This window comes from Micrococcus sp. CS26 (assembly GCF_055522295.1).
In genome coordinates, this window is sequence record NZ_JBVFVY010000002.1 from 1 (window position 1) to 111,955 (window position 111,955).

The 111,955-nt window shown below is 74.6% G+C and carries 100 protein-coding genes (1 of these 100 cut by a window edge); 43 read left to right on the forward strand and 57 right to left on the reverse strand.

Translation table 11 applies throughout. The features are described 5' to 3' along the window. From menD to ACZ1IK_RS00935, 4 genes are all read right to left on the reverse strand, one after another. A partial coding sequence (menD, locus tag ACZ1IK_RS00920) for a 2-succinyl-5-enolpyruvyl-6-hydroxy-3-cyclohexene-1-carboxylic-acid synthase (RefSeq protein WP_170748268.1) occupies nt 1-1,821 on the reverse strand: 1,821 nt, incomplete at its 3' end. A gap of 116 nt (nt 1,822-1,937) precedes the next feature. After that, entirely contained in the window at nt 1,938-4,094 is a 2,157-nt protein-coding gene (locus ACZ1IK_RS00925) for a PhoX family protein (RefSeq protein ID WP_170721456.1), read from the reverse strand. 227 nt (nt 4,095-4,321) lie between these two features. Beyond that, nucleotides 4,322-5,395, reverse strand: a complete 1,074-nt coding sequence (locus ACZ1IK_RS00930; RefSeq protein WP_036318002.1) for an o-succinylbenzoate synthase — start codon at nt 5,393-5,395, stop codon at nt 4,322-4,324. An 80-nt stretch (nt 5,396-5,475) separates the two neighbouring features. Then, entirely contained in the window at nt 5,476-6,162 is a 687-nt protein-coding gene (locus ACZ1IK_RS00935) for a hypothetical protein (RefSeq protein ID WP_041104933.1), read from the reverse strand. 110 nt (nt 6,163-6,272) lie between these two features. On the opposite strand from ACZ1IK_RS00935, the gene ACZ1IK_RS00940 reads away from it, so the two are divergent. Beyond that, complete coding sequence (locus ACZ1IK_RS00940) at nt 6,273-7,133, forward strand: phosphatase PAP2 family protein (protein ID WP_041104931.1); 861 nt, start codon at nt 6,273-6,275, stop codon at nt 7,131-7,133. 126 nt (nt 7,134-7,259) lie between these two features. On the opposite strand, the gene ACZ1IK_RS00945 is transcribed toward ACZ1IK_RS00940, so the two are convergent. From ACZ1IK_RS00945 to ACZ1IK_RS00955, 3 genes are read right to left on the reverse strand one after another with little or no spacing between them, the layout of a single operon-like run. Beyond that, entirely contained in the window at nt 7,260-8,732 is a 1,473-nt protein-coding gene (locus tag ACZ1IK_RS00945) for a dihydrolipoamide acetyltransferase family protein (protein ID WP_041104054.1), read from the reverse strand. Then, nucleotides 8,729-9,778: an alpha-ketoacid dehydrogenase subunit beta gene (locus tag ACZ1IK_RS00950; RefSeq protein WP_041104052.1), complete on the reverse strand. Its 1,050-nt coding sequence runs from the start codon at nt 9,776-9,778 to the stop codon at nt 8,729-8,731. The genes ACZ1IK_RS00945 and ACZ1IK_RS00950 overlap by 4 nt, the downstream gene beginning before the upstream one ends. Nucleotides 9,779-9,780: 2 nt before the next feature. Then, a complete protein-coding gene (locus ACZ1IK_RS00955) occupies nt 9,781-10,983 on the reverse strand; it encodes a thiamine pyrophosphate-dependent enzyme (protein ID WP_465098219.1) in 1,203 nt (400 codons plus the stop codon). Nucleotides 10,984-11,172: 189 nt separating this feature from the next. On the opposite strand from ACZ1IK_RS00955, the gene ACZ1IK_RS00960 reads away from it, so the two are divergent. After that, on the forward strand, nt 11,173-11,646 hold the full coding sequence (locus ACZ1IK_RS00960; RefSeq protein ID WP_036316705.1) for an Lrp/AsnC family transcriptional regulator: 474 nt from the start codon (nt 11,173-11,175) through the stop codon (nt 11,644-11,646). A gap of 21 nt (nt 11,647-11,667) precedes the next feature. On the opposite strand, the gene ACZ1IK_RS00965 is transcribed toward ACZ1IK_RS00960, so the two are convergent. Next, nucleotides 11,668-12,966, reverse strand: coding sequence for an MFS transporter (locus ACZ1IK_RS00965; RefSeq protein ID WP_465098220.1), 1,299 nt, complete (start codon nt 12,964-12,966; stop codon nt 11,668-11,670). A 65-nt stretch (nt 12,967-13,031) separates the two neighbouring features. Here ACZ1IK_RS00965 and ACZ1IK_RS00970 point away from each other — a divergent pair, with 65 nt between their 5' ends. From ACZ1IK_RS00970 to ACZ1IK_RS00995, 6 genes are all read left to right on the forward strand, one after another. Continuing rightward, nucleotides 13,032-14,522, forward strand: coding sequence for an NCS2 family permease (locus ACZ1IK_RS00970; RefSeq protein ID WP_465098221.1), 1,491 nt, complete (start codon nt 13,032-13,034; stop codon nt 14,520-14,522). 102 nt (nt 14,523-14,624) lie between these two features. Next, on the forward strand, nt 14,625-16,871 hold the full coding sequence (locus ACZ1IK_RS00975; protein ID WP_063189996.1) for a S9 family peptidase: 2,247 nt from the start codon (nt 14,625-14,627) through the stop codon (nt 16,869-16,871). Between the two features lie 171 nt (nt 16,872-17,042). Beyond that, entirely contained in the window at nt 17,043-18,026 is a 984-nt protein-coding gene (locus tag ACZ1IK_RS00980; protein WP_020627259.1) for a 1,4-dihydroxy-2-naphthoyl-CoA synthase, read from the forward strand. Between the two features lie 31 nt (nt 18,027-18,057). Next, entirely contained in the window at nt 18,058-19,623 is a 1,566-nt protein-coding gene (locus ACZ1IK_RS00985; RefSeq protein WP_122054552.1) for an aspartate:alanine exchanger family transporter, read from the forward strand. A gap of 65 nt (nt 19,624-19,688) precedes the next feature. Beyond that, nucleotides 19,689-20,870, forward strand: coding sequence for an AMP-binding protein (locus ACZ1IK_RS00990; RefSeq protein ID WP_465098222.1), 1,182 nt, complete (start codon nt 19,689-19,691; stop codon nt 20,868-20,870). Nucleotides 20,871-20,996: 126 nt separating this feature from the next. After that, a complete protein-coding gene (locus ACZ1IK_RS00995; RefSeq protein ID WP_063189775.1) occupies nt 20,997-21,869 on the forward strand; it encodes a 1,4-dihydroxy-2-naphthoate polyprenyltransferase in 873 nt (290 codons plus the stop codon). 57 nt (nt 21,870-21,926) lie between these two features. On the opposite strand, the gene ACZ1IK_RS01000 is transcribed toward ACZ1IK_RS00995, so the two are convergent. Next, a complete protein-coding gene (locus ACZ1IK_RS01000; RefSeq protein WP_010080315.1) occupies nt 21,927-22,202 on the reverse strand; it encodes a DUF4229 domain-containing protein in 276 nt (91 codons plus the stop codon). Between the two features lie 65 nt (nt 22,203-22,267). Here ACZ1IK_RS01000 and ACZ1IK_RS01005 point away from each other — a divergent pair, with 65 nt between their 5' ends. After that, nucleotides 22,268-22,672 (forward strand): PLDc N-terminal domain-containing protein, encoded by a 405-nt coding sequence (locus ACZ1IK_RS01005; RefSeq protein ID WP_063189777.1) that lies wholly within the window; start codon nt 22,268-22,270, stop codon nt 22,670-22,672. A gap of 15 nt (nt 22,673-22,687) precedes the next feature. Here the strand turns inward: ACZ1IK_RS01005 and ccsB are convergent, their stop codons facing one another. From ccsB to ACZ1IK_RS01030, 5 genes are all read right to left on the reverse strand, one after another. Next, a complete protein-coding gene (ccsB, locus tag ACZ1IK_RS01010; RefSeq protein WP_440313510.1) occupies nt 22,688-23,788 on the reverse strand; it encodes a c-type cytochrome biogenesis protein CcsB in 1,101 nt (366 codons plus the stop codon). Between the two features lie 2 nt (nt 23,789-23,790). Then, complete coding sequence (gene resB / locus ACZ1IK_RS01015) at nt 23,791-25,488, reverse strand: cytochrome c biogenesis protein ResB (protein ID WP_049147931.1); 1,698 nt, start codon at nt 25,486-25,488, stop codon at nt 23,791-23,793. After that, nucleotides 25,485-26,240: a cytochrome c biogenesis CcdA family protein gene (locus ACZ1IK_RS01020; protein ID WP_036336893.1), complete on the reverse strand. Its 756-nt coding sequence runs from the start codon at nt 26,238-26,240 to the stop codon at nt 25,485-25,487. The genes resB and ACZ1IK_RS01020 overlap by 4 nt, the downstream gene beginning before the upstream one ends. A gap of 16 nt (nt 26,241-26,256) precedes the next feature. Further along, entirely contained in the window at nt 26,257-26,874 is a 618-nt protein-coding gene (locus ACZ1IK_RS01025; protein ID WP_036317264.1) for a TlpA family protein disulfide reductase, read from the reverse strand. A 154-nt stretch (nt 26,875-27,028) separates the two neighbouring features. Continuing rightward, a complete protein-coding gene (locus tag ACZ1IK_RS01030) occupies nt 27,029-27,703 on the reverse strand; it encodes a histidine phosphatase family protein (protein ID WP_206496529.1) in 675 nt (224 codons plus the stop codon). Between the two features lie 125 nt (nt 27,704-27,828). Between ACZ1IK_RS01030 and ACZ1IK_RS01035 the strand changes: the two genes are divergently transcribed. After that, nucleotides 27,829-28,569: a Bax inhibitor 1 family protein gene (locus ACZ1IK_RS01035; RefSeq protein WP_063189782.1), complete on the forward strand. Its 741-nt coding sequence runs from the start codon at nt 27,829-27,831 to the stop codon at nt 28,567-28,569. A 6-nt stretch (nt 28,570-28,575) separates the two neighbouring features. Here ACZ1IK_RS01035 and ACZ1IK_RS01040 read toward each other — a convergent pair whose 3' ends face one another. The 3 genes from ACZ1IK_RS01040 to ACZ1IK_RS01050 all read right to left on the reverse strand — a co-directional run bounded on the left by ACZ1IK_RS01040 (nt 28,576) and on the right by ACZ1IK_RS01050 (nt 30,457). Further along, the gene (locus tag ACZ1IK_RS01040; protein ID WP_063189784.1) at nt 28,576-28,845 is read right to left on the reverse strand and encodes a glutaredoxin family protein; all 270 of its coding nucleotides are present in this window, start codon (nt 28,843-28,845) and stop codon (nt 28,576-28,578) included. 96 nt (nt 28,846-28,941) lie between these two features. Beyond that, on the reverse strand, nt 28,942-29,040 hold the full coding sequence (locus ACZ1IK_RS01045; RefSeq protein ID WP_005504750.1) for a 30S ribosomal protein bS22: 99 nt from the start codon (nt 29,038-29,040) through the stop codon (nt 28,942-28,944). Nucleotides 29,041-29,203: 163 nt separating this feature from the next. Then, nucleotides 29,204-30,457: an acetoin utilization protein AcuC gene (locus ACZ1IK_RS01050; protein ID WP_063189786.1), complete on the reverse strand. Its 1,254-nt coding sequence runs from the start codon at nt 30,455-30,457 to the stop codon at nt 29,204-29,206. 136 nt (nt 30,458-30,593) lie between these two features. Here ACZ1IK_RS01050 and ACZ1IK_RS01055 point away from each other — a divergent pair, with 136 nt between their 5' ends. Both ACZ1IK_RS01055 and ACZ1IK_RS01060 read left to right on the forward strand, forming a co-directional pair. Next, the gene (locus tag ACZ1IK_RS01055) at nt 30,594-32,069 is read left to right on the forward strand and encodes a TrkH family potassium uptake protein (RefSeq protein WP_145950855.1); all 1,476 of its coding nucleotides are present in this window, start codon (nt 30,594-30,596) and stop codon (nt 32,067-32,069) included. Further along, complete coding sequence (locus ACZ1IK_RS01060) at nt 32,062-32,739, forward strand: potassium channel family protein (protein ID WP_145950854.1); 678 nt, start codon at nt 32,062-32,064, stop codon at nt 32,737-32,739. Before ACZ1IK_RS01055 ends, ACZ1IK_RS01060 begins: the two co-directional genes overlap by 8 nt. A gap of 15 nt (nt 32,740-32,754) precedes the next feature. Here the strand turns inward: ACZ1IK_RS01060 and proC are convergent, their stop codons facing one another. From proC to trhO, 6 genes are all read right to left on the reverse strand, one after another. Continuing rightward, nucleotides 32,755-33,585: a pyrroline-5-carboxylate reductase gene (proC, locus tag ACZ1IK_RS01065; protein ID WP_145950853.1), complete on the reverse strand. Its 831-nt coding sequence runs from the start codon at nt 33,583-33,585 to the stop codon at nt 32,755-32,757. Next, a complete protein-coding gene (locus ACZ1IK_RS01070) occupies nt 33,582-34,469 on the reverse strand; it encodes a sugar phosphate isomerase/epimerase family protein (protein ID WP_060974114.1) in 888 nt (295 codons plus the stop codon). The genes proC and ACZ1IK_RS01070 overlap by 4 nt, the downstream gene beginning before the upstream one ends. Nucleotides 34,470-34,471: 2 nt before the next feature. Next, nucleotides 34,472-35,494 (reverse strand): Ppx/GppA family phosphatase, encoded by a 1,023-nt coding sequence (locus ACZ1IK_RS01075; protein ID WP_036341216.1) that lies wholly within the window; start codon nt 35,492-35,494, stop codon nt 34,472-34,474. A 5-nt stretch (nt 35,495-35,499) separates the two neighbouring features. Beyond that, nucleotides 35,500-38,334 carry a type I DNA topoisomerase gene (topA, locus tag ACZ1IK_RS01080; protein WP_061867164.1) on the reverse strand — a complete coding sequence of 945 codons (2,835 nt, stop codon included), beginning with the start codon at nt 38,332-38,334 and terminating at the stop codon, nt 35,500-35,502. Between the two features lie 142 nt (nt 38,335-38,476). Continuing rightward, nucleotides 38,477-40,153: a DUF7059 domain-containing protein gene (locus ACZ1IK_RS01085; RefSeq protein WP_144820116.1), complete on the reverse strand. Its 1,677-nt coding sequence runs from the start codon at nt 40,151-40,153 to the stop codon at nt 38,477-38,479. Further along, nucleotides 40,150-41,079, reverse strand: coding sequence for an oxygen-dependent tRNA uridine(34) hydroxylase TrhO (gene trhO / locus ACZ1IK_RS01090; RefSeq protein WP_101967388.1), 930 nt, complete (start codon nt 41,077-41,079; stop codon nt 40,150-40,152). Before trhO ends, ACZ1IK_RS01085 begins: the two co-directional genes overlap by 4 nt. Nucleotides 41,080-41,172: 93 nt before the next feature. Between trhO and ACZ1IK_RS01095 the strand changes: the two genes are divergently transcribed. Together ACZ1IK_RS01095 and ACZ1IK_RS01100 are read left to right on the forward strand one after the other, a co-directional pair. After that, nucleotides 41,173-41,946, forward strand: a complete 774-nt coding sequence (locus ACZ1IK_RS01095) for a GNAT family N-acetyltransferase (protein WP_101967387.1) — start codon at nt 41,173-41,175, stop codon at nt 41,944-41,946. Further along, entirely contained in the window at nt 41,943-44,540 is a 2,598-nt protein-coding gene (locus ACZ1IK_RS01100; RefSeq protein WP_465098223.1) for a DEAD/DEAH box helicase, read from the forward strand. The genes ACZ1IK_RS01095 and ACZ1IK_RS01100 overlap by 4 nt, the downstream gene beginning before the upstream one ends. Here the strand turns inward: ACZ1IK_RS01100 and ACZ1IK_RS01105 are convergent. The 6 genes from ACZ1IK_RS01105 to ACZ1IK_RS01130 form a co-directional block, all read right to left on the reverse strand. After that, complete coding sequence (locus ACZ1IK_RS01105) at nt 44,459-44,899, reverse strand: Rv3654c family TadE-like protein (RefSeq protein WP_060973649.1); 441 nt, start codon at nt 44,897-44,899, stop codon at nt 44,459-44,461. The two genes, ACZ1IK_RS01100 and ACZ1IK_RS01105, sit on opposite strands and share 82 nt — an antisense overlap. Next, complete coding sequence (locus ACZ1IK_RS01110; RefSeq protein WP_060973650.1) at nt 44,896-45,348, reverse strand: TadE family type IV pilus minor pilin; 453 nt, start codon at nt 45,346-45,348, stop codon at nt 44,896-44,898. The genes ACZ1IK_RS01105 and ACZ1IK_RS01110 overlap by 4 nt, the downstream gene beginning before the upstream one ends. Then, nucleotides 45,341-45,574, reverse strand: coding sequence for a DUF4244 domain-containing protein (locus ACZ1IK_RS01115; RefSeq protein WP_049161531.1), 234 nt, complete (start codon nt 45,572-45,574; stop codon nt 45,341-45,343). The genes ACZ1IK_RS01110 and ACZ1IK_RS01115 overlap by 8 nt, the downstream gene beginning before the upstream one ends. Before the next feature lie 176 nt (nt 45,575-45,750). After that, nucleotides 45,751-46,878: a type II secretion system F family protein gene (locus ACZ1IK_RS01120; protein ID WP_230956258.1), complete on the reverse strand. Its 1,128-nt coding sequence runs from the start codon at nt 46,876-46,878 to the stop codon at nt 45,751-45,753. Then, complete coding sequence (locus ACZ1IK_RS01125) at nt 46,875-48,200, reverse strand: CpaF family protein (protein ID WP_134377252.1); 1,326 nt, start codon at nt 48,198-48,200, stop codon at nt 46,875-46,877. The genes ACZ1IK_RS01120 and ACZ1IK_RS01125 overlap by 4 nt, the downstream gene beginning before the upstream one ends. Before the next feature lie 161 nt (nt 48,201-48,361). Beyond that, nucleotides 48,362-49,171 (reverse strand): NUDIX hydrolase, encoded by an 810-nt coding sequence (locus ACZ1IK_RS01130; protein ID WP_041103998.1) that lies wholly within the window; start codon nt 49,169-49,171, stop codon nt 48,362-48,364. Nucleotides 49,172-49,207: 36 nt separating this feature from the next. On the opposite strand from ACZ1IK_RS01130, the gene ACZ1IK_RS01135 reads away from it, so the two are divergent. After that, nucleotides 49,208-50,413: an NAD(P)-binding domain-containing protein gene (locus tag ACZ1IK_RS01135; protein ID WP_041103996.1), complete on the forward strand. Its 1,206-nt coding sequence runs from the start codon at nt 49,208-49,210 to the stop codon at nt 50,411-50,413. 21 nt (nt 50,414-50,434) lie between these two features. Here the strand turns inward: ACZ1IK_RS01135 and nth are convergent, their stop codons facing one another. Beyond that, nucleotides 50,435-51,241, reverse strand: coding sequence for an endonuclease III (nth, locus tag ACZ1IK_RS01140; RefSeq protein WP_250202880.1), 807 nt, complete (start codon nt 51,239-51,241; stop codon nt 50,435-50,437). A gap of 234 nt (nt 51,242-51,475) precedes the next feature. Here nth and acs point away from each other — a divergent pair, with 234 nt between their 5' ends. Further along, nucleotides 51,476-53,416: an acetate--CoA ligase gene (gene acs / locus ACZ1IK_RS01145; RefSeq protein WP_250202881.1), complete on the forward strand. Its 1,941-nt coding sequence runs from the start codon at nt 51,476-51,478 to the stop codon at nt 53,414-53,416. Between the two features lie 75 nt (nt 53,417-53,491). Here the strand turns inward: acs and ACZ1IK_RS01150 are convergent, their stop codons facing one another. The 4 genes from ACZ1IK_RS01150 to ACZ1IK_RS01165 all read right to left on the reverse strand — a co-directional run bounded on the left by ACZ1IK_RS01150 (nt 53,492) and on the right by ACZ1IK_RS01165 (nt 57,265). Next, entirely contained in the window at nt 53,492-53,962 is a 471-nt protein-coding gene (locus tag ACZ1IK_RS01150) for a GntR family transcriptional regulator (protein ID WP_063189855.1), read from the reverse strand. Continuing rightward, nucleotides 53,934-54,119: a methionine/alanine import family NSS transporter small subunit gene (locus ACZ1IK_RS01155; protein ID WP_063189857.1), complete on the reverse strand. Its 186-nt coding sequence runs from the start codon at nt 54,117-54,119 to the stop codon at nt 53,934-53,936. Before ACZ1IK_RS01155 ends, ACZ1IK_RS01150 begins: the two co-directional genes overlap by 29 nt. Nucleotides 54,120-54,122: 3 nt before the next feature. After that, nucleotides 54,123-55,766 carry a sodium-dependent transporter gene (locus ACZ1IK_RS01160; protein ID WP_465098224.1) on the reverse strand — a complete coding sequence of 548 codons (1,644 nt, stop codon included), beginning with the start codon at nt 55,764-55,766 and terminating at the stop codon, nt 54,123-54,125. A 119-nt stretch (nt 55,767-55,885) separates the two neighbouring features. Next, complete coding sequence (locus ACZ1IK_RS01165; protein WP_141843889.1) at nt 55,886-57,265, reverse strand: MarP family serine protease; 1,380 nt, start codon at nt 57,263-57,265, stop codon at nt 55,886-55,888. Nucleotides 57,266-57,439: 174 nt separating this feature from the next. Between ACZ1IK_RS01165 and ACZ1IK_RS01170 the strand changes: the two genes are divergently transcribed. Beyond that, entirely contained in the window at nt 57,440-58,117 is a 678-nt protein-coding gene (locus ACZ1IK_RS01170) for a Crp/Fnr family transcriptional regulator (RefSeq protein WP_002854021.1), read from the forward strand. A gap of 35 nt (nt 58,118-58,152) precedes the next feature. Here ACZ1IK_RS01170 and ACZ1IK_RS01175 read toward each other — a convergent pair whose 3' ends face one another. From ACZ1IK_RS01175 to ACZ1IK_RS01185, 3 genes are read right to left on the reverse strand one after another with little or no spacing between them, the layout of a single operon-like run. After that, nucleotides 58,153-59,055 carry an NUDIX hydrolase gene (locus tag ACZ1IK_RS01175; RefSeq protein WP_126860676.1) on the reverse strand — a complete coding sequence of 301 codons (903 nt, stop codon included), beginning with the start codon at nt 59,053-59,055 and terminating at the stop codon, nt 58,153-58,155. After that, a complete protein-coding gene (locus ACZ1IK_RS01180; protein WP_020628330.1) occupies nt 59,045-59,545 on the reverse strand; it encodes a RidA family protein in 501 nt (166 codons plus the stop codon). The genes ACZ1IK_RS01175 and ACZ1IK_RS01180 overlap by 11 nt, the downstream gene beginning before the upstream one ends. Next, the gene (locus tag ACZ1IK_RS01185) at nt 59,542-59,709 is read right to left on the reverse strand and encodes a DUF4177 domain-containing protein (protein ID WP_010080276.1); all 168 of its coding nucleotides are present in this window, start codon (nt 59,707-59,709) and stop codon (nt 59,542-59,544) included. The genes ACZ1IK_RS01180 and ACZ1IK_RS01185 overlap by 4 nt, the downstream gene beginning before the upstream one ends. A gap of 68 nt (nt 59,710-59,777) precedes the next feature. On the opposite strand from ACZ1IK_RS01185, the gene ACZ1IK_RS01190 reads away from it, so the two are divergent. Genes ACZ1IK_RS01190 through ACZ1IK_RS01205 form a run of 4 tightly spaced genes read left to right on the forward strand, consistent with a single transcriptional unit; the run spans nt 59,778 to nt 66,677 of the window. Beyond that, nucleotides 59,778-61,961, forward strand: a complete 2,184-nt coding sequence (locus ACZ1IK_RS01190) for a transglycosylase domain-containing protein (RefSeq protein WP_465098225.1) — start codon at nt 59,778-59,780, stop codon at nt 61,959-61,961. Between the two features lie 5 nt (nt 61,962-61,966). After that, a complete protein-coding gene (locus ACZ1IK_RS01195; RefSeq protein ID WP_465098226.1) occupies nt 61,967-62,935 on the forward strand; it encodes a metallophosphoesterase in 969 nt (322 codons plus the stop codon). 41 nt (nt 62,936-62,976) lie between these two features. After that, nucleotides 62,977-64,815 carry an ABC transporter ATP-binding protein gene (locus tag ACZ1IK_RS01200; protein WP_036338247.1) on the forward strand — a complete coding sequence of 613 codons (1,839 nt, stop codon included), beginning with the start codon at nt 62,977-62,979 and terminating at the stop codon, nt 64,813-64,815. Then, nucleotides 64,812-66,677 (forward strand): ABC transporter ATP-binding protein, encoded by a 1,866-nt coding sequence (locus tag ACZ1IK_RS01205; protein ID WP_230278062.1) that lies wholly within the window; start codon nt 64,812-64,814, stop codon nt 66,675-66,677. The genes ACZ1IK_RS01200 and ACZ1IK_RS01205 overlap by 4 nt, the downstream gene beginning before the upstream one ends. A gap of 65 nt (nt 66,678-66,742) precedes the next feature. Here the strand turns inward: ACZ1IK_RS01205 and ACZ1IK_RS01210 are convergent, their stop codons facing one another. Together ACZ1IK_RS01210 and purD are read right to left on the reverse strand one after the other, a co-directional pair. Continuing rightward, nucleotides 66,743-67,690 (reverse strand): phosphoribosylaminoimidazolesuccinocarboxamide synthase, encoded by a 948-nt coding sequence (locus ACZ1IK_RS01210; protein ID WP_049146822.1) that lies wholly within the window; start codon nt 67,688-67,690, stop codon nt 66,743-66,745. Next, nucleotides 67,687-68,976: a phosphoribosylamine--glycine ligase gene (gene purD, locus ACZ1IK_RS01215; protein WP_044658866.1), complete on the reverse strand. Its 1,290-nt coding sequence runs from the start codon at nt 68,974-68,976 to the stop codon at nt 67,687-67,689. Before purD ends, ACZ1IK_RS01210 begins: the two co-directional genes overlap by 4 nt. 62 nt (nt 68,977-69,038) lie before the next feature. Here purD and ACZ1IK_RS01220 point away from each other — a divergent pair, with 62 nt between their 5' ends. Further along, the gene (locus ACZ1IK_RS01220; protein WP_158183958.1) at nt 69,039-69,308 is read left to right on the forward strand and encodes a hypothetical protein; all 270 of its coding nucleotides are present in this window, start codon (nt 69,039-69,041) and stop codon (nt 69,306-69,308) included. Between the two features lie 42 nt (nt 69,309-69,350). Here ACZ1IK_RS01220 and ACZ1IK_RS01225 read toward each other — a convergent pair whose 3' ends face one another. Together ACZ1IK_RS01225 and ACZ1IK_RS01230 are read right to left on the reverse strand one after the other, a co-directional pair. Then, a complete protein-coding gene (locus tag ACZ1IK_RS01225) occupies nt 69,351-69,980 on the reverse strand; it encodes a response regulator (protein WP_012751067.1) in 630 nt (209 codons plus the stop codon). Beyond that, complete coding sequence (locus ACZ1IK_RS01230; RefSeq protein ID WP_216881147.1) at nt 69,977-71,353, reverse strand: sensor histidine kinase; 1,377 nt, start codon at nt 71,351-71,353, stop codon at nt 69,977-69,979. Before ACZ1IK_RS01230 ends, ACZ1IK_RS01225 begins: the two co-directional genes overlap by 4 nt. Before the next feature lie 186 nt (nt 71,354-71,539). On the opposite strand from ACZ1IK_RS01230, the gene ACZ1IK_RS01235 reads away from it, so the two are divergent. From ACZ1IK_RS01235 to purM, 7 genes are all read left to right on the forward strand, one after another. After that, the gene (locus ACZ1IK_RS01235; RefSeq protein ID WP_158183960.1) at nt 71,540-72,691 is read left to right on the forward strand and encodes an ABC transporter permease; all 1,152 of its coding nucleotides are present in this window, start codon (nt 71,540-71,542) and stop codon (nt 72,689-72,691) included. Nucleotides 72,692-72,771: 80 nt separating this feature from the next. Continuing rightward, nucleotides 72,772-73,569: an ABC transporter ATP-binding protein gene (locus ACZ1IK_RS01240; RefSeq protein WP_216881144.1), complete on the forward strand. Its 798-nt coding sequence runs from the start codon at nt 72,772-72,774 to the stop codon at nt 73,567-73,569. A 76-nt stretch (nt 73,570-73,645) separates the two neighbouring features. After that, complete coding sequence (locus ACZ1IK_RS01245; RefSeq protein ID WP_465098227.1) at nt 73,646-74,719, forward strand: asparaginase; 1,074 nt, start codon at nt 73,646-73,648, stop codon at nt 74,717-74,719. After that, nucleotides 74,716-75,117 carry a sterol carrier family protein gene (locus ACZ1IK_RS01250; protein ID WP_036314253.1) on the forward strand — a complete coding sequence of 134 codons (402 nt, stop codon included), beginning with the start codon at nt 74,716-74,718 and terminating at the stop codon, nt 75,115-75,117. Before ACZ1IK_RS01245 ends, ACZ1IK_RS01250 begins: the two co-directional genes overlap by 4 nt. Before the next feature lie 283 nt (nt 75,118-75,400). Further along, on the forward strand, nt 75,401-75,808 hold the full coding sequence (locus ACZ1IK_RS01255; RefSeq protein WP_036314251.1) for a hypothetical protein: 408 nt from the start codon (nt 75,401-75,403) through the stop codon (nt 75,806-75,808). Further along, nucleotides 75,805-77,418, forward strand: a complete 1,614-nt coding sequence (purF, locus tag ACZ1IK_RS01260) for an amidophosphoribosyltransferase (RefSeq protein ID WP_396830003.1) — start codon at nt 75,805-75,807, stop codon at nt 77,416-77,418. Before ACZ1IK_RS01255 ends, purF begins: the two co-directional genes overlap by 4 nt. Then, the gene (purM, locus tag ACZ1IK_RS01265; RefSeq protein WP_465098228.1) at nt 77,415-78,572 is read left to right on the forward strand and encodes a phosphoribosylformylglycinamidine cyclo-ligase; all 1,158 of its coding nucleotides are present in this window, start codon (nt 77,415-77,417) and stop codon (nt 78,570-78,572) included. Before purF ends, purM begins: the two co-directional genes overlap by 4 nt. 67 nt (nt 78,573-78,639) lie before the next feature. Here the strand turns inward: purM and ACZ1IK_RS01270 are convergent, their stop codons facing one another. The 3 genes from ACZ1IK_RS01270 to ACZ1IK_RS01280 all read right to left on the reverse strand — a co-directional run bounded on the left by ACZ1IK_RS01270 (nt 78,640) and on the right by ACZ1IK_RS01280 (nt 80,975). Then, entirely contained in the window at nt 78,640-79,629 is a 990-nt protein-coding gene (locus ACZ1IK_RS01270; RefSeq protein WP_465098229.1) for a hypothetical protein, read from the reverse strand. 198 nt (nt 79,630-79,827) lie between these two features. Then, nucleotides 79,828-80,772 (reverse strand): Sir2 family NAD-dependent protein deacetylase, encoded by a 945-nt coding sequence (locus tag ACZ1IK_RS01275; protein ID WP_465098230.1) that lies wholly within the window; start codon nt 80,770-80,772, stop codon nt 79,828-79,830. Beyond that, on the reverse strand, nt 80,769-80,975 hold the full coding sequence (locus ACZ1IK_RS01280) for a DUF3073 domain-containing protein (RefSeq protein WP_036314242.1): 207 nt from the start codon (nt 80,973-80,975) through the stop codon (nt 80,769-80,771). The genes ACZ1IK_RS01275 and ACZ1IK_RS01280 overlap by 4 nt, the downstream gene beginning before the upstream one ends. Before the next feature lie 294 nt (nt 80,976-81,269). Between ACZ1IK_RS01280 and ACZ1IK_RS01285 the strand changes: the two genes are divergently transcribed. Further along, nucleotides 81,270-82,688: a M20/M25/M40 family metallo-hydrolase gene (locus tag ACZ1IK_RS01285; RefSeq protein WP_356972330.1), complete on the forward strand. Its 1,419-nt coding sequence runs from the start codon at nt 81,270-81,272 to the stop codon at nt 82,686-82,688. Nucleotides 82,689-82,815: 127 nt separating this feature from the next. Here ACZ1IK_RS01285 and clpB read toward each other — a convergent pair whose 3' ends face one another. Beyond that, the gene (gene clpB / locus ACZ1IK_RS01290; RefSeq protein ID WP_041105164.1) at nt 82,816-85,410 is read right to left on the reverse strand and encodes an ATP-dependent chaperone ClpB; all 2,595 of its coding nucleotides are present in this window, start codon (nt 85,408-85,410) and stop codon (nt 82,816-82,818) included. Nucleotides 85,411-85,556: 146 nt separating this feature from the next. Here clpB and ACZ1IK_RS01295 point away from each other — a divergent pair, with 146 nt between their 5' ends. After that, nucleotides 85,557-86,738: a YihY/virulence factor BrkB family protein gene (locus ACZ1IK_RS01295; RefSeq protein ID WP_465098231.1), complete on the forward strand. Its 1,182-nt coding sequence runs from the start codon at nt 85,557-85,559 to the stop codon at nt 86,736-86,738. A gap of 4 nt (nt 86,739-86,742) precedes the next feature. Here the strand turns inward: ACZ1IK_RS01295 and ACZ1IK_RS01300 are convergent, their stop codons facing one another. Further along, nucleotides 86,743-87,495, reverse strand: a complete 753-nt coding sequence (locus tag ACZ1IK_RS01300) for a hypothetical protein (protein WP_465098232.1) — start codon at nt 87,493-87,495, stop codon at nt 86,743-86,745. 260 nt (nt 87,496-87,755) lie between these two features. On the opposite strand from ACZ1IK_RS01300, the gene ACZ1IK_RS01305 reads away from it, so the two are divergent. The 3 genes from ACZ1IK_RS01305 to ACZ1IK_RS01315 are packed head-to-tail and all read left to right on the forward strand — an operon-like array spanning nt 87,756 to nt 90,209. Continuing rightward, nucleotides 87,756-88,577, forward strand: coding sequence for an ABC transporter substrate-binding protein (locus ACZ1IK_RS01305; protein ID WP_036382225.1), 822 nt, complete (start codon nt 87,756-87,758; stop codon nt 88,575-88,577). Continuing rightward, nucleotides 88,574-89,404 (forward strand): amino acid ABC transporter permease, encoded by an 831-nt coding sequence (locus tag ACZ1IK_RS01310; protein WP_052006995.1) that lies wholly within the window; start codon nt 88,574-88,576, stop codon nt 89,402-89,404. Before ACZ1IK_RS01305 ends, ACZ1IK_RS01310 begins: the two co-directional genes overlap by 4 nt. 1 nt (nt 89,405) lies before the next feature. Further along, nucleotides 89,406-90,209 carry an amino acid ABC transporter ATP-binding protein gene (locus ACZ1IK_RS01315; protein ID WP_002853962.1) on the forward strand — a complete coding sequence of 268 codons (804 nt, stop codon included), beginning with the start codon at nt 89,406-89,408 and terminating at the stop codon, nt 90,207-90,209. Nucleotides 90,210-90,298: 89 nt separating this feature from the next. Here ACZ1IK_RS01315 and ACZ1IK_RS01320 read toward each other — a convergent pair whose 3' ends face one another. Continuing rightward, nucleotides 90,299-90,892: a hypothetical protein gene (locus ACZ1IK_RS01320; RefSeq protein ID WP_113913835.1), complete on the reverse strand. Its 594-nt coding sequence runs from the start codon at nt 90,890-90,892 to the stop codon at nt 90,299-90,301. Between the two features lie 200 nt (nt 90,893-91,092). On the opposite strand from ACZ1IK_RS01320, the gene ACZ1IK_RS01325 reads away from it, so the two are divergent. The 3 genes from ACZ1IK_RS01325 to trmB all read left to right on the forward strand — a co-directional run bounded on the left by ACZ1IK_RS01325 (nt 91,093) and on the right by trmB (nt 94,254). Then, nucleotides 91,093-91,839: a DedA family protein gene (locus ACZ1IK_RS01325; protein ID WP_036382290.1), complete on the forward strand. Its 747-nt coding sequence runs from the start codon at nt 91,093-91,095 to the stop codon at nt 91,837-91,839. Between the two features lie 5 nt (nt 91,840-91,844). Then, nucleotides 91,845-93,188, forward strand: coding sequence for a hypothetical protein (locus tag ACZ1IK_RS01330; RefSeq protein ID WP_043280891.1), 1,344 nt, complete (start codon nt 91,845-91,847; stop codon nt 93,186-93,188). A gap of 70 nt (nt 93,189-93,258) precedes the next feature. Beyond that, nucleotides 93,259-94,254 (forward strand): tRNA (guanosine(46)-N7)-methyltransferase TrmB, encoded by a 996-nt coding sequence (gene trmB / locus ACZ1IK_RS01335; protein ID WP_135039862.1) that lies wholly within the window; start codon nt 93,259-93,261, stop codon nt 94,252-94,254. Nucleotides 94,255-94,276: 22 nt separating this feature from the next. Here the strand turns inward: trmB and ACZ1IK_RS01340 are convergent, their stop codons facing one another. From ACZ1IK_RS01340 to dnaK, 5 genes are all read right to left on the reverse strand, one after another. Beyond that, nucleotides 94,277-95,344, reverse strand: coding sequence for an alpha/beta hydrolase (locus tag ACZ1IK_RS01340; RefSeq protein WP_235186512.1), 1,068 nt, complete (start codon nt 95,342-95,344; stop codon nt 94,277-94,279). Further along, nucleotides 95,323-95,874, reverse strand: coding sequence for a heat shock protein transcriptional repressor HspR (locus ACZ1IK_RS01345; protein ID WP_036383669.1), 552 nt, complete (start codon nt 95,872-95,874; stop codon nt 95,323-95,325). The genes ACZ1IK_RS01340 and ACZ1IK_RS01345 overlap by 22 nt, the downstream gene beginning before the upstream one ends. Continuing rightward, nucleotides 95,871-96,863: a DnaJ C-terminal domain-containing protein gene (locus tag ACZ1IK_RS01350; RefSeq protein WP_036383665.1), complete on the reverse strand. Its 993-nt coding sequence runs from the start codon at nt 96,861-96,863 to the stop codon at nt 95,871-95,873. Before ACZ1IK_RS01350 ends, ACZ1IK_RS01345 begins: the two co-directional genes overlap by 4 nt. Nucleotides 96,864-96,931: 68 nt before the next feature. Continuing rightward, nucleotides 96,932-97,594, reverse strand: a complete 663-nt coding sequence (locus ACZ1IK_RS01355; protein WP_036383663.1) for a nucleotide exchange factor GrpE — start codon at nt 97,592-97,594, stop codon at nt 96,932-96,934. 161 nt (nt 97,595-97,755) lie between these two features. Beyond that, on the reverse strand, nt 97,756-99,615 hold the full coding sequence (dnaK, locus tag ACZ1IK_RS01360) for a molecular chaperone DnaK (protein ID WP_036383683.1): 1,860 nt from the start codon (nt 99,613-99,615) through the stop codon (nt 97,756-97,758). Between the two features lie 340 nt (nt 99,616-99,955). On the opposite strand from dnaK, the gene ACZ1IK_RS01365 reads away from it, so the two are divergent. After that, nucleotides 99,956-101,506 carry an asparagine synthetase B family protein gene (locus ACZ1IK_RS01365; protein WP_153236557.1) on the forward strand — a complete coding sequence of 517 codons (1,551 nt, stop codon included), beginning with the start codon at nt 99,956-99,958 and terminating at the stop codon, nt 101,504-101,506. A gap of 96 nt (nt 101,507-101,602) precedes the next feature. On the opposite strand, the gene ACZ1IK_RS01370 is transcribed toward ACZ1IK_RS01365, so the two are convergent. Beyond that, nucleotides 101,603-103,894, reverse strand: coding sequence for an MMPL family transporter (locus ACZ1IK_RS01370; protein WP_135019660.1), 2,292 nt, complete (start codon nt 103,892-103,894; stop codon nt 101,603-101,605). Between the two features lie 64 nt (nt 103,895-103,958). On the opposite strand from ACZ1IK_RS01370, the gene ACZ1IK_RS01375 reads away from it, so the two are divergent. The 5 genes from ACZ1IK_RS01375 (at nt 103,959) to ACZ1IK_RS01395 (ending at nt 109,758) form a co-directional block, all read left to right on the forward strand. Next, nucleotides 103,959-104,435 carry a MarR family winged helix-turn-helix transcriptional regulator gene (locus tag ACZ1IK_RS01375; RefSeq protein WP_036383657.1) on the forward strand — a complete coding sequence of 159 codons (477 nt, stop codon included), beginning with the start codon at nt 103,959-103,961 and terminating at the stop codon, nt 104,433-104,435. After that, a complete protein-coding gene (locus tag ACZ1IK_RS01380; protein WP_036383655.1) occupies nt 104,432-104,944 on the forward strand; it encodes a nucleoside/nucleotide kinase family protein in 513 nt (170 codons plus the stop codon). Before ACZ1IK_RS01375 ends, ACZ1IK_RS01380 begins: the two co-directional genes overlap by 4 nt. Nucleotides 104,945-105,054: 110 nt before the next feature. Next, nucleotides 105,055-108,336, forward strand: a complete 3,282-nt coding sequence (locus ACZ1IK_RS01385) for an MMPL family transporter (protein WP_135039863.1) — start codon at nt 105,055-105,057, stop codon at nt 108,334-108,336. A 64-nt stretch (nt 108,337-108,400) separates the two neighbouring features. Continuing rightward, the gene (locus ACZ1IK_RS01390; protein WP_036383651.1) at nt 108,401-109,402 is read left to right on the forward strand and encodes an aminotransferase class IV; all 1,002 of its coding nucleotides are present in this window, start codon (nt 108,401-108,403) and stop codon (nt 109,400-109,402) included. Nucleotides 109,403-109,479: 77 nt separating this feature from the next. After that, on the forward strand, nt 109,480-109,758 hold the full coding sequence (locus ACZ1IK_RS01395; RefSeq protein ID WP_036383649.1) for a DUF4235 domain-containing protein: 279 nt from the start codon (nt 109,480-109,482) through the stop codon (nt 109,756-109,758). Between the two features lie 78 nt (nt 109,759-109,836). On the opposite strand, the gene mnhG is transcribed toward ACZ1IK_RS01395, so the two are convergent. The 4 genes in view from mnhG to ACZ1IK_RS01415 are tightly spaced (each overlapping or abutting the next) and all read right to left on the reverse strand, a layout consistent with a single transcriptional unit that may run on beyond the window. Then, a complete protein-coding gene (gene mnhG / locus ACZ1IK_RS01400; RefSeq protein ID WP_036383647.1) occupies nt 109,837-110,244 on the reverse strand; it encodes a monovalent cation/H(+) antiporter subunit G in 408 nt (135 codons plus the stop codon). Beyond that, nucleotides 110,241-110,579, reverse strand: a complete 339-nt coding sequence (locus tag ACZ1IK_RS01405; protein ID WP_036383645.1) for an MrpF/PhaF family protein — start codon at nt 110,577-110,579, stop codon at nt 110,241-110,243. The genes mnhG and ACZ1IK_RS01405 overlap by 4 nt, the downstream gene beginning before the upstream one ends. Then, nucleotides 110,579-111,196: a Na+/H+ antiporter subunit E gene (locus tag ACZ1IK_RS01410; RefSeq protein WP_036383643.1), complete on the reverse strand. Its 618-nt coding sequence runs from the start codon at nt 111,194-111,196 to the stop codon at nt 110,579-110,581. Before ACZ1IK_RS01410 ends, ACZ1IK_RS01405 begins: the two co-directional genes overlap by 1 nt. Then, nucleotides 111,183-111,955: the 3' end of a Na+/H+ antiporter subunit D gene (locus tag ACZ1IK_RS01415; protein ID WP_465098233.1), read on the reverse strand. The gene runs 859 nt beyond the window's last position; 773 of the gene's 1,632 nt are visible here — the last part of the coding sequence; the start codon falls outside the window, past its right edge; its stop codon occupies nt 111,183-111,185. The genes ACZ1IK_RS01410 and ACZ1IK_RS01415 overlap by 14 nt, the downstream gene beginning before the upstream one ends.

Here is a 111,955-nt window from a genome sequence, read left to right on the forward strand (position 1 = left end):
GGCCAGGGCGGCGGCGACGCGCGGGCGGTCGGCGCGGTCGCAGCGGACCTCGAGCAGACGCCGGCCGCGCACCGGGTCGGACAGGGCCCGGACGAGGTCGACGCGGTCGGTGACCCGCGTGTGCGGGAGGCCGTACGCGGCGGCCAGGGCGGCCAGGTCCACGCCGTGCGGGGTGCCGAAGAGCCGTTCGACGGGGTCCGCCATGCCGGGCGCCTCGGCCACGGCCCCGTGTTCGAGGCTCGCGAAGATCGCCCCGCCGTCGTCGTTGACGACCACGAGGTCGAGGTCCGGCTCGGTCTCGGTGGGGCCCACGAGCAGGCCGCCCGCCTCGTGCAGGGCGGTGAGGTCGCCGAGCAGGGCCACGGTCCGCCGTCCGCGCGCCAGTGCGACGCCCGCGGCCGTGGAGACGGTCCCGTCGATCCCGGCGAGCCCGCGGTTGGCGTACACCTCCGCGTCCGGCGCCGAGGGGGGCCGCCAGGTCAGGTCCACGTCCCGGATCACCGAGGACGAGCCCAGCACGAGCGGACCCCGGACCATGGCGGCGCTCACGTGCGCCACCGTCTGCGGGCTGAGCCGGTCGCCGGCGTCGGTGGTGACGAGCGCGTCCTCCACGGCGGCCTGGGCGCGCATCGAGGCGTGCTGCCACGCGGCGAGCCAGCCGGGCTCGCCCTGCCCGGCGAAGGCGGCGAGCTCCTCGAGGGTCTCCACGGGCGTCTCCCGGCGCCGGCCCGGCTCGAACCATGGTGCGGGCTCGGGGGCGTGCAGGGCCGTGGCGACGTCGGGGCGGGCCAGCAGGGCGTTGACCGTCCGGGTGAGCGTGGGCCGGCCGAACAGCACGACCCGTTCGATGCGGGCGGCAAGGGGGTGTGCGTCCGCGTCGCGCCCGCCGGCCGCGCCCAGCAGGAGCGGATAGGCGGCGATGGCGTTGGCGGAGAACCGCGCGTTCGACGACGGCTCGGCCAGCAGGGGCAGGCCCAGGGACAGCGCGAAGGCCGCGGCCACGGGGCCGGCGCCGTGGCAGGCCAGCACGACGGTGCGCCGCTGGTCCAGGCGGGCGACGTCCAGCTCGGGCAGCCCCGAGAGCACCGCCCCGGGCGCCCGGTAGGCCGACGCGGCGGCGGCCGGGCTCGCGCCGGTCGGGGCGACGGCCGGAGCAGGGGTGTGCGGCGCCGCGGCGGCGCCCATGGCGGCCGCCTCCTCAGGACTCGGCACGAGCGGGTCGCGGAAGTGCAGGTTCAGGTGGACCGGCCCGGCCGGGGCCTCTGCCATCGTCACCGGACCGGGCGCGCCGTCGTCGGAACCGGCCTCGGCGACGACCCCCTCGGCCGCCAGCAGGGCCCGGCGCACGGTGGCCCGCACGTGGCGCAGATGCTGCTCGGCATCCACGCCGTCGGCGGCGTCGCAGCCGAGGGAGGCGGCATGGCGGACGTGCGTGCCGAACACGCCCCTCTGGTCCGTGGTCTGGTTCGCGCCGGTGCCGTGCAGCTCGGGCGGACGATCCGCGGTCAGCGCGATCACGCGCGTGCCGGCGTGGATGGACTCCATCAGGGCGGGCAGCAGGTTCCCGACGGCGGTGCCCGAGGTGGTCAGCACGCCCACCGGGCGCCCCGAGGCCAGCGAGAGCCCGTGGGCGAGGAAGCCGGCCGAGCGCTCGTCCACCCGCACGTGCAGGCGGACCTCGCCGGCGCGCTCGAGGGCCGCGAGCGCGTAGGCCAGCGGGGCGGAGCGGGAGCCGGGGCAGACCACCGCGTCCCGCATGCCGGCGTCGATCAGGGCGGTGGCGACGGCGCGCGCCACGGAGAGGGAGTCGACGGAGGTCATGGTGGCCACCAGTCTAGGCCCGGGCGCGGACGGGCCCCGGACGCGGCGAGGCCGCCACGGTGACGCGGTGGCGCCGGCCGTGACGGCCTCGTCGAGGGTCCTCGCGGAGGCGGGGGTCAGCCCTTCGGGCCCTTGCCGTTGCCGTTGCCCTTGCCGTTGCCCTTGCCGTTGCCGTTGCCGTTGCCCTTGCCCTTGTTGCCCTTCTCCTTGCCGGCGCCCTTGCCGATGCCGTTGTTCCCGGTGGCGTTGAACACCTGGACGACGCACGGACGCGGGGCCGCGACCTTGTCGCCCACCTGGACCGGGCCGGTCGGGCTCAGGAAGTCCGGGAAGGAGGAGGTGTGCGCGCCCCAGGTGCCGTCCTCGCCCGGGTGCTGGACGTTGACGAACACGGAGTTGTCGCGGTCGTGGATCACGGGGCCGCAGGTCTCGGCGTCGCGGGGGACGGCGAGGAACTGCTGGACGCGGCCGCGCTCGGCGCCGTCGAGGGTGACCTTGTGCAGCGCGTCGGCGTAGCCGATGGTGCCGGGCTGGCCGTCGGTGGAGATCCAGAGGTTGCCCTCGGAGTCGAACGCCAGGTTGTCCGGGCAGGAGATCGGGGAGACCTTCTCCTTCGGGTAGCCGGCGAAGTAGGCCGAGGAGGAGACCGCCGGGTCGCCGGCGAGCAGCAGGATGACCCAGGTGAAGGTGGTGGAGGTGTGATCCCCGCCCCGCTCGGTGATCTCGATGACGTGGCCGTCGCGGTTGCCGATGACCGGGTTGGCCTCGTCCACGGCGGTGCGCTTGGTGTTGTTGGTCAGGGCCGCGTAGACCTTGCCGGTGACCGGGTTGGTCTCGACGTCCTCCGGGCGGTCCATCTTGGTGGCGCCCATCTTGTCTGCCGCGAGGCGGGTGTAGACGAGGACCTCGGCCAGGGACATGCCCGGGACGAAGGACGTCTTCTCGTCGGCCAGGGCGATCCACTCGCCGGAGCCGTCGAAGGCGCCGTCCGAGGGCAGGGTGCCCCTGCCGTCGATCTGGGCGGCCGGGGAGTCGCCGGAGAACTTGGCCACGTAGAGGGTGCCCTTGTCCATCAGGCGCATGTTGTGCTTCTTGTCGCCCTCGCGGACCTTCTCGGCGGAGACGAACTTGTACAGGTAGTCGTGGCGCTCGTCGTCGCCGGAGTAGACCACGGCGTGGCCGGACGGGGAGATCACGGCGGTGCCGGCCTCGTGCTTGAAGCGGCCCAGGAGGGTGTGCTTCACGGGCGTGGAGGTCGGGTCCTCGGGGTCGATCTCGACGACCCAGCCGAAGCGGTTGGCCTCGTTCTCGTAGCCGGGCTTGGTCAGGTCGAAGCGGTCGTGGACCTTCTCCCAGCCGCGGCTGGTGGCGGCGGCGGAGATGCCGTAGCGCTTCTCCTCGGCCGTGCCGCGGCCCTTGAAGTACTGGTTGAAGTTCTCCTCGCCGGAGAGCACGGTGCCCCACGGGGTGGTGCCGCCGGCGCAGTTGTTCAGGGTGCCCAGCACGCGGGTGCCGGTCGGGTCCTCGACGGTCTTGAGCAGCGCGTGGCCGGCGGCCGGGCCGCGGACCTCGAACTCGGTGGTGCCGGTGATGCGGCGGTTGCGGCGGCCGCCGCGGACGTACTCCCACGGGGCGCCGCGCTTGGCGCGCTTGAGGTCCACGATGGACAGGCCGTGGGCCTGGAGGCCGACGTTGACGACGTCCTCGAAGTTCGAGGCGATGTACTCCGGGGAGAACATGATGTTCTCGTTGGTGTACTCGTGGTTGGAGACGAGGTAGCCGGAGCGGTCGTTGCCGCCGTCGGTGATGATGTTCAGGTAGTCGTTGTTGTAGCCGAACTGGGCGGCCTGCGACGCACCGGTCTGGTGCTCGATGTCGAACTCCGGGGAGTCGGCGAACAGCGGGTCGCCCCAGCGGATCACGGTGCCCCAGTCGTAGCCCTCCGGCACGGTCATGGTGTCCACGGTGCGGCTCACCGGCGCGATGGGCTCGAAGGGGAGCTTGCCGCCGCCGGTCGGGCGCCGGCCGTTGTCCGCGAGCGCCTCGGGGGCCTGGGCCACCTGGGAGCCGATGACGACGGCGGCGGCGAGACCGGTGCCGCCGACCAGGGCGGAGCGGCGCGAGATGGCGGTCTCCGCGATCTGCTGGAAGGTCGGGTTCGCCGAGGTGTTGGGCACCGGGTGGGCGCACGCGTTGCCGCACTTGAGCTCGCACGTGACGGCGGAGCGGTTGCCACGGGTGTGGCCGGCCATGGGGAGGAGGCGCTTCAGCATGACGGGGTCCTTCGCGTCGTGGGGATGGTCCGGGGTCCGGTGCCGGGCCGGAGACGACCCCGGGGTGAGACCGGCCGGGGCCGCCATCACCTTGGCCCCTCGCTCCGAGCGGCGAGCCACGCCCAGGTGGCCGCGAGTTGAACTCTTCCCGGCCGCCGGATTTCGCCCCGTCGACATGCTGTAATCCGGCTCACATGCCCCGCGTCGACGGGGACCGGGCGGGCTCGTCAGCCCTGCGCGGCCAGCACCGCGTGGGCCGCGCGCAGGCGGTCGGCCCACCACGCCTGCCGCGTCCCGTCCGCCCGGATGCGGTCGAGCAGCTCCGGGTCGGGGGCGGGTGCCCGCTCCCCCGGTGCCGGGAGGGCCCCCGCGCGCGGGCGCCAGGCCGGGGCGACGACGTCGTGCTCGAAGAGGGCCGCGGTGCCGAGCCCGCACGCGTGCGGCAGGGACGGCAGGCAGGCGGCAAGCGCGGCGCCGCCGGCGATGCCCACGGAGGTGTCCAGCGCGGAGGAGACCACCGCGGGCAGCCCCGCGGCCGCCACGATCGCCGCGGCGCGGCGCACGCCCCCGAGCGGCTGGACCTTCACCACGATCAGGTCCGCGGCCCCGGCGGCCGCGACGGCGAGCGGGTCCTCGGCCTTGCGGACCGCCTCGTCCGCGGCGATCGGGGTGGGGACGCCCCGGGCGCGCAGCTCCGCGCGGACCTCCGCGAGGGCGGTGATGCCGGGCACGGGCTGCTCCGCGTACTCGAGGCCGACGTCGGCCAGCGCGGTGAGCACGTCGACGGCCTCGGCGGGCGTCCAGCCGGCGTTGGCGTCGACGCGGACCTGCGCGTGGGGCAGCAGCGCGCGCACCCGCCGCACGCGGGCCAGGTCGGCCTCGCGGCCGCCGGGGACGAGACCGCCCTCGGGTCCGTGCTCGGCCACCTTGACCTTGACCGCGGTGATGCCGTCGCCGTAGCGGGCCAGGACGGCCTCGACGTCGTCCGCGGCCACCGCGGGCACGGTGGCGTTGACGGGGACGGTCTGGCGGACCGGGCCGGGCCAGCCCTGCCAGCCGGCCTCGATCGCGGCGGCCAGCCACGCGGCGCACTCGTGCGGACCGTACTCCGGGAACGGGGAGAACTCGGCCCAGCCCGCCGGGCCGCGCAGCAGCAGAGCGTGACGGAGGTCCGTGCCGCGGAACCGCACGCGCATCGGCAGGGCGACCGCGACGGCGTCGGCCAGCAGCTCCTCGACGCTCGGCAGGGCGGGACCGCCCGGCGCGCCGGGCAGCGGGGGCAGGGCGGGGGCGGTGCTCATGCGGCCAGTGTAGGAAGGGCGCTCGGCTCCCGTTCCGACGGGCGCCGGCGGGGTGGGACTGTCTGTGTCGGCGCCGACGCTCAGACGGCGCGGAGGTAGCCGAGGGCTCGGGCCAGGTCCACGGCGCGGTCGTGGGCGCCGAGCACCCCCTCCAGGCCGGCGACGACGGCGGCCGTCACCTCCTCGGTGAGATGCCAGTCGGCGGTGAACGGGTCGTCGAAGCGCGCCCACGCCGTGCCCACGGCCGCGAGCGCGCGGGTCATCTCGGTGAGGTCCTGGAAGACCGGTCGCGGCTCGTCCAGGCGGTCCTCCCAGCCCTCGTCTCCCGGGGCCATGAGCACCTGGCCGGTGGAGGCCGCGTGGATGAACGGGTCGGCGCCCTGCTTGGCCACCACGGTCCAGTCGTCGTTCCAGTCCACCAGCAGCGCACCGGTTCGGGGGTTCCACCGGTAGCCGGCCTGCTCGTCCCACAGGCGGTCCAGCGGGAAGAACATCACGGGCAGGCCGAGGGTGTCGATCTCCAGCCACTCCGGTCCCACGTAGCGGTAGAAGTCGGCCAGGTCCGGGGCGAGGGGCTCCTCGGCGGCCCACTCGATGGGCTCCTGCCGGCTCAGCCGGCCGAAGGGGGCCAGGGCGTCCCGGGCGGCCAGCAGGTCCTCGGCCGAGAGACGGGGCCGGGCGCCCGGCTCGACGCCCGGGCCGTGAGCCGAGCCGGTGGAGTCGCGGAGGGCCGGGCGATGTCCGTGGGCGGGGGGCACGCGGGTCATGGCCCCAGGCTAGGCAGGCGGCTCAGGGGCGCGGAGGACGGGACGGCGACGGGGGCGTGACCGTCCGATGAAGCCTGCATGACGGCTGCGCGTCCGACACAATGGAACCCATGCCCCCCACCGCCCGCGCCCCCCGCCGCCTCCCCTCGTGGACGTGGTGGCTGGCGCTGGCCGCGTGCGTGGCCGGCGTCGTGCTGGTCTACGCCGCCCTGGTGTGGTCCTCCGCCGGCCAGGTGCTCGAGTACCAGGTGTTCCGCGCCGTCGAGGAGCGCTACGCGGACACCGTGCCGGACGTGACCTCCCAGGTGGTGCGGATCCTGCCGCTCGCGTTGGCGGTCGGCATGGCGCTGGCCTCGCTCGGCGCGCTCGCCGTGGCCCGGTGGCGGCGGCGGGGGCTGCTCGCCCTCCTCGTGCTGGCCGGGTCCAACCTCACCACGCAGCTGCTCAAGGCGGCGCTTCCGCGGCCCGAGCACGCCGACGGGGTCCCGTGGTCCGGCGGCAACTCACTGCCCTCGGGCCACATGACGCTCGCGACGGGCGCCGCGGTGGCCGCGCTGCTGCTCGTGCCCGCCCGGTGGCGACCTCTCACCACCGTCCTCGGCGCCGTGGTGAGCTCCTGCACCGGCGCCGTCGCCTACACGGAGGCCTGGCACCGGCCGTCGGACATGGCCGCCGCGGCGCTCGTGTCCGCCGCCTGGGGCCTGCTCGCCGTGCCGTTCGCCCGGTACGACGGCGCACCGCGGCCCGTACCGCGCGGCGCCCGCGGCGTGGAGGCCACGCTCTGGTCCCTGGGCGTCGCGGGCCTGGCGGCCGGGCTGACGCTGCTGGCCCTCACCCTCGACACCCCCGCGACCAGCGGCGCAGGCCCCCACCCGGCGGCCGAGCCGGCCGGGATCCTGCTCAGCGCCTCCCCCGCGGTCCTGCTGTGGGGCGCGCTCGGCACGGCCTTTCGCCGCGGCCGCGCGGACTGACCCCTCCCCGCACGCTCACCGCACCCCCACCACGCGACGAGCCCTGCGATGTGGCGGCCTTCCGCGAGGTATGGCCGCCACATCGCAGGGCTCGTCCGGGGTCGGGGCGGGCGGGGATCGTCCGGATCAGATCCGGGCGAGGGCCGCCGTCGGGTCGTGGAGGCAGTCCGCCACGAACGTGAGGAACGCGCTCGCGGTGGCGCCGTCGGTGACGCGGTGGTCGAAGGTCACGGTCATCTCGGTGACCTTGCGGACCACGATCTCCCCGTCCACGACCCACGGGCGGTCGATGATCCGGCCGATGCCGAGCATCCCGACCTCGGGCACGTTGATGATCGGCGTGGCGCCGTCCGTGCCCAGCGGGCCGTAGTTGTTCAGCGTGAACGTGCCGCGGGTGAGCTCGGCCGGGGCGGCCCTGCCCGCGCGGGCACGGCTGACGGTGTCGTTGATCGCGGCGGTGAGCTCGTCCGCGGACAGCTTCTCCGCGTGCTCGACGGAGGGCACCATGAGGCCGCGGTCGGTCTGCACGGCCAGGCCGAGGTGGACGCCGTCGACCTCCACGATCTCGTCCTGGCCGTCCGCCCCGGCCTCGATGCGCGCGTTCATCACCGGGTACCGGCGCAGGCCGGCCAGGGTGAAACGGGCGATCAGGCCGAGCAGCGAGGGCGCGTTCTCCGGGTCCTTCGCCTTGAGCGCGACCCGCAGCTCGAGCAGGGCGGTGACGTCCACGTCCAGCCACGCCGTGACCTCCGGGACCTCGCGGCGCGAGCGGGAGAGCTGGTCCGCGATCACCTTGCGCACCCCCGAGATCGGGGTGCGGGCGACGACGGCCAGGCCGGTCCGCCCGTCCACGGCGCCCGCCTGCGCGGCGGCCGCGGCCGACGGGGCCGGGGTCGGGGCGGTCTGCGGGGTGGAGCCCTCGGCCGCGGCGAGCACGTCGGCGCGGGTGATCAGGCCGTCCGGGCCCGTGCCGGTCAGCGCGGCCACGTCCACGCCCTTCTCGCGGGCGAGCTTGCGGACGATCGGGGAGGCCACGCGCGGGGCGCCGGCCTCGGCCGTGGGGGCCGGTGTCGGGCGGGCGGCGCCGCGGCCGCGCTTGGACGGACGGCTGCGGGAGGTGGCCCTGTGGCCGGAGGTGCCGTAGCCGATGAGCACGGCGCCGGAGGCCTCGTCGTCGGAGCCGGCGACGTCGCCGTCGCCGCCGCGGGCCTTGTCCGGCTTCGGCTGGACCCCGGCCATCTCCTCCTCGCGGTAGCTCAGCGCGCCGGGGCGGGCGGCCTCGGCCGCGGCCGCACCGGTCGAAGGCGGGACGGCCTGGGCCTCGGTGCCGGCGACGGGCGCGGAGCCCTCACCGGACTCGCCGGCCTCGCCGACGGTGATCAGCGGGCTGCCGACGTCCATCGTCTCGCCCTCGGCGCCGTGCAGGGTCAGCACGGTGCCGGCGTACGGACTCGGCACCTCGACGAGGGCCTTGGCGGTCTCGACCTCGACCATGGGCTGGTCGACGGCCACGGTGTCGCCCTCGGCGACGAGCCAGCGGACGATGTCGGCCTCGGTCAGGCCCTCGCCCAGGTCGGGCAGCAGGAAGGTGTTGCTCATGCGCGGGCCTCCTCGGCGTCCAGGTCCCAGTTCAGGTCGTCGATCGCGTCCAGGATGCGGTCGATGTTCGGCAGGTGGTGCTCCTCGAGCTTCGGCGCGGGGAACGGGATGTCGAAGCCGGTCACGCGGCCCACGGGCGCCGCCAGCGAGTGGAAGCAGCGCTGCTGGATCCGGGCCACCAGCTCGGAGGCCACGGACGCGAAGCCCTGCGGCTCGGCGACGACGACGGCGCGGCCGGTCTTGGCGACCGAGGCGGTCATCGTGTCCTCGTCCAGCGGGTTCACGGTGCGCAGGTCCACGACCTCCACCGAGAGCCCTTCCTCCGCGGCCGCGTGGGCGGCGGCGAGGCAGGTGGGGACGGAGGGCCCGTAGGAGACGAGGGTGACGTCCGTGCCCTCGCGGACGACGGCGGCGCGCGCCCAGGCCTCGCCGTGCTCCTTCTTGTCCTCGACGCGGGCCCAGCCCTCCTCGAACTCTTCGCGCAGCTGGTCGAGGTCGAGCTCGGCCTTGGTCCAGTACATCTTCTTGGGCTCCATGAAGACCACCGGATCGTCCAGACGGATGGCCGAACGCAGCATCATGTACGCGTCCTTCACCGAGGCCGGGGTGTACACCTTCAGGCCCGGGGTGTGCGCGTAGTAGGACTCGGAGGAGTCGCAGTGGTGCTCCACGCCGCCGATGCCGCCGCCGTAGGGGATGCGGATGGTGATCGGCATGGGCGTGGCGCCCTTGGTGCGGTTGCGCATCTTGGCCACGTGCGAGGCGATCTGCTCGAAGGCCGGGTACGCGAACGCGTCGAACTGCATCTCGATCACGGGGCGGGCGCCGCCGAGGGCCATGCCCACGGCCATGCCCGCGATGCCGGACTCGGCCAGCGGGGTGTCGAAGCAGCGCTCCTCACCGAAGCGCGCGGTCAGCCCGTCCGTGATGCGGAAGACACCGCCGAGGGTGCCGACGTCCTCGCCGAACACCACCACCATGTCGTCGGCGGCCATCTCGTCGGCCAGCGCCGCGTTGAGCGCGGCGGCGAAGGTCAGGGTCGCCATGCTCAGGCCTCCTGGTTCTCGGAACGGGACAGCTCCTCGGCCAGCTGCGCGCGCTGGGCGGCGAGCTGCGGGGTCTGCACGGAGTAGACGTGGTCGAACAGCTCGAGCGGATCGAGCTCCGTCTCGGCGTTCATGGCGTCACGCAGCTGCTGCGCGACGTCCTCGGCGTCGCGGGCGATCTGGGCCGAGACCTCCTCGGTGAGGGCGCCGGTGGACTCGAGGTAGGCGGTCATGCGGCGCAGCGGGTCGCGCGCCTCCCACTCCTTCACCTCGGCGTCGTCGCGGTAGCGCGAGGGGTCGTCCGTGTTGGTGTGCGCCTGCATGCGGTAGGTGTCCGCCTCCACGAGGAAGGGGCCCTGGCCCTGCCGGCACAGCTCCACGGCGCGGCCCAGCACGGCCAGCAGGGCGCCGAGGTCGTTGCCGTCCACGCGCTCGCCGGCCAGGCCGTAGCCCACGGCCTTGTGGGCCAGGGACGGGGCGGCCGACTGCTTGGCGAACGGCACGGAGATGGCGAACTTGTTGTTCTGCACGAAGAAGATCACCGGCAGCTTGAACACGGCCGCGAAGTTCAGCGCCTCGTGGAAGTCGCCCTCGGAGGTGCCGCCGTCGCCGACCATGGCCAGGCACACGACCTCCTCGCCGCGCAGGCGGGCGGCCTTGGCCATCCCGACGGCGTGCAGCATCTGGGTGGTCAGGGGCGTGGACTGGATGGAGACGTGGTGCTTCTGGGGGTCGTAGCCCTGATGCCAGGTGCCCTGGTAGGCCACCATCACCTCGAGCGGCGGGACGCCGCGGGCGATCACGGCCACGGTGTCGCGGTAGGTCGGGAACAGCCAGTCGTCCTCGCCCAGGCAGACGGCGGCGGCGACCTCGGAGGCCTCCTGGCCGTGCGAGGACGGGTAGACGGCCATGCGGCCCTGGCGCACCAGGGCGTAGGCCTGGTCGTTGACGCGGCGGCCGATGACGAGGTGGCGGTAGGCGGCCAGCAGCTCGTCGTCGGAGGGCAGGGGATACTCGTGGCCGGGCTCGGTGCCCTGCTCCTCCGGGGCCAGCAGGGTGCCGTCCTCGCCGATCAGCTGGATGCGGCGGGCGGCGGGGAGCAGGTACTCCTCGAGGGAGATGCCGAAGGCGGCGCCGGCGTTCGGGCGGGTCTCGGCCTCGTCGGTCCGGACGGCCCCGGGCACGGCGGGGGTGGGGTCACTCATGGCGGGTCCTCTCGATCTGTGGCCTTCAGTGTGCCCAAGAGGATCAATGTGTCGCGCGCTCGCCCGTGATCACGAGACAATCGGGTGCAAACCAGGCACTCCATCGGACGAACTGCTATGGTGACTCGTGCCACGTAGACGGTCCGCCGCCGCGTGGCCGACCCCGTCCGCCCCGCCCCAGGAGGAGCCATGGCCGCCGAGCCGCTGGACCGCGTGGACCGCGCGATCGTCCGCGAACTGACGCAGGACGGGCGGATGTCCGTCGCGGCCCTGGCCGAGCGCGTGCACATCTCCCGCGCGCACTGCTACTCGCGTCTGAACCGCCTGCAGGACGCGGGCGTGATCACAGGCTTCACCGTGCGGGTCGACCCCGTCAAGGTCGGCTTCGGGGCCTCCGCCCACGTGACCATGAAGCTGCGTCAGCACGACTGGCGAGAGCTGCGCGCCACGCTCCTGGCCATCCCCGAGGTCTCCCACGTCTCCCTCGTGGGCGGGAACATGGACGTGATCCTGCTGGTCCGCGCGCGGGACACCGCCGACCTGCGCCGCGTGATCTTCGACGAACTGCAGACCCTGCCGAGCGTCGTCGACACGCAGACGTACATGGTCTTCGACGACCAGGCCTCCGGGCAGACCATCCCCCCGGACGAGACCGCCGACTGAGCCGACGGCCCGACGCCCCGGTCAGCGCGAGCGCACGACGACGGGCGGCGGGTCCGCCACGGCCCCCGGCCCGCGCGGCAGCACCGCGGCGAACACGACCGCTCCGAGACCGCAGACGACCGCGAGGGAGCCGACGCCGACGGCCAGCCCGGCCGCGGCGGTCGCCCCGGAGAGCAGCAGCGGCCCGGCGAGCATCCCCGCGTCGGACATCGAGCGCCACAGACCGAGGAACGGGGCGCGCGCGTTCGGCGGCGAGTGGTCCGCCCCGAGGGTCATCACGATCCCCGCGCCGAAGCCGTTGCCGATGCCCAGCAGCACCGCCGCCGCCGCGAACGCCGTCGGCTCCCGGGTGAGGCTGATCGCCAGGAACCCCGCCCCCAGCAGGGTCAGGCACGGCACCGCCACGGCGCGCCGGCCGAAGCGGTCCATGAGCCGGCCCGAGGGGTAGAAGAGCAGCAGGTCCGCCGCGCCGGCCAGGCCGAAGACGAGCGACGCCGTCGCCGCGTCCAGGCCCAGGTGCGTGGCCCACAGCGGGATGACGGCGTTGCGCGCCGCGCGGGCGGCGGAGACGGCCACGACACCGAAGCCGGCCGTGAGCAGCGCCCCCCGCCGGGCGCGCGCCACGTCCAGCAGCCGGGGTCGACCGGCCGGGGCGGGCTGCTCCCCCGCCGCCGGACCGGACGCCGGCACCGGCAGATCCCGGATCCGCAGGCACAGCAGGGCGCCGACGGCCATGGCCGCGGCCGCCGCGGCGAACGCGCCGTCCAGCCCGAGCGGGGCCTGCGCGGCGGCGCCGAGGAACGGGCCCAGGAAGGTCCCGATCCGCACGGTCCCGCCGAGCGTGGACATCGCGCGGGCCCGGTGCGTGGCCGGCACCGCCACCGCCAGGTACGCCTGGCGGGCCAGGTTGAACCCGGCCCCGGCCATGCCCACGGCGAGCACCGCGGCCAGGAACAGCGCCAGCCGCCCCGGCTCGGCCACCCCCGCCGCCGACGGCCCGGAGGACACCCCGGCCGTCGTCGCCCAGGCCAGGCCCGCGCCCGCCGTGCCGAGCACGGCGGAGACGACCATGGTGACCCGCTCCCCCGCCCGGGCCGCGAGCGCCGAGGCCGGCCCGTTGGCCACGAGCGAGCCGAGCCCCACCAGCAGCACGACGGCGGCCGCCCGCGCCGTGTCCAGGCCGAGGGCCAGCGCCGCCACCGCGAGCGCGGGCGTCATCGCGCCCAGGCCGACGGCGTAGACGGTGGAGGGGGCGTAGATCTGCACGGCGTCGCGCAGCGCCTCCCGGGTGCGGGCGGCGGAGGCGGAGCGGGGACGCATGCCCGCGAGCGTAGCGGGACCGCACGCGCGCCATCGTCGGGGGACCGGGTCACTACGCTGGTGCCATGGCCTCCCGCACCGCCTCTCCGCCGCCCTCGCCCGCCCCGTCCCCCGCCGCTCCCCGCGGCGCCCTGGACCGGTACTTCCGCATCACCGAACGCGGCTCGTCGGTGGGCCAGGAGTTCCGCGGCGGCCTCGCCACGTTCCTGGCGATGAGCTACATCGTGGTGCTGAACCCGCTGATCCTGTCCGGGCCCGACTCGGCCGGGAACACCCTGGGCATCCCCGCCGTGGCCGCCGTGACCGCGCTCGTGGCGGGCGTCATGACCATCGTCATGGGCGTGTGGGCGCGGCACCCGTTCGCGGTGGCCGCGGGCCTGGGCGTCTCCGCGTTCGTCTCCATCACCATCGCCACGACACCGGGACTCACCTGGCCCCAGCTGATGGGCCTCGTCACCCTCGCCGGTCTCGTGATGCTGCTGCTCGTGGTGACCGGCTTCCGACGCGCCGTGTTCGACGCGGTCCCGGAGTCGCTGAAGTCCGGCATCGTGGTGGGCATCGGCCTGTTCATCGCGCTGATCGGCCTCGTCAACGCCGGGTTCGTGCGGCGGCTGCCGGACGCCGCCGACACCACGGTCCCGGTGGGCCTGGGCACGGGCGGCGAGCTCGAGGGCTGGCCCGTGCTGGTCTTCGTCGTCGGGCTGCTGCTGACCGCGGTCCTCGTGATCCGCAAGGTGCGCGGCGCCATCCTGATCGGCATCGTCGCGGCGACGATCCTCGCCAACGTGCTGGAGGCCGTGTTCCACATCGGCCCCTCCGTGGACGCCGACGGGAACGCCGTGCCCACCGGCTGGTCCCTGATCGCCCCCTCCCTGCCCGAGTGGACCGCCCCGGACCTGCACCTGCTCGGCAGCGTGGACCTGTTCGGCGCCTTCACCTCCGTGGGCGGGCTGATGGCCTCCCTGCTCGTGTTCGCGATCCTGCTCTCCGTGTTCTTCGACGCGATGGGCGTCTCCGTGGGCCTGGCCCGCGAGGCCGGCACCGTGAACCCGGACGGCTCCATCCCCGACCTGAACCGGGTGCTCGCCGCGGACGCGCTCGCGGTCGCCGTGGGCGGCGGCGCCTCCGGCTCGGCGCACCAGATCTTCGTGGAGTCCGGCACCGGCATCGGCGAGGGCGCCCGGACCGGCCTGGCCTCCGTGTTCACCGGCCTGTTCTTCCTCGCGGCCGTGTTCCTCTCCCCGCTCATCCACCTCGTGCCGTTCGAGGCCGTGGCCCCCGCGCTCGTGGTGGTCGGGTTCATGATGTGCCAGCACGTGGTGCAGATCGACTGGTCCGACCCGGGCGCGGCCTTCCCCGCGTTCCTCACGTTCATCCTCATGCCGTTCACCTACTCGATCGTCAACGGCATCGGCGCCGGCGTGGTGGCCTACGCGGTGATCCGCACGGGCCAGGGCCGCGGCCGCGAGGTGCACCCGCTGCTGTGGTTCGTGGCGCTCGCGTTCGTCGCGTACTTCGGGCTCGGCGTGGTCCGGGCGGCGCTCGGCCTGAACTGACCCGCCACCCCCGACGGCGGCGCACCGGACCGGTGCGCCGCCGTCGCCGTGTGCGGCGCGGGGTGTCGGCCCCGCCCCGCGCGGCGTGATGGGATGGGCCGCATGCCCCAGACCACGTCGCACGCCCCCGTCCCGCCGTCCGCCTCCGCCGAGCCCGTGACCCGCCGCCACCACGGCCACACGTTCCAGGACGACTTCGAGTGGCTGCGCGGCAAGGCGGAGCCCCGCGTGCTCGAGCACCTGGCCGCCGAGAACGCGTACACCGAGGCCGTGACCGCGGACCAGGCGCCGCTGCGCGAGGCGATCGTCGGCGAGATCAAGGCCCGCACGGTGGAGACGGACCGCTCCGTGCCCGCCCGCCGGGACGGGTGGTGGTACTTCGTGCGCACCCGCGAGGGCGCCGAGTACCCGATCCACTGCCGCGTGCCCGCACGCGACACCGGCGACCTCGAGGCCGACTGGACCCCGCCCGTCATCACCCCGGACGCCGCCCTGCCGGGCGAGCAGGTGATCCTGGACGGCAACGCCGAGGCCGAGGGCCACCCGTTCTTCGCGCTCGGCGGCCTGCACATCAGCCCGGACGCCACCCGGGTGGCCTACGCCGTGGACCACACCGGCGACGAGCGCTTCACCCTGCGCGTGCGCGAGATCGCCACGGGCGAGGACCTGCCGGACGCGGTCGAGAACGTGGCCCACGGCGTCCGCTTCGACCGCTCGGGCACCCGCGTGTTCTACACCGTGTGGGACGACTCGTGGCGGCCGTACCAGGTCAAGGCCCACGTGCTCGGCACCGACCCGGCCGAGGACGTGATCCTGCACGAGGAGGCCGACCCGGGCATGTGGACCGGCTTCGAGGGCGTGGCCGACCGCACCCAGCTGCTGATCGGCGTCGGCAACTCGGAGGTCTCCGAGACCCTCGTGGTCGACCTGCCGGAGGACCCCGCCGCACCCCTGCCCGCCCCGCGCGTGCTGATCCCCCGCGCGTGGCGGATGCTCGCCGACGTCGAGCCCGTCACCGACGCCGACGGCGTCCGCCGGCTGCTCGTGGTCCACGACCGCGCCCTGGACGACGACGGCGCCCCCGTCGCCGCGCCCAACGGGATGCTCTCGGTGGTCGCCGAGGCGGACGTCGCCGACCGCGGCGCCTGGCGCACCGTCGTGCCGCACCGCGAGGACGTGAAGGTCGACGGTGTCATGGTCACCCTGACCCACGCCGCCCTGGCCGTGCGCCGGGAGACGACCCCGCGCGTCGTCGTCACCGAGCTGGACGCCGTGCTGGCCGGGCAGGCCGCGCACTGGCGCGAGCCCGCGTTCGACGAGGAGCTCTACGCGTGCCATCTGTCCGCGACGGCGGCCGAGTCCCCGTTCCTGCGGCTGGCCTACACGTCCTGGATCACGCCCGCGCGCGTGCTGGACGTCTCGGCGGCGACGGGCGAGGTGCACCTGCGCCGCGAGACGGAGGTGCCCGGCTACGACCCGGCCGACTACGTGGCCGAGCGCGTGTGGGCGCCGGCGTCCGAGCCGTCGTCGGTGACCGGGGAGGACGTGCGGATCCCCGTCACCGTGATCCGGCGCCGCGACGTGAAGCCGGACGGGACGGCCCCGTGCGTGGTGTACGGCTACGGCTCCTACGAGATGTCCATGGACCCCGTGCTGGGTGTGGCCCGGCTGTCCCTGCTGGACCGGGGCGTGGTGTTCGCGGTCGCGCACGTGCGCGGCGGCGGCGAACTGGGCCGGCGCTGGTACGAGGACGGCAAGAAGCTGGCCAAGCGGCACTCCTTCACGGACTTCGTGGACGCCACCCGGCACCTCGTGGACCTCGGCTGGGCGGACCCGGCGCGTGTGGCCTGCATGGGCGGCTCGGCCGGCGGCCTGCTCATGGGCGCGGTACTGAACCTCGCGCCGGAGCTGTACCGGGCGTGCCTGGCGGTGGTGCCGTTCGTGGATGCGCTCACCACCATCCTCGACCCGGAGCTGCCGCTGTCCGCGCTCGAGTGGGAGGAGTGGGGCAACCCGATCGAGGACGCGGCCGTGTACGAGGCCATGCGCGCCTACACCCCGTACGAGAACGTGCGGGCGGTGGACTACCCGGCGATCGCGGCCGTGACGAGCCTGAACGACACCCGCGTGCACTACGTCGAGCCGGCCAAGTGGGTGGCCCAGCTGCGGCGGACGGTGACGAGCGACCAGGCCACGCCCCTGGCCGAGGGCGGCGCCCCGATCCTGCTGCGCACCGAGATGGACGGCGGCCACGGCGGCGCGTCCGGCCGGTACCAGGGCTGGGAGGACACCGCGTGGGAGTACGCGTTCCTGCTGACGGCGCTGGGGGCGACGGCGCGGATCGACTGAGCCTGGGTGGGCCCTCCGTCAGCCCGCGCACCCGTCGATGCGCTGGTGCACCGCGCGCGAACCAGAGAGTACTGCTGTCAGAACGGCCCTGGAACGACCGAATTGTCTGGCCCGCCGGGCGAGGCGGGCGGCTCACCCCCGCCTCGCCCGGCGGGCCTAGACTCGGGCCCCATGAGCACCCCGCAGCCCGACGCCGCCCGCCCCGACCGCGACCGCCTGCCTGAGCAGGTCTCCGACGTCTTCGACCCCACGCGCTGGCGCGTGGTCGAGGGCTTCGACTTCGAGGACCTGACCTACCACCGCCAGGTGGAGCGCGACGCCGACGGCCGCTGGGTGCGCGACCTGCCGACGGTGCGCATCGCCTTCGACCGCCCCGAGGTCCGCAACGCGTTCCGGCCCGGCACCGTGGACGAGCTCTACCGCGCCCTCGACCACGCCCGCATGACCCCGGACGTCGGCACGGTGCTGCTCACCGGCAACGGCCCCTCCCCCAAGGACGGCGGGCACGCCTTCTGCTCCGGCGGCGACCAGCGCATCCGCGGCCGCGACGGCTACCGCTACGCCGAGGGGGAGACGGCCGAGACCATCGACCCGGCCCGCGCCGGACGCCTCCACATCCTCGAGGTCCAGCGCCTGATGCGCACCTCCCCCAAGGCGATCATCGCCGTCGTGAACGGCTGGGCGGCCGGCGGCGGCCACTCGCTCCACGTGGTCGCGGACCTCACCCTCGCCTCGCGCGAGCACGGGAAGTTCAAGCAGACGGACGCCACCGTGGGCTCCTTCGACGCCGGCTACGGCTCGGCCCTGCTCGCCCGGCAGGTGGGCCAGAAGCGCGCCCGCGAGATCTTCTTCACCGCCCGCGAGTACTCGGCCGAGGAGATGGTGGCCATGGGCGCCGTCAACGAGGCGGTGGACCACGAGCGCCTCGAGGAGGTCGCCCTCGAGTACGCCGCGGACATCAACCGTCAGTCCCCGCAGGCCCTGCGCATGCTCAAGTTCGCGTTCAACCTTCCCGACGACGGCATGGCCGGCCAGCAGGTCTTCGCCGGCGAGGCCACGCGCATGGCCTACATGACGGACGAGGCCGTGGAGGGCCGGGACGCGTTCCTGCAGAAGCGCGACCCGGACTGGTCCGCCTTCCCGTACCACTTCTGACCGACCACCACGGCAGGACGGAGACCCGCCCATGCTCGCGCTGCTCAACGACCAGCCCATCCTCGTCCTCATGGCCACCGTCGCCCTGGGCGCCGCCGTCGGCACCATCCCCCTGGGCAAGATCCGCCTCGGCGCCTCGGGGGCACTGTTCGTGGGCCTGCTCGTCGGGGCGGTGCTGCCCGACGTCGGCGACCGACTGGCCCTGTTCCAGAGCTTCGGTCTGGCCCTCTTCGCCTACCTGATCGGGCTCGGCGCCGGCAAGGTGTTCTTCCGGGACCTGCGCCGCAACCTGCCCCTGATGCTGGCCGCCGTCGTCGTGGTGATCCTCACCGCCTTCACGGTGCACCCGCTGGCCGCGCTGCTCAACCTGGACCTGCCGACGGCGATCGGTGTGTGGACGGGTTCGCTCACCGCGACGCCGGCGATGGCGCTGGCGAACCAGCTCACCGGCGGGCAGGCCCCGGCCGTGGGCTACGGGCTGTCCTACCTGGTGGGCGTGGTCGGCACCATCATCGCGATCACCCTGCTCGCCGCCCGCCCGTGGAGCAGTTCCCCGCGCGATCCGGCGCCGGTGACCGACGGCAAGCTGCACTTCACCGCTGCGGCCGCCACCTCCGCCCTCGCCGTGCGGGAGATCCCCGGGATCTCCGAGGGACTGGTGCGCGTGGTGGCGCTGCGCCACGGCGGCGTGGCCCGGATCGCCGGCTCCGCCGACCGGATCGAACCCGGGGACGAGGTCGTCCTGGACGGCACGGAGAAGAACATCGACGCGGCCGTGCAGGCCTTCGGCCGCCGCACCGACGCCGACCCGGCACAGGTGATGAACCCGCTGCAGACCGCCATGGTCATCGTCACGGCCCGCGCCCTGGCCGATCGCCGCCTGGGCACGCTGTCCCTGCGCGAGCGCTTCGGCACCGACGTCGCCCGGCTGCGGCGCGACGACGTCGAGTCGCTGGCCACCCCGCAGACCGAGCTCAAGGTCGGCGACCGGGTGCTCATCGTGACCACCGCGCCGCGGATGGAGGCGGTGCGCGACTTCTTCGGCAACTCGACCCGGGGGCTCTCGAACCTCGACTGGATCTCCCTGGGCACGGGCATGGCGCTGGGCTACCTGCTGGGCCTGGTGACGATCCCGCTCCCGGGCGGGGCCTCCTTCTCCCTCGGCCCGGCGGCCGGCTGCATCCTCGTCGGCCTCACCCTCGGGGCGATCGGCCGCACCGGACCCACGGTGTGGGAGCCATCCACGGAGATCGCGCTGACGCTGCGGCAGCTCGGCCTCATGCTCTTCCTGGGCGTGGTGGGCCTGGCCGCCGGCCCGGCGTTCATCGAGACGGTGTTCACTCGGGTCGGCGGGCTGGCCATCCTGATGTCCGCCGTGCTCACCGCGCTGACCGCTGCCCTGCTCATCACCGCGGCACGGCTGCTGGGGCAGTCCGTGGATCGCACCTTCGGGGCGCTGGCGGGCATCACGGGCCAGCCGGCGATCCTGGACTACGCGCTCTCCCGGTCCACCGACGTCCGCGTGACCGAGGGGTACGCCCAGCTGTTCGCGCTGATCATGGTGGTCAAGATCGCCACGGTGCCGTTCATGCTCTGACCGCCGGGCGGATCCGGTCCGCCGGGCGGGTCCGTCCGACCGCCGGGCCTCCTACACTCGGGGCCATGCCCGCCACCGCCGACGCCCTCGCCCGCGCCACGGACGCCCTCGCCGCGGCCTTCGACGGCGGCGACCCCGTCGAGCTGACCGCCGACGGCGCCGTCCTCCCCCGGCCCGAGGCCCGCGATTCACGCCGCTGCGGCGACCCGGACGCCGTCGCCGTGGTGCGCACCTCCGGGTCCACGGGCACGCCGAAGCAGATCGTCCTGACCGGCGCGGCCCTGCGCGCCTCGGCCGCGGCCACGGCCCGGCGGCTCGGCGGCGAGGGGGCGTGGCTGCTGGCCCTCGGCGTGCACTACGTGGCCGGGCTCGCCGTGCTCTCCCGCTCGATCGCGGCCGGGACCGCACCCGTGGCCCTGCCACCGGGCCCCTTCACGCCCGCGGCGTTCGCCACCGGGGCGGCCGCCCTGCCCGACGACGCCGGCCCCCGGCTCGTCTCGCTCGTCCCCACCCAGCTCGCCCGCCTCCTCGCGGCCGACGCCGACCCGGCCGGGCGGGCGGCCCTGCGCTCCTTCGACCGCGTGCTCGTGGGCGGCGCCCGGCTCGATCCCGCGCTGCGGGCCGCGGCCGAGGCGGCGGGGGTGCGCCTCACCGCCACCTACGGCATGGCCGAGACGTGCGGCGGCTGCGTCTACGACGGCGTCCCGCTGCCCGGCGTCGCCGTCGCGGTGGCCCCGGACGACCCCGACGCCCCGCCGCGCGTGCGCCTGGCCGGGCCCATGGTGGCGGCCGGCTACCTCGACGACCCCGCCCGCACCGCCGCCCACTTCGTCACCGCCGCGGACGGCGCCCGCGCCTTCCTGACCGAGGACACGGGCGTGCTCTCCCCCACCGACGACGGCGGCGTGCGGCTGGCCGTGACCGGTCGCCTGGACGACGTCGTCATCACGGGCGGGGTGAAGGTGTCCGCGGCGGCGGTGACCGCGGTGCTCGAGGCGCACCCGGGCGTCGCGGCGGCCCACGTGGCCGGCGTGCCGGATCCCGAGTGGGGCGCCCGGCTGTGCGCCGCCGTCGTGCCCGCCCACCCGGCCGCGGCCCCCGACGAGGCCGTCCTGCGCGCCCACGTGCGCGAGGCGCTGGGTGCGGCCGCGGTGCCCAAGACGTGGCTCCTCCTCGAGGCCCTGCCCCTGCTCTCCACCGGCAAGACCGACCGGCAGGCCCTGGCCGCCCGGTTCACCGCCGGCTGAGCGCCGCCCCGCCCGCGTGGGAGAATGACCCGGGCCCGGCCGACGTCGGGCCCCGGCCGCGCGCCGCCGTCGACCCGGCCCGCCGCGCGCCGATTCCACCCCGCTCCCCAGGAGGAACCCCCGCCCATGGCCGCCACGCTCTCCCAGTGGGTCGCCGCCGCGCGCCTGCGCACGCTGCCCATGGCGATCGCCCCCGTGATCGTCGGTTCGGCCGCCGCCGCGGAGCTCGGCTCCTTCCACCTCGGCGCGGCGCTGCTGGCCCTCGTGGTGTCGCTCGCCCTGCAGATCGGCGTGAACTACGCCAACGACTACTCGGACGGGATCCGCGGCACCGACGACGAGCGCGTCGGCCCCTTCCGGCTCACCGTCTCCGGGCTCGTGCCCGCGGCCCAGGTGAAGCAGGCGGCCTTCGCGTTCTTCGGCCTCGCCGGGCTGGCCGGCCTGGGGCTCATCCTGCTCTCGGGGCACTGGTGGTTCCTGCTGGTCGGCGTCGCCTGCGTGCTGGCCGCGTGGTTCTACACCGGCGGGAGGCGGCCGTACGGGTACCTCGGCCTCGGTGAGGTGTTCGTGTTCGTGTTCTTCGGGCTCGTGGCCGTCCTCGGCACCACGTACACCCAGGCCGACACCGTGAGCGGCCTGGCCTGGGCCGGCGCGATCGGCTGCGGGCTGATCTCCACGGCCCTGCTCATGGTCAACAACATCCGGGACATCCCCACGGACCGCGAGGTCGGGAAGATGACGCTGGCCGCCCGCCTGGGCGACGGGCCGGCGCGGGCGTCCTACGGCGTCATGCTGGCCGTCGCCCTGCTGCTGCCGCTGTTCTGGGTGGCGGCGCACCCGGGGCTGCTGCTCGTGCCGATCGGCGGCCTGCTCGCGATCCGGCCGATCCGCACGGTGCTGCGCGCCGACGACCGCCGGGCGCTGATCCCGGTGCTGCGCGCGACCGGCGTGATCGGGATCGTCTACGCGATCACGTTCACCCTCGGCGCGCTGCTCTGAGCCGCACGGGATGACGGCGGCGTCGGCGGCGGCATCCGCCCCGTCGCCCCGCGGGGCTCACTCGCGGAACCGGCCCTCGGTGTAGGCGTCCTCGGCGTCCGCGTCGGCGGTCTCGGTGCGGCCCCGGCGGCCCGGGCGGCCCTCCCACGCGGCGGACAGGTCCTCGGTGGCCCCCGTGCGCAGGCGACCGAGGAAGAGGTAGCTGACCGCGAACGTCAGGATCGTGGCCGCGATCACCCCGAAGATCATCCCGAGGTCCATCACGTAGTAGAACAGCGCCCACAGGGCGACGAAGACGACCACGCGGACCAGACCGTAGAAGAAGATGCGCACCGGTCCATCCTACGAGGACGGACGGCCCGTCCGCCGACCCCACAGCCCGCGCCTAGACTGGCGGGATGGGCCGCTTCATCATCCCCGCCGCGATCATCCTCGCGGGCCTGACCCTCTACGCGCTGTTCGAGGCGCTGCTGACCCCCGCCCGAGAGGTGCGCAGCCTGCCGAAGGCGGCGTGGGTGGCGGTCATCGTGCTCGTGCCGCTCGTGGGGCCGCTGCTGTGGCTGCTGCTCGGCCGCGCCCGCCCGGCCGGCGCGGGCGGCCGTGCCACGCCCCGGCCCACCGGGGCCCCGGACGACGACGAGGCGTTCCTGCGCAGCCTGCGCGTGCGGCGCCGCCAGGACGCCCGCGAGCAGGACCTGGACCGCCGCGAGGCCGAGCTGCGCGCCCGCGAGGAGGAGCTGCGCCGTCGTCGGGAGCAGGGCGACGACGACGCCGACCCGGACGGCGACGGCCCGCGCGCCTGAGGGGCCCCGCCGGACTCAGCCGGGCAGACCCGCGTACGAGTGCAGGCCCGGGAAATACGTGTTGACGATCGTGTAGTTGAACACGATGCACAGGAAGCCCACGATGCTCAGCCACGCGGCGCGGGCACCGGTCCAGCCGCGGGTGGCGCGGGCGTGCAGGTACGCCGCGTACACCACCCAGATCACGAAGGTCCAGACCTCCTTGGTGTCCCAGTTCCAGTAGCGGCCCCACGCGGCCTCGGCCCAGATCGCACCGGCGATCAGCGTGAAGGTCCACATGACGAAGCCGACGGCGTTGAGGCGGTAGGACCAGTTCTCCAGCCCCTGCGCGGCCGGCACGAGGCGCAGGAACGCCCACGAGCGCTCGCCCGCCGCAGCGCGCTTCTCCGCGCGGTCCTGCAGCAGCTGCAGCACGGACATCGCGGCGGTCAGCGCGAACAGCGAGCTGGCCAGCACGGCGATGGACACGTGGATGACGAGCCACGGCGTCTGCAGCGGCGGCTGGAGGTGGCCCACCGGCGTCGGGAAGCCCATGGTGGCCGCGCACATCATCGCCACGACGATGCCGGTGACGAACGTGCCCACGAAGCGCAGATCCTTGCGCAAGAGGAACAGCAGGTAGACGGTCGTGATCACGAGCGCGCCCGTGGTCATGAACTCGTACAGGTTGCCCCACGGCACGCGGGAGGCGGCGAGGCCGCGGGCGACGACGGCGAACGCGTGCAGCGCCCAGCCGACGGCCAGCACGGCCACGGCCACGTTGGCGACCGGGCGGCGGCCGCCGCCCGTGTAGTCCATGTCCTCGTCCACGAGGTCACCGTCCGCGTCGACGCCGGGCTCGGCGGCGGCGGCCGGCCGGGCCGTGTCGGAGTCGCTCGCGCCGACCGCCGTGGACCCGCCGACGGCGACCCCCACGGTCTCGTGGGCCGGAGCGGTGCGCACCTGCCCGCGCTGGGCCGCGAGGTCGGCCTCGAGGCGGCGGATGGTGGCCGAGGCGGTGGCCATGTCAATGGTGAACAGGATGAACGCCGCCGCGTACACGAGCGCGGCGATGAGCATGAAGAGGTCGCTGTACAGCGCCAGCTGCTCGTTCACGGGGGCCGTGGGGTTGAACACTGTCAGTCTCCTGATCGGGCGTCGGCGGGGCCGGCGGGGGTCTCGGGGGTGGTGGAGGTGGACTGGGGGGCGGCACCGGCCGCGGCGTCGTCGGCCGTCTCGGTGGCGGCGACGATGGGCCACCACTTCTCCATGGCGGCGCGCAGGGCCACGTGCTCCTCGTGGAGGCCGAACTCCTCGCCGCGGGCGAGCAGCGCGTACTCCACGCGGGTGCGGCCGTCGTCGTCGGTGCGGGCGCGCACCCACACGCGGCGGCGGCGGACGAACAGACTGATCGCCAGGCCGAGCAGGGCGGTGCCGGCGAACACGCCGACGCCCCACTTGCCCGGGTCGTAGTGGATGTCCAGGCCGACGTAGCGGCGGACGCCGTCGAAGCTGATGGAGCCCTTGCCCTCGGGCAGCTCGTACGTCTGGCCCGGGCTGAGCACGATGCCGCCGTTCTCGTTGGTGCGGCTGTTGAGCTCGGTGAGGGATGCGGTGTCCAGCACGTACACGTTCTGCGGGCGGCCGGTGTCCAGGCCGAGGTCCCCGTAGTACGAGTTCAGCTGCAGCTCCGGGTTGAGCAGCTCGGGGTCCGCGGAGAACGCGGCGCCTTCCTCGTCCTCCACCGCCGAGGGCAGGAAGAAGCCGACGAAGCCCAGCTGGTCCGGCCGCGCGTCGGGGACCTTGATGGTGGCCTGCGAGCCGTAGTTCTGGTCGAACACGCGGGTGACCACGGGGCCCTGGAAGGCCACGTCCCCGGCGCCGTCGCGGATGGTCACCACGGGCGCGTAGCCGTTGCCCACGAGGTAGACGCGCACGCCGTCGATGTCCAGCGGCTGGTTGACCTTGAGGATCTGGCGCTGGAGCTCGCCGCCGGAGCCCTCGCGGACGTCCATGACGGCGGTGTAGTCCAGCGGCTGGCCGTAGTGGGTCTCGGACTCGCGGTCGAACACGGCGTCGAAGGAGTCGAGGGTGAGGGAGAACGGCTGGAGGTCGTCCGCGCTGAAGTAGGTGCCGGGGGTGAAGGAGTCGTAGGCCACGAGGTTGTTGGCGAAGCCCTCGCCCTCCACGATGATCTTCTGCCCGCCGTACTTGGTCATGCCGCCGTAGGCCATGAACACGAGCACGCCGATCAGCGAGACGTGGAACAGGATGTTGCCGATCTCGCGCAGGTATCCGCGCTCGGCGCCCACGGACGCGCCGCCGGCCTCGGGGCGGTGCTCCACGCGGTAGCGGCGCTTGCGCAGCCACGCCTGGGCTCTGGCCACGGCCTCCTCGGGGCTCGGGCCGCCCTCCTCGAGGACGACGACGCCGGAGGCCGGCAGGCGCGTCAGGTTGCGGGGGGTGCGGGCCGGGGGCTGGCGCAGGGCCTTGGCGTGCTGGATGGCGCGCGGCCAAACGCAGCCCACGAGGGAGACGAACAGCAGCAGGTAGATGGCCGAGAACCAGACGGAGTTGTAGACGTCGAAGAACTGCAGGGCGTCCAGGACGGGGCCCCACACGGGGTTGTCCTCGATCCACTGGTCCACGATCTCGGGGCCGGCACGGCGCTGGGGCACGAGGGAGCCGGGCACGGCGGCGACGGCGAGCAGGAGCAGCAGCATGAGCGCGGTGCTCATGCTGGTCAGCTGGGTCCAGATCCAGCGCAGGGTGCCCGCCAGGCCGAGGCGCGGCAGGGTGACGGGCTCGGAGCGCGTCCGGGCGGCCTTGGAGCTCACAGGGGCATCTCCCATTCGTTGGCGAACCACAGCTGCAGCTGCGTGGTCCAGGCGGTCCAGACGCCGGTGACCATGAGCAGGCCCAGCGCGATCAGCAGGGCGCCGCCGAGGCGCATGATCAGCACGCGGTGCCGGCGGAAGAACCCGAGGGCCCGCATGCCGCGCTCCATGCCGAGGGCCATGAGCACGAACGGCAGGCCCAGGCCGAGGCAGTAGAGGAAGGCGAGCAGGGCGCCGCGGCCCACGGAGCCGGAGCTGGCCGTGGACATGGCCAGGACGGCGGCCATGGTGGGGCCGATGCACGGCGCCCAGCCCAGGCCGAAGGTCATGCCCAGCAGGGGCGCGCCGACCAGGCCGGCGGCGGGCTTGAAGTGGACGCGGCGCTCCTGCTGAAGCCGGCCGCCGCCGCCGAGGAACACGAGGCCCATGAGCATCACGAGCACGCCGAGCACGGGGGTGACCCAGGCGCCGTCGCGCCGCAGCCAGACCATGGCCTGGGTGAACACCACGGTGATGCCCACGAACACCACGGCGAACCCGAGCACGAACAGCACGGAGCCGAGCACGAGGCGCCCGCGGCGGCGGCTGGTGAGCACGTCCCCGCCGAGGCCGGTGACGTACCCGAGGTAGCCGGGCACGAGCGGCAGCACGCACGGGGAGAGGAAGGAGATCAGGCCGGCCAGCACGGCGATCGGCGCGGCCAGCAGCAGGGAGCCGTCGAGGGCGATCTCGGCGAAGGGGTTGCTCTGCATGGACACGGCGGCCGGGTCAGGCCGCGGCCTCGTCCACCACGGTGGTGAGCAGGGCGCGCAGGGTGGACTCCTCCACGGCGCCGAGCACGCGGGCGGCCACGCGGCCCTCGACGTCCAGGACGAGGGTGGAGGGCACGGCCTGCGGGGGCACGTAGTCGGTCATGTTCAGGAGCACGTCCCCGCGGGCGTCCTCGATGGACGGGTAGGGGATCTCGAAGGTGCGCTCGAAGGCCTGCGCGGTGGTGACGGTGTCCCGGACGTTCACGCCGAGGAACCGCACCCCCTGCGGGGCGAACTGCTCGTGCAGGGAGACGAGGTGGGGGGCCTCGACGCGGCACGGCGCGCAGGCGGCGTACCAGAAGTTCAGCAGGGCGGGGGTGCCGCGCAGGCTCGCGCCGGTCACGGGGGTGCCGTCGAAGAGCTCGGCGGCAAACTCCACGGGGGCGCCGCGCTCGGCGGGGGCGATCTCCAGGACGGAGCCGTCGCCGGCGATGTAGTTCTTGCCGTCCGCGTTGCCCGCCTGCCGCGCGAGCGAGTCGTCACCGCCCGAGCAGGCCGCGAGCGCCGGCGCCAGGCTGGCGAGGGCGAGGCCGGTCAGCAGGGTGCGGCGGGACGGACGGGGCGGGGTGTGCATGGCGTGACTGCCCTCCAGGGGATGCGCGGCGCTGGATTCCGGGGACCTGGGAAGTCTACTGTCCGCCCCGCATTCTGACTGAACCCTGGACGTCACACCCCCACCCCGTGGGAGGCCGCGGCCGGCGTCGTCGACGCCGGCCGCCGTCGGGGCCTCAGGCGCCCGGCAGGGAGGAGGCGTCCTTGAGCAGGGCCTGGTTCGGCTCGTGGTACTCGACGCGCGGCACCCTGCGCCCTTCCTCGTACACGAGCGAGGTCACGGAGGTCAGCGAGCACTCACGCCAGCGCGGGTCGTGCCACAGCGGACGGCCCTCGACGGCCAGGCGCGTCACCCAGATCGGCAGCTGGTGCGAGACGAGCACGGACTCGGCGCCGGGCCCCTCGGCGGCCACGGCCTCGCCGCGGAGCCGGTCGACGACGGCCAGCATCCGGGCGGCCTGCGCGCGGTACGGCTCGCCCCAGGACGGGCGCAGGGGATTGCGCAGCCGGGGCCACAGCCGCGGGTTCCGCTTCAGCGACGCCGCCACCTGGGACATGCCCTCGAAGGCGTTCTCCGCCTCGATCAGGTCCGGCTCGGTGACCAGCGGCAGGTCGAACGCGGCCGCGATGGGCGCGGCGGTCTGCTGCGCGCGGGTCAGCGGGGAGGCGGCGACGACGGCGGGCGCCCGGCCGGTCTGCGCGGCACGCTCCTCGAACCACGCGGCCACGCCCCGGGCCATCTCGTGGCCGAGCTCCGAGAGCCCGAACTCCGGCAGGCGGCCGTAGAGGACACGATCGGGGTTGTGGACTTCTCCGTGGCGGACCAGGTGGACGGTGGCGAGCGTCTGCATGGGGCCAGTCTGGCAGAGGCGGACCGGTGGCCCCGGCGGTAGCGTGGAGCACAGCTCGGCGCGACCGCGCCGCCACCCCCGTCCGCACCGAGACGCCGCGAGCGTCGGCGTCGCTAGGAGGCCCCATGTCCGGCACCTCGCCCACCGATCCCCACGGCAGCCAGAACCCGTACGGCACCGACCCCTACGGCGCCGCCCCGCAGGGGCCGACCCCGGGCTCCCCTGACCCGGCGGGCGCGAGCCCGTACGGCCAGAACCCCTACGGCGCACCGCCGGCGGCTCCGTACGGCGCCCCGGGCCAGGCGGGGATGCCCCAGGCCCCCTCCCCCCACGGCCCCGCCGGCTGGCAGTCTCCCGGCCCGGTCGAGCTGCCCCCGCGGCCGCGCTCCCTGACGGCCGCGTTCTGGCTGATCGTCTCGGGCGGCCTCCTGCTGCTGGCGACGACCCTGCTGGCGGCCTTCGCCATCACCCAGCCGGAGGGCCAGGTCGCGATCCAGCAGGAGCTGGACCGGTCCGTCGAACAGATGAATCTGCCCGCCGACCAGGCGGAGCAGATGCGCACCATGATGGACGGGATGCTCCCGGCCCTCGCCACGACGGCGGCCGTGTTCGGCGTGCTCGCGTTCCTCGTCTACCTGTGGGTGGCGTTCGCGATCCGCGGCGGCTCGCGCGCCGCGCGCATCGTCGGAACGGTGCTGGCGTCCCTGTCCGTGCTGGTGCTGGTCTCCAACGCCGTGATGGGGGCGTTCAGCCCGCTGGACCTCGTGTGGGTGGGCCTCGGCGTCGCCGGCATCGTGCTCGCCTACCGCCCGGACGCCACGGAGTACATGCGGCTGAAGACCTGGCAGCGCTTCGCGCGCCGCTGAGCCCGCTCAGGCCCGCGGGGCGTCCAGGAGCCGGCCCAGGCGGGCCGGGTCCACGCGCCAGAAGTCGCGCTGGACGCCGTCCACGAAGAGCACGGGCACCTCGTCCACGAAGCGCTCGAGCAGGTCCGGGTGCGCGGCCCCGTCCACGGCCTCCCAGGCCTCGCCCCGCGCGTCGCACACCTGCACCACCGTGGCCTCGGCCTCGGCGCACAGGTGACAGCCGGGCTTCACGAGCAGCTGGACGCGGGCGGTGGCGGCGGGCAGGTCGGCGGTCATGGCCCCCACTCTACGGATCGCCGTCCACGACGAAGCCGCCGTCCCCCCGGAAGGGGACGGCGGCTTCGTCTCGTCAGCGCCCGGAGGGCGCGGGCGTCACTTCTTGTTGCGACGCTGGTGACGGGTCTTGCGAAGCAGCTTGCGGTGCTTCTTCTTCGACATGCGCTTGCGGCGCTTCTTGATCACAGATCCCATGGGGACTCCTTGAATCGGGGCGAGGGTCGGCGGTCGTGGGACCGCAGGCATCCGGGGCGCCGGACACGCCGACCCGCATTCCACCGGATGTGGAACGCCTGGAAACGTTCTCGGCCACAATACCGGCCGCACGGGCCCCGGTCGAACCGGGACGGGGACCGGCTCAGTCGAACCAGGGGTCGAGCCCGTGCAGCGGGAACACCTCGCGGCGCGTGGCCATGATCGACTGGTCCACCGGGTCGGCCGGGTCGTAGCCCACCTCCCACGAGCGCCACCACACGTCCGCGTCCTCGCCCATCACGGTGGGGATCCGCTCGGCGTCGTCCCCCTCGTGCACGGACATGTCCCCGGTCAGCTCGTCCGCGGTGAGGGCCCGGACGTGCTCGATCCAGGCGGCGGGGATCTCGCTCCTCACGGGGATCGGGGTCTGCAGGACGGCGGCGGTCAGGTGGGCCCACGCGCGCGGCACCACCCGCAGCGGGTTGTAGCCGCCGCCCCCGGTGGCCAGCCACCGGCCGTACGCGAACCGGTCGGCCCAGTCGCCGACGTCGAATGCGAGCTGGCGCTGGCCGTCCACGCTCAGCCGCAGGTCGGCGAGCGGGTCCGTGAGGTGGCCGTCGCAGCCGTGCTGGCTGACCAGCACGTCCGGGGCGAACGCCTCCAGCAGGGGCGGGACCACGGCGTGGGCGGCGCGCAGGAAGCCGGCGTCACCGGTGCGCGGGGGCAGCGCGACGTTCACCGCCGTGCCCTGGGCGGCCGAGCCGCCGATCTCGTTGGCGAAGCCCGTGCCCGGGAACAGGCTGATGCCCGTCTCGTGCAGGGAGATGGTGAGCACGCGGGGGTCGTCGTAGAAGATCGACTGCGTGCCGTCGCCGTGGTGCGCGTCCACGTCGACGTAGGCCACGCGCTCCGCGCCGAGGTCCAGCAGGCGCTGGATGGCCACGGCGCAGTCGTTGTAGATGCAGAACCCGGACGCCGAGGACCGGGCGGCGTGGTGCATGCCGCCGGCGAAGTTCACGGCGCGGTCCACCTCGCCGGACCAGATCGCCTCCGCGGCGACGAGGGAGCCGCCCGCGATCCGGGCGGCGGACTCGTGCAGGTCCGGGAACACGGGACAGTCCTCGGTGCCCAGGCCGAAGCGGCCGTCCTCGGCCGACGACGTCGCCGCGGCCCGGCGGACGGCGGCGACGTACTCGGGGTCGTGGACGAGGGCGAGCTGCTCGTCCGTGGCCACGGGCGGCTCCACGATCCGCACGTGGGGCGCGTCCAGCAGGCCGAACGCCTCCACGAGCCGGTGCGTGAGATCCAGCCGCAGGGGCGCCATCGGGTGCTCCGCGCTGAACCGGTAGCGGAGCAGGCTGGAGTCCCACACCACAGCAGCGGGGGTGGGAGCGGGAGGGGTGGACGTGGTGCTCATCACGGTCCAGCCTAGGGCTCCGGGCGGCACGGTGGCGACGATCGCCTCGGATGTCTCGCCCGCGTGACGCGCGGGCCACGGCGCGCGCGATACTGGGAGCCGGTCCGTTTCCCGTCCCCCGTGCAGGAGGTGCCCCGTGGCAGGTCCCCGTCCGACTCCGCACGCCCGCCGACACGGCGGGGTGCGCCGGCCCGGCGGCCTCCCCCGGCCCGGCCAGGCCTCCACGCTGGAGTCCTCGACCGACCTGCGCACGGTGCTGCGGCGCTCGGGCCGCGCCGTCAGCTCGGTGGTGGGCGGCTCCCCGGCCCGCGCCGCCCTCTCCGCCTTCGCCCTCATGGCCCTGGTGTTCACCGGGCTCCTCGCCCTGCCGTGGGCCGCGGCGGACGGCCACGCCACCCCCCTGCACGACGCCATGTTCACCGCGGTCTCCGCCTTCTCCGTGACCGGTCTGACCACCGTCAACACGGCCGCGCACTGGTCCCCCGCGGGCCAGGTGATCATCCTCGTGGCCATCCAGATCGGCGGCCTGGGCATCCTCTCGATTGCCTCGCTGCTCACGCTGGCCGTCTCCCGGCATCTGGGCCTGAGGTCGAAGCTGGCGACGCAGCAGGCGGGCATGACCTCCGGCAGTCTCGGCGAGGTCGGCCAGCTGCTGCGCGTCGTCGTCGTGACGGTGCTGACCGCCGAGGCCGCGCTGGCGCTCGTCCTCGTGCCGCGGTTCGCGGCCATCTCCGGCTCGTGGCTCACCGGCCTGTGGCACGGGGTCTTCTACTCGGTCAGCGCCTTCAACAACGCGGGGTTCACCCTGCACGTGGACGGCCTGCCGGAGATCATGCACGACCCGGTGATCATCACGGTGCTCGGCGTCGGTGTGTTCCTCGGCGCGCTCGGCTTCCCCGTGGTCATGGTGCTGCTGGAGAAGGGGTGGCGATTCCGGGAGTGGAACCTGCACACCAAGCTCACGGTCGAGGTGACGCTGGCGCTGCTGGTGCTCGGCGCCGTCGCCCTCTTCTTCTTCGAGGCGGGCAACCCGGCGACCCAGGCCGGGATGGGCTTCTGGCAGCGGGTCGGGCACTCGCTCTTCGGTTCCGTGATGACCCGCTCCGGCGGCTTCGCGATCGACGACACGAACGCGCACCGGCCCGAGTCCCTGCTGCTCATGGACGCGCTGATGTTCGTGGGCGGCGGGTCCGCCTCCACCGCGGGCGGCATCAAGGTGACCACGCTGGCGATCATGTTCCTCGCGATCGTGGCGGAGGCGCGCGGCGACCGCGAGGTGACGGCGCACGGCCGCACGATCGCCCCCGAGTCCCTGCGCGTGGCCATCGCGGTGCTCGCCCTCGGTGCCACCCTCGTGCTCGTGGCCACTCTGGCGCTGGTGCACATCACCGACGAGTCCCTCCAGCGGCCCCTGTTCGAGGTGATCTCCGCGTTCGGCACGTGCGGGCTCTCCGTGGGCGTCTCCGCGGAGAGCCCACCGACCGGCAAGTACGTCCTGACGGCCATGATGTTCGCGGGCCGCGTTGGTACGATCACGTTCGCCGCCGCCCTGGCCCTGCGCCAGCGGCGCGTGCTCTACCGCTTCCCCGTCGAGAGGCCGATCATTGGCTGACGCCCCGCAGCGCACCGATCCCAACGCCCCCGTGCTCGTCGTGGGGCTGGGCCGCTTCGGCGCCGCCACGGCCGAGGAGCTCGTCGCCCAGGGCCGCGAGGTGCTCGCCGTCGAGCGGGACCCCGTCCTCGTGCAGCGCTTCGCCCCCTCGCTCACCCACGTGGTGGAGGCGGACGCCACCGACCCCGAGGCCCTGCGCCAGCTTGGCGCGCAGGACTTCGCGACGGCGGTGGTCGGCGTGGGCACCTCCATCGAGGCATCGGTGCTGATCACCGTGAACCTCGTGGACCTGGAGATCCCCCACATCTGGGTGAAGGCGATCAGCGAGGCGCACGGCACGATCCTCAAGCGGATCGGGGCGAACCACGTGATCTTCCCCGAGCACGACGCCGGCGTGCGCGCCGCCCACCTCGTGAACGGGCGCATGCTCGACTTCATCGAGTTCGACGACGACTTCGCGATCGTGAAGATGTACCCGCCGGCCGAGTGCGTGGGCTTCACGCTCGCCGAGTCCCACGTGCGATCCAAGTACGGCGTGACCGTGGTGGGCGTGAAGACCCCGGGCGAGGACTTCACCTACGCCCAGCCGGACACCCGGGTGGGCCCGCGCGACACCCTCATCGTCTCGGGCCACACCGACCTCATCGACCGGTTCGCGGCCCGGCCCTGAGGCACGCCGGAACCGTCAGGCCCCGAACTCCTCGGCCATTTCCTTGTCGCGCTGCGCGGCCGCGTCCATGGCACGGTTCACGAGGTCGTCCATGCCGCCGTCCAGGAACGCCTCCACGGCCTTCTCGGTGGTGCCGTTCGGGCTCATCACGGCCTTGCGCAGAGCCTCGGCCCTGGCCCCCTCCTGCTGGAGCATGATACCGGCGCCCTTGACGGTGGCCGCGGCCATGGCCTCGGCGGAGGCGGCGTCCAGTCCCATCTCGGCGCCGTGGGCGGCGATCAGCTCGGCCAGCAGGAACACGTAGGCCGGGGCGGAGCCGGCGGTGGCCACCACGGCGGAGAGCTGCTCCTCGGCCACCGGCACCACCAGGCCGGAGCCCTCGAAGAGGGCGCGCACGGCGGCGGTCTGCTCCTCGGTGACGCCCGGCCCGGGGGCCATGCCGACGACGCCGGAGCCCACCGTCAGGGGCGTGTTCGGCATGGTCCGCACGATCGGCTGCCCCGCCGGCAGCACGGCGGCCATGGTGGCGGAGGTGACGCCGGCTGCCACGGACACCACCACGGTCTCGGGGCGCAGCGACGGCGCCAGGTCCGTGAGGGTGGCGACCATGTCCTTCGGCTTCACGCCCACCAGGACGATGTCCGCCTCGGCGACCGCGGCATGGTTGGCGCGTTCGTCCCGCTCCTGGGAGGTCACGGTGACGCCGTGCTGCGCGGCGGCCTTCTCGGCGGAGGCGGCGGAGCGGGTGGTGGCGGTGACGTCCTCGGCGCGCACGGCGCCGGCGTCGAGGGCTCCGGCGAGGATCGCGCCGGTCATGGTGCCCAGGCCCAGGATGGTCAGCTTCATGGTCGGTCCGTCTCCTTCGTGGTCGGGCGCGGAACGCCGTCGTCGTCGTGGTGGTCGGTCCCGCCGGCGGCCAGGTGCTCGCGCGCGAAGGCGAGCGAGGCGGCCAGCTTCTCCTCGCGCTGGCCCGCGTACTCCACGCCGCGGGTGCCCACCTCCACGCACACCGCACCGGCCAGGCCCTCGGCCGCCAGGTGGCGCAGGGTCTCGGCCACGCGCTGCGTGCCCTCGCCGGGGAGCAGGTGGTCGTCCTTGCCGGAGTCGTTGCCGTCGGTGAGGTGGACGTGCCGCAGCCGCGGGCCGAGCTCGCGGACGGCCGCCAGGGAGTCCGCCCGCGCGATGGCCGCGTGGGAGAAGTCCCAGCAGATGTGCTCGTACGGCTCGGGCAGCGGGTTCCAGTGCGGCAGGTACATCTTGGCCTCGCGGCCGTAGGCCCGCCACGGGTACATGTTCTCCACCGCGATCACCACGCCGGTCTCCGCCATGAGCTCATGGATGCCCTCGGCGAAGCGCACCGCGTACGTGCCCTGCCAGCGGAACGGCGGGTGGGCGACCACGGTGGCCGCACCCACGGCCTGCGCCAGCTCCACGGAGCGGCGGATCTTGGACCACGCGGAGCCCCAGACCTGCTGCGTGAACAGCAGGGTGGGGGCGTGGATGGAGTCGATGGGCATCCCGTGACGCTCGGACAGCCGCGTCAGCCGCCGCGCGTCCTGGCTCCACGCGTTGTGCGTGACCATGACCTCCACGCCGTCGTAGCCGAGGTCCTCGGCGGTGGCGAACACGTCCTGGGTGCCCAGGGGGAACACGGACGAGGAGGACAGGGTCACGGGGATGTCCGCGCCGAAGCGCGCCGCGGGGGCCAGGTGCGCGGTGGCGTCCGCCATGCTCAGCGCACCCCCAGGCTCAGTCCCGGCAGGAGGGTGTCCGGGTTGAGGTTCACGTGGCCGACGCCGGGCCGGCCGTCCCGGGTGAGGTGGCCCTCGAGCATGAGCGCGTCGAGGCGGTTGAGGATCAGGCCCTCGCGCAGCGCCCACGGGCAGATCTCGAGCTGGGCGATGCCGAACGTGCGCATGGCCGTCAGCGCGACGATCGCCCCCGCGAACACCTGGTGCGCGCGCACGTCCGAGACGCCGGGCAGCTCCGCCCGCTCCGCGACGGTCATCGCCGCGAGGCGGTTCACCCACAGGTGCAGGTCGTCCGCGCGCAGGTGCCGCTTCACGAAGGGGCCCGCCGCCGACGGCGCCGCCCCGGTGATCCGGGCGAGGGAGCGGAACGTCTTCGAGGTGGCGGTGACCACCACGGGCGACTCGATGCGCGGGAAGGCCGTATACGCCTCCTCGAGTCGCTTCTCCACGTGCTTGCGGAGCTTCTTCACCGCCTTGGGGCTGGGCGGGTCCTCGAGCACCCAGTCGCGGGTGAGGCGGCCGGCGCCCAGCGGCAGGGACAGGGCGTGCGAGGGCAGCTCGTCCTGGCCGTAGGCGATCTCGAAGGAGCCGCCGCCGATGTCGAAGTTCAGGATGGAGCCGGCGCCCCAGCCCTGCCAGCGGCGCACGGCGAAGTACGTCATGGCCGACTCCTGGTCCCCCGTGAGCTCGGAGAGGTGCACACCGGTCTCGGCCTGCACGCGGGCCAGCACGGCGGCGCCGTTCGCGGACTCGCGGATCGCCGAGGTGCAGAACGAGATCATGTCCTCCGCCCGATGCTCCTCCGCGAACGCGGCGGCCTCACGGACGAAGTCCACGAGCTCCCGCTGTCCCTCCTCCGTGATCGCCCCGTCGGCGTCCTGGTAGCGGATCAGCGGAAGGGAGCGCTTGTGCTCCGCGTAGGCGACCGGGCGGGCCCCCGGGTGGGCGTCCACGAGCAGCAGGTGGACGGTGTTGGACCCGATGTCCAGGACGCCGAGGCGCATGGCGCTCAGGCCTTCTTCCGCGCGGTGGTCTTCTTGGCCGGGGCCTTGCGGGCCGCCGGCTTCTTGGCACCGCCGCGGGTGGCCGGGCCCTTGGCACGCTTGTCCGCGAGCAGCTGGTAGGCCTCCTCCGCCGTGAGCTCCTCGGGCTGACGGCCGCGCGGGACGGTGATGTTGGTGACCCCGTCCGTGACGTACGGGCCGAAGCGGCCCTCCTTCACGGTGACCTTCTTGCCGGAGACCGGGTCCTCGCCGAACTCGGCCAGCGGCGGCTTGGCGGCCCCGCGGCCACGCTGCTTCGGCTGGGCGTAGATCTCGAGGGCCTGCTCCTGCGTGATGCTGAAGATCTGGTCCTCGGACTCGAGCGAGCGCGAGTCCGAGCCCTTCTTCAGGTAGGGCCCGAAGCGGCCGTTCTGGGCGGTGATGACCTCGCCCTCGGCGTCCGCGCCCACGACGCGCGGCAGGGACATCAGCTGCAGCGCCTGCTCGAGGGTCACGGTGTCCACGGACATGCTCGTGAAGAGGGAGCCGGTGCGGGGCTTCTCCTTGGCCGGCTTCTTCTTCGGCTTGGGCTTGCCGTTCTTGTAGTACTCGGTGGGCTGGGCGTCGAGCCAGGCCTGCAGCTCCTCCTCGGTCATCTCCGGGATGACCTCGGTGACGTAGGGCCCGTAGCGCCCGTCCCTGGCGACGACGGTCCGGCCCGTCTCCGGGTCCGTGCCGAGCTCGCGCTCGGAGGGCTGGGCGGTGGCGAACAGCTCCTCGGCCTTGGCCGGGGTGAGCTCGTCCGGGGCCAGGTCCTCGGGGACGTTGGCGCGCGGCGGGGTGGCGCCCGCCTCCGCGTCGGCCGGCAGCGACCGCTCCAGGTACGGGCCGTACTGGCCCACCCGCAGGGTGATGTCCTCGGTGATCGGCAGCGAGTTCACGGCTCGCGCGTCGATCTCGCCGAGGTTGTCCACCACGTGCTTGAGGCCCTCGACGCCCTTCTCCGTCTCCGCGGCGGGGGCCCCGAAGTAGAAGGTCTGCAGCCAGGCCTCGCGGCCGAGCTCGCCCGCGGCGATCCGGTCGAGGTCGTCCTCCATGCGGGCCGTGAAGTCGTAGTCCACGTACTTCGCGAAGTAGTCCTCGAGCAGTCCGATCACCGCGAACGCGGTCCACGACGGGACGAGCGCGGTGCCGCGCTTGGACACGTAACCGCGGTCCATGATCGTGGAGATCGTCGGGGCGTACGTGGAGGGCCGCCCGATCTCGCGGCGCTCCAGCTCGGCGACGATCGACGCCTCGGTGTAGCGGGCCGGCGGGGAGGTCTCGTGCCCGGTGGCCTCGATCGGGTCACCGGTGAGGCGCTCGCCCTGGGCCACCTGCGGCAGGCGGCGGTCCTTGGCCTCCGCGTTCTCGCCGTCGACCTCGGCGTCCCGGCCCTCCTCGTACGCGTCGAGGAAGCCCTTGAACGTGATGACGGTGCCCGAGGCGCTGAACTGCGCGAGGCGGCCGTCCTGCGCGGTGGCCGAGAGCCGCAGCGTGGCGGTGTAGCCCTTGGCATCGGCCATCTGCGAGGCCACGGTGCGCTTCCAGATCAGCTCGTACAGGCGGAACTCGTCCGGGCGCAGCTCGGCCTTGACCTGGGCCGGGGTCCGGAAGGAGTCCCCCGCGGGCCGGATGGCCTCGTGGGCCTCCTGCGCGGTCTCGTTGCGCTTGGCGTAGACGCGCGGCTGGGCCGGCACGGCGTCCGCCCCGTAGAGCTCGGTGGCCTGGCGCCGGGCGGCCTGCACGGCTTCCTGCGAGAGGTTCACCGAGTCCGTGCGCATGTACGTGATGTAGCCGTTCTCGTACAGGCGCTGGGCCACCTGCATGGAGACGCGGGAGCTCATGCGGAGCTTGCGGGCGGCCTCCTGTTGCAGCGTGGAGGTGGTGAAGGGGGCGGCCGGGCGGCGGGTGTACGGCTTGTCCTCCACCGAGTCGACCGTGAAGTCCGCCCCGCGCAGACCCTCGGCCAGCGAGCGGGCGCCGGCCTCGTCCAGGTGGGTCACCTTCTTGCCGGCGGAGGCCTTGAGCCGCCCGGCGTCGTCGAAGTCGCGGCCCGTGGCCACGCGCTCGCCGTCCACCGTGCTGAGGCGGGCCGTGAACGAGCTGCCCACGGCGTCCGCGGCCTGCGCGCCCTCGGCCACCGTGAAGGTGCCCTCCACGCCCCAGTAGTGGGCGGAGACGAAGGCCATGCGCTCCCGCTCGCGCTCGACGACGAGGCGGGTGGCCACCGACTGCACGCGGCCCGCCGAGAGCCCGCGGGAGACCTTGCGCCACAGCACCGGCGAGAGCTCGTAGCCGAACAGGCGGTCGAGGATGCGGCGCGTCTCCTGGGCGTCCACGAGGGCCGTGTCCAGCTCGCGGATGTTCTCCAGGCCTCGGCGCACGCCCTCCTGGGTGATCTCCCCGAAGGTCATCCGGTACACCGGCACCGTGGGCTTGAGGGTGTCCAGCAGGTGCCAGGCGATGGCCTCGCCCTCCCGGTCCGCATCCGTGGCGAGGTAGAGGGCCTCGGCGTCCTTGAGCTCGCGCTTGAGCTCCGCGACCTTCTTCTTCTTGTCCGGGTGCACCACGTAGTACGGGGTGAAGCCGTGCTCCGTGTCCACGGCGAACTTCCCGAACGGGCCCTTCTTCATGTCCGCCGGCAGGTCCGAGGGCTTGGGCAGGTCGCGGATGTGCCCCACGGAGGAGTCCACCACCCAGCCGGAGCCCACCGCGTTGAGGTACTTCGCGATGGACTTGCTCTTGGCCGGGGACTCCACGATGACCAGCTTCTTGCCCTCGGGCACGGGAGCGGTCACGGAAGCGGATGACGTGGACAAGGGGGTCCTCCTCGGACGGGGAAGGCGGTGGTTCCGGGCCGGTGCGCGGTGCACGCCGGCGTCGGGCGGACGTCCCCACATCGTAGGGGGCGCGGTGCCCACGATAACGCCCGGCGTCCCCGCGCCCGCCACCGCCCGATCGTCAGCCCTCCACCAGGAACCCGTCCTCGTACAGCTCCCGCAGCGCGGCCAGCAGGCCGGCCCGCCCGACGTCGTCCAGCTCCAGCAGCGCGGCGACCGCGCCCACCAGCTGCCCCACGGACAGCTCACCGTCGGAGGCGGACAGCACGCCCGCCGTCGCGGTGTCCAGGCGCGCCACGCGCCGGAACCCGGAGCCCTGCCGGGCCAGGATCACCTCGGGGTGCTCCGCCCCGAACCGCTGGTGGCGCTCCTCCGTGACGTCCGCGGCCACGCGCAGGTGCAGGCCGCGCAGCGCGGCCAGGGCCGGGTCCCCGACGGCGTCCCCCGCCCCGGCGCCGGCGGTGAGCCGGTCCCGGCGGGCGACGGCGGCGGCCCACGCGGTGCCGAGGGCCTCGTCCACGGCCTGGGTCAGCTCCTCGGCGACCACCCACCCCCGGCCCTGGGAGCCGTCCGCGGCGGGCCGACGCAGCCACACGTGGCCGAAGCCCACGCCCGCGACCCCGCGCGCGGCGAAGTCGTCCAGGTAGCCGCGGTAGGCGGCCTCATAGGCGGGCGGGTCGAGCTCGAGCGAGGAGTCCTGCAGCCATGTCTCCGCGTAGCCCGCGGGGTCCTGCCGGTCGCGCTGGAGGAACCAGGCCTGCATCCCCGGCGCCACCCACGAGCGCGGGCGCGCGTCCCACGGTGCGGTGTCGGCGTCGGCGGTGTCCCCCGCCGGGATCTCCCAGTTGGCGAGCAGCTGCGCGGTGCCGCCCTCGGCGAGCACGTCCGGCAGGGCCGCGATCAGCTCCGCGACGATCCGGTCGCCTTCGCGGCCGCCGTCGCGGTAGGTCAGCATGGGCGCGTCCGGGTCCGTGCGCGGGGTGATCACGAACGGCGGGTTCGAGACCACGAGGTCGAACCGCTCCCCCGTCACCGGCGCCAGCAGATCGCCGGCCGCCAGCCGGACCCGGTCCTCGAGCCGGTCCCGGTCGAGGCCGAGCACGTCCGCGTTGAGCAGCAGGTTGAACCGGGTGAATGCCAGGGCCCGCTCGGACAGGTCCGTGGCGGTGACATGGTCGGCGTGGGCGAGCAGGTGCAGGGTCTGGATCCCGCAGCCCACCCCCACGTCGAGGGCGCGGGCCACGGGACGGCGCTGCGTGGCGCCGGCGAGCGTGAGGGAGGCCCGGCCGACGCCGAGCACGTGCTCGGGAGGCAGCGGGCCGCGCCGCTGCAGGGCCGTCAGGTCCGAGGCGATCCACATCCGGCCCGGCTCGTCCGCCTCGTACGGCGAGAGGTCCACCGCGCCGCGCACGCGCCCGTCCGGCCCCTCGACGACGAGCCCGGCCGCCACGGCCCCGGCCAGGCCGAGGCGGGGCAGCGCGGCGTCGAGGTCGGCGGCGGGGACGGGGTCGCCGAGCAGCCAGGCCCCGACGGCGGCGGCGAGGCCCCGCGTGCCATACCGGTCGCCGGGGCCGGCTGCGTCGTCGGGCCGGCCGGGGCCCGCCAGGTGACCGGCGACGACGCGGCGGGCGGCCTCGGCGTGCTCGCGGTCCAGGGCGAGCGTGGCCACGGGTCCGAGCAGCCCCTCGACGGCGGCGGTGGTGAACGGCAGGGCCGCCAGATCCGCGGCGAGGGCCACGGCCGTGGCCGGGGTCAGCCGCGGGGCGGGGGGCGACGGGGGTGTCGGGACGGGACTCATGCCTCGGTCCTCTCAGCGGGGTGGGGGCGGTGGGCGCAGACAGGACAGCGGTGCTCGGGGTCGTCGGCGGCGCAGGCCGCACAGCGGACCTCGAGCGTGGTGCAGGCCGGGTCGGCGCAGTTGCGCAGCGCCGAGGTCGGTGCCTCGCACGCGACGCACCGGCCGATGGTCTCGGCGTCGGCGGTGAAGCGGGTGGACAGGCGCCGGTCGAACACGGCCAGCTCGCCCCGCCACAGTCCGGCGTCGCCACGGGCCTCGCCGTAGCGGACGATGCCGCCGTCGAGCTGGTAGACCTCGGCGAAGCCGCGGTCCTTGAGCAGGGCCGAGAGGACCTCGCAGCGCACGCCGCCCGTGCAGTAGGTGATCAGCGGCGCGTCCTTGAGGTGGTCCAGGGCCCCGGAGTCGACGGCGGCGAGCAGGTCGCGGGTGGTGTGCGCGTCCGGGACCACGGCCCCGTCGAAGCGGCCGATGGCCGCCTCGACCGTGTTGCGGCCGTCGAGGAAGCGCACGGGGTTGGCGGTGCCGGCGCGCTCGGCGACGAGCGCGTCCACCTGGGCGGGGGTGAGCCGCTCCCCCGTGCCGACGACGCCGCCCGCGTCCACGGTGACGCGCTCGGGGGCCCCGAACGCGACGAGCTCGGGCTTGAGCTTGACGGAGAGGCGGGGGAAGTCCGCCGCCGAGCCGTCCGACCACTTCACCTCGAGATCCCGGAACGCCGGATGCTCCCGCGTGCCGCGCACGTAGCGCTTGACCGCGTCGACCGGCCCGCCGACGGTCCCGTTGATCCCCTGCGGCGACACGATGATCCGGCCGGTCAGGCCGAGGGACGCGGCGAGCGTGCGCTGCCACAGCCGCACCGCCTCGGGGTCGGCGAGCGGGGTGAACCGGTAGTACAGCGCGATGCGGGAGAGGGCGGCGGTGCTCATCGAGGTCCAGGCTAGTGCGCGACCCCGGACGTGACGGCCGTGAGGGACGGGCGGGGCCTGGCCCGCACCGGCCTCACGCCTTACCCTTCAGACATGACTGAGCATCTGGATCCGGCACTGGTCGACATCTGGTTCGCGGCCTGGTCGCGATCGCGCGGCTACCGCGTCAGCCAGGAGGCGGGGCGACGCGCGGCCCTGCGCACCCCCCGCCCCGCCCACATGATCCCCGGCGGCTCCGGTCGCGCCACGGTGGATGTGCCGGCCACGTGGGAGCACGTGGTGGTGAACCCCTCCCGCGCGGAGCTGGAGGACCTGCGCGAGGCGGTGCGGGACCAGGAGCAGATCCTGCTCACCGTGTTCGGCGACGCCGGCGAGGACCCCAAGGCCATGGGTCTGAAGGCCCAGGCCGAGCCGGAGCGCTTCATGACCATGGACATGGACCCCGAGCTGCAGGACGTGGAGCCCCCGCTGCTGCCCGAGGGCTATGAGGCCCGCGTGGACCAGCCGATGGAGGGCAGTCGTCGCCTGCGCATCCTGGCCGTCGGCGCCTCGACCGCGCCGGAGGGCGAGGAGGAGCTCGCCGCCCTCGGCTGGGTCACCGAGGAGGACGGCACCGCCGTCTACGACCGGATCTGGACGTCCCCGAACCACCGTCGTCGCGGCCTCGGCTCCCTCGTGATGCGCTATCTCACCTCCGAGGTCATGAGCGAGGGTGAGATCAGCCGCGGCCTGCTCGTCGCCTCCCCGGACGGGCAGAAGCTGTACCGCCACCTGGCCTGGACCGACCTCGGCCCCGTGTCCATCTGGGGTCGCGGCCTGGCCGAGGACAACCCCACCGCCGAGCACACCGGCACCATGGGGGCGTGACCGGCCACCTCCCGGAGCACGATCCCTGGGCGGATCCCGCGGGCGGCTGGGGGCCGCCCGGCACGGCGGACGCCGCGCCGCCCGTCGACGACGCCGCCCCGGACTCCTCCGGACCGGAGCCGCAGCCCGTCGGTGAGATGGTGGCCGACGTCGTGGCCGGGCTGTCCGTCACGGCACCCGGCGACCTGCGCCCGGACATCCCGGCGGGGGCCGGACTCCGTGCGGCGCTGGGCCGGACCGGGCTGCCCGAGCAGATCCGCCACGTCACCGAGCTGCCCGCACGGCAGGCCCGGCACACGGACTGGCCCGCGGACGCTCCGGAGGGCCTGGTCGGGGCGTTCGCGGCGCGCGGCGTCGAGCGGCCGTGGCTGCACCAGGTGCGCGCCGCGGCCCTGGCCGGCGCGGGGACGCACACCGTGCTCGCCACGGGCACGGCGTCGGGCAAGTCGCTGGGCTACCAGCTGGCGGTCGGCACCCGGCTGGCCGCCGACCCCCGGGCCACCGCGCTCTACCTCGCCCCCACCAAGGCCCTCGCGGCGGACCAGCTGACCTCCTGGCGCGCCCTCGAGCGGGACGGCGCCCCGGGGCTGCGCGCGGCCCCCTACGACGGCGACACCGCACCGCAGGACCGGATCTGGGCCCGCGAGCACGCCACCGTGCTCATGACCAACCCGGACATGCTCCACGTGGGGATCCTGCCGCACCACGAGCGGTGGGCCGCGTTCTTCCGGAACCTCGCGTTCGTGGTGGTGGACGAGTCGCACACCTACCGGGGCGTCTTCGGCTCACAGGTGGGGATCCTGCTGCGCCGGCTGCGGCGCATCGCCGCCCACTACCGCGGGGACCGGCCGGAGACCGTGTTCATCGGGGCGTCGGCGACGTCGGCGGATCCGGCCGGGCACTTCGCCCGGCTGATCGGGGCGCCGGCCACGGCCGTCACCGAGGACGCGTCCCCGCACGGGGCGGTCACGGTGGCGTTCTGGGAGCCGGAGCTGACGGACCGTCGGGGCGAGAACGGCGCGCCCGTCCGCCGCTCGGCGATGGCCGCCGCCGCCGACCTGGTCACGGACCTGGCCCTGCAGCAGGTGCGCACGCTGGCGTTCATCCGCTCGCGGCGCGGGGCCGAGGCCATCGCCAGCGCGGCCAAGCGGCAGCTCGAGGAGGTCGAGCCGGGGCTCGGCACGCGGATCGCGGCCTACCGCTCGGGCTATCTGCCCGAGGAGCGGCGGGAGCTGGAGGCGGACCTGCGCTCGGGTCGGCTGCTGGGCATGGCCTCGACGCCGGCGCTGGAGATGGGCATCGACGTCGCGGGGCTGGACGCGGTGGTGGTGGCCGGCTGGCCGGGCACCCGCGCGTCGTTCTTCCAGCAGATCGGCCGCGCCGGGCGCGGCGGCCAGGACGCGCTCGCGTTCTTCGTGGCCTCGGACGACCCCCTGGACACGTTCGTGGTGGACCACCCGGAGGCCGTGTTCGACCTGGGCGTGGAGGACACCGTGGTGGACCCGGAGAACCCGCACCTGCTCGGCCCGCAGCTGTGCGCGGCCGCCGCGGAACTGCCGATCACGCCCGAGGCGTTCGGCTGGTTCGGGGAACCGGGGCGGGTGCGCGCCCTGCTGGACGTGCTGGTCGAGCAGGGGCTGCTGCGCCGTCGGCCGGCCGGCTGGTTCTGGACGCACCCCGAGCACGCCGCCGGCATGGTCTCCCTGCGGGACGACGGCGGCGGGCCCATGGACATCATCGACGCCGAGTCCGGTGCCCTGCTGGGCACGATGGACTCGCCCCAGACCCACTACCAGGCGCATCCCGGCGCGGTGTACGTGCACCAGGACCGCACGTACCTCGTGGCGGAGCTGGACGAGGACGCGCACGCCGTGGTGGTCACGCGGGCCTGGCCGGACTTCACCACGCAGGCCCGGGACGTCACGGAGATCGAGATCGTCGCGGTGCACCGTCGCCTGGACGCGCGCGAGAGCACCCTGCGCTGGTGCCTCGGGGAGGTGCAGGTCCGCACCCAGGTGGTGTCCTTCCAGCGCAAGGCCCTGGCCTCCGGGGAGGTGCTCGGCGAGGAGCCCCTCGACCTGCCGGCGCGGGACCTGTTCACCTCGGCGGTGTGGTTCCAGGCGGCCTCGGACGAGCTCATCGCCGCGGGTCTGACCACGGATCGCCTGCCCGGCGCCCTCCACGCGGCGGAACACGCGATGATCGGCATGATGCCGCTCGTCGCCTCGAACGACCGCTGGGACATCGGCGGCGTCTCGATGGTCCTGCACCCGGACACGGGCTCCCCCGCCGTGTTCGTCTACGACGGCCGGCCCGGCGGGGCGGGCTTCGCCGAACGCGGCTTCGAGCAGGCGCGACGCTGGGTCGAGGCGACGGCGGGGGCCATCGCGGCCTGCGAGTGCGCGGAGGGCTGCCCGTCCTGCGTGCAGTCCCCCAAGTGCGGCAACCGCAACAGCCCCCTGGACAAGGCCGGCGCGCTGACCGTCCTGCGGTTCCTGATGGACCACGCCGATCACCTCGTCCCGGCGGACGCCTCGGCCGACGGCTCGGGCGGCGCCCCCGGCGGGGCCGCGGACGCGGCGCCCGGGGCCTGAGACCGCGGCGGACCCGCGACGGCGTCGGCCGTGGCCGCCGGCAGCGGGGCGCGGGCGAGCTCGACCGCGACGCGCACGGTCCCGTCCTCGCGCACCTCGCACGCCACGACGACGGCCCCGTTGCGTTCGGCGGTCCGCCCGGCCAGCACGCACGGCTCGTGGTCGGAGAGCCCGCGCCGGGCGTCGGAGGCGGCGAGCGCCGCCAGGTCGGCGGCCCCGGCCGCCCGGGAGCCGGTGACCGAGGCCTGCCCGAGCGCCGCGACCGCCAGCAGCAGACCCGCCCCCAGGGCGGCCGTGCCCAGGACGGACACGGTGCCCGAGCCGCGTTCGCCCCGCGCGGGCGCCCTCCCGCGGGTCATGACCGGTCCTCCGGTGAGGCGGCGGGCGTTCCGGGCCGCTGGTCGGGGGCGGCGGCGTGGGCGGTGAGGGTGAGCACCTCGGCCCAGGCGAGCGGCCCGGGGCCGGGCTGGACGACCTCGACGGTCACCCACCCGCCCTCGACGGTGTGCGAGAGCGAGGCGTCGTCGCCGGCCATGCGCGCCACCGCGTCCCGGGCCGCCGCCTCGTCGTCGCCCCGGGCGAGGATGCGGGCGGCCGACGCCGCGGCGTCCTGACCCCGCACCTGCTGCACCGCGGCGGCGCCGGCCAGCAGGACGGACACGAGCACGAACGCGATCACGGGCAGCAGCACCGCGTACTCGGCCGTGACGGCCCCGGTCTCGCCGCCCCGGAGCGCCCGGGGCCACCCCGCCGTCCGGGCGCCCGTGCGGCGCCCGGACGGCGGGGCGGAGATCGGGTGCTCAGTCACGCTGGAGCGCCCCGGAGACGAGGTCCACGAGCAGCGACTGCACGTCCGGGCTGGTGAGCACGACGGCCAGCACGCCCGCGAAGCCCACGGCGGCGAGCGTGAGGATGCCGTACTCGGCCGTGATCGCGCCGGTCTCCTCGCTCGCGGCGTCGACGACGCGGGCGAGGCGGTCGCGCTCGCTCGGGCGAGTGACGGCGGGCTGGGCGGAGTGGGAGCGGTGGGTCATGGTGGTCCTCCTGGAGTGGGCCCCGCGGTGCGGGGCGGTGGTGACGGCCCGGCCGGGCCGCTGGTCCCAGGCTGGCCCGGTGCGGGCCCCGCGCGCCGGGGGCGGTGCGGATCCGGGGATGGGGCGGGGCGAACGGGGCCCTGTGCAGGACCGGACGCCCCGGTGTCGCCGCCGCCTCAGCCCGGTCCCGCCCCGAGCAGGGCCATGACGACGGGCACAACGCCCCAGCACACGAAGGCGGGCAGCAGGCACAGCCCCAGCGGCATCACCAGGCGCACGGCCAGCTCCTCGGCCGCCCGTTCATCGGTCCGCCGGGTCTGCTGACGGACGGCGGCGGCGGTCTCGGCCAGCGTGCGGGCGCCGGCCATCCCGGACCGGTGCAGCGGACGCAGTCGGGCGGCGGTCTCGGCCCACACCGGGTCCGTGTCGAGGCCCACCCACGCCTCGTCCCAGTCCCGGCCCCAGAGCAGCAGCGCCGCCGTGGCCCGCAGGCCGCGGGCGCCCGGCAGGGTCCGGCCGAGGTCGTCCAGCGCGGCGGGCAGGGATCGGCCGGCGCTGAGCAGCGCCGCCAGCACGTCCAGCACGACGGCGGCGCCCACCGCCGCCGGCTCGCGCGCGGCCGCACGCAGCAGCAGGCGCGTCCAGGACCGCCCGGCCAGCCAGAACAGCAGCCCCACCGCGGCGACCACGGCACCGAAGGGCGAGCGGACCAGGTCCCACGGGGAGGTGCCGAGCAGCCACGCGAGGCCGAGGCCGCCCAGGGGCAGCCACTGCAGCAGTCGGGACGTCGCGCCCGGCCCCGCCGCGGCCGAGCGGCGGGCCCGGGCCGCGTCCACGTCCGCCTCGAGGCTGTGGGCCAGCCGCCGGGCCACGGCTGCGGGAGCGGCACCCGCCCGGGCCCCGGCCGCGAGCGCCGCATCGACCAACGCCCAGCCCGGGTCCCGTGCGGGGGTCCGCCAGGGCGGGGTCCCACCGCGGCGCGCCGCCTCCCCGGTCGGCGCAGGCGACGCCGGCACATCCCAGGCCAGCGCCTCGGCCCGGCGTCGGGCGTGGTGATGGGCGCAGCATGCGGCACCCGCCTCGCCCGGGCCCGACCCGCAGGCGGGCAGGGTGCACGCGGTCTCCCGCCAGGCCTGCTCCTCGGTCAGACCGGCCGCGACGAGGGCGGCCCAGCGGCGCAGCACGCCGACGAGCACCTCCGTCTCCTCCTCCGGCCTCGCCCGCCCGGCCCGCCAGGGCAGCAGCGCCACGGCACGCCCGGCGCGGGACCGCCGCGCCGGCCCGGTGGCCGTCGTCGGGCTCACCGGCCGCCCCGCCCCGCCAGCCGCGCCGCGAGCGCGGGCACGCCGGGTCCCTCGACGGTCCGCCCGCCCGTCGCCTCCGTCCCGGGCCGCCACGTGAGGGCGGGCAGCAGGGCGAACCCGTCGGCGCGCGGGTCCGGGACGGCGAGCTCGACGGGGTGCCGCCCGTGGCCGTCCCGGGCGACGTGCAGCACGGCGTCCACGCCGGCGCGGGCCTGCGCGGCCACCGTCTCGGGCCGCCAGCCGGCCAGGGAGGCCATGGCCGTCAGCCGGGCGGGCACCTCGGCGGCGGCGTTGGCGTGCAGGGTGCCCCACGCGCCCTGGTGTCCCGTGTTCAGGGCGGTGAGGACGTCGGCCACCTCGGCGCCGCGGCACTCGCCGACCACGAGCCGGTCCGGCCGCATCCGCAGCGCGTGGCGGACGAGCTCGGCCAGTCCGACCTCGCCGGCGCCCTCCGCGTTGGCGGCGCGGCACTGCAGTGCGACCACGTGCGGGTGATCGGGCGCGGCCTCGGCCGTGTCCTCCACGACGACGATCCGTTCGTCCCCCGGCACCCGGCCGAGGGCTGCGGAGAGCAGCGTGGTCTTGCCTGCCCCGGTCGCGCCGCTGACCAGGACGGTGGCACGGTCGCGCACGAGCGCCTCGAGGGCGTCGGCCCAGAGGGCGCCGTCCGGCCAGCCGTCGGCCAGCGCGGCCAGCGACGGCGTCGTCGCGGCCGGGATCCGCAGGCTCAGCAGGGTGCCGCCGCCACTGACCGGGGGCAGGACCGCGTGGACGCGCACGCCGCCCACGCGGGCGTCGGCCAGCGGCACCGCCGCGTCGAGGCGGCGGCCGGCCCGGTGCAGCAGCCGCACCGCGAGCTCCCGGGCGGTCTCGGGGTCGAGCCGACCGGGGCGGCGGACGAGGCCTTCGTCCCCGTCGGTCCACACCGCGCCCGCGCCGTCCACGAGCACGTCGGTCACGCCCGGGGTGCGCACCCAGGGTGCGAGCGGGCCGAAGCCGTCGAGCTCATCGACCAGCGCCGCCACGCGCGGGTCGTCGATCGGCGCATCGAGGGCCTCGGCGATCAGCGGGGCCAGCGGCGGCTCCGCCCCGTCGGCGGCCGACGCACGGGCCTCGGCCACGCGCCGGCGCACGACGGCGGCGTCCAGCCCGCCGGGGCCCGCTGCGGGTGTGGCCAGCGGCGGCGCGGCGACCTGCGTGCGTTCCGGCTCGGCCGGGTCAGTGCGGGGCCACGGGAACCGTCGGCCGACCTCGGGCGGGGCGAGGCGGGACCGTCGGCCCCGGGGCGGGCGGGCCGGGGCGGCGGGGACGAACGGGCGCATGGCGGACCTCCTGCGGGATGGGGGGCGGCCGCCGCGGTCCGCGGCCGCCGGCCCGTCCAGTCCACCGCCTCGCCCGCGCGCCCGCCTGCCCCGGTCGTCCGGCTGGGGACACGTGCCCACCCCCCGGCGCCTGTGCAGGAGCGGACGGCGCCGCGCAGCCGTCAACCGCGCAGGATCTCGTGGGTCCGCGCGTCGCGCACGCGGGAGTCGTCCCACGGCACGTCCCAGCCCAGCAGCGCCAGCACACGGTCCAGCAGCGCCGCCGTGAACCCCCACACCAGGCGCTCGCCCACGAGGAAGCCCGGCGTCTCGCCGCGGCGGCCGCCGGGCCGGGCCACGCGGCACCGGTTCGCGGGGTCCACCAGGTCCGCGACCGGCATCCGGAACACGGCCGCGGCCTCGGCCTGGTCGACCACCGCCACGCGACTGGGGTCCCGCCACCACCCGAGCACCGGGTGCACCACGTGCCCGGAGACCACCACCGGCACCGCCGGCAGCACGCCCAGGACCTCCACGCCGGCCGGGTCCAAGCCGGTCTCCTCCTGCGCCTCGCGCAGGGCCGTGGCCACGACGTCGGCGTCCTCGGGGTCGACGCGACCGCCGGGGAACGCGATCTGCCCGGCGTGCTGGCGCAGGGTGGCGGCGCGCTGGGTCAGCAGCACGTCCACGTGCGGGTGCACGCGCTCGGCGTCGTGACGGGCGGGGACGTCGTCGAGGGCGCCGAACAGGATCAGCACGGCGGAGGGGCGCGGATCGCCGGACCGGGGCCACTCGAAGCCCCACATCGGCACGGCCTCGGGCGGGATGGTGGTGAGCGAGGCCGGGTCGTGGTGACCGGGCGCGTCCGCAGGGGCCGTGCCCCACCGGGCCACGAGGTCCGCCAGCTGGTCCCGCGCACCCGTCAGCGACGCCTCGGACGTCCCGGCGGCGTCGCGGGAGGTCGGGCGGGGGCTCGCGGGGGTCTCAGGCATGGCCCCCACGCTAGCCGCCGGTCGTAGCCTCGGGGCATGACGGCTCCCCTGACCTCGCCCCCGGCGGACGCCGCGTCCCCGGATCCGGTGGACGTCGCGGTGATCGGCGCCGGACAGGCCGGACTGGCGGTCGGCTACTTCCTGGCCCGGGCCGCGCGGGACGTCGACCGCGGGCGCCGGCCGGGCCCGCCGCCGTCGTTCGTCCTGCTCGACGCGTCCGCCCAGCCCGGCGGCGCGTGGCCGCACCACTGGGACTCCCTGCGCCTGTTCTCCCCCGCCGAGCACTCCTCCCTGCCGGGCCGACCCATGCCGCCGTCGCCCGGTCCCGGCACCCCGGACGCCGGGCACGTCGTCGCCTACCTGGCCGACTACGAGGACCGCTACGGGCTGCCGGTGCGCCGGGGCGTGCGTGTCGCGGAGGTGACGCACGACGCCGCCGCGTCCCCGCCGTTCACCCTGCGGCTCGAGGACGGCACGGCCCTGAGCGCCCGGGCCGTGGTCTCCGCGACCGGCTCGTTCACCCGCCCGTTCGTGCCGGCCCTCCCGGGCGCCGACCGCTTCGGCGGCACGCAGCGGCACTCCGCCGCGTACCGCTCCCCCGACGCGTTCGCCGGGCGGCGCGTCCTCGTGGTGGGCGGCGGCAACTCGGGCGCCCAGATCGCGGCTGACCTGCTGCTGGCGGGTGTCGCCACCACGTGGGCCACCCGGCGTCCGCCCCGGTTCATGCCGGACGACGTGGACGGGCGGGTGCTCTTCGACCGGGCCTCGGCGCGCGTGCTGGGCCGCTCCGAGGCGCGCGTGGGCGACCTCGGGGACATCGTCATGGTGCCCTCGGTGATCCGCGCCCGCGACGAGGCCGGGCTCCACGCGGTCCCCGCGCCCACGGCGCTCACGCCGGAGGGCGTCCGTTGGGGCCACGACGCCGGCGCAAGCCACGGCTGGCCCGCCGCCAGCCGCGCCGCGGCCCGGGTGCGCGGGGCCGAGCACCCGGTGGATGACGTCGTCTGGTGCACGGGCTTCCGGGCGGACCTGCGCCATCTGCGGGGCCTCGAGCTGACCCGCCGCCCCTCCGGGGCGCCGGCGACGGAGCGTGCGCTGCCGACCGCCTCGGTGGACGTGCCGGGGCTGCACCTGCTCGGCTACGACGACTGGTGCGGGGCCGCCTCGGCCACGCTCGCGGGCGTGGGGGTGCACGCGCGCCGGGCCGTCGACGCGATCCTCGCGGGCCTCACCGCCGGCTGAGCGGGCGGGCAGGCTGAGCGCTCAGGCCTCCAGCCCGTGGCCGAGGGCGCGCAGCTCCCGGCGCGTCCGCCCCGCGCGCAGGAGCTCGAGCAGCTCCTCCCGGCCGGGCTTGAGCTCGTAGGCGAGCAGGGCGCGCGCCCGCTCGGGGTCGGTCTCCCCCGCGCCGTAGGACGGGCACCAGCGGGCGATCGGGCACGCCCCGCACGCCGGGCGGCGCGCGTGGCACACGCGGCGGCCGTGGAAGATCAGCCGGTGGGAGAGCATCGTCCAGTCCCGGCGCGGGAACAGGGCACCCACGGCGTGCTCGACCTTCACCGGGTCGGTCTCGTCCGTGAACCCCAGGCGCCGGGCGAGCCGGCCGACGTGCGTGTCCACGGTGATCCCGGGCTGGCCGAAGGCGTTGCCGAGCACCACGAACGCGGTCTTGCGCCCCACCCCGGGCAGCGCCACGAGGTCCTCGAGACGGGCGGGGACCTCGCCGTCGTGCCGGGCCACGAGCTCCTGGGACAGCCGCAGGATCGCGGAGGCCTTGTTCCGGTAGAACCCCGTGGAGCGCACGAGCTCCTGCAGCTCCGGCTCGGTGGCCGCGGCCATCGCATGGGCGTCCGGGAAGCGGGCGAACAGCGCCGGCGTGGCCGCGTTGACCCGCACGTCGGTGGTCTGGGCGGACAGCACCGTGGCCACGAGCAGCTCGAACGGCGTCTCGAAGTCCAGCTCGGCGACGGCGTACGGGTACGTCTCGGCCAGGATCCGGTTGATCCGCCGCGCCCGGCGCACCAGTGCCGGCCGGGTCTCCCCGGTCGGCGTGCCCGTCGACTCCGTCTCCATCCGCGCGTCCTCCCGCCCTCGTGCGATCCGCTCAGGTCCGACCATCCTAGGGAGCGGGGCGCGTGCCGACGTCCGCACCGCGTCCGGCCCCCGCTTCCGGGCACGATGCGACACACAGGACCCGAGGATTTGTGGCGACGACGCCGCGCGCGGCATGCTGAGGCGGGAGACTAGTGTGGGGCGCGTCACATCCGCGCCGCGCACTGACCGCACCACCCCGAAAGGACCCCGTCGATGGACGAGCAGATCCCCACGTTCCCGCCCCCGGCCGAGTTCGCCGCCCAGGCGGTGGCCGGAGCCGACCTGTACGAGGAGGCCGCCAAGGACCGCCTGGCCTACTGGGCCCGCCGCGCCCGCGAGGTCCTGCACTGGGAGCAGGACTTCACCGACGTCCTGGACTGGTCCGACGCACCCTTCGCGAAGTGGTTCGTCGGCGGCACCACCAACGCCGCGTACAACGCCCTGGACCGCCACGTCGAGGCCGGCCACGGCGACCGCGTGGCCATCCACTTCGAGGGCGAGCCCGGCGACACCCGGACCTACACCTACGCCGACCTGGCCGCCGAGGTCCGGCGCGCCGCCAACGCGTTCGAGTCCCTCGGCGTGACCAAGGGCGACCGCGTGGCCGTCTACCTGCCGATGATCCCCGAGGCCGTCATCACGATGCTCGCGTGCGCGCGCATCGGCGCGGTCCACTCCGTGGTGTTCGGCGGCTTCTCCTCCGACGCCCTGCGCTCCCGCGTGGACGACGCCGAGGCCAAGCTCGTCGTCACGGCCGACGGCTCCTTCCGCCGCGGCAAGCCCTCCATGCTCAAGCCCGCCGTGGACCAGGCCCTCTCCGCGCCCGGCCACACCGCCGAGCACGTGCTCGTGGTCCGCCGCAACGAGGCCGAGGTCGAGATGACCGAGGGCCGCGACCTGTGGTGGCACGACGTCGTGGACGGCCAGTCCGACGAGCACGAGCTCGTGTGGCACGACGCCGAGCACCCGCTCTACATCCTGTACACCTCCGGCACCACCGGGAAGCCGAAGGGCATCCTGCACACCACCGGCGGCTACCTCGTGCAGGCCGCGGTCACCCACCACGACACCTTCGACCTGCACCCGGAGTCGGACGTCTTCTGGTGCACCGCCGACGTCGGCTGGGTCACCGGGCACTCCTACGTCGCCTACGCACCGCTGGTCAACGGCGCCACCCAGGTGATCTACGAGGGCACCCCGGACTCCCCGCACCAGGGCCGCTGGTGGGAGATCGTGCAGAAGTACGGCGTGAGCATCCTCTACACGGCGCCGACGGCGATCCGCACGTTCATGAAGTGGGGCCGGCACATCCCGGACGAGTACGACCTCTCCAGCCTGCGCGTGCTCGGCTCCGTGGGCGAGGCCATCAACCCGGAGGCCTGGCTCTGGTACCACGAGGTCATCGGCGCCGGCCGCTGCCCCATCGTGGACACCTGGTGGCAGACCGAGACGGGCGCCCACATGCTCACCCCGCTGCCCGGCGTGACCACCCTCAAGCCCGGTTCCGCCCAGAGGCCGGTGCCCGGCGTCGTGCTGGAGGTCGTGGACGAGCTCGGCGAACCCATGACGGACACGAGCGCGGGCTTCCTCGTGGTGCGCGAGCCGTGGCCGTCCATGCTGCGCGGCATCTGGGGCGACCGGGAGCGCTTCAAGGAGACCTACTGGTCCCGCTTCCCCGGCATGTACTTCGCCGGCGACGGCGCCCGCTACGACGAGGACGGCGACATCTGGCTGCTGGGCCGCGTGGACGACGTCATGAACGTCTCCGGCCACCGCCTGTCCACCACCGAGATCGAGTCCTCCCTCGTGGCGCACCCGTCCGTGGCCGAGTCCGCGGTGGTCGGTGCGAAGGACGAGACCACGGGTGAGGCGGTCGTCGCGTTCGTCCTGCTCACCGCGGTCGCCGTCGCGGCCGACCGCGACGTCGCCGAGGTCGAGGAGGAGCTGCGGCAGCACGTGGGCAAGGACATCGGCCCCATCGCCAAGCCCAAGCGCGTGCTCGTGGTCCCCGAGCTGCCCAAGACGCGCTCCGGCAAGATCATGCGCCGTCTGCTCAAGGACGTGGCCGAGGGCCGCGACCCGGGCGACTCCACCACGCTGGCCGACCCCACGGTCATGCAGCGCATCGTGGAGACGCTCGCCCCGAAGGCCTGAGCCGGCACGACGACGCCGCCCCGGACCGCACGCTGCGTGCGGTCCGGGGCGGCGTCGTCGGTGGGCGGGCCCGCCTCAGGCGCGGGCGGCCGCGTCCCGGCGGACCAGCTCCACGGCCTCGTCGGGCGTGTACCCGAGGCGCTCGAGCAGGGTGTCCAGACAGCGCCGCACGGCCTGGTGCGCGGCGTCGGCGCGGGCGTCCGCCGAGGCGGCCACGAACGTGCCCGCGCGACCCCGGGTGCGGATGGTGCCGTGCGCCTCGAGCTCCTTGTAGGCCCGGGCCACGGTGCCCGGTGCCACGCCGAGCTCGGCGGCGAGCACGCGCACGGGCGGCAGTCGGTCCCCGCGGGCCAGGGATCCGGAGGCGACGCCGGCCAGGACCGCGTCCACGATCTGCCGGTAGGGCGGGGCCGGCAGGCTCGCGTCCACCGCCACGACCGGCAGGGAGGCGGAGACCACGCCCGCGGCCCCGTCGGCGACCGGGGCCGCCGCGAACGGACCGGGGAGCCTCATCGACTCACCGGTGCCGCGCGTCGAGACGGCCATCCTCGCGCTCCCGCACGGCGGGGGCCAGCTCGTCCTCGATGGCGAGGTCGCCCGAGGAGTCGTCCGGGTGGCGGAGCAGGTGGATGGCGGAGACCGCGAGGCCGCCCCACACCAGGAGGATGGCCAGGGACATCATGACGATCGCTGCGGTGCTCATCGGTCAGAGCTCCTTCCGGGTGGTGGCCGCGGGCACCACCGGCAGGGCGCCGGTGGGGACGGTGCCCTCGGGCACGGCGTTGTGCGGGATGAGGTCGCCGTGGATCTCGCTGTCCAGGTCCTCCGCGTAGAGGTTGGACTTGCGGGACCACGGGATCAGGGAGAGCAGGACGGCCAGGGCGACGGAGCCGAGCGCGATGCCCCAGCCGAAGACGCCGAGGAAGTCGCCCGGGTAGCCCTCATAGCCCTCCGCGATCACCTTCATGATCCAGGAGAGCCAGATGTAGGCGAGCACGATCGGCATGAGCACGCCGATCAGCAGCACGTACCCGCGGCCGACCTTGAAGGAGGAGACGGCGTTGAGGTGCGCCGTGATGCGGCGGGCCGAGCCCAGTGCGCCGGTGACCAGGAGCACCGACAGGAGCGCCGCGCCCACGATGCCGAAGTTGTTGGCGAACGCGTCCATGGTGTCGAGCATCTGCAGGCCCGTGGTGGTGGAGAACAGGGCGAGGGAGACCACCCCGGACAGGCCGATCACGACGATCGTGGCCGTCCAGCGGCCCCAGCCGAGCTTGTCCTTCACGGCGGAGATGACGACCTCGAGGATCGAGATCAGCGAGGTGAAGCCGGCGACCACGAGCGAGCCGAAGAACAGCACGCCGATCAGGGCGCCGAGCGGGGCCTGCGAGATCAGGGTGGGGAAGGCGATGAACGCCAGGCCGATGCCGCTGCCGGCCACCTCGGACACGGACACGCCGGAGGCCTGCGCCATGAAGCCCAGGGCGGAGAACACGCCGATGCCGGCCAGGATCTCGAAGCCCGAGTTGGAGAAGCCGACGACCAGGCCGGAGCCGGTGAGGTTCGTGCGGCGGTTGAGGTAGGAGGCGTAGGTGATCATGATGCCGAAGCCGACGGACAGCGAGAAGAAGATCTGACCGTAGGCGGCGATCCAGACGCCCGGGTCCGCGAGCGCGGCCCAGTTCGGCGTGAACAGCGCGTCCAGGCCCTGGGCGGCGCCCGGCAGGGTGAGGGCGATGCCGACGAGGACCAGGAACATCACGATGAGCAGCGGGATGCCGACCATCGAGGCCAGGGCCACGCCCCGGCGCACGCCGAAGCCCATGATGAGCAGCGTGATCACCCAGACGGCGAGCATGGGCCAGAAGACGCCCGAGACGACGTCGAAGGACGGGGACGGGTCGTCGGCGACCTGCAGGTAGTCGCCCATGAGGAAGGTCTCCGGGTCGTCGCCCCACCGCTGGTCCACGGAGAACCAGGTGTACATGATCGCCCAGCCGATGATCGCAGCGTAGTAGATCCCGATGACGACGCAGATGAGCACCTGCCACCAGCCGACGGTCTCGGTCCACCGGGACAGGCGCCGGAACGCCAGCGGCGCGGAGCCGCGGAAGCGGTGGCCGATCGCGTAGTCGAAGAACAGGAGCGGGATGCCCGCGGTGAGCAGCGCGATCAGGTAGGGGATGACGAACGCGCCGCCGCCGTTCTCATAGGCGACGTAGGGGAAGCGCCAGATGTTGCCGAGGCCCACGGCGGAGCCGATGGCCGCCAGGATGAAGGCCCACCGGCCGGCGAACTCCTCCCGGGTGCGCTTCGGCGCCGTGGCGGGCGCGGAGACGGTGCTGGACATGCAGGACCTCCGAGGGTCGGGGAAACTCGAGTGTGACGGATGCCACAATAGTCGACGCGGGCCGTTGCCGGACAGTCCGGTCCGGAATGCGGGCGTCAGGCGCGTGGCGCGGCGCCGGCTCAGCCGCCCGGGACGCAGTCCCCCGAGGGGACCGTGGCCGTCATCCCCGGGGCCGCGGCGACGACGGGGGCGATGGTGTCCGCCGTCAGGGCGTAGCCGACGGCGTCCGAGCCCGGGGCCCGGGCGAACACCAGACCGGCCAGGTTCCCGGCGGCGTCCACCACCGGGCCGCCCGAGTAGCCGTGGCGGATGTCCGCCGCGAGGGTGTAGACGTCCACCATGCTCGCGGCACCGGTCAGGACGTCGCCGAGCGGCACCTCGCCGACGGCCTGCACGGTCGCGGGGGTGGAGGCGAACGGGCCGCCGTCGGGATAGCCCAGGACGGAGGCCGACGCGCCGCCCGTCAGCTCGGCGCCGACCGGCATGACGGGCAGGTTCGCGTCGTCGACCGCCAGGACGGCGAGGTCGTGCGCCGTGTCCAGGTGGACGATCCGCGCCGCGTGCACGCCGCGGGCGCGGTCCGTCACGGTGGGGGCGTCCACGCCGAGGACCACGTGCGCGTTCGTGAGCACGCGGTCCGGGGCCACGGCCACGCCCGAGCCGCTCTGCACCTGGTTGCACTGCGCGGCCGTCCCGGTCAGCCGGACGACGGCGGCCGACGCCGAGGAGGCGGCGGGAGTCGAGGGGGCGGCCGTCGACGTCGACGAGGCGGGGGCGGTCGTCGTGGCCGACGGCGCGGCGGCCGTGGACGACGACGCCGCGGCGGCGTCGTCGGGCTCCTCGGGGGTCGCCGAGGCGGACGGGGCGGACGTCGCGGTGTCGGACGGGGAGGAGGCGGCCGAGGGCAGACCCGGCGTCGCGGCCGGGGCCGGGGCGGCGCGGACGCCGTCGTCGGACTCCGGGACGGGGGCGGGCAGCTCGAGCTCCGGCAGCACGTCCAGGTCGGCGACGGCGGAGCGCGAGCGGGCGGCCCAGGCCAGGAGCGAGTCGGGCATCACGGTGTCCAGCGCCGTGATCACCTGCGAGCGGTTCACCTCACGGGTGACCGCGGTGGAGCCGGAGGCCGCGATGGAGAACGCCACGAGCCAGAGGACGAGGGCGCCCGCGAGACCGGCGGCGAGCGCGCCGAGCAGGCGGTCGACGAGTCGCAGGGCCGGCAGGTTCACGCGCAGCCGGATCGCCTCGCCGATGGCGGCGCCCACGTACTGGCCCGCCGCCACGAGCAGGACGAGGGTGGCGATCAGCGCGGCCCACCGCCACTGCGGCGCGGTGACGAACTCCGCCACCTCCGGCAGGGCGTAGAACGCGATCGCGGCACCGCCGACCAGGCCGACGAGGTTGCCCAGCACCACCCACAGGCCGCGACGGTGGCCCTGGACCAGGAGCATCGCCAGCGCGACGATGAGCAGGACGTCCAGCCACGTCAGACCCAGCGGCATGGGCGACCTCCTTCGGATGCGACGGCACCGGCCACGCACGGGGACCGCCCGCGCGCCCGGTGGAGGATCCAGGGTATCGGCCCGCACGGGGGTATGGGGCACAATGGACGCCAGTGAACCGGGCGGCTCCTCCGCCGCGGTGTGAGGAACTGCCCACAGAGAGGACACGCACACATGGATCTCGAGGTTCTGCGGAAGGCTCCGCTGTTCACCAACCTGGACGACGAGGTGTTCGCCATCCTCACCTCGGAGCTGACCGAGGTGGAGCTCTCCCGCGGCGCGTCCGCGTTCCACGAGGGCGACCAGGGCGATCAGCTGTACGTGATCATGTCCGGCAAGATCAAGCTCGGCCGCACCGCTTCGGACGGCCGCGAGAACCTCGTGGCCGTGCTCGGCCCCGGCGAGATCTTCGGCGAGATGGCCCTGTTCAACCCCGCCCCGCGCAACGCCACCGCCACCGCGGTGTCCGCCACGCGCCTGGCCGGTCTGCGCCATGAGAACCTGCGCCGCGCCATCGCCTCGTCGCCGGATGTGTCGGTCCAGCTGCTCCAGGCCCTGGCCCAGCGCCTGTCCAAGACCAACGAGTCCCTGGCGGACCTGGTGTTCTCGGACGTGCCGGGCCGCGTGGCCAAGGCGCTCCTGGACCTCGCGGACCGCTTCGGCCGGCCGGCCGCGGACGGCCTGCTGGTGGCGCACGACCTCACGCAGGAGGAGCTCGCCCAGCTGGTGGGCGCGTCCCGCGAGACCGTGAACAAGGCCCTGGCCGAGTTCGTCCAGCGCGGCTGGATCCGCCTGGAGAACCGCGCCGTGGTCATCCTGGACCTGCAGCGTCTGCGTCAGCGTTCGCGCTGACGCCCCCCGCCCTGCCGTGGAGCGGGCCACCCCGGTCAGTCCCGGGTGGCCCGCTCCACGCGCATCCGGGGGGTGCCGTCGTCGCCGGCCTCGGTGACCAGGTGGTATTCCGGCACGGGGCCGCGCCGGGCACAGGGCGTGACGGAGAGCAGGAAGGCGGCGGCCGTCCGGTGTGCCGCGACCCGACGCACGATCACCTGCGTCAGCGGGGTCGCCACCTGGTCGAAGGGTGCCGTGCCCTCCGCCCCGGCGGGTCCGGGCAGCCGCAGCGGGCCGGCGAGCGCGCGACGCGCGGACACCCACGCCTGAAGTTCGGGACCGGGTTCCTCGGATGCCGGCGCGGACTGCAGCGGTGGGGTCATCGTGGCGAACACGGCCGTGTCGAAGCGTCGGTGGACGTGGGGCGCGGATCGCCAGCGCATGACGGGGCGCAGCAGGTCGGCGCGCACCCCGAGGCCACGCGCGGCCAGCAGATGGGGCAGACTCTCCGAGCCCTCCTCGAGGGAGCTGCGGCCCCCGCCCCAGGTCTCGATGCGCGCCGTGGACACGACGTCCGTGTCGGAGCGACCGGCGAGGAGCACTCCGGCCTCGTCGTGGAGCTCACGGACGGCGGCCACCACGTGCTGCCGCGCACGCCGCCGGTCCGTGGTCCCGAACGTGCGGGCCCACTGGGAGGGCTCGGGCCCGTACCACGGGCAGGAGTCGGCGTCGGACTCGATGAGCGCGCCGCCGGGCAGACCCACGCGGCCGAGCGGGGTGCGTCCCGCGCGGTGACGGAGGAAGACCTCCGGGCCGTCGTCGCCGTCCCGCACGAGCACGACGGACGACCCGGGCCGGGCGGGGCGGACCTGGCGGAAGCGCCGGTCCAGCCACTGGCGGGTGAGGTCCTCCTCCTGCCCCGGGACCGGCAGCAGCAGGCCGGCCGGGTCAGCGGACACGGACGGTGATCTCCACCTCGACGGGAGCGTCCATGGGCAGCACGGCCACGCCGACGGCGGAGCGCGCGTGGCGGCCGGCCTCGCCGAAGATCTCGGCCAGCACGTCCGAGGCGCCGTTCACCACGCCGGGCTGACCGGTGAACGCGGGGTCGGAGGCCACGAAGCCGACGACCTTGACGACCTGGGCGACCCGGTCCAGGTCGCCCACCAGCTCGTGCACCGCGGCCACCGCGTTCACGGCGCATGCTCGCGCGAGCTCCTGGGCGCGTTCGGGGGTGACCTCCGCGCCCACCTTGCCGGTGGCGGGCAGGGCGCCGGCCACGAAGGGGAGCTGGCCGGAGGTCAGCACGAGGTCGCCGTCCCGCAGCGCCGGGACGTAGGAGCCGACCGGCGCCGCGACGGCGGGTCGGTCGATGCCGAGCTCCGCGAGGCGGGCCGCGACGGCGCCGTCGCCCCAGGTGGGGGCCGAGGACTGCTCCGTCACGTTCACGCCGCCTTCGGACGCTTGAGGTAGGCCACGGGGTTGTTCCCCTCGGGGCCCGGGATCACCGTGACGAGCTCCCAGCCGTCCTCGCCCCACTGGTCGAGGATCTGCTTGGTCGCGTGGATGAGGAGGGGGATCGTGGCGTACTCCCACTGCGTCTGCTGAGTCATGGGACCCACCCTAGCCACCGGCGCAGACCCCGGAAGAGGTCCCAGGCGCCCGCGCTACACTCGCGCCCATGGCCTCCCGCACGACCCGCTTCCCCGCGCCCTCGAGCGCCCTCGGCCGCCTCCTCGCCTTCGTGGGCCTCTCGGCGGTGGCCGGCCTGCTCGTGGCGGCCCTCCTGCTGCCCGTCGCGGGCCTGGCCGGTGTCGCCGCCGCGTCGGGCCGGGAGATGCTGGACGAGCTGCCGGACGAGCTGCCCACGGAGCCGGTCTCCGTGCCGTCGCGCATCCTCTCGGAGGACGGTGAGGAGATCGCCGTCTTCTACGAGGAGAACCGCACCCCGGTCCCGCTGGACGAGATCTCGGAGCACATGCAGCACGCGATCGTGGCCATCGAGGACGAGCGCTTCTACGATCACGACGGCGTGGACGCGCGCGGCCTCATCCGCGCGACCGTGAACAACGCCACCTCCGACTCCACGCAGGGCGCCTCCACCCTCACCCAGCAGTTCGTGAACAACATGCTGGTGAACGTGCAGCAGATCCGCGGCGACTCCCGCCTCACCCTCTCCGGCTCCAAGAACATCGCGGACAAGGTCAAGGAGATCAAGCTCGCCGTCGCCGTCGAGAAGCAGATGTCGAAGGACGAGATCCTCGAGGGCTACCTCAACATCGTGCTGTTCTCCGGCCGCGCCTACGGCGTCGAGGCCGCCTCGCAGTACGTGTTCGGCAAGTCCGCCGCCGACCTGGAGAGCTGGGAGGCCGCCACGCTGGCCGGCATGGTCCAGTCCCCCACCCGGTTCAACCCGGCCCGCAATCCGGAGGAGGCCACGGAGCGGCGCAACCTCGTGCTGAACGCGATGAAGGACAACGGCTACCTCTCCCAGGAGGAGTACGACCACGCCGTCGCCCAGCCGATGGAGGTGGTGATGGAGTCCCGCCCCTCGGGCTGCCTCTACGCCAAGTTCGGCGCCTACTTCTGCGACTACGTGGAGCGGCAGATCCTTGCCGACCCCACGTTCGGCCCGGACGTCCAGTCCCGCCAGGCCCTGCTGGACCGCGGCGGACTCACCATCCGCACGACGATCGACTCGACGCTCCAGAAGGAGACCGAGAAGAACCTGCGCGCCTCCGTGCCCAACAACGAGTCGCTGGGCGCCGGCCACGCGCTCACCTCGGTGGAGGCCGGCACCGGCAACATCCGCACCATGGCCCAGAACACCGAGTACGCCATCCAGGACGAACTCGGCCACACCTCGCTGAACTTCAATGTGGACAAGCAGTGGGGCGGCGGCCAGGGCTTCCAGGCAGGCTCCACGCTCAAGCCCTTCGTGGCCCTGACGTGGCTGCGTAACGGCAACCGCCTGGTCGACTCCGTGGACGCCTCCCGGAACGTCTACCCCACGGGCACGCGCTTCGCGGCCTCGTGCCGCCCGGGCGGCTACACCACGATCGGCGGCACCTGGCAGTTCAAGAACGTGATCCCCGACATGCTGCGGCAGGTGCGCGTGGACGAGGGCCTCTTCTGGTCCGTGAACACCCCGACCGTCGCCACCGCGTACCAGCTGGACCTGTGCGACATCACGAGCCTCACCACCCAGCTGGGCATCACCCGCGCCCTGGACAGCTCCCCGCTGCAGCCGGACGACCCGTCCTTCCTGCTCGGCAAGGACTCGGTGGCACCGCTGTCCCTGGCCGGCGCGTACGCCGCCATCGCCGCGAACGGCCTGTACTGCGAGCCGCGCGCCATCCTGGAGGTCACGGACACCGCCGGCAACCAGTACGACGTCGCCGGCCCGCAGTGCGATCAGGTCATCGACCCGGACCACGTCCGGGAGCTGATGCCGGTCCTGCGCCACATCGGCGGCTTCAACATCGCCGAGGAGGGCGCCGGCTACGAGTTCGGCGGCAAGACGGGCACGAACGACAACGTGTCCTCCACGTGGTTCGTCGGATTCACCAGCAAGCTGGCCACCGCCGTGTGGACCGGCCGCTACAACAACCTGAAGTCCATGACGGGCGAGACCGTCAACGGCGAGGTCCGCAGCCCGTTCTACTCGACCTCCATCAACGGCCCGTCCTGGCTCGAGTACAACCAGTTGGCCAAGGAGAAGTTCCCGCCGGGTGAACTGCCCGAGTGGGACGGCCCGCAGTCGGAGGACCCGGGCGAGGCCGGCGAGCACCCGGACGGACGCCAGTTCACCATCGACGACCTGGACCGGGGCGGGCCGCAGCCCCAGGCGGTCCCGGGCTTCTGACCGCGATGCGCCCCGCCGCCTCCCCCGCCCGGCGCATGTTCCGCGCCGCAGCGCCTGCCGCCGCCGGGCTGGCCGCGACGGCGGGCCTCGGCCTGGCCTGGGGCCTCGCCGAGGCCGAGGCCAGGACGGTGCGCACGCACCGACTGGCCGTGCTGCCGGCCGGGTCGGCGCCGCTGCGGGTGCTGCACCTCTCGGACATCCACCTGCTGCCCCGGCACCGGGCCAAGCGGGCGTGGCTGCGCGGATTGGCTGCGCTCGAGCCGGACCTCGTGGTCAACACGGGTGACAACGTGTCCGCCGCGGCGTCGGTGCCGCTCGTGCTCGACGCGCTCGGGCCGCTGCTGGCGCGGCCCGGCGTGTTCGTGCCCGGCTCCAACGACTACTACGCGCCCAAGGCGGCCAACCCCCTCCGGTACTTCGCGGGCCCCTCGCGCATGGACGCGGACCGGCCCCGGCTTCCCTCCGACGTCCTGTTCGGCGCGTTCCGCGCCGCCGGCTGGGCCGACCTGACGAACCGGGGCGCCGCCCTGGCCGTGCCGACCCGCGCCGGGACCACGCTCGAGGTCCTCGCCGCCGGCACCGACGACCCGCACCTCGGTCTGGACGCCTGGGCCGGCTTCCCCGGCGCCGCACCCGACGAGAACGCCGGGCGGCCCGGTGACGACGGGCGGTTCCGGCTGGGCGTCACCCACGCCCCGTACCGCCGCGTGCTGGACGCCATGACCGCCGACGGCGCCGACCTGCTGCTCGCCGGCCACACCCACGGCGGGCAGGTGTGCGTGCCGTTCCTCGGTGCGCTCGTCACCAACTGCGACCTGCCGCGCCGACAGGCCTCCGGGGTCTCGACGTGGACGGCCGCGGGGCGGACCGTCCCCCTCGAGGTGTCGGCCGGCCTGGGGACCGCGCCGTCCGCGCCCGTGCGGTTCGCGTGCCGGCCCGAGGCCGTGGTGCTGGACCTGGTCCCGCGGGGCTGAGCCGCCTGTCCCGTCCGGGGCCGCGGGTACAGTGGGGCCCCGTGACCCGCGCCACCTCTCCCGACGCCTCGTCCCTGCGTGACGCCCTGGGCGGGATCGCACCGTACCTCGAGGGCGTGCGGGCGCGCTGGGTGCTCGGGCTCGCCTCGGCCACGGCGGCGGGCCTCGTGGCCCTGGCCATCCCGCAGGTCATCCACCTGCTCGTGGACACCGTGTTCACGCAGACTGTGCTCGCCGGGCCCTCCTCCCCCGACTCCCGCGCGGACGTGTGGCGGGCCGCCGGCCTACTCACCGTGCTCGGCCTCGCCGAGGCCGCGTTCATCGGCCTGCGCCGGTACTTCATCCTCCCGCCGGCCGCCGGGGTGGAGAACCGGGCGCGCATCGCCCTGTTCGAACGGCTCCAGCGCCTGCCGGTGGCGTTCCACGACGCGTGGCCCTCGGGGCAGCTGCTCTCCCGGGCCCAGGGCGACCTCTCGCTGCTGCGGCGGTGGATCGCGTTCGGCTCGGTCATGCTCGTGGTGGACGTGGTGACCATCGCCGTCGGCCTCGTCCTGCTGTTCCTGCTGTCCTGGCAGCTGGCCCTGCTCTACCTCGCCGCGGCCGTGCCGATCATGTGGGCGTCGTTCGGGTTCCGCAACGACTTCCGCGCCGCGTCCCGGCTCTCCCAGGACCAGGCCGGGGACCTCGCCACGTCCGTCGAGGAGTCGGTGCACGGCATCCGCGTCCTCAAGGCGTTCGGCCGCGGCGCGCACGCCCTCGACGGCTTCCGCGGGCGCGCCCGCACGCTGCAGGGCACCGAGGTGCACAAGGCCTCGGTGCTGGCCCGGTTCATCGCGCTCATCGTGGCCCTGCCGGAGACGGTGCTGGGCCTGGGCCTCGCCCTGGGCCTGTGGCTCGTGGCGACCGGGGAGCTGACGGTGGGCGCGCTCGCCGCCTACTTCGCCACCGCGGCCGTGCTGGCCGGGCCGGTCGAGTCGGTGGGCCAGCTGATGGGCATGACGCTCTCGGCCCGCACGGCGATCGACCGCCACGTGGACGTCCTCGCCACGCCCGTGGACATCGCCTCGCCCACCGGGGAGGCCGCCGTCGTGCCCCCGGCCACCGGCGCGCTCGCGTTCCGCGGGGTGCGCTTCCGCTGGCCGGACGCGGACCCGGGGCGCGGGGAGCGCGACCTGCTCGACGGCGTCGACCTCGAGCTGGTGCCCGGCGAGACGATGGCCCTGGTCGGCGCGACCGGCGCCGGCAAGTCGACGCTGCTGCAGCTGGTCCCCCGGCTGCTCGACGTCACGGCGGGCTCCGTCTGCGTGGACGGGGTGGACGTGCGCCGGATGCCGCTCGAGGAGCTGCGCCGGCGGGTGTCCGTGGCGTTCGAGGACGCCACGCTGTTCTCCGCGACCATCCGGCAGAACGTGCTGCTCGGCGCCCCGGCGGACGTGCTCGCGGACGGCCTCCACTCCCCCGCGGCGGACGCCCTGCTCGACCTCGCGCTCGAGACCGCGCAGGCGGGCTTCGTGGCGGACCTGGCGGACGGCGTCGAGACCGAGATCGGCGAGGAGGGCCTCAGCCTCTCCGGCGGACAGCGCCAGCGGATCGCCCTCGCCCGCGCGATCGCGGCGCGCCCGGACGTGCTCGTGCTGGACGACCCCCTCTCCGCCCTCGACGTGCGCACCGAGGAGACCGTGACCGCGCGCCTGCGCGAGGTCCTCGACGGGACGACCACCCTGATCGTGGCGCATCGTCCCTCCACCGTGGCCCTGGCGGACCGGGTCGCGGTGCTGGCGGACGGGCGGATCGAGGACGTGGGGACGCACCCCGAACTGCTGGCCCGCAGCGCCGTGTACCGGCACATCATCTCGAGCCGACCGGAGGAGCAGGCATGAGCGCCGCCGACGTGAGCCGCGTGCGCGGCGTGGGGGCCGAAGAGGACCTCGACTACACCCGCGCGGAGCGCCGCCACATCCGGCGCCGGTCCTTCCGGCTGCTCGGCGAGCTCGCGCGGCCGGTCCGGGGGACGCTGCTGGTCACCGTGGTCTTCGTGCTCGTGTCCAACGCGGCGCGGGCGGCCGGGCCGCTGATCATCGCCTGGGCGATCGACGCGGAGCTGCCGCGCGTCGTCGAGGCCGTGCGGGCCGGCGAGTCCGTCTGGCCCATCCTCGTCCCCGTGGGCGGGGCGTACGTGGCGGCGGCCCTCGTCTCCGGGGGCCTGCTGGGGGCGTACACGTGGCTCACCGCGCGGGCCAGCCAGGCCATGCTGCTCAGCCTGCGGCTGCGCGTGTTCCGGCACACGCAGCGGCTGAGCCTCGGGTTCCACGAGCGGTACACGTCCGGGCGGGTGATCTCGCGGCAGACCTCGGACCTGGAGGCGCTGCGGGAGCTGCTGGACCAGGGCGTGTCCTCGCTCGTGTCCGGGCTGATGTTCATGTCGTTCACCGCGGCGTCCATCCTGCTGCTGGACCCGCCGTCGTTCCTCGTGCTGCTGGGCGCGGCCGTGCCGGTGGCGATCGTGACGCGCTGGTACCAGGTGCGGTCCGAGGAGGCGTACCGGCGGTCGCGGGTGTCCTCGGCGCGGTCGATCGTGCACTTCGTGGAGACCATGACCGGCATCCGCGCGGTCCAGGCCTTCCGGCGGGAACGGGACAACGACGCGCGGTACCGCGACTTGGCCACGGCCTACCGGGACGACATGGTGGCCACGCTCAACCTGTTCGGCATCCTGCAGCCGGTGCTCGTGGCGACGGGCAACCTGACGGTGGCGGCGCTGCTCGTGACCGGGGGCCTGCGCGTGCTCGACGGCGACCTCGAGGTGGGGGTGCTCGTGGCGCTCCTGCTGGCCGGACGGCGCGTGTTCCAGCCCATGGAGATGGTGGCGATGTTCTACTCGTCGCTGCAGTCCGCGACGGCGGCGCTCGAGAAGGTCTCCGGCCTGCTCGAGGAGGAGCCCACCGTGGTGGAGGCCGCCGAGCCCACGCCGCTGCCCGGGGCCGACGCTCCGGGGACGGGCGTGGCGTCCGGGCGGGTGGAGTTCCGGGACGCGGTGTTCAGCTACGGGCCGGACCGGGTGGTGCTGCCGGAGTTCGACCTCGTGATCCCGGCCGGGCAGACCGTGGCCGTGGTGGGCCAGACGGGTGCGGGCAAGTCGACGCTGGCCAAGCTCATCGCCCGGTTCTACGACGTCTCTGCCGGCTCGCTGACGCTGGACGGGGTGGAGCTGCGCGAACTCAGCCAGGCGGATCTGCGGCGCAACGTGGTGATGGTGACCCAGGAGGCGTTCCTGTTCTCCGGGTCGATCGCGGAGAACATCGCCCTCGGCCGGCCCGACGCCACCGAGGCCGAGATCCAGGCGGCCGCCCGGGCGGTGGGGGCGCACGACTTCATCCTGGGGCTGCCCGAGGGCTACGCGACCGACGTCGCCAAGCGCGGCGGGCGGCTGAGCGCGGGACAGCGGCAGCTCGTGTCGTTCGCGCGGGCGTTCCTCGCGGACCCCGCCGTGCTGATCCTGGACGAGGCGACGTCGTCGCTGGACCTGCCGAGCGAGCGACTCGTGCAGGCCGGGCTGGAGCGGCTGCTGGGGAACCGGACGGCGCTGATCATCGCCCACCGGCTCAGCACCGTCGAGACCGCCGACCGGGTGCTCGTGATGCACGATGGCCGGATCATCGAGGACGGCAGCCCCGCCGAGCTGGTGGCGGCCGACGGCCGGTTCGCGGCGCTGCACCGGGCCTGGGAGGACTCGCTCGCCTGATGGGTGGCGCGCCCGACGCGCTTTCGAACGTGGCAGAGGGCCTACCCCACGTTCGAAAGTCCGGGTCAGGCGTCGAAGGGGCGGCCCGTCAGGCGCTCGTACGCCTCCACGTAGCGGTCGCGGGTCTTGGCCACGACGTCGGCGGGCAGCGCCGGCGGGGCCTCCCCGCTGGTCTTGTCCCAACCGGAGTCGGGGCCCGTGAGCCAGTCGCGGACGAACTGCTTGTCGAAGCTCGCCTGGGGGCGGCCGGGCTCGTAGTCCTCGGCGTCCCAGAACCGGGAGGAGTCCGGGGTGAGGACCTCGTCGCCCAGCACCACCTGGCCGGTGGCCGGGTCCACACCGAACTCGACCTTCGTGTCCGCCAGGATGATGCCGGCCTCGCGGGCGATCGCCTCGGCGCGGGCGTACAGGTCCAGGGTGAGGAACCGCAGGCGCTCGGCGGCCTCGGTGCCCACGCGCTCGACCATCTGCTCGAACGTGATGTTCTCGTCGTGCTCGCCGACCTCGGCCTTCGCGGACGGCGTGAAGATCGGCGGGTCGACCCGCGAGCCGTCCACGAGCCCGGCGGGCAGCGGCAGGCCGGCCACCGTGCCCGACGCGCGGTACTCGGCCAGGCCGGAGCCGGTCAGGTAGCCGCGGGCGATGCACTCCACGGGGAACATGTCCAGGCGCTTGACGATCATCGCCCGCCCGGCCACGGCCGCGGGCACGTCCGCGCTCACCACGTGGTGCTCGACCGGCTCGGCGTGGGCCCCGTTGTAGCCCTCGGCCAGCTTCTCGAACCACCACAGGGTCAACCGGGTGAGGATGGCGCCCTTGTCCGGGATCGGCGGCTCCAGCACGTGGTCGTAGGCGCTGATCCGGTCGGAGGCCACCACGAGCAGCGTCGCGGACCGCCCCGGCTCGGCGTCAGCGGGCTCGTACAGGTCCCGCACCTTGCCCGAGTAGACGTGCCGCCAGCCCGGCAGCTCGAGGGCCTCGGCCCCCGTGAACCCCACGCGCTCCCCGCTCACTTCGCTCCCTCCGTCCCCGGCACGGTGATCTCGCCGCGCTCGGCCTTGAGTCCGATGTCCGTGCGCCACTGGGCGCCGTCGAACCGGATGCGCTCGACGCCCGCGTAGGCGCGCTCGCGCGCTTGGGCCAGGTCCGCCCCGCGCCCGACGACGGCCAGCACCCGGCCGCCCGCCGTCACCACGTCCTCACCGGACACCGCGGTGCCCGCGTGGATCACGTGCACGCCCTCGAGGCCGGCCGCGTCGGCCAGCCCGGTGATCACGTCGCCCTTCGAGGAGGAGGCCGGGTAGCCGGCCGAGGCCATGACCACGTCCACGGCGACGTCGTCGCTCCACTCGAGTCGACGGTCCGCGCCGAGCCGGCCGGCCGCGGCGTCGGCGAGCAGCCCGCCCAGGGGCGTCTCGAGGCGGGCGAGCACGGCCTGGGTCTCGGGGTCGCCGAAGCGCACGTTGAACTCGATGACCTCCACGCCCTCGGCGGTCACGGCCAGGCCGCAGAACAGCACGCCCGTGAACGGGGTGCCGCGGCGGGCCATCTCGGCGAGCACGGGGCGGGCCACGCGGTCCATGACCTCGTCCGTGAAGCCCTCGGGCAGCCACGGCAGCGGCGTGTACGCGCCCATGCCGCCGGTGTTGGGGCCGGCGTCGCCGTCGTGGATGCGCTTGAAGTCCTGGGCGGGGGTGAGGGCGACGGCGGCCTCGCCGTCGCAGATCACGAAGAGGGAGACCTCGGGGCCGTCCAGGAAGTCCTCGATCACCACGGTGCCGCCGGCGGCGAAGCAGGCCTCGGCGTGGGCGAGGGCCTCGGCGCGGTCGGAGGTGACCACGACGCCCTTGCCCGCGGCCAGACCGTCGTCCTTGACGACGTGCGGGGCGCCGAACTCGTCGAGGGCGGCGGCGGCCTCCGCGGCGGTGGTGCACACGCGGGAGCCGGCGGTGGGCACGCCCGCGGCGGCCATGACCTCCTTGGCGAAGGCCTTGGACGCCTCGAGCTGCGCGGCGGCCTGCGAGGGGCCGAACACGGCGAACCCGGCCTCGCGCAGGGCGTCGGAGACGCCGGCGGCCAGCGGGGCCTCGGGTCCGACGACGACGAGGTCGGCCCCCAGCTCGCGCGCGAGCTCCACGACGGCGGCCGGGTTGGTGGCCTCGACGGCGTGGAGGGTGGCGAGGTCGGCCATGCCGGCGTTGCCGGGCGCCGCGTGGAGGGCGCTGACCTGCGGATCACGGGAGAGGGCGGTGAGCAGCGCGTGTTCGCGGCCGCCGTTGCCGAGCACAAGGGTCTTCACGAGCCTGAAGCCTACGCGGTGGCCCTGGCCCGGCCCGGCCCGTGGCCCTTACGGTGGAGCGCATGACGATGCCTCCCCTCCACCACGGTCAGCCCGGTGACGACCGTGATCCCCGTGACCCCCGCCACCGGCCCGGTGCGGGGCTGGGACCCGGGCTGCGCACGGCCTGGATGTTCGTCGGCGTGATGTTCACGTGCACCCTGATCGTCTTCTGGACGCTGCGGGGGCTCGGCGTCCAGCGCGGCGACCTCAGCCTGCCCGCCGCGCTCGGCGTGCTGGCGCTGGCCGCCGTCGCCGCGGCGGTGATCACCCGGTACGTGCGGCGCCGCTGAGCAGGACCGGGTCCGCGGGGGCCGGCCGCCCCGGCCTGCGCGTCAGCGGATGATGCGCCGTCGCCGGGCCTCGTCGACGGCGCGGGTGCGGTTGTCCACGCCGAGCTTCTGGAAGATGTGCACCAGGTGCGTCTTCACAGTGGCCTCGGAGATGAACAGCTCCTTCGCGGCCACCTTGTTCGTGGCGCCCCGCGCGATCAGCTCGAGCAGCTCGATCTCCCGCTCGGACAGCACCTCGGAGCCGCCGGACATGCGCCCCATCAGCGTGGCCGCGACCTGCGGGGCCAGGGCCTTGCGCCCCGCCGCCGCCTGCCGCACCGCCGAGGCGATCTCCTCGCTCGGGGCGTCCTTGAGCAGGTAGCCGGCGGCGCCCGCGTTCACGGCCGCGAGGATGTCCGCCTCCGTGTCGAAGGTCGTCAGGATCAGCACCTGCACCCCCGGCCACCGCTCCCGCACGGCGCGGGTGGCGGTCACGCCGTCCATGCCCGCGCCCATCTGCAGGTCCATCAGCACGACGTCCACCGCGGGCTCGCCCGCCTCCAGGACGCCGATCGCCTCCGCCCCGTCGGCGGCCTCGGCCACCACGGTCAGGTCCGGGTGCGCCTCGACGACGGCCCGCACCCCCGCCCGCACCACCGGGTGGTCGTCCACCAGCATCACGCGCACGCTCATGCGGTCTCCTCGCTCTCGGTCTGCTCGGGATCCGCGCCCCGGCCGGCCCCGGCGGCGGCCAGCGGCACCCGCAGCGCCACCACAGTGCCCTCGCCGGGGGCCGACTCGACGGTGGCCTCGCCGCCCACCGCCGCGAGGCGCTCGCGCACGCTCGCCAGTCCCACGCCGGTCCCCGCCCCCGGGTCGGCACCGGCGGCTCCGGTCCGGGTGCGGGCCGCGACGACGGCCGGGTCGAACCCCGCGCCGTCGTCGGCCACGTCCACCGTCAGCTCGTCGCCGAGGTAGCCCAGCGTGACGCGGGCGCGATGGGCGCCCGCGTGGGCGCCGACGTTCGCCAGGGACGCCTGCACGGCCCGCAGCACGGCGGTCTCCACGGCCTCGGCGACCGCGACCGGCTCGCCCACGACCTCGACGTCCGCGGCCACGGGCGTCCCGGCGGCGGCCTGCCGGTCGGCGAAGCCGGTGACCGCGCGCTCGAGCGCCTCGACGAGGGACGGCGCCCCGGTGCCGCGCAGGTCGCGGACGAAGCGGCGGGACTCGGCGAGGTTCTCGGCGGCCGTGGCGCGCACGGTCTCCATGCGCTGCCGGGCGAGGGCGGGGTCGGCGGCGTCGAGCGCGTCCTGGGCCGCGCGCGAGACCAGCACGATCGAGGCCAGCCCCTGGGTGAGGGTGTCGTGGATCTCGCGGGCGAGCCGCTCCCGCTCGGCGCTCACCCCCGCCCGGTGCTCCGTGCGCGCGAGCTCCGCCTGCGCGGCGCGCAGCTGCTCGGCCACGGCACGCTGGCGCTCGGACTCGGCGTGCAGGGCACGGTACGCCTCGGAGAGCACCACGGCCACGGCGGCACCCACCAGCGGACCGATCACGGCCGGCACCCGCACGCCGCCGGCGCCCCCCGCCATCCCGGCCACCACGACGACGGCCATCGCCACCACCAGCACGGGCCCGACCACGTGGCGCACCCACGCCTGCCGGGTCACCCGGCCGACCACGTGCAGGACGACGAAGAAGAGGGGGAAGGCGACCCACGCGAAGTCGCCGTGGTGGGCCACGAGCAGCCCCCACAGCAGCAGCACCAGGGCCAGCCAGGCGACCGCCGGACCGCGGCCGACGTCGTCGCCCCGGGCCCACCGGCGCCGCTCCAGCACGGTCCCGGCCAGGTAGACGCCCGCCAGCGCGGCGGTCAGCAGCACCAGGGTGGTGGCCGGGAACGGACCGGACGCGTCCGGGGACCGGTCCGCGAGCGCACGCACCAGCCCCACGGTGAGCAGCGCGGCGAACGTGACGTGCAGGGCCACGCGCAGGCCGGCGAGCACGGCGGTGGTGCCGGTCTCGGTGGGCGCGGGGGGCACGGCGGCGCGGGGTGCGTCGGACATGGCTCCACCCTAGGGCGCGCCCCGGACGCGACAACGCCCCCGGGCCCCGGGGCCGCGCCGGTGCGCCGCCGGGATCAACCATTCGGTTGACCGGGTCCAGCCGCCGCGGGTGATGTCGCGACCCCTCCCCGCGCGAGACCGTGGAGGCAACCTCAGGACAGACCCCTTCAGGAAAGGACGCGCCCCGTGTTCCTCGCACTCCGCGACCTCCGCTTCGCCACCGGACGGTTCGCCCTCATGGGCTCCGTGGTGGCCCTCATCAGCCTGCTGCTCGTCATGCTCTCCGGCCTCACGGCCGGCCTGGGCGGACAGAACACCGCCGCGATCGACCGCCTCGGCGAGCAGGGCGTGCAGCGTCTGGTCTTCGGCGGCGCGGCGGGCCAGGAGCCCACCGCGTCGTTCACCCAGTCCGAGTTCACCGTGGCCCAGCGCGACGCGTGGGCGGCCACGGACGGCGTGGCCTCCGTCGAGCCGCTCGGGGTGAGCCAGGGCCGGGCCATCGGGCTCGAGCACCCCGTGGACACGGACCCGCAGGGCCGCGCGGACGTGTCCGGCGAGCCCACCACCGGCGTGGCCACCACCGCGTTCATCGGCCTCACCCCGGACGGCTCCGACGCGCCGGCCGGCGTCGAGCCCGGGCAGATCGTGCTCAGCCAGGACGTGGCCGACTCCCTCCACGCCCAGGCGGGTGACGCCGTCGCGGTCTCCGGCTTCGTCTACACCGTGGCCGACGTCGTGCCGACCGAGTACTACTCCCACTCCCCCGTGACGTGGCTGGCGCTCGAGGACTGGAACGCCATCTCGCACACCGCCGACGACGCGGTGCTCGGCACCGCCGGCCTCGTGCGCTTCGACGCCGGCGCCGACGTCGACGCCGTGGCCGCCGCCGGCGACGACGCCGCGGGCACCGTCGCCGAGACCGTGAAGGGCTCCTACGCCGCCCTGCCCAGCTACCGGTCCGAGAACGGCTCCCTGATGACCATGCAGGGCTTCCTGTACGGCATCTCGGCGCTCGTGGTGATCGCGTTCCTGTCCATCTGGACGGTGCAGCGCACCCGCGACATCGCGGTGCTCAAGGCCCTCGGCGGCTCGAACGGCTGGGTGCTGAAGGACTCGCTCGCGCAGGCCGCGTTCGTGCTCGTCGGCGGCGTGGCCGTGGGCACCGGGCTGGCCGCCGTGATCGGCGCGTTCGCGGGGCGGGCCGTCCCGTTCGAGCTCTCGTGGGCCACCACCGCGGTGCCCGCCGCCGGGGTCCTCGTGCTCGGCATGCTCGCCGCCGTCGTCGCGGTCTTCCGCGTCACCCGGATCGACCCGCTGGTCGCCCTCGGCGGCAACTGACCATTCCCGACGACGGCGCCGCCCGGCGCCGTCGTCCCCCTCGGCTCCGCCTCGCCCCCGCTTGGAGAAAGGACCTCACCATGACCGCCCTCACCGCCCCGCAGGCCGACCTCGACGCCCTCCGCATCCCGGCCGCGGCGGCCGCCCACCGCGTCGCCGGCGAGCGCTCTGCCGCCGCGTCCGACGCCATCCCCGCGCTCTCCGTGCGCGACCTCGTGCTGGAGTACCCGGACGGCGAGCGCGGCGTGCTGCGGGCCCTGGACGAGGTGAGCCTGGACCTGCTCCCCGGCACCTTCACCGCGATGGTCGGCCCGTCCGGCTCGGGCAAGTCCTCCCTGCTGGCGGTGGCCGCGGGCCTCGTGACGCCCACCTCCGGCAGCGTGTCCGTGGCCGGCCGCGAGATGGCCGGACTGTCCCGGAAGGAGCGCACCGCGCTGCGCGGCCAGGAGATCGGCATGATCTTCCAGCAGCCGAACCTCATCCCGTCCCTGACCGCCGCCGAGCAGCTCGAGCTGACCGTGCACCTGGACCGCGACGCCACCCGCGCCGACCGCAGGGCCGCCAAGGCCCGGGCCCTGGAGCTGCTCGAGCGCGTCGACCTGGCCGACCAGGCCGGCAAGCGCCCGCACCAGCTCTCGGGCGGCCAGCGGCAGCGCGTGAACATCGTGCGCGCGCTCATGGCCTCGCCGACGCTGCTGCTCGTGGACGAGCCCACCTCCGCCCTGGACCGCGAGCGTTCGGCCGCCGTCGTGGACCTGCTGGGCACGCTGACCCGCGAGGAGCAGGTGGCGACGCTCATGGTCACACACGACCACGAGTTCCTCTCCGCCACGGACCGCACCCTGACCATGGTGGACGGGCGGCTCTCCGCGGAGTGAGCCGCTGACGCCGCCGGACCCGGCCCACCGGCCCCGGACGCCCGGCGCGTCCGGGGCCCTCGCTACCCTGGACCGCATGACCCACGCCACCGTCGCCCCCGCGGGCGAGACCTTCGCCCTGTCCGACGCCGTCGAGCTCGTGGAGACCGTCCGCAACGGCTTCGTCGAGTCCCGGACGGCGGGCGCCGCCGTCGTGACCGGCCCCGACGGGCGGGTGCTGGCCGCCCTCGGCCCCGCGGACGCGCTGATCTACCCGCGCTCCACGCTGAAGCCGTTCCAGGCCATCGCGTCGCTGCGCCACGGGGCGGCGCTGGAGGGTGAGGCCCTGTCCATCGCGTGCGGCTCGCACCGGGGCACGCTCCGGCACCAGGCGCTGGCCGAGCGCATGCTCGCGGACGCCGGCCTCGACGCGTCCGCCCTGCGGTGCCCGCCGGCCTGGCCCGCGGACACCTCCGAGGTGGTCGCCCAGGTCCGCCGCGACGGCGAGGCCGCCGCCGCGACCCCGCTGGCCTTCAACTGCTCCGGCAAGCACGCCGGCTTCCTCGCGGCCTGCGCGGCGTCCGGGCACGACGTCGCCACGTACCTCGACCCGGCGCACCCCCTGCAGCAGGAGGTGGACGCGGTGATCGCCGAATACTGCGGCGAGCCGGTGGCCCACACCGGTGTGGACGGCTGCGGCGCCCCGGCCGCCGTCATCTCGCTGGCGAGCCTGGCCCGCGGCATCGGGCGGGTCGCCGCGGCGCCCGGCCGCGCCGACGCGGATCCGCACGCGGCCGCCGTCGCCACGGCGATGCTCGAGCACCCGTGGGCCGTCCACGGGGAGACGAGCTCCAACACCGTGGTGATGCGCGAGCTCGGCCTGCTCGCCAAGGTGGGCGCGGACGGCGTCCTCGTCATGGCCGCGCCGGACGGCACGGCCGTGGCCGTCAAGGCGCTCGACGGCGGCACGCGGGCCGGCGACCTGGTCGCGCTCGCGCTGCTGGCCCGGTTCGCCCCGGACCACGTGGACCGGGCGACGCTGCCGGGCGTGCTGGCCGCCGTCGTGCCCCCGGTGCTCGGCCGGGGCGAGCCGGTCGGCGAGATCCGCCTGGCCGCGCCGGTGCGGGACCTCGTGGGGGACGTCCTGCCGGCCTTCGAGGCGCGGGCGTGACCACCGGCTCCGTCCCGCGCCGCCGGGTGCCTGTCGTCGAGGGCCACGCGGCGCTGCTGGCGTGGGCACGCGCCCACGAGGAGGACCCCGCGGCGGCCGCCGCGCTGCCGCGCCCCACGCGGGCGACGGCGGTGCGCTTCGCGCTCGAGGAGCTGGCGACCCGCGTGCCCGGGAACTCGGTGGAGGTGCGCGTGCCGCCCTTCGGCGTCGCCCAGTGCCTCCCCGGGCCCCGGCACACACGCGGCACCCCGCCCAACGTCGTGGAGATGGACGCCGTGACATGGCTGTCCCTGGCCACGGGGCTGACGACCTGGGAGGACGCGACGGCGGCCGGCGGCGTGCGCGCCTCGGGCGTGCGGGCCGACCTCGGCGCGCACCTGCCGCTCGTGCGGCCGTGAGCGAGGGGTGTCCGGCAGTCCTCTCGGCGACACCGACCGTTCGAACGTCGGCACCGTTCCTCGTCGCAGGATGCAGCTCTGCCGGCCCCACCCCGGACACCGCGGCGACGGCACAGCTCGACCGTACCCGCGGGCAGGTCGTGCTCCCGCTGGAGGAATGCCAGGCCACGGTCGACGAGCTCACCGTCACGCAGCGCGCCGGCCAGAGCGTGCTCCGGGACTGCCTCCACCGCCGCGGGCACCCGGGACTGGCCCCAGCGGCCGACTCGATAGACTGGCGCGCATGACCTCCGCCCCCGAGCCGACCCCCGATCAGCGCGCCTACACCGTCCGTCGCGCCCCGCGGCTGACCGCGGTGCTCGCGGTGGCGCTCGCGCTCGGCCTGCTGATCGCCCTCGTGATCACCACCGCGGTCCATGCCTCCCCCACCCCGCCCGCGGACCCGTACTCCGGCATCCCGCTCTCCTTCTCGGAGACGTTCGGCTTCGCATCGCTGCTGAGCATGCTCGGCACGAGCGTGCTCGGACTGCTCGTGTGGCTGCTGCTGGACCGCCGCTCCCGGTCGACCGCGCGCACCGTGGTCCTCGAGCGCACCGACGACCCGGCCATGGCGGACGTCCGCCTGGACCGCGTGGACGCGGGTGCCCCGCCCGCCCGCGCCACCCCCACCGAAAGGACCCCCGAGCAGTGATCGCACCGCGCACCCGACGAGGCGACGGCCGCCTGACCGCCGCCCTCGACCCCCAGGACCAGGGGCCGCAGGACGAATGCGGCGTGTTCGGCGTGTGGGCGCCGGGAGAGGAGGTCGCGAAGCTGGCCTACTACGGCCTGTACGCCCTCCAGCACCGCGGCCAGGAGTCCGCGGGCATCGCCGTCTCGGACGGCGGGCGCATCGCCGTCTACAAGGACATCGGCCTGGTCTCCCAGGTGTTCGACGAGGCCACCCTGACCGCGCTGAGCGGCCACATCGCCGTCGGCCACTGCCGCTACTCCACCACCGGCGTGAACAAGTGGGCCAACGCCCAGCCCACCCTGGGCGCCACCGCCGACGACGGCACGGTCGCCCTGGCGCACAACGGCAACCTCGTGAACTCCGCGGAGCTGCTGCGCATGGTGCACGCCGCGGACGGCCGCCACACCCACGGTGAGATGAAGCAGGGCAACACCACGGACACCGCTCTGGTCACGGCCCTGCTGCACGGGGCCCCCGGGGACCGCCTCGAGGAGACCGCCCTCGAGCTGCTGCCGAAGATCCGCGGCGCCTACTGCTTCGTGTTCATGGACGAGCACACCCTCTACGCCGCCCGCGACCCGCAGGGTGTGCGCCCGCTCGTGCTCGGCCGCCTCGAGCGGGGCTGGGTGGTGGCCTCCGAGCAGTCGGCCCTCGCCACCGTCGGCGCCTCCTTCATTCGGGAGGTCGAGCCCGGCGAGATGATCGCGATCGACGAGGAGGGCATCCGCTCCACCCGCTTCGCCGAGTCCAAGCCGGCCGGCTGCGTGTTCGAGTACGTCTACCTCGCCCGGCCGGACGCCACGATCGCCGGGCGCTCCGTGTACGAGTCCCGCGTGGAGATGGGCCGCCGCCTCGCGCTCGAGCAGCCGGTCGAGGCCGACGTCGTGATCCCCGTGCCCGAGTCCGGCACGCCCGCCGCCGTGGGCTACGCGGACGCCTCGGGCCTGCCGTTCCGCCAGGGGTTCGTGAAGAACGCGTACGTGGGCCGCACCTTCATCCAGCCGTCCCAGACGCTGCGCCAGCTCGGCATCCGCCTCAAGCTCAACGTCGAGTCCACCGTGGTGGCCGGCAAGCGCGTCGTGGTGGTGGACGACTCGATCGTGCGGGGCAACACCCAGCGCGCCGTCGTGCGGATGCTCAAGGAGGCCGGCGCTGCCGAAGTGCACGTGAAGATCTCCTCCCCTCCCGTGAAGTGGCCCTGCTTCTACGGCATCGACTTCGCCACCCGCGCCGAGCTCATCGCCAACGGCGCCGCGGTGGACCAGATCGCCGCATCCATCGGCGCCGACTCGCTGGCCTACATCAGCGAGGAGGGCATGATCGAGGCCACCGGGCAGCCGCGCGAGCGCCTGTGCACCGCCTGCTTCACCGGTGACTACCCGATCCCGCTGGCCGACGAGGGCGAGCGCGGCAAGGGCCTGCTGGAGCCGGTCGCCGTGTCGCCCGCGTCCACCGTGGTGCTGGACGTGGACGGCGAGACCACCACCGTGACCGCCACGGGCTGCGAGCCCGGCCCGGACGCCGACGACGAGAAGCTGCTCACCGAGACGGACAGGATCCCGCTGTGACCCCGAACCAGACCCCCTCCTCCGCCACCCCCATCACCTACGCCTCGGCCGGCGTCGACGTGGAGGCCGGCGACCGCGCCGTCGAGCTGATGAAGGACGCCGTGAAGGCCACCCACACCCCCGAGGTCATGGGCGGCATCGGCGGCTTCGCCGGCATGTGGGACGCCTCCGCGCTGCTGCAGTACCGCAAGCCGCTGCTGACCACGTCCACGGACGGCGTCGGCACCAAGGTGGCGATCGCGCAGGCGATGGACAAGCACGACACCATCGGCCAGGACCTCGTGGGCATGGTCGTGGACGACATCGTGGTGGTCGGTGCCCAGCCCCTGTTCATGACCGACTACATCGCGTGCGGCAAGGTCGTGCCCGAGCGCATCGCGGACATCGTGCGCGGCGTGGCCGAGGGCTGCCGCCTGGCCGACACCGCGCTCGTGGGCGGCGAGACCGCCGAGCACCCGGGCCTGCTGGCCGCAGACGAGTACGACGTGGCGGGCGCGGCCACCGGCGTGGTCGAGGCGGACATGGTCCTGGGCGCGGAGCGGGTGCAGTCCGGCGACGTCGTGATCGGCATGGCCTCCTCCGGCATCCACTCGAACGGCTACTCGCTCGTGCGCCGCGTGGTGAACGCCGCGGGCTGGTCCCTGGACCGCGAGGTCACCGAGCTCGGCTGCACCCTCGGCGAGGAGCTGCTCGTGCCGACCCGCATCTACTCCCGCGCCTGCCTCGACCTGGTGCAGCGCCTCAACGGCCACGAGGGCGGCTCGGACCTGCCGGTGCGCGCGTTCAGCCACGTGACCGGCGGCGGCCTGGCCGCGAACCTGGCGCGCGTGCTCCCGCAGGGCCTCATGGCGACCGTCGAGCGCGACACCTGGTCCCTGCCGCCCGTGTTCCGCCTGGTGGGCGAGCTCGGCCGCGTTCCGCAGTCCGACCTCGAGCGCACCCTCAACCTCGGCGTGGGCATGGTGGCCGTGGTGGACCCGGAGGTGGCCGCGAAGTCGACCTCCGTGCTCGTGGACGCCGGCATCGACGCGTGGGAGATGGGCACCATCGGCGCCCTCACCGACGACGCGGCGGCCGCAGGCCTGGACTTCGTGCAGGGCGCCAAGGGCGTCGACGGCGGCGCCGTGCTGATGCGCGGCCAGTACGCCGCCTGACCCCCACGGGGCGTTTTCGTTCGGGAAACGGCGGCCTCCGGAGCGTTTTCGTTTGGGAAACGGCGGTTCACGACGCGAAGATCCGCCCGCCGAGCCGGGCCCGGTGCGCCTGCACCTCGGCGACGACGCGCCGGAAGTCGTCCCGCGCGTCGTCCACCGTGGCCCAGACCTGCGTCCAGCCCGCGCGCGCCCACCCCTCGTCCCTCCACGCGTCCACGGCGAGCTGCGCCGGGTCGAGGTGGTGGCCGCCGTCGTAGTGGACCAGCAAGCGCCACTGCCGCCACCCCAGATCCGCGTCCGGCGACCGGGCCCGGCCCGGGTGCAGCACCAGCTGGAGCTCCGGCTCGGGCAGGCCGGCGTGGAGCAGGGCCAGTCGCAGGGCTGTCTCCTGCGGGGAGTCCGCGCCCACCCGCACCAGCTCGAGGGCGGCACGGGCGGTGCGCACTCCCTTGAACCGCCCGGCACGCAGGAGCGCGGACCGCAGGGCCGCCGTCGTGGTCCGTGGTGAGCGGCGCCCCTCCGGCGACCAGGGCCGGTGGACGAGGGCGTCCCCGGCCGCCACGACGGGCTCGAGCATGCCTGGACGGAGCAGTGCGGCCAGATCCGCCCAGGATCGCTCCAGGCTCGTCAGGCGGATCCCGTGAAGGACGGTGACGTCCGCGGCCGGGACGAGGCGGGCATGCGAGGTGATCTCCGGTCGGACGCTCGCCCCGCGCGGGTGCGGCCGTGACACGTGCACCGTGCCGTCCTCCGCCAGGAACGGCGGCAGCGGCACGCGGTGCAGGAGCAGCGCCGTGAGGTGGGAGGCCACTCCCCCGCTCGCCTCCACGATCGCGGCCGTCTCCTCCGGCGCGAAGGGAGCGGGGGCCTCGGCGTAGCCGAGCTCCGCCCACGAGCCGAGGTGGTCAGACCGGAGCCGATGGACCCCATGCGTCACGCGCCGCACATCACCGCCGCGGACCAGTCGCTCCGAGACCCCGGCCGCGCGCAGGTCGCCACGGGTGAACGGCCGGCCGGTCTCGACGATGTCCGACAAAGGCTGAGATGACGTGGCCATGCCCGTGACGATGGCTCAACCCGGCCGACCCCGCCCGCTCAGGAGCACCCACCGTGGACGACGACGTCGGCGGCGCCACCTGTGCAGGAGTCGTGCGTGGCCCCGGGCCACCCGGTGTCCACACCCCCGGCGCCCGCCATTTCCCGAACGAAAGCACCCCGGCGCCCGCCGTTTCCCGAACGAAAACGCCGGCGGGGGTCAGAGGCGGGCGTCGAGCCAGGCCAGCGCGTCGGCGACCGGGGCGCGCCAGCGCCAGCGGGCCTTGGGGTCGGCGCGGGTGGGGCCGAGGTTGATCAGCCCCGTCGCATGCCCGGCCCGCTCGGCCCGCAGCACGAACCGGTAGCCGCTCATCACGGCCAGCGAGGTGCCGACGGCGAGCACCGTGCCGCCGTCGTCGGCCATCGCCTCCGCGGCCGCGCGTCGCGCCGCGGGCACGGACTCGCCGAAGTACACGACGTCCGGCTTGAGCTTCACGGACCCGCACACCCGGCAGCCGACCATCGTGAACTCCTCCACCCAGTGCTGGTCGAGGGAGACGTCCCCGTCGGGGTTCACGGCGTCCGGGTCGATCGCCACGCGCTCGAGGTAACCCGGATTGGCGGCCTCGAGCCGCAGGTCCAGGTCACGGCGGGATTCGGTGGCCCCGCAGTTCAGGCAGGCCACGCGCGCCAGGTCCCCGTGGAGCTCGATCAGCCGGTCCTCCGCCATGCCCGCCGCGCGTCCAGCCTCGGCGTGCAGCCCGTCCACGTTCTGGGTCAGGACGCCGGCGATGCGCCCCTCGTCCGCCCAGCGCGCGAGGATGCGGTGCGCCTCGTTCGGCCGGGCCTGGTCCATGCGACGCCAGCCCACGAACGAGCGCGCCCAGTAGCGGTGGCGGGCGGCCGGGTCGTCCCGGAACTCCTGGTACGTCATCGGCCGGTGGCGGTGCAGGGACCCGTTCGGCCCCCGGTAGTCCGGGATGCCGGAGTCCGTGGACACGCCGGCCCCGGTGATCACGAGCGGGCGGGACTCCTCCATCAGACGCAGCAGACCCCGAGACGCCGTCTCGGGGTCCTGCAGCGGTGCTGTCTCATCCACCACCCTGGCGATCGACCGCAGGGCGGCCTGATGCCCGTCCAGGGCCGGATGCCGTGCGGGCGTCATCGCGCCCGCGCGTCGTCGTCCTCGTCCTCCGCGTAGAGGTCCGCGTACGGATCCTCGTACTCGGGCTCCTGGTCCTGCTCCGGGCCGCGCGTGCGTCCGCCCGTGAGCTCTCGCTCCAGTGCCGAGAGGTCTGTTCCGGGAGAGAAGTACTTCATCTCCCGTGCCTGCTTCGTGGCCTTCGCCTTCTGACGGCCGCGCCCCATGAGCGTGACCCCCTTCGCATCTCTCGCCGCCTCGGATCTGTGGCGCACAGGGGCCCGCCGAGGTCTTCACTGGTCAATACGGTTCGTGCGGACAAGGATACATGACCCGCTGGACGGCCTGTGGACGACGACGGCCGGCCCGGTCCGGCGGGGCGTGCAGTGGCGCCGGGTGCGGCGCGGGCGGCCGCGACACGCGCGGCATCCGGCTGGACGGGCGTGACACGCACCCTGTACGGACGCTGGACGAGCGGCTAGGTTGCGTACGTCACATCCGCCCCGACGATGAGGATGCCCATGCGCCGCACCCCCACCCTGCTGGCCGCCGCCACCCTGGCCGCCACGCTCGCCGCCGCCCCCGTCTCGATCGCCGCCCCGTCCTCCCCGGCCGCCCCGGCGAAGGCCACCGCAGCCACCGCGCAGACCGCCGACCGGGGCCTGGGCCCCGGCCAGAACCGTGCCGGCGGCAACCCGAACTCACCGGAGAAGCTGGTCCGATCCATCTCCTCGGACCACCTCCGCCAGGACATCGAGGCGTTCGCGGCCATCGCGGACGAGCACGGCAACCGCGCCGCGGGCACGCCGGGCTTCCAGGCCTCGCTCGACTACGCCGTGGGCGAGCTCGAGGAGGCCGGCTACGACGTCGAGCTCCAGGAGTTCGAGATCACCTACACCGAGACCCTGCGGGACCGGCTTCAGCAAACCGGACCCGTCCAGCGCGACCTCGAGCACACCGTCTTCACGTCCTCGCCGTCAGCGCAGGTCACCGACGCCCCGCTCGCCGCCCCCGCCGGCGCCGCCACCGGCTGCGCCGACGCGGACTGGGCCGACGCGGACCTGACCGGCAGCGTCGCCCTGGTCTCCCGGGGCGACTGCACCTTCGCCCAGAAGTCCCAGGTCGCGGCCGCCTCCGGTGCCGAGGCCGTCATCATCTACAACAACGCCGAGGGCGCGCTGAACGGCACCCTGGGCGCCGCGCCGGGCGACGTCGTCGGGACCGTGGGCGTGACCCGCGAGCTGGGCGCCGATCTGCTGGCCCAGACCCGCGCCGGCGGCGCCACCGTCACCCTGGACCTCGAGCAGCTCGTGGAGCAGCGGCCCACCTGGAACGTGCTGGCGGAGACGCGCACGGGCAGCGACGACGACGTCGTGATGCTCGGCGCCCACCTGGACGGCGTGCCGGAGGGCCCGGGCATCCACGACAACGCCTCGGGCGTCGCGGCGACCCTCGAGGTCGCGCGCCAGGCCGCCAAGGCCAACAAGGCCGAGAGCAAGGTCCGCTTCGCCCTGTGGGGTGCCGAGGAGATCGGCCTGCTGGGCTCGCACCACTACGTGGACACCCTGACCGCCGCGGAGCGCGAGGACATCATCCTCTACACCAACCTGGACATGGTGGCCCCGCTGGACCACCAGAACACGCTCGGCGTGCTCACGGCCGACTGGTCGATCGGTGCTGAGTCCCTGCTCGGCGCGCAGCTCGACCGCGACGGCCACACGCACCAGCCCGAGGGCAGCAACGGCCGCTCGGACTACGCGCCGTTCGTGGACGCGGGCATCGCCTCGACGGGCCTGCTCTCGATCCGCGACGACAACTACCACACGCCCCAGGACGACATCGACAACGTCTCCATCACCACGCTGACCCACACGGCCCGCGCGGTGGCGAACCTGATCGGCACCCTCCAGCAGGACGCCGACGCCCTCGGCACCCGCTGACCCGAGGCGTCCGCCCGTCTCGCAGATGCCGTCGGGGGCGGTTTCGGGTGGTATCCAGGCCGGATGCCACCCGAAACCGCCCCCGACGCGCCAGAGGGAGGAGGAACACGGTCCGTCGGTCCCGGCGTCAGCCCTTCCGGGTCACGGTGAGGCCGTTCTCGCCCTCGACACGGTCCACGACCACGGTGTCCCCGTCCGCGATCTCCCCGGCGAGGATGCCGCGGGCCAGGCGGTCGCCGATCTCGCGCTGCACCAGGCGGCGCAGCGGGCGGGCGCCGTAGGCCGGGTCGAACCCGGTCTCGGCGAGCCACGCCTTGGCGGCGTCGGACACCTCGAGGGTGAGGCGGCGGTCCGTCAGGCGCGCCTGCAGGGAGGCGACCTGCAGGTCCACGATCCGCGTCAGCTCGGCCACGGTGAGCGCGTCGAACAGCACGATCTCGTCCAGGCGGTTGAGGAACTCGGGCTTGAACGCCCCGCGCACCACGGACATCACGGACTCGCGCTTGGCGGCCTCATCCAGGGTCGGGTCCACGAGGAACTGCGAGCCCAGGTTCGAGGTGAGGATCAGGATCACGTTGCGGAAGTCCACGGTGCGGCCCTGGCCGTCGGTGAGGCGGCCGTCGTCGAGCACCTGGAGCAGGATGTCGAAGACCTCGGGATGGGCCTTCTCCACCTCGTCCAGCAGCACCACCGAGTACGGCCGGCGCCGCACGGCCTCCGTGAGCTGGCCGCCCTCGTCGTAGCCGACGTAGCCCGGAGGGGCGCCGACCAGGCGGGAGACGGAGTGCTTCTCCGCGTACTCGGACATGTCGATCCGCACCATGGCGCGCTCGTCGTCGAAGAGGAACTCCGCGAGCGCCTTGGCGAGCTCGGTCTTGCCCACGCCCGTGGGGCCCAGGAACAGGAACGAGCCGGTGGGCCGATTCGGGTCCGCGATGCCGGCCCGCGAGCGGCGCACCGCGTCCGCGACGGCGACGACGGCGTCCCGCTGCCCGATCAGCCGCTCGCCGAGGTGCTCCTCCATGGTGAGCAGCTTCTCGGACTCGGCGGTGAGCATGCGACCCGCGGGGATGCCGGTCCACGCGGAGACCACTTCGGCGATGTCGTCCGCCGTGACCTCCTCGGAGACCATCGGCTCGGTGGCCGAGCGGTCGGCCTCGCGGGCGGCGCGGTCCGCCTCCTCGAGCTGCTTCTCCAGCGCGGGGATCTCGCCGTACAGCAGGCGGGAGGCCTCGGCGAGGTCGCCGTCGCGCTGGGCCTTCTCGGCCAGCGAGCGCAGCTCGTCCACCTTGGCGCGCAGGTCACCGGCCTCGTTCAGGGTGGCCTTCTCCGCGTCCCAGCGGGCGGTGAGGGCGGTGAGCTCCTCCTCGCGGTCCGCCTTCTCGGCACGCAGGGCCTCGAGCCGCTCGACGGATGCCGGGTCCGTCTCGCCCTCGAGGGCGAGCTCCTCCATGGTCAGGCGGTCCACCTGGCGGCGCAGGACGTCGATCTCCTCGGGGGCGGAGTCGATCTCCATGCGCAGGCGCGAGGCGGCCTCGTCCACGAGGTCGATGGCCTTGTCGGGCAGCTGGCGGCCGGTGATGTACCGGTCGGACAGCGCGGCCGCGGCCACGAGCGCGGAGTCGGCGATGGCCACCTTGTGGTGGGCCTCGTAGCGCTCCTTGAGCCCGCGCAGGATGGCGATCGTGTCGTCCACGCTGGGCTCGCCCACGTAGACCTGCTGGAAGCGGCGCTCCAGGGCGGGGTCCTTCTCGATGTTCTCGCGGTACTCGTCCAGGGTGGTCGCGCCGATCAGGCGCAGCTCGCCGCGGGCCAGCATGGGCTTGAGCATGTTGCCCGCGTCCATGGCGCCCTCGGACGCGCCCGCGCCCACGACGGTGTGGATCTCGTCGATGAACGTGACGACCTGACCCTCGGCGGCCTTGATCTCCTCGAGGACGGCCTTCAGGCGCTCCTCGAACTCGCCGCGGTACTTGGCGCCGGCGACCATGGCGCCCAGGTCCAGGCTGATCAGCGTCTTGCCGCGCAGGGACTCGGGGACGTCCCCGGCCACCATCCGCTGGGCCAGGCCCTCGACGACGGCGGTCTTGCCGACGCCGGGCTCGCCGATGAGCACGGGGTTGTTCTTGGTGCGGCGCGAGAGCACCTGGACCACGCGGCGGATCTCGGCGTCGCGGCCGATCACCGGGTCGAGCTTGCCGGAGCGGGCGAGCTCGGTGAGGTCCGTGCCGTACTTCTCCAGGGACTGGAAGGTGTTCTCCGGGTCCTGAGTGGTGACGCGGGAGTCGCCGCGCACCTGGGTCAGGGCGGCGGCGAGCGCCTCGAGGCTCGCCCCGTTCGAGCGCAGTGCCTCACCGGCCTCGCCGGAGTCCGCTGCCACGCCGAGCAGCAGGTGCTCGGTGGAGACGAACTCGTCCGAGCGCTGCTCGGCCTGGGTGCGCGCGTTCTGCACGACCTGCAGGGCGGCGCGCGAGAACTGGGGCTGGGCCACCGTGCTGCCCTGGGTGGAGGGCAGGCGTCGGATGGCCGAGGAGGCCGCCGTGGAGACGGCGTCGGGGTCGGCCCCGGCGGCCTTGAGGACGGCCACGGCGACGGACTCCCGCTGGTCCATCAGGGCCTTCAGCAGGTGGGCCGGCTCGACCTGGGGGTTGCCGGCGGTGGAGGCGTTCATGGCCGCGGCCGAGAGCGCCTCCTGGCTCTTGGTGGTGAACTTGGCATCCATGGGCTACTGGCTCCTTCTCTCCCGTGTCCCGGGGTGTCGGACAACCGTCGACCGCGGGCCGTTCCCGCCGCAGACGAAGTTGAGTCTATATAGCTCAACCCTCCACGCACCAGGGCTATTCCCCCTCGCGCCGGTACGTTGGTGCCATGGCCGGCTCCCGAGCGGCGCCCCGGCGCCTCCGCACGTACACCCGACCGCGGGTGTCCCTGCTGTACGTCCTGCGCCGCACCCTGCACCGGCTCCTCGAGCTGCAGGTCTGGGACGTGGCCGCCGCCATGACCTTCTTCGGGGCGCTGTCCCTGCTGCCCACCGTGGTCGCCCTGCTCTCCGTGGTCTCGCTGCTGGGCGTCGAGGAGGAGACCGTGGACGCCGCGGCGCACCTGGCCGCCGAGATCTGGCCGTCGCTGACGCCCGACGTCGTCCGCGAGTGGATCCTGACCCTCGGCTCGGCCGGGCCCGGCACCGGCGCCGTCGTCCTGGGGGCCGTCGGCACCGTGGTGTCCGCCTCGGGCGCCGTCGCCGCGTTCCACCGGGCCATGCACCGCATCCACGACACCCGCGAGGGCCGGCCCTTCCTCCACTTCCGCCTCGTGGTCTTCATCGAGACGCTCGCCCTCATGCTCGGCGCCGTGCTGATCACGATCCTGGTGGTCGTCGGCGGGGACCTCTCCCAGCGCCTCGGCCAGGCCGTCGGCCTGCCGGAGGAGACGGTCCAGACGTGGAACGTGGTGAAGTGGCCGGTCATCCTCGTGGTGATCGCCCTGATCGTGACCCTCGCCTACCGCCTGGGTCCCAACGTCCGGCAGCCCCGCTACCGCCCGCTCTCGCTCGGCGCCGTGGCCGTGGTGGTCCTGCTCTTCGGCGCCACCATGGCCCTGGGCTGGATCACGGACCGGTTCGGCCAGTTCGCCGTGGTCGGGCGGATCAACTCCGCGATCGGCGTGCTCGCCCTCGCGTGGGTGGCGTGCATCGTGCTGTTGGCCGGGGCCGCCTTCGACGCGGAGGTGCTGCGTGCCCGCCAGCTGGCCGTCGGCATCGACGCCTCCGTCGAGATCCAGCTGGCGACGCGGCACACCGCGGTGCTCGAGGACTCCGAACGGTACGAGGCCCGCAACCGCCGCCTGGCCCGGCTCGTAGCCGACGCCGTGCGCGCCGGCGAGGACCTCACGATCGAGGCCACACCCCTGCTCTCCGAGGAGGGGCGCCTCCTCGCGGTCGAGTCGGGACGGCGGGACCCGGAGGACGTCAGCTCGGGCAGCCCGTTCCACGCGGACCCGGTGTCCGACGACGGCGCCCGCCTCGAGCCGACGCCCCGGCCCGACGACTGACAGGTCAGCGCTCCCGCTTCTCGAACGCCTCGACCTGGGCACGCAGCGTCTCGGCCGCGATCTCCTCGTCGAGGCCCACCATGCCGAGGTACACGAGCTCGTCCCCGTCCGTGACGCCGCCGACGGTCATGGTGAACACGGCCGTGTCCATGCCCGAGTTCCCCAGAGCGATGTGGACCGCGTCCGGCACGCCGGGCACCTTCGTGAAGGCCGCCTCGACGCCGTCCGGGTCGCCGAACGTGCCGCACGTGTCGGCCAGCTCGCCGAAGGGCGCCAGCAGATCGGTGCCGTCGTCGGTGACCGCGACCATGCCGAACGCCCCGGCCTGGGAACCGGCCAGGCCGGTGACGGCGGCCGGGTCCACCTCGTACTGGGCCAGCGCACCGCCGAGCCCGGGCGCCTGCTGCGTGTTGATCTGCTCGATGAGGTCCGCGCAGGCGCCCGTGGGGGTGACGCCCGTCAGGCTCAGGCTGGTGCTGATCGGCTCCCCGCCGCCGCCGGCCTGGGTCTCCATGTCCGTGAACACGCCGTCGGGCGCGGTCTCGGGGGTGAGCAGGACGTCCTCGAGCGCCTCCACGCGCTCCTCCTGCTCGGCCGTGAGGCCCGAGCCGGCCCCCGTCGGGGCGGACTCGGACGCGTCGGCCGAGGAGGACGAGGCCTCGCCGCCTCCCCCACCGCAGCCGACGAGCGCGAGGGCGCCCACGGCGAGCAGGGACAGGGGGGCAGCGGGGCGAGCGGGGGCGGCGGTGCGGAGCATGAGAGACCTCTCAGACCGGGTGACGACGATGTGACCAGCCTGACAATCTCCACAGCGCAAGGCCAGTCTTCGTCTGCCGAGGCGGGCCGCGGCAGGGCCACCGGTCGATCGGCTCGCTCCGCGGGGACGAGTCGTCTCCCGGCGCCCGCGACGGCCCCCGACGCACTACGATGACCACCAATCACGGCGGAACACGTCACTCTGCCGGCTCCCTCCGACCCGCACGCCCGTCCTCCCGACGGCGGCCCAGAAGGCACTCCATGACCCGCATCCACTCCCGCCTCCTCGGCGCCGTGGGGCTCACCGCGTCGGCGGCGCTGCTCACCGGCTGCGCCGTCCTCGGCGGCGACGCCGGATCCGCCGGCATCGTGTCCGACGACGACCTGAGCACCTCGTACGGCCTCGTCCAGCCCGGCGTCCTGACGGTCTGCTCCGACATCCCCTACCCGCCCTTCGAGTTCGAGGAGAACGGTGAGCTGACCGGCTACGACATCCAGCTGGTCGAGGCGGTGGCGGAGGAGCTGGGTCTCGGGGTGAACGTGATCGACTCCTCCTTCGAGGCCATCGAGTCGGGTGCCTCGCTCACCGGCTGCGACGTGAACGCCTCGTCGATCTCCATCACCGAGGCCCGCCAGCGCGTCATGGCCTTCACCCTCCCCTACCTCGACGACGACCTCGTCCTGGTCGCGAAGAAGGGCTCCGGCATCACCGACGTCGACTCCGCGAAGGGCCGTCGGATCGGCGTGCAGGCCGCGACCACCGGCGACGAGTACGCCCAGCAGAACGGCCTGAGCCCCGTGCAGTTCGAGGACGGCGGCATGCAGATCCAGGCCCTCCAGGCCGGCACCGTGGACGCCGCCCTGGGCAACCAGTCCGTGCTGCTCTACTCCCTCAAGGACGACGATCGCTTCGAGGTGGTCGAGTCGCTGCCCACGGGCGAGCAGCTCGGCATGGCGGTCGGCCCGCAGAAGGCGCAGCTCGGCTCCGCCGTGAACCGCGCGCTGCAGGAGCTGCGCAACGACGGCACCGTGGCCGAGCTCCAGGAGCGCTGGTTCGGTCAGGCACAGGAGGACTACCGATGAGCACGCAGGCCCCCGTCTCGCCGGCACCGGCCCTGAAGCCCGGCCGCGCGCGCCGCCGTCGTCGGCTGTCCCTGATCATCCAGGCGGCCGTCTTCGTCCTCGCCCTCGTCGTCCTGGCCGTCCTCATCGACTGGGGCGCGCTCGCCGAGAACGTCCTGAACTTCCCCGCCGTGGCCCCGATGTTCCCCAACGTGATCCTCGTGGGGCTGGGCAACACGCTGTTCTACACGGTCACCTCGTTCGTCGTCGGCCTGCTGGGCGGCATCGTGCTCGCGCTCATGCGTTTGAGCTCGTTCGGCCCGTACCGGTGGCTGGCCACCGCCTACGTGGAGTTCTTCCGCGGCGTCCCCGCGCTGCTGGTGTTCCTCGCCTTCGGCTACGGGGTGCCCTTCGCGTTCGGGGTGTCCTGGCCGATCCCCGTCGTCGTGATGGCGGCCCTGGGCATGGTCTCGGCCGCCTACATCGCCGAGACCCTGCGTGCCGGCCTGCAGGCCGTGCCCCGCGGCCAGATGGAGGCGGCCCGGTCCCTCGGCATGCCGACGTGGCGGGCCATGGTCACCATCGTGATCCCCCAGGCGTTCCGCATCGTGCTGCCGCCGCTCACCAATGAGGTCATCCTCCTGACCAAGGATTCCTCGCTGGTCTACGTGCTCGGCCTGGCCGCGCACGAGTACGAGCTCACCAAGTTCGGCCGCGACGGCATCTCCGCCCTCGACGCCGGCATGACGCCGATCCTCGTGGCCGGCCTGTTCTACCTCGTGATCACCGTGCCGCTGTCCCTGCTGGCCCGCCGGTTCGAGGCCCGTTCGACCAAGAAGGGGCACTGAGATGGCCCAGCAGAACCCCATCACCGGATCCTTCGGCGCGGTGGCCGCCGCGGACGCCGCCGGCGTGCATGTGGCCGGCCTCAACAAGTCCTTCGGCGCCAACCACGTGCTGCGCGGCATCGACCTCGACGTCGCCCCCGGCGAGGTCGTGTGCCTGATCGGCCCGTCCGGCTCGGGCAAGTCCACCCTCCTGCGCTGCGTGAACCTGCTGGAGAAGCCCGACTCGGGCGTCGTCACGGTCGGTGAGTTCACGGTCACGGACGAGGACGTGGACCTGGACGTGCTGCGCCGCCACGTGGGCATGGTGTTCCAGCAGTTCAACCTGTTCCCGCACCTGTCCGTGCTGGAGAACTGCACCGTGGCCCAGCTCAAGGTGCTCAAGCGGGGCAAGGCCGAGGCGGCGGACATCGCCCGTCGGCAGCTGGCCCGCGTGGGCCTGGCCGAGCTCGAGGACCGCTACCCGGACCAGCTCTCCGGCGGCCAGCAGCAGCGCGTGGCGATCGCCCGTGCGCTGGCCATGGACCCGCAGCTGATGCTCTTCGACGAGCCCACCTCGGCCCTCGACCCCGAGACCGTCGGCGACGTCCTGGCGATCATGCGTCAGCTGGCCCGCGACGGCATGACCATGCTCGTGGTCACCCACGAGATGGGCTTCGCCCGTGAGGTGGCCGACCGGGTCGTGTTCATGGACGGCGGCGTCGTGGTGGAGGCCGGCCCGGCCGCCGCGGTGATCTCCGACCCCCAGCAGCCGCGCACCCAGGACTTCCTGCGCCGCGTGCTGCACCCCACCGAGATCGACCTCTGAGCCTGCCCGCCCGGTGGGCGGGCACATGCGTGAGGGGCCCCGCCCGGACCATGGTCCGGGCGGGGCCCCTCACGCGTGCGGCGGAGGCGTCAGGCCTTCTTGCGCAGCTTCTTCAGCTCGTCACGGGCCTCGCGCAGCGCGGCGACCTGCTCCTCACGGGCGGCGTGGATCGCGGCGACCTTCTCGTCCTGGGCGTCGCGGATGGCCTGCACCTTGGCGTCGCGGGCGCCCTCGATGCGGGCGGCGCGCTTCTTGGCGGCCTTGCGGCGTTTGCCGGGGCGGTTGGCCACGGAGTCGGCGGTGATGGCCAGGCCGGAGCCGACCAGGAAGATGTCCTTGGCGACGCCGGTGCCCTCCTGGGACGGACGCACACCGTCGGCCTCGGTCATCTCCGGGGTGTTCAGGTACATCGAGAACAGGCCGCCGGAGAACGCGGTCAGGGCGGAGCCGGCGAGCCAGCCCGGGACGAACGGGGCCAGCAGGGCCGAGCCCACGCCGATCTCCGTGGTCACGAGGAACTTCTTGAACTGCTCCGGCGACAGGTTGGCCAGCGCGGGCAGGCCGCGGGCGCCCATGTCGCGCAGGCCCTGGGCCTGCTCCGCGGAGATGCCGCGCTTGTTCAGGCCGGAGTTCAGGATGAACGCGCCGGAGGCCAGGCGCAGCGGAATCTGGACGATGCTCATGGAGTCTTCCTTCCAGTAGGGCCCGCGGCACGCACGTGGAGTGGGGTGTGGCGCGAACGGTCGGTGAGCGGTCTGCACCTCCGACAGTACCAACGGCAGCCCGCTCCCGCCCGCCCGGAGGCGCGGCTGTGCGCGCAGAGCGGACGACGTCGGCGCCTCCACCACGTCGCGGAGGCGGTCGATGATGGACAATGGGGCGCATGCTCCCCCTCGTCGCACCCCTGACCGTGGCCGCCGCCGCGCCCACCGACTACGGCTGGCTCGGCAACATCGTCGTGGACATCATGGAGGCGGTCGGCCCGATCGGCGTCGGCCTGGCCGTCTTCGCGGAGAACATCTTCCCGCCCATCCCGTCCGAGGTGATCCTGCCCCTGGCAGGCTTCACCGCGGCCGGCGGCGCCTTCAGCCCGCATGCCGCGCTGGTCTGGGCGACGGTCGGCTCGATCGTCGGAGCGCTGGCCCTCTACGGCCTCGGCGCGTGGCTCGGCCGCCACCGCATGTACCGCCTCGCGGACCGCATGCCGCTGGTGGACATGGAGGACGTGGCCAAGACCGAGCGCTGGTTCATCCGATACGGCTACTGGACCGTGTTCCTGGGCCGCATGGTCCCCGTGTTCCGCTCCCTGATCTCCATCCCCGCGGGCATCGAGCGGATGAACCTCGCGAAGTTCACCCTGTTCACGGCGCTGGGCTCCCTGATCTGGAACGCGATCTTCGTCTACGGCGGCTACGCGCTCGGGGAGCGGTTCCACGTCGTCTCCGAGTACGCGGACGTCTTCTCCAACATCGTCCTGGTCCTGATCCTGGCCTTCCTCGCGATCTGGGTGGTCCTGCGCCTGCGCCGTGACGCCCGCCGCCGGAACGACCCGGACTGGCGCCCGCCGACCGCGGATGAGATGGCCGCCCGCGTCGAGGCCATCCTGGAGTCCTCCGACCACCGGAAGTGAATCGCATGCACCCCGTCCTGCCCTCCCCCCGCCGTGGCCGCGCGGCCCTCGGCCTGGCCGCCGTCGCCCTGGTGGCGCTGAGCGCCTGTGCTCGCACCGAGCCGCAGCCCGAGCCTGCGCCCGCCACGACGGCGGCCTCCGCCCTGCCGTCCATGGACATGGCCCCGTTCACGGTCGAGGTCCCCTCACACGACCTCGAGCGGGTGCCGGAGGCGAGCGTCGCCGTGCTCGAGGGCGAGGACCCGGACCACCACGGGGCGTGGCTGCAGGTGTCCGGGGCGCCGGCCTGGACGGACGCCATGGCCGGGGCCGTGCGCGACCAGATCGACCAGTACCGCCGGGACACCGACCCGAGCGCGGACCCGCGCCTGGAGATCCAGCCGCAGCTCGCCGTCGTGGCCGAGGACATCGCCGCGGCCCGCCTGCTCGCCACGGAGCGGCGCGGCACGGACTCCGTGTCCACCTCGCACGTGATCTGGTACTCGGCCCGCGAGGACCGCGTGCTCGAGACCGCCGATCTCTTCACCCCCGACGGCTGGGACGCGTTCCGCGCCGAGGTGCGCCAGCGCATGGCCAACGACCCGGACGTGATCGGCTCGCGCCTGGACTCGGCGGTCGACGCCCCGGAGCAGGTGGAGAACCGTCGCGTCTGGGACGCGGTGGTCTTCCTGCCGGACGGCAGCCTGATGCTCGAGGCGGACCAGGCGTCCATGGCGCCGGCCGCCGCGGGCGTGCTGACGGTGCGGATCCCTCGGGACACGGCGACCGCCTGGCTGTCCGACCTGGGCCACGTCGCCGCGGACGCCGCCTCCGCCCCCGCCGACCTGCGTCTGCCGGACCGCTCCACCCCGACCCCCGAGGAGCAGCAGCCGGAGCCCGCCCCCGAGCCGGAGCCCGAGACGTCCTCGTGGACGGAGGAGGCCACCGGCGCACCCGTGCCGCCCCCGTCCGCGCCCGCCGACACGGCGGCCCCGACGCCCAGCGTGACCACCCCGGTGCCGAGCAGCACGGCCCCGTCCTCCTCGGCCCCCGCGCCCACCCGCTCGGCCACGCCGTCCTCCCCGTCGTCTCCCCCCACCTCGTCCTCGCCGTCGGGCACGGGATCCGGCAGTCCGACGCCGAGCACCCCCGACCCGACGCCGACCTCCGCGACGCCGACCCCGACGTCCCCGACCCCGACGTCCCCGAGCCCGTCCGGTCCGTCCACGAGCGCGTCCGGTCCGTCCACGAGCGCGCCGGCCACGGACCCTGCGCCGGACCCGACCGAGTCCGCACCCGAGCCGACCGCCACCACGGCCTCCGCGTCCGCGTCGCCCACGTCGGGGGACCGCTCCAGCAGCACCCCCTGACCCCGGCGCCGGGCGCCGTCGTCGGCCGCGGTCTGCACCGTCGACGCGCGGCCGTGGCAGGATCGGGGCGATGACTGAGCACCTGCCCCGCCCCTGCCCGGACGCACCCGGCCCCGACGCCGTGCCGCCGCCCGCCGAGCGCGTCCACGCGCACGACCACAATCGGGACAAGGACCCCGCCCTCGTCCGACGGGAGCCGGTCTCCTTCGTCCGACGCGGCGCGCGCCTGAACGCGGGGCGGCAGGCCGTGTGGGACCGACAGGCGCAGCGGGTCCTCGTGGACGTGCCCCGCGGCCGCGGCGCCACCTCGGTGGACACCCAGGCCCGACTGGACTGGGCCGGGGTGTTCGGGCGCGAGGCCCCCCTGCTCGTGGACATCGGCTCCGGGCTGGGCGAGTCCACGGCGCAGGCCGCCGCCGACCGGCCGGACTGGAACGTGCTCGCCGTCGAGGTCTACGTGCCCGGCCTGGCCGCGCTCATGACGCGCGTGGAGCAGCAGGGCCTGGAGAACGTCCGCGCCGTGGAGGCCAATGCCCCCGAGCTGCTGGACGCCCTGCTCACGCCCGGCTCCGTCTCCGAGGTGTGGGTGTTCTTCCCGGATCCGTGGCACAAGAAGCGGCACCACAAGCGCCGCCTGGTCTCCCCCGCCTTCGCGGACCGCGTGGCGCGCGTGCTCGCCCCGGGCGGGGTGCTGCGGCTGGCGACGGACTGGTCGGGCTACGCCGTGCAGATGCGCGAGGTGCTCGAGGCGCACCCGGAGTTCGAGAACCTCTTCCCCGGGCGCGCCGCGGGCGAGGGCTCCCCGCTCACGCGGGTGCGCCGCGAGGGCAGGGAGACCGAGGTGGGGGCCCAGCCGCTGCCCTCGGGATGGGAGAGCGCGGCCGAGGAGGAGCGCCCGCTGCGGGCCGGCCTGGGTGAGGCGCGGGCCGGCGCGGCGGCCGCGGACCCCGTGGACCACGCGGGCGGCTGGGCGCCCCGGTTCGAGGGCCGACCGATCACGAGCTTCGAGGCGAAGTCCCAGCGGGCCGGACGCCTCGTGTTCGACCTGGCGTACCGCCGCCGCTGAGCACGGGGCCCGACGGGGCCGCTCAGGCCGGGGCGACCGGCCCGGCCGGGTCGGCGCCGTCCGGGACGGGCGGCACCGGCAGGCCGGCGGTCACCCGCGCGGTCGCCGCGAGCGTCACGGACCCGGCGTCCCGGTAGCCCCTCGGGGCGTCCCCGGGGGCCGTCGGCGACCAGCGGGCCGTGCGGTGGCCGCGGACGGCGGCCCCCGCCAGGCCGGGCCGCGGGGCCACCGGCAGCACGGCGGCGTCCGTCCAGTCCCGACGACGGCCGACCGCGCGGCCGACCCGGGCGAGGAGATCGCCCGGGGCCAGGGCGCGGAACGTCCGCCCGGACCGCAGGCCGAGGTGCGCGGCCCGGGCTGCCAGGGCGGCGGGCAGGCCGACCGCGCCCGAGACCACGAGGGCCTCGACGGGACGCTCGGCCGGCCACGGGGCGTCGGCGTCGTCGGGCTGCAGGCCCCGGTCCGCGAGCAGGCGCAGGGCGTGCGCGGCCACGAGCGAGCCGTACGAGTGGGCCTCCACGGCCCCGTGCACGGCGGTCCCGCGGGCGCGCAGGGCCGGGGCGGCGTCGTCGTCCTCCCCCGGCCCGTGGCGCAGGAACTCCCACCAGGCCCGGACATCCGCGGCGAGCATCGCGCCGCCGCGCCGGCCGGGGCCGTCGAGCACCACCCGCCAGGGTGTGGGCGCGGGGTAGCCGAGCCACGCGATGACGACGGGGCGGGGTGCGCCGGCGGCGCGCTGGGCGGCGGCGAGGTGGGCGGCCTCCCGGGCCGTCCCCCACATGGCCGTCTGGGGGCGGATGCCCATGCCGGAGACGAGCCAGGTCAGATGCGTGGCGGTCGCGGGGTCCCCCGCGGCGACCACCGCGCGCGGACCGTCCGGGCCGTCGAGGACGTAGTCCAGCAGATGCCGGGCGGGCAGGTGCGGGTCCATGCCCTCCGGCTTGAGGGCGTGGACGATCCCGTCCAGGGCGCTGCGGGCCTGCCGGCCGAGGCCGTCGCGCCGGGCCATGTCGGCGCGCAGCCGCTCCTGCACGCGGGACCGCGCGGCCGCCCCGAACGACGCCCGGCTCAGTCCTGCTCGGACTGCCACGTGGGCACCCGTCGGAGGCGGGCGCCGCCGGAGGGCAGCCTCCGCAGGCCGCTCGGGCGGGCCTCGCCCGCGGTGTCCGCCCCGGCCCGTGCCGCGGCGTGACGGCGGGCGGCCATCCGGTCGGCGTAGCGGGCCGAGACGTCGCCGCCGGAGCCCACGGTGAAGACGCGGGCCAGGCGGGAGGCGTGGTGGAGGCGGTCCACCTGGGCAGCCAGCTCGACCACGGTGTCCTGCAGCTGCTCGACCTCGCGCTGCAGCGCGATCACGCGGCGGATGCCCTCCAGCGAGATGCCTTCGCGGCTCAGGGCCTGCACGGTCTGCAGCCGCTCGACGTCGGCGAGGGAGTAGCGGCGGTGCCGTCCGTCCTGGCGGGCGGGGACCACGAGGCCGAGCCGGTCGTACTGGCGCAGGGTCTGCGGATGCATGTCCGCCATCTCGGCGGCCACGGAGATCACGAAGACCGGGGCGTGCCGGTCGGGACCCCCCTCGCGGCCCCGGTCCGCACGGGCGGCGCCGTCGCGGGCGCTCACCAGGCTGCCCTCCGGGCCAGCTCCCGCCGCGGATCGTCGCCGGCCGTGGCGGACTGCAGGGCCTCGACGGCGGCGCGGGCGTCGTCGTTGAGCGTGGTGGGCACGGTGACGCGCAGCTCCACGAGCAGGTCACCCGTCGTCTTCCCGCGCTCGACACCGCGGCCCTTCAGGCGCAGCACGCGGCCACACTGGGAGCCCGCCGGCACCTTCACCTTCACGGGGCGCTCCAGCGTCGGCACCTCGATCGTGGCGCCGAGGGCGGCCTCGGGGAAGGTGATCGGCACGGTGATCCGCAGGTCGTCCCCGTCCCGGCGGAAGAACTCGTGCTCGCGCACGTGCACGGTGACCAGCAGGTCGCCGCGGCCGGCCGGGCCGGGCGAGCCCTTGCCGCGGGCACGGACCTTCTGGCCGTCGCGGATGCCCTTCGGGATCTTCACCTCGATCGTCTCGCCGTCCGGGCCGCGCAGGGACACCGTGGTGCCCTGGATCGAGCCGCGGAAGGAGATCGTGGTGGTGGCGGTGCGGTCCGCGCCCTTCGTGGGGCGCGGCCGCGCGTAGCCGGCGTCACCGAAGCCGCCGGGGCCGAAGCCGCCGGTCTGGCCGGCGGCGCCGCCGAACATCCCGCTGAACAGGTCCGACAGGTCGGGCCCGGACTGCGTGGTGCGGGGGCCGCCCCCGCCGCCGAACATGCCGCCGAAGACGTCCTCGAAGCCGCCGCCGCCGGCACCGCCCGGGGCGGAGAACCGGGCGCCGCCGCCCATCGCGCGGATCGCGTCGTACTCCTGGCGCTCCTGGGGGTCGCTCAGGACGGCGTACGCCTCCGAGATCTCCTTGAACTTCTTCTCGGCCGCCTCGTCCCCGGGGTTCTGGTCCGGGTGGTGGGTGCGGGCGAGCTTGCGGTAGGCCTTCTTCACATCCGCATCGGAGGCGTCCTTGGACACCCCCAGGGTCGCGTAGAAGTCCTTGTCCATCCAATCCTGCGAGGCCATGGTGCCTCCTCTCGTGTGCATCGGTCAGGGGGTCGGCCGGCGGCGGGGTGGGCCGCCGGCCGACGGGGTCACTCGTCTCCGGCGGAGACCATCACCTGGGCGGCGCGCAGCACGCGGCCGTCCCGGACGTAGCCGTTGCGGAAGACCTGGACCACGTGGTCCGCGGGCACCTCCGCGTGCGGCTGGCGCATCACGGCCTCGTGCAGGGCCGGGTCGAACTCGACGCCGGCCAGCGCCGCCTGGTCGTGGCGCTCGAGGCCGAGGCCGGCCAGGACGGTGTCGAGCTTGGTCGCGATGGCGGCGAACGGGCCGTCCGTCAGGTCGCCGGCGGCGCGGGCGGCGTCGATGTCGTCGAGCACCGGCAGCAGCGCGGTGACGGCCTTGAGCACGCCGGCGTCCCTGGCCAGGTCGCGGTCGCGGTCCACGCGACGCTTGTAGTTCACGAACTCGGCCTGCAGACGTCGCAGGTCGGTCTCGAGCTCGGCCTCGCGGTCCGAGGCCGCGGGCTGCGGCGCCTCGGTCCCGGCCTCCGCGCCGGCCTCGTCGAGGATGCGCTCGGCCTGGGCGAGGGCGTCGCCGTCCTCGGCCTGCTCGGCCGCGCTCTCGGCGGAGACGCGGGGCTCACCGGTCTCGGGGTCGATGCGGCGACGGTCGTTGAACACGATGGGCTCCTCCTCGGAGCCGCGCTCGGCGTCGGAGGAGCCGTGCGGACGCTGCTGGTCGGCGCTCATGGTGTGTCCTTTCGAAGCGGGTGGGCGCGGCGGGTCCGCCGCGCGGGGGTGGTGCGGGAAGGCCGGCGGGCTGGCCCGGCAGGGGCGCTGCCGGGCCGGCCCGCCGGCGTCGTGGGCCTCCGGGCGGGGCGGGCGTGGACGCCCGCCCCGGCCCCGGGGTGTCAGGCCTTCTTCTCGTCGTCCTCGTCGACCACCTCGGCGTCGACGATGTCCTCATCGTCGCCCTGCGGGGCGGCGGACTCGGCGCCGGCGTCGGCCGACTCCGCGCCCTGCTGGGCGTAGAGGGCCTCGCCGATCTTGACCTGGGAGGCCTGGAGCTTCTCGAACGCGGCGGCGACCTCGTCGTCGTTGTCCTGCTTCTCCAGGGCGGCCTTCAGGGCGTCGACGTCGGCCTGCACCTCGGTCTTGACGTCCTCGGGCAGCTTGTCGCCGTTGTCCTGCAGGAGCCTCTCAACGGAGTAGGCGGACTGCTCCGCCTGGTTGCGGCGGTCGGCGGCCTCGCGGCGCTTCTTGTCCTCGTCCGCGTGGGCCTCGGCGTCCTTGACCATGCGGTCGATGTCCTCCTGGGACAGCGAGGAGCCGCCCGTGATGGTCATCGACTGCTCGGTGCCGGTGCCCTTGTCCTTCGCGGAGACGTGCACGATGCCGTTCGCGTCGATGTCGAACGTGACCTCGATCTGGGGCATGCCGCGCGGGGCCGGGGCGATGCCGGTCAGCTCGAAGGTCCCCAGCGCCTTGTTGTCCCGGGTGAACTCGCGCTCGCCCTGGAAGACCTGGATGGACACGGAGGGCTGGTTGTCCTCGGCCGTGGTGAACGTCTCGGAGCGCTTGGTCGGGATGGCCGTGTTGCGCTCGATGAGCTTGGCCATCACGCCGCCCTTGGTCTCGATGCCCAGCGACAGCGGGGTCACGTCGATCAGGAGCACGTCCTTGCGCTCACCGGCGAGCACGCCGGCCTGCACCGCCGCGCCGATGGCGACGACCTCGTCCGGGTTCACGCTCTTGTTGGGCTCCTTGCCGCCGGTCAGCTCCTTCACGAGCTCGGAGACGGCGGGCATGCGGGTGGAGCCGCCGACGAGGATCACGTGGTCGATGTCGGAGACCTTGACGCCGGCCTCCTTGATGACGTCCTCGAACGGCTTGCGGGTGCGCTCGAGCAGGTCCTTGGTGAGGTCCTGGAACTTGGCGCGGGACAGGTGCTCGTCCAGATGCACCGGGCCCTCGGGGGTCACGGACAGGTACTGCAGCGAGATGCTGGTGGAGGTGGCCGAGGAGAGCTCCTTCTTGGCCTGCTCCGCTGCCTCCTTCAGGCGCTGCAGGGCGATCTTGTCCTTGGACAGGTCCGCGCCCTTGGACTTGGCCTGCTGGAGCAGCCAGTCCACGATCCGCTGGTCCCAGTCGTCGCCGCCGAGGCGGTTGTCGCCGGCGGTGGCGCGCACCTGGATGGTGGCGAAGTCGTCCTCGTCCTTGGCGACCTCGAGCAGGGACACGTCGAAGGTGCCGCCGCCCAGGTCGAAGACCAGGATGAGCTCGTCCTCCTTGCCCTTCTCCAGGCCGTAGGCCAGGGCGGCCGCGGTGGGCTCGTTGATGATACGGGTGACGTTCAGGCCCGCGATCTCGCCGGCCTCCTTGGTGGCCTGGCGCTCGGCGTCGTTGAAGTAGGCGGGCACGGTGATCACCGCGTCGGTGACCTTCTCACCCAGGTACTCCTCGGCGTCGTGCTTGAGCTTCATCAGCGTGCGGGCCGAGATCTCCTGCGGGGTGTACTTCTTGCCGTCCACCTCGGTGGTCCAGTCGGTGCCCATGTGGCGCTTGACGGACGCGAAGGTGCGCTCGGGGTTGTTGACGGCCTGGCGCTTAGCGACCTCGCCGACCAGGACGTCCCCGCCCTTGGAGAACGCGACGACGGACGGGGTGGTGCGGGCGCCCTCGGCGTTCGCGATGACGACCGGGTCGCCACCCTCGAGGACGGCAACCACGGAGTTGGTGGTGCCAAGATCGATACCCACTGCTCGCGACATCATGTGTCCTTTCGTCGACTGCTGCTCGAGGTGACCGCGGCCGACCGGTGCCGGCCGCCCTTGAGCGTTCTGGACTCAACCTGCCACCGGGGCGGAAGGTCTGTCAAGAAACCTGAGTCACCTCGACTCATGTTCTGGTGTCGTGCAGTGCAACCACACCCCCGTGCGCTTCATTCCCGCCCGTCGGTGATCCTCGTCACACCCTCCGTGAATCCCCCTCTCAGGCATCTCGCGGGCGCCCTGCCGAGCCCCTCTCGGTGCCGGCGCACAGGTGCTGACTAGACTTCTGGAAATCGGACCCGCAACCCAGGAGTGACACGTGCTCATCCTCTCGAGTCGCATGCGACCCAAAGAGCAGTTCGAGGGATACGCCTTCGTCGGCACGGACTACGTGCACGGGCCCGCGGGCATGACTGCGTATCGCGCGCGCACCGGCCGCACCGTCGGCCCCGGCGAGGACGGCTGCTACGTGGTCGCACGCCGGGCGGGCAGGCTCTTCGGCCGCCGTTTCGAGGTGGGCACGGACGCCAGCGGTCTGGGCCGTCTCTTCCTTTACCGCAGCGGCGACGATTGGGCGCTCGGCTCCTCCTACAGCGGGCTGGTGGAGCACCTGCGCACCGAGGGCATGACGCTCACGCCCCGGCTCGGCAGGCTCCGTCCGTTCGCCCTCCGCCAGACGCTGACCATGCAGCTGTCCATCTTCCAGACCCCGTTCGACGAGATCCGACTCCTGCCGGTCGGCACCGTCGTGGTGATCCGCGGCAGCGTCCTCTCCCTCGAGCGCGCCCCCGAGCTCCAGCCGCTCGAGTACGAGGCGGCGCTCCAGGAGTACCTCGACGTCTGGCGCGGGCGCACCCGCGCCCTGCTCGCGGACCCGCGGGTCACCTTCACCGCGGACCTCAGCGGCGGCGTGGACTCCCGCACGGTGTTCGCGTTCCTCCTCGAGTCCGGCCTGTTCCGCACGGACTCGGACCGGTTCTGGCTGCACTCGGGCGTCAACCAGAAGGAGGATCTGGCCGTCGCAAAGGGGATCGCCGAGGCCCACGGCCTGACGGTGAACGGCCCCAAGCCGCCCACCCGCACCCTGGTGTCCGGGTCCCGCGCCTACCGCCACTGGCGGGAGAACAGCCTCGGCGTGTACACCCCGGTCTACATGTCGTCGACGTTCCAGAACCCGTTCGAGGTGCATGCACACGGCGGCGGTGGCGGCACCATCAAGCAGTACTACCGGCATGCCGAGCCGCTGCGCCTGCTGGAGCCGTTCAAGGAGAAGATGCCCGCCGCCGACTTCGCCCTCTGGCAGGAGGAGATGGCCACCACGCAGGAGCAACTGAAGCAGACCGCCCCGGGCGTCGTGCCGAGCATCCAACACTACCTCGAGTTCCGGAACCGCTTCCACTTCGGCCACATCCCGAAGGCCCGCCCGCTGTTCATGCCGCTCAACTCGAAGTACGCGATCCGGGCCCTCACCTCCCTCCCCCAGGACGTGCGCCGCCGCTTCTACTTCGACGTCATGGAGTCACTCGCCCCCGGGCTCAAGGACGTGGACTACGACAACGCCCGCAAGGCACCCACCGCGCAGGAGCTCGAGAGCCTGCTCGTCCTGCCCGCCTCGGACCGGCTCGCCGCCGGCACGGCCTACGGCGACGACACGGTCGAGACAGCCGACCCGGACGATCCCCTGTCCGCCGGCTTCCAGCGCTGGCTGCAGGACATCGACCGGGCCGCCGCCCGCCCGGAGGTGCGTCGCTTCATCATGGGCCGTGCCATGGCGCGCACAGACCGCACAGTGGAGGCCCTGCGCGCGCTGGGCAAGCCCTTCCACTCCCACTCCGGTCACTCCGTGGCGCTGTCCCACCTGCTGATGGTGGACTTCACCCTCGGCGACTGACCGACGCCCCACGCCCGCCGTGTCGGGACGACGACGGCCCGCACCTCGGCGGAGGAGGTGCGGGCCGTCGTCGGGAAGGGTCCGGGACCGACCAGGTCAGGCGGCCTTGGCCGGCCACCAGACCTTCGGGCCGATGTCCCACACGAGGGCCGGGATCAGCAGCGTGCGCACCACCAGGGTGTCCAGCAGCACGCCGAAGGCCACGATGAACGCCAGCTGCACCATGAACATCAGCGGGATCACCGCGAGCGCGGCGAAGGTGGCCGCCAGCACGACGCCGGCCGAGGTGATGACCCCGCCCGTGACGGTGAGGGCGCGCAGCACGCCCGCCCGCGTGCCGTGCCGCGGCGTCTCCTCCCGCGCCCGGGTCATCAGGAAGATCGTGTAGTCGATCCCGAGGGCCACGAGGAAGACGAAGCCGTACAGCGGCACGGTGGGGTCGGCGTCCTCGAAGCCGAACACGTGCCGGAACACGAGGGCCGAGACGCCCAGGGCCGCACCGAAGCTGACCACGGTGGCCGCCACGAGCAGCACGGGCGCCAGGAGCGAGCGCAGCAGCACCGCGAGGATGACCAGCAGCATCGCGAGGATCAGCGGGATGACGACCCGCAGGTCGCGCTGCGTGGTGACGTTCGTGTCCAACGCCTGGGCCGCCGGGCCGCCCACGAGGATCTCGCCCGAGGTGGGGAGATCCGCGAGCCGGTCGCGCAGGCGGGCCACGGTCTGCTGCGCGGCGAGGGACTCGCCCGGGTCCGCCAGGGTGGCCGAGACCAGCACGCGGCCGTCCACCACGCGAGGCTGCGGCTCCGGCGCGGACGCGGCGCCCGTCCCGCCCTCCGCCTCGAGCGCGCTCGGGGGCGGGACCGCGGCGGTCCCGGGGGCGTCCGCGGTGACCTCCGCCTCGGCCACGCCGGGGTCCTCCGCGACGGCGGCGAGCACCGCCTCGGCGTCCCCGGCCGGCGCGAGGATCTGGGCGGGAGCGCCCGCGCCGGCGTCGAAGTGCTCGCTCAGCAGGGCCTGGGCCTGCCGGGCGTCGGAGTCGCCGAGCAGCACGTCCTCCTGGGCGACGCCGTCCGCGCGCAGCTGCAGCAGACCGCCGCAGAGGGCGAGGAGCACGACCGTCGTGGCGACCCAGACGAGACGGGGCCGGCGCGCGACGACGGCGCCCACCCGCGTCCACACCCCGTGGTCCTCCTCGAGGCCGGCGACGGGTCGGCCCGCGCCGTCGAACGGCGGGGTGAAGGCCCGGCCCCGGGCGGCATGGCGCTCCGCGCGACGGCGGGCGCGCTCGGGGGACGGGATCGTGGGCCAGAAGGCGGCCCGCCCGGTCAGCCGCAGCAGCGCCGGCAGCAGGGTCAGGGCGGCGAGCCACGCGAACGCCACACCCGTGGCGGCCACGGGGCCGAGGGAACGCGTCGAGTTGAGGTCCGAGGCCATCAGGATCAGCAGGGCGAGGGCCACGGTCGAGGCGGACGCGGTGATCGCGCCGAAGGACCCGCGCACGGCGGCCCGCAGCGCCTCCCCGACGTCCGCCCGGACCAGCAGCTCCTCGCGGTGCCGGGCCACGAGCAGGAGGCAGTAGTCCGTGGCCGCGCCGATCACGAGGATCGAGAGGATGCCCTGGGATTGGCCGTTGAGCTGGATCCAGCCCGCCACGGCCATCCCGTAGACGGCCACGATCGCGCCGCAGAGCGCGGCCACGGCCGTCAGGAGCACGAGGACCGGCAGCAGGACGGAGCGGTAGACCGCCACGAGGATCACGAACACCACCACGAGCGCCACGAGCAGCAGCCCGTCGATCCCCGCGAACGCGCCGCCCAGCTCCGCGACCAGGCCCGCCGGACCGCCCACGTGCCACTCGGTGTCCGCGGCCACGGTCCCGGCGAGGGCGGGCTCGGCGGCCGCCGGGTCCGCCACGACCTCCCGCAGGTCGGCCACCACGTCGGCCACGGGCCGCTCGGCCCCGGCCGAGGAGTCGACGAAGGCCAGGAACTGCACCGCCGCGCCGTCGTCGGAGGGGATCGGGCCGGCGACGTCGGCCACGCCCGGCACCTCGCCCAGCCGGCCCGCGAGGTCCGCGAGCGCGGGGAAGGCGGCCGCGGGGTCCGCGGTGCTCGCCGGACCCACGACGACGGCGGGCACGGCCTCGCCGTCCTGGAACGCCGCCGCCTCCTCCCCCGCGCGGGTGGACTCGGCCGACGCCGGCAGGAAGGTGGCCTGGTCGTTCGAGGAGACGTCGCCGATCTTGCCGAACACGGGGCCGCCCAGGCCGAGCACGGCGAACCAGACCACGGCGAGCGCCGCGGCCAGGCCCAGCCGCAGCCCCCGAGGGGGACGCCCCGGCGCGGCGGGGGTGCGGAAGGCGGAGAGGTCAGGCGGGGTGGGCATGCCACCGAGCGTAGGGGATGGTTCGATGATCAAACAACCATGGGGGCTGGCTAGACTCCCGGCCATGACCACGCAGCCCCCCTCCGCCCCCGCGGAGCACCTCGCCGTGGTCCACGCGCTGCGCGTCTTCAGCGAGAGCGCGGAGCACGCCGTCGACGAGGCCGGCCGCGGCGTCGGCCTGCACCGCACGGACCTCAGAGCCCTCGCGCTCCTGATGGCCCGCGCGGAGGCCGGTGAGCCCGTCACGGCCTCGGACCTCGGCGCCCACCTGCACCTCACCCGGGCCTCGGCCACCGCCCTCGTGGACCGCCTGGCCGCCGCGGGCCACGTCCGCCGCCGCCGGGACGAGGGCGACCGGCGGCGCGTGCTGGTGGAGCACACGGACACGGCCCGCCGCGACGGACAGCGCGCGTTCGAACCGATGTCCCAGCGGCTGAGCGCCGCCCTCGAGGGATTCTCCGCCGCGGAGCTGCGGGCCGCGGTGCGGGTGCTCGAGGCGGCCACCGCCGCACTGACGGACCCCGCCCCGGAGGACCCGTGACCCGACCGGCGCTCATCGGCCTGGACGGCCGCTCGGGGTCGGGCAAGACCGTCCTCGCCGCCGCGCTCGCGGCCCGGATCGCACCGTTCGCGCGGGTCGAGGTGATCGAGATCGAGTCCATGTACCGGGGCTGGGACGGGCTGGCCGCGGCGGTGGGCGACGACGGCCCCTATCCGGCCGCCGTCCGCGCGCTGCGGGAGCGGGGCACGGCGACCTGGACCACGTGGGACTGGCACCGCGCCGCCCCCGGCCCGCCGCGGTGGACCGCGCCGGCCGACGTCGTGGTGTGCGAGGGCGTGGGCGCGCTCAGCTCCGCCGCCCGACCGCTGCTCGACCTGGCGGTGTGGCTCGAGCTCGAGACCCCCGCCCGGCGCACGCGGGCGCTGGCCCGGGACGGCGAGACCTTCGCCCCGCACTGGGACCGCTGGGCCGCACAGGAGGAGGACTACCTGGCCCGGCACGCCCCGCGCGCCGCGGCGGACCTGATCCTGCGCCTGCCCTCCACCTGACGGCGGCGCCGCCCGGACCGGAGCGGTTCGCTCCGCTTAGGTGTAGCATCGGAGGCGGCGCGCCGCGTCCGGCCGCGTCCCACCCCAGCGCAAGGAGACCTCCCCTTCCCATGGCGACACTGCTCTACCGTCTCGGCCTCGGCGCCGCCCGCCGCCCCCTCCTCGTGATCCTCGCCTGGGTGCTCGCCCTGGCCCTCGCCGTCGGCGGGTTCCTCGCCTTCGGCGGCACGCTCTCCTCCACCGTCACCATCCCCGGCACCCCCACCGCCCAGGTCACGGACCGTCTCAAGGAGGAGTTCCCCGAAGCCTCCCGCGGCAGGGGCCAGGTCGTGTTCACCACCGAGGACGGCTCCCCCCTGACCGACGCCCAGCGCGAGCAGATCACCGCCCTGCTGGACGACGTCGCCGAGCAGCCGGCCGTGGAGGGCGTCGTGGACCCGTTCGAGGCCCAGGCCCAGCAGGACGACGCCCGCACCCGGCTGGACGAGGGCCGCACCGAGCTGGCCGACGGCGAGCAGCGCCTCGCGGACGGACGCCAGGAGATCGAGGACGGCCGGGCCGAGCTCGAGCGTCGCACGGCCGAGGCCGACGCGGGCGAGCAGCGCCTGGCCGAGGCCGCCGCCCAGCTGGAGGAGGGGCAGGCGAAGCTCGACGCCGCGCGCGCCGACCTCGAGGAGCGTGGCCTGGAGGCCCTGCCGGCCGAGGCCCTGGCCCCGCTCCGGGAGGCCGAGCAGCAGGTGGCCGAAGGCCAGGAGCAGCTCGACGCCGGCCGCGCCGAGCTCGAGGAGCAGGCGGAGCGCCTCGAGGCCGGCCAGGCCAAGCTCGACGCACAGCGTCAGGAGCTCGAGGCCGCGCAGGCCGAGCTCGACGCCCGGTGGGCCGAGCTCGAGGCCGGGCAGGCCGAGCTCGACGCCCAGGCCGAGCAGCTGGCCGCGGGCCGCGCCGAGCTCGAGCAGGCCCGGGACGCCGCGCTGGCCGAGGCCGAGGCCGCCGGCATCCCGGCGGAGCAGGTCGCCGCGCAGTTCGCCGACCAGGAGGCGCAGCTCGCCGCCGGCGAGGCACAGCTGGCGGCCGGTCAGGACCAGGCCGACGCCGCCCGCGCGCAGCTGGAGGCCGCCCAGGCCGAGGCCGACGCGGGCGCCGAACAGCTCGCGGCCGCCCAGGCGGAGGCCGACGACGGCGCCGCCCGACTCGCCGCCGGCCGGCAGCAGCTGCAGGAGTCCGAGGCCGAGCTCGAGGCCGGCCGCGAGCAGGTGGCCGCGGGACGGCAGCAGGCCCTGGACGCGGCCGAGGCCGAGCTCGACGCGCAGCAGCAGAAGATCGACGAGGGCCGGGCCGAGTACGAGCGCGGCGTCGCCGAGCTCGAGGACGGCCGGGCCCAGCTGGCCGCCGGCGCGGAGCGCCTGGACCAGGCCGAGGCCGACCTCGCCGACGGCCGCGCCGAGCTGGACGACGGCCGCGTCGAGGCCGAGCGCGGCGAGCGCACCCTGGCCCTCGCGGAGGACTTCCGCACCGTGTCCGAGGACGGCAGCACCGCCGTCGGGATCGTCACCTTCACCACGCCGACCCCGGACGTCACCGCCGAGGACAAGGAGGCGGTCACCGGCGCCCTCACCGGCGCGGACATCGACGGCGTCGCCGTGCATCCCTCCCAGGAGCTCAACGCCACCGTGTCCTCCCTGCTCGGCCCGGGCGAGGTCGTGGGCCTCGTGGTCGCCGCGATCGTGCTGGTGGTCATGCTCGGCACCCTCGTGGGCGCGGGTCTGCCGCTGGTCAACGCGCTGGTGGGCGTGGGCGTGGGCGCCGCCGGGGCGCTCGCGTTCTCCTCCGCCGTGGAGATGATCTCCGTGACCCCGGTGCTCGGGGTGATGCTGGGCCTGGCCGTGGGCATCGACTACGCGCTGTTCATCGTCAACCGGCACCGCCAGGAGCTGCGTCGCGGCACGGGCCTGCACGAGTCGATCGCGCTGGCCAACGGCACCTCCGGCAACGCCGTGGTGTTTGCCGGCATCACCGTGATCGTCGCCCTCGTGGGCCTGAACGTCACCGGCATCCCGTTCCTGGGCCTGATGGGCACCGTGGGCGCGGTCTGCGTGGCCGTGGCCGTGCTGGTGGCCGTCACCCTGACCCCGGCCCTGCTCTCCCTGGCCGGGATGCGGATCCTCTCGAAGAAGGAGCGGGCCCGCCTCGCCGACGAGGGTCCCGCCTCCGTCGCCGAGGGCTCCGCCGCCGTGCGCCGCGCCGGGCGCCGCTCGACCATGTCCACCCCGGCCGCGATCGCCTCGGCCCTGGCGGCCGTCGCCCTGCTGGTGCTCGTGGCCCTGCCGGTCGGCTCGATGCGCCTGGGCCTGCCGGACGGCGGGTCCGAGCCGGAGGGCTCCGACTCGCAGGTTGCGTACGAGCTCACCGCCGAGAAGTTCGGCGAGGGCTACAACGGCCCGCTCGTGGTGACCGTGGACCTGCCCGCCGGCCTGGACGAGGACGCGGCCGAGGACGCCCGCCTGGCGGTGGGCGAGCAGCTCGCCGGCCTCGAGCACGCGCACGCCGTGGTGCCCGCGGGCTTCAACGAGGACCGCACCGTCACCATGTTCCAGGTGCTGCCCGAGGAGGGCCCGAACGCCGTCTCCACCGAGGAGCTGGTGCGCGACCTGCGCGCCACCGAGCCGGCCGGCGAGGCCTCCAACCTCGGCGTGGCCGGCATGACCAGCGGGTTCATCGACGTCTCGGAGAAGCTCTCCGACGCCCTGCCCCTCTACCTGGGCGTGGTGGTGGGCCTGTCCCTGCTGATCATGGTGCTGGTGTTCCGCTCGATCCTGGTGCCGCTGATCGCCACCGGCGGGTTCGTGCTCTCCATGTTCGCCGCCATGGGCGGCGTGGTGGCCATCTACCAGTGGGGCTGGCTCGGCTCGGTGTTCGGGGTCCACAACCCCGGCCCCGTGCTCAGCTTCCTGCCGACCATCATGATCGGCGTGCTGTTCGGCCTGGCCATGGACTACCAGCTGTTCATCGCCTCCGGCATGCGCGAGGCCTACGCCCACGGCCTGCCCGCCCGCCAGGCCGTGCTGACCGGCCTGCGCTCGGGCCGGGCCGTCGTGATCGCCGCGGCGATCATCATGATCTCCGTGTTCGGCGGGTTCATCTTCGCCCACGACGCGATGATCCGCCCGATGGGCTTCGGCCTGGCCTTCGGCGTGCTGCTGGACGCGTTCGTGGTGCGCCTGCTCCTGATGCCGGCGCTGATGCACCTGCTCGGCGAGAAGGCGTGGTGGCTGCCGCGCTGGCTCGACCGGATCATGCCGGACGTGGACGTGGAGGGCGCCCAGCTCGAGCGCGCCCACGCCCCGGCGCAGCCCTCCGTCCCCGCCCCGGACGGCGGCGCCCACCGGGCCTGACCGCCCCCGACTGATGCCCGCCCCCGGCCCCGATCGGCCGGGGGCGGGCATCTATCCTGGGCGGATGCGTCCCACCGCCTTCTCCCCCGCCGCCGGCTCGCCCGTCCTCGTCCTGCTCGAGACGGACGCGGACGGCGCCCCCGCCCCGCGGCTCGCGGACCCGGCCGTCCCGCACCTGAGCGTCACGGACCAGGGGGTCACGCGCGGCGACGGCATCTTCGAGACGGCGCTCGCCGTCGCCGACGGGCTCGGGACCCTGCGCATGCGCAAGCTCGGAGCCCACCTCGGCCGGCTGGCCGCGTCCGCCGCCGCCCTGCAGCTGGCCGCCCCCGAGGCGGCGGCGTGGGAGGCCGCCGTCGCGCTCGGCCTGCGGGCGTTCACCGAGGCCAACGACGTCGCGCCCGGGGACCGTCTCGCCGTGCGCCTGACCGTCACCCGCGGCCCGGACGCGGCTCCCGGCGCGGTGCCCACGCCCACCGCGTGGGCGCTGCTGAGCCCGGCCCCGGCGATCCAGGACGAGGAGCGGCAGCGGGGGCTGCGGGTGCTGCTGCTGGACCGCGGCATCGACTCGCAGGCCCCCGAGCGCTCCCCGTGGCTGCTCACCGGCGCGAAGACCCTCTCCTACGCCGTGAACATGGCCGCCCTGCGCTACGCCCGCGCGCACGGCGCCGACGACGTCGTCTTCACCAGCGCGGACGGCTACCTGCTCGAGGGCCCCACCTCCACGGTGCTGATCGTGCGCACCGGGGAGGACGGCGTCCGCCGCCTCCTCACCCCGCTGCGCCAGAAGGGCATCCTCGCCGGCACGTCGCAGGCCGTGATCTTCGCGGCCGCCCACGCGGACGGCTGGGAGCTCGGCTACGGCCCGCTCGTCCCGGCGGACCTCCAGGGCGCCGAGGGCGTCTGGCTCGTCTCCTCGGTGCGCGGCGTCCTGCCGGTGCGCGCCGTCGACGGCGTCGAGATCCCCGTGGACCACGAGCTCACCGGCATGCTGCAGGCCCATCTGGACGCCGACGGCGACCCCGGCCGGCACGTCAGCGGCGACCCGGTGCCCACCGCGGGCTAGGCTGGGGACCGGCCCGTCCGGCGTCGTCGGCCGCGGCCGCAACCGCACGTGAGATCCCCGACCACGGAAGGCGCACCATGAACACGCTCGCCCAGAAGGCCCTGTCCGCCGGCATCACGCTGGTCGGCGGCATCGTCGGCTCCCGCGTGGTGGCGGGCGGCTGGCGGCTCGTCACCGGCCACAGCGCCCCGAACGACGCGGCCGACGAGACGCTGCCCCTCATCGAGGCCCTGTCCTTCGCGTTCATCTCCGCGGGCGTCGCGGCGCTGCTGAAGGTCGCCGGCCAGCGCGGCGCCGGCGCCGCGATCCGCAAGGTGTCCGAGTCCACCGCGCACCGCGTGGACCACGAGGTCTGAGCCGCCCCGCCACCACCACGACGACGGCCGCCGCCCGGAGGGATCCGGACGGCGGCCGTCGTGCTATGCGGGGTGGTGTCAGCGGCGCCCGCGCGGCCGGGCGCCGGCGCGGCGCGGCCCGGGGTCCGCCGGGGGCTCGGCGCGACGGACGACGGCGGCCAGCTCGTCCCGGTGCAGCAGCTCACGGCGGGCGTGCTTGGTGCGGTAGCCCGTACGGCCCACCAGGTGGGAGGCCACCGGGGCCGTGACCATCTGGGTGACCCACGCCAGCAACAGCACGGGCAGCCACACCCACGACCGCCACTCGATCGCCAGCCCGGCGAGCATGAGCAGCAGGCCGAGGACCTGCGGCTTGGCGGCGGCGTGCATGCGGGCCAGCAGGTCCGGGAGCACGAACAGGCCCACGCCGGCCACCAGGGAGAAGAAGGCACCGCTGACGAGCAGGAACGCGGCCAGCCAGTCCAGGAGCGTGGCGGTGTCGGTCATCGGCCCTCCTCCCCGCCCGGCACGTCCGTGGTGCCGGGCACGCGCGCCTGGTCCTCGAGCGAGTGGTCCGGGCGCCGGTCCTCCGCGAAGCGCGCCACCGTCACCGAGCCGACGAAGCCGACGGTGGCGGCCAGCACCACGAGGACCACGTGGTGGGTGTGGCGGTGCACGGCCATCTCCAGGACGAGCATCCCGGAGAACACCACGAGCAGCACGTCCGTGGCGACCGCCCGGTCCAGCAGCGAGGGGCCGCGCACGATCCGGTAGAGCGCACCGACGGCGCCGACCACGAGCAGCGCCCCGCCGGCCCACGTGGCCAGGTCCATGGGGTCCATCAGGCCTCCTCCTTCGGGGGGCGGGCGGCGGGGGGCGCCGAACTCGGGAAGCGGCGGACCAGCTCGAGGTCCTCACGCGTGCCGACGGCGCGGATGATGCCCGCCTCCACGTCGAGGGCCTTGGCGCGGAAGCCCGCCACGTCCTCGTCCGTGGTCGCGTCGAGCACGTGCAGGTACAGGACGGAGCGGACCCGGTCCACGTCCAGCACGATCGAGCCCGGCACCAGGGCCAGGGCGTGGCTGACGAGCGTGATGATGAGGTCGTCGTGGCTGCGCAGCGGGACGCCCACGATCGAGCCGCGGGCGCGGCGGCCACGCAGCAGCACCGTCCCGGCCACGTTGACTGAGGCGCGCACGACGTCGACGAGGAACCGCACCGTGAACACGAGGGACCACCAGGGGTTCAGACGGCCGCTGAACGGGATGCTCGGCATCGGGAAGAGCCCGATGATCAGCAGCGCGAAGGCGAGGCCGGTCAGGGCCACGTGCGGAGCGAAGTCCTGCCACAGGGCGCACCACACGGCCACCATCACGAGGATCAGCGGCCACTGGGCCACGATGCCCCGGATCCGGTCGGGGCGCACCACGCCGCGGCGGGCGGAGTCACTTCCGGGCATCGTGCACCTCCGTCGGGTCGACGCTGAGGGTGGCCGCGGCCCGCTCGGCCGCGGCGTCGTCGAGCACCGCCGCGATGTAGGGCGAGCGGTCGAGCATGTCCGTGGCGGCCTCGTCGGCCAGCGCGAACAGCGGACCGGCGGCCACCGTGAACACCAGCGTCAGGCCCACGAGCGCCGTGGTGGGCAGCACGAGGCCCGGCTCGAGCGGGCGGGGGCGCTCGCCACGGGCGACGGCCCGCTCGTAGGCGGCCACGAGCTGGGCGGGCGGGTGCTCCACGTCCTCGACGCGGCGCCAGAACGCGCGGGTCCACACGCGCACCACCACGAGCAGGGTCAGCAGGGACACGAGCAGGGACACGCCCACCAGCGTGTAGGCCAGGGGCGTGGCCTGCTCGACGCCGCCGCGCAGCAGGCCGACCTTGCCGAGGAAGCCGGAGAACGGCGGGATGCCGCCGAGGTTGAGCGCGGGCACGAGGAACAGGACGCTCACGAACGGGGAGACCTTCGCCAGGGACCCGAGGCGGTCGATGTTCGCTGTGCCGGCGCGGTTCTCGATCAGGCCCGTGACGAGGAAGAGCGCGGTCTGCACGGTGATGTGATGGGCCACGTAGTACACGGTGGCCGCCAGCCCCGCCTCCGTGGCCAGGCCCAGGCCGAAGATCATGTAGCCGATGTGGGAGACGAGGATGAAGGACAGGATGCGCTTGATGTCCGTCTGGGCCAGCGCGCCGAGGATGCCCACCACCATGGTCAGCGCGG

Coding starts and splice junctions, on each gene's coding strand:
- ACZ1IK_RS00935 (WP_041104933.1), bottom strand. CDS start 6,162: ATGACCCGCGTGCCCCCCGCCCACGGACATCGCCCGGCCCTCCGCGAC.
- ACZ1IK_RS01305 (WP_036382225.1), top strand. CDS start 87,756: ATGACCCGCATCCACTCCCGCCTCCTCGGCGCCGTGGGGCTCACCGCG.
- ACZ1IK_RS01195 (WP_465098226.1), top strand. CDS start 61,967: ATGCGCCCCGCCGCCTCCCCCGCCCGGCGCATGTTCCGCGCCGCAGCG.
- ACZ1IK_RS00990 (WP_465098222.1), top strand. CDS start 19,689: ATGCCCGCCACCGCCGACGCCCTCGCCCGCGCCACGGACGCCCTCGCC.
- ACZ1IK_RS01150 (WP_063189855.1), bottom strand. CDS start 53,962: ATGGCCGTCTCGACGCGCGGCACCGGTGAGTCGATGAGGCTCCCCGGT.
- ACZ1IK_RS01285 (WP_356972330.1), top strand. CDS start 81,270: ATGCGCCGCACCCCCACCCTGCTGGCCGCCGCCACCCTGGCCGCCACG.
- ACZ1IK_RS01190 (WP_465098225.1), top strand. CDS start 59,778: ATGGCCTCCCGCACGACCCGCTTCCCCGCGCCCTCGAGCGCCCTCGGC.
- ACZ1IK_RS00945 (WP_041104054.1), bottom strand. CDS start 8,732: ATGAGCAACACCTTCCTGCTGCCCGACCTGGGCGAGGGCCTGACCGAG.
- ACZ1IK_RS01255 (WP_036314251.1), top strand. CDS start 75,401: ATGACCTCCGCCCCCGAGCCGACCCCCGATCAGCGCGCCTACACCGTC.
- ACZ1IK_RS01275 (WP_465098230.1), bottom strand. CDS start 80,772: ATGACGCCCGCACGGCATCCGGCCCTGGACGGGCATCAGGCCGCCCTG.
- ACZ1IK_RS01095 (WP_101967387.1), top strand. CDS start 41,173: ATGACTGAGCATCTGGATCCGGCACTGGTCGACATCTGGTTCGCGGCC.
- ACZ1IK_RS00940 (WP_041104931.1), top strand. CDS start 6,273: ATGCCCCCCACCGCCCGCGCCCCCCGCCGCCTCCCCTCGTGGACGTGG.
- ACZ1IK_RS01310 (WP_052006995.1), top strand. CDS start 88,574: ATGAGCACGCAGGCCCCCGTCTCGCCGGCACCGGCCCTGAAGCCCGGC.
- ACZ1IK_RS01205 (WP_230278062.1), top strand. CDS start 64,812: ATGAGCGCCGCCGACGTGAGCCGCGTGCGCGGCGTGGGGGCCGAAGAG.
- ACZ1IK_RS01160 (WP_465098224.1), bottom strand. CDS start 55,766: ATGTCCAGCACCGTCTCCGCGCCCGCCACGGCGCCGAAGCGCACCCGG.
- ACZ1IK_RS00955 (WP_465098219.1), bottom strand. CDS start 10,983: ATGAGTGACCCCACCCCCGCCGTGCCCGGGGCCGTCCGGACCGACGAG.
- ACZ1IK_RS01330 (WP_043280891.1), top strand. CDS start 91,845: ATGCACCCCGTCCTGCCCTCCCCCCGCCGTGGCCGCGCGGCCCTCGGC.
- ACZ1IK_RS01375 (WP_036383657.1), top strand. CDS start 103,959: ATGACCACGCAGCCCCCCTCCGCCCCCGCGGAGCACCTCGCCGTGGTC.
- ACZ1IK_RS01040 (WP_063189784.1), bottom strand. CDS start 28,845: ATGACCGCCGACCTGCCCGCCGCCACCGCCCGCGTCCAGCTGCTCGTG.
- ACZ1IK_RS01050 (WP_063189786.1), bottom strand. CDS start 30,457: ATGAGCACCACGTCCACCCCTCCCGCTCCCACCCCCGCTGCTGTGGTG.
- ACZ1IK_RS01030 (WP_206496529.1), bottom strand. CDS start 27,703: ATGCAGACGCTCGCCACCGTCCACCTGGTCCGCCACGGAGAAGTCCAC.
- trmB (WP_135039862.1), top strand. CDS start 93,259: ATGACTGAGCACCTGCCCCGCCCCTGCCCGGACGCACCCGGCCCCGAC.
- ACZ1IK_RS01355 (WP_036383663.1), bottom strand. CDS start 97,594: ATGAGCGCCGACCAGCAGCGTCCGCACGGCTCCTCCGACGCCGAGCGC.
- ACZ1IK_RS00965 (WP_465098220.1), bottom strand. CDS start 12,966: ATGCGTCCCCGCTCCGCCTCCGCCGCCCGCACCCGGGAGGCGCTGCGC.
- ACZ1IK_RS01220 (WP_158183958.1), top strand. CDS start 69,039: ATGACGATGCCTCCCCTCCACCACGGTCAGCCCGGTGACGACCGTGAT.
- ACZ1IK_RS01085 (WP_144820116.1), bottom strand. CDS start 40,153: ATGAGTCCCGTCCCGACACCCCCGTCGCCCCCCGCCCCGCGGCTGACC.
- ACZ1IK_RS00980 (WP_020627259.1), top strand. CDS start 17,043: ATGAGCACCCCGCAGCCCGACGCCGCCCGCCCCGACCGCGACCGCCTG.
- mnhG (WP_036383647.1), bottom strand. CDS start 110,244: ATGACCGACACCGCCACGCTCCTGGACTGGCTGGCCGCGTTCCTGCTC.
- ACZ1IK_RS01410 (WP_036383643.1), bottom strand. CDS start 111,196: ATGCCCGGAAGTGACTCCGCCCGCCGCGGCGTGGTGCGCCCCGACCGG.
- ACZ1IK_RS01020 (WP_036336893.1), bottom strand. CDS start 26,240: ATGCAGAGCAACCCCTTCGCCGAGATCGCCCTCGACGGCTCCCTGCTG.
- ACZ1IK_RS01070 (WP_060974114.1), bottom strand. CDS start 34,469: ATGGCGGACGCCACCGCGCACCTGGCCCCCGCGGCGCGCTTCGGCGCG.
- ACZ1IK_RS01130 (WP_041103998.1), bottom strand. CDS start 49,171: ATGCCTGAGACCCCCGCGAGCCCCCGCCCGACCTCCCGCGACGCCGCC.
- ACZ1IK_RS01245 (WP_465098227.1), top strand. CDS start 73,646: ATGACCCACGCCACCGTCGCCCCCGCGGGCGAGACCTTCGCCCTGTCC.
- ACZ1IK_RS01365 (WP_153236557.1), top strand. CDS start 99,956: ATGCGACCCAAAGAGCAGTTCGAGGGATACGCCTTCGTCGGCACGGAC.
- ACZ1IK_RS01115 (WP_049161531.1), bottom strand. CDS start 45,574: ATGACCCACCGCTCCCACTCCGCCCAGCCCGCCGTCACTCGCCCGAGC.
- ACZ1IK_RS01165 (WP_141843889.1), bottom strand. CDS start 57,265: ATGCCGCTGGGTCTGACGTGGCTGGACGTCCTGCTCATCGTCGCGCTG.
- ACZ1IK_RS01045 (WP_005504750.1), bottom strand. CDS start 29,040: ATGGGATCTGTGATCAAGAAGCGCCGCAAGCGCATGTCGAAGAAGAAG.
- ACZ1IK_RS01270 (WP_465098229.1), bottom strand. CDS start 79,629: ATGGCCACGTCATCTCAGCCTTTGTCGGACATCGTCGAGACCGGCCGG.
- ACZ1IK_RS01395 (WP_036383649.1), top strand. CDS start 109,480: ATGAACACGCTCGCCCAGAAGGCCCTGTCCGCCGGCATCACGCTGGTC.
- ACZ1IK_RS01155 (WP_063189857.1), bottom strand. CDS start 54,119: ATGAGCACCGCAGCGATCGTCATGATGTCCCTGGCCATCCTCCTGGTG.
- ACZ1IK_RS00960 (WP_036316705.1), top strand. CDS start 11,173: ATGGCCGCCGAGCCGCTGGACCGCGTGGACCGCGCGATCGTCCGCGAA.
- ACZ1IK_RS01075 (WP_036341216.1), bottom strand. CDS start 35,494: ATGCGCCTCGGCGTCCTGGACATCGGGTCCAACACCGTCCACCTGCTG.
- ACZ1IK_RS01170 (WP_002854021.1), top strand. CDS start 57,440: ATGGATCTCGAGGTTCTGCGGAAGGCTCCGCTGTTCACCAACCTGGAC.
- trhO (WP_101967388.1), bottom strand. CDS start 41,079: ATGAGCACCGCCGCCCTCTCCCGCATCGCGCTGTACTACCGGTTCACC.
- ACZ1IK_RS01325 (WP_036382290.1), top strand. CDS start 91,093: ATGCTCCCCCTCGTCGCACCCCTGACCGTGGCCGCCGCCGCGCCCACC.
- ACZ1IK_RS01025 (WP_036317264.1), bottom strand. CDS start 26,874: ATGCACACCCCGCCCCGTCCGTCCCGCCGCACCCTGCTGACCGGCCTC.
- ACZ1IK_RS01390 (WP_036383651.1), top strand. CDS start 108,401: ATGCGTCCCACCGCCTTCTCCCCCGCCGCCGGCTCGCCCGTCCTCGTC.
- ACZ1IK_RS01185 (WP_010080276.1), bottom strand. CDS start 59,709: ATGACTCAGCAGACGCAGTGGGAGTACGCCACGATCCCCCTCCTCATC.
- ACZ1IK_RS01005 (WP_063189777.1), top strand. CDS start 22,268: ATGGGCCGCTTCATCATCCCCGCCGCGATCATCCTCGCGGGCCTGACC.
- ACZ1IK_RS01035 (WP_063189782.1), top strand. CDS start 27,829: ATGTCCGGCACCTCGCCCACCGATCCCCACGGCAGCCAGAACCCGTAC.
- ACZ1IK_RS00950 (WP_041104052.1), bottom strand. CDS start 9,778: ATGGCGACCCTGACCTTCGCCGCCGCGCTCAACGCGGCGCTGGCCGAC.
- ACZ1IK_RS01105 (WP_060973649.1), bottom strand. CDS start 44,899: ATGACCCGCGGGAGGGCGCCCGCGCGGGGCGAACGCGGCTCGGGCACC.
- ACZ1IK_RS01300 (WP_465098232.1), bottom strand. CDS start 87,495: ATGCTCCGCACCGCCGCCCCCGCTCGCCCCGCTGCCCCCCTGTCCCTG.
- ACZ1IK_RS00995 (WP_063189775.1), top strand. CDS start 20,997: ATGGCCGCCACGCTCTCCCAGTGGGTCGCCGCCGCGCGCCTGCGCACG.
- ACZ1IK_RS01125 (WP_134377252.1), bottom strand. CDS start 48,200: ATGCGCCCGTTCGTCCCCGCCGCCCCGGCCCGCCCGCCCCGGGGCCGA.
- dnaK (WP_036383683.1), bottom strand. CDS start 99,615: ATGTCGCGAGCAGTGGGTATCGATCTTGGCACCACCAACTCCGTGGTT.
- ACZ1IK_RS01315 (WP_002853962.1), top strand. CDS start 89,406: ATGGCCCAGCAGAACCCCATCACCGGATCCTTCGGCGCGGTGGCCGCC.
- ACZ1IK_RS01385 (WP_135039863.1), top strand. CDS start 105,055: ATGGCGACACTGCTCTACCGTCTCGGCCTCGGCGCCGCCCGCCGCCCC.
- ACZ1IK_RS01350 (WP_036383665.1), bottom strand. CDS start 96,863: ATGGCCTCGCAGGATTGGATGGACAAGGACTTCTACGCGACCCTGGGG.
- ACZ1IK_RS00925 (WP_170721456.1), bottom strand. CDS start 4,094: ATGCTGAAGCGCCTCCTCCCCATGGCCGGCCACACCCGTGGCAACCGC.
- acs (WP_250202881.1), top strand. CDS start 51,476: ATGGACGAGCAGATCCCCACGTTCCCGCCCCCGGCCGAGTTCGCCGCC.
- ACZ1IK_RS01135 (WP_041103996.1), top strand. CDS start 49,208: ATGACGGCTCCCCTGACCTCGCCCCCGGCGGACGCCGCGTCCCCGGAT.
- ACZ1IK_RS01295 (WP_465098231.1), top strand. CDS start 85,557: ATGGCCGGCTCCCGAGCGGCGCCCCGGCGCCTCCGCACGTACACCCGA.
- ACZ1IK_RS00930 (WP_036318002.1), bottom strand. CDS start 5,395: ATGAGCACCGCCCCCGCCCTGCCCCCGCTGCCCGGCGCGCCGGGCGGT.
- ACZ1IK_RS01405 (WP_036383645.1), bottom strand. CDS start 110,579: ATGGACCCCATGGACCTGGCCACGTGGGCCGGCGGGGCGCTGCTCGTG.
- ACZ1IK_RS00975 (WP_063189996.1), top strand. CDS start 14,625: ATGCCCCAGACCACGTCGCACGCCCCCGTCCCGCCGTCCGCCTCCGCC.
- clpB (WP_041105164.1), bottom strand. CDS start 85,410: ATGGATGCCAAGTTCACCACCAAGAGCCAGGAGGCGCTCTCGGCCGCG.
- ACZ1IK_RS01240 (WP_216881144.1), top strand. CDS start 72,772: ATGACCGCCCTCACCGCCCCGCAGGCCGACCTCGACGCCCTCCGCATC.
- ACZ1IK_RS01225 (WP_012751067.1), bottom strand. CDS start 69,980: ATGAGCGTGCGCGTGATGCTGGTGGACGACCACCCGGTGGTGCGGGCG.
- proC (WP_145950853.1), bottom strand. CDS start 33,585: ATGAAGCTGACCATCCTGGGCCTGGGCACCATGACCGGCGCGATCCTC.
- nth (WP_250202880.1), bottom strand. CDS start 51,241: ATGGAGACGGAGTCGACGGGCACGCCGACCGGGGAGACCCGGCCGGCA.
- ACZ1IK_RS00985 (WP_122054552.1), top strand. CDS start 18,058: ATGCTCGCGCTGCTCAACGACCAGCCCATCCTCGTCCTCATGGCCACC.
- ACZ1IK_RS01280 (WP_036314242.1), bottom strand. CDS start 80,975: ATGGGGCGCGGCCGTCAGAAGGCGAAGGCCACGAAGCAGGCACGGGAG.
- ACZ1IK_RS01370 (WP_135019660.1), bottom strand. CDS start 103,894: ATGCCCACCCCGCCTGACCTCTCCGCCTTCCGCACCCCCGCCGCGCCG.
- ACZ1IK_RS01230 (WP_216881147.1), bottom strand. CDS start 71,353: ATGTCCGACGCACCCCGCGCCGCCGTGCCCCCCGCGCCCACCGAGACC.
- ACZ1IK_RS01320 (WP_113913835.1), bottom strand. CDS start 90,892: ATGAGCATCGTCCAGATTCCGCTGCGCCTGGCCTCCGGCGCGTTCATC.
- ACZ1IK_RS00970 (WP_465098221.1), top strand. CDS start 13,032: ATGGCCTCCCGCACCGCCTCTCCGCCGCCCTCGCCCGCCCCGTCCCCC.